The 102670-nt window shown below is 68.8% G+C and carries 98 protein-coding genes and 1 pseudogene; 76 read left to right on the top strand and 23 right to left on the bottom strand.

Annotation, left to right across the window (positions count from 1 at the left end; genetic code table 11):
- On the top strand, positions 1-626 hold a 626-nt coding region (locus tag AC1DB8_RS16400), incomplete at its 5' end, for an HNH endonuclease signature motif containing protein (protein WP_476893618.1).
- A gap of 345 nt (positions 627-971) precedes the next feature.
- Positions 972-1727 (top strand): class I SAM-dependent methyltransferase, encoded by a 756-nt coding sequence (locus tag AC1DB8_RS16395; RefSeq protein ID WP_441419373.1) that lies wholly within the window; start codon positions 972-974, stop codon positions 1725-1727.
- 8 nt (positions 1728-1735) lie between these two features.
- Here AC1DB8_RS16395 and AC1DB8_RS16390 read toward each other — a convergent pair whose 3' ends face one another.
- Both AC1DB8_RS16390 and AC1DB8_RS16385 read right to left on the bottom strand, forming a co-directional pair.
- Positions 1736-2185, bottom strand: coding sequence for an MBL fold metallo-hydrolase (locus tag AC1DB8_RS16390; protein WP_476893617.1), 450 nt, complete (start codon positions 2183-2185; stop codon positions 1736-1738).
- A 91-nt stretch (positions 2186-2276) separates the two neighbouring features.
- Positions 2277-2702: a GNAT family N-acetyltransferase gene (locus tag AC1DB8_RS16385; protein ID WP_441419375.1), complete on the bottom strand. Its 426-nt coding sequence runs from the start codon at positions 2700-2702 to the stop codon at positions 2277-2279.
- Positions 2703-2716: 14 nt separating this feature from the next.
- Between AC1DB8_RS16385 and AC1DB8_RS16380 the strand changes: the two genes are divergently transcribed.
- On the top strand, positions 2717-3298 hold the full coding sequence (locus AC1DB8_RS16380) for a P-loop NTPase family protein (RefSeq protein ID WP_476893616.1): 582 nt from the start codon (positions 2717-2719) through the stop codon (positions 3296-3298).
- A 43-nt stretch (positions 3299-3341) separates the two neighbouring features.
- On the opposite strand, the gene AC1DB8_RS16375 is transcribed toward AC1DB8_RS16380, so the two are convergent.
- Entirely contained in the window at positions 3342-4127 is a 786-nt protein-coding gene (locus tag AC1DB8_RS16375) for a DUF937 domain-containing protein (RefSeq protein ID WP_476893615.1), read from the bottom strand.
- A gap of 236 nt (positions 4128-4363) precedes the next feature.
- Between AC1DB8_RS16375 and AC1DB8_RS16370 the strand changes: the two genes are divergently transcribed.
- The 6 genes from AC1DB8_RS16370 to AC1DB8_RS16345 all read left to right on the top strand — a co-directional run bounded on the left by AC1DB8_RS16370 (position 4364) and on the right by AC1DB8_RS16345 (position 11931).
- Positions 4364-5371, top strand: a complete 1008-nt coding sequence (locus tag AC1DB8_RS16370; protein WP_476893614.1) for a bifunctional riboflavin kinase/FAD synthetase — start codon at positions 4364-4366, stop codon at positions 5369-5371.
- Between the two features lie 29 nt (positions 5372-5400).
- Positions 5401-6255: a tryptophan 2,3-dioxygenase gene (gene kynA, locus AC1DB8_RS16365; RefSeq protein WP_476893613.1), complete on the top strand. Its 855-nt coding sequence runs from the start codon at positions 5401-5403 to the stop codon at positions 6253-6255.
- Positions 6252-7508 (top strand): kynureninase, encoded by a 1257-nt coding sequence (kynU, locus tag AC1DB8_RS16360; RefSeq protein WP_476893612.1) that lies wholly within the window; start codon positions 6252-6254, stop codon positions 7506-7508. Before kynA ends, kynU begins: the two co-directional genes overlap by 4 nt.
- Before the next feature lie 194 nt (positions 7509-7702).
- Positions 7703-7972 carry a 30S ribosomal protein S15 gene (gene rpsO / locus AC1DB8_RS16355; protein ID WP_290258342.1) on the top strand — a complete coding sequence of 90 codons (270 nt, stop codon included), beginning with the start codon at positions 7703-7705 and terminating at the stop codon, positions 7970-7972.
- Between the two features lie 243 nt (positions 7973-8215).
- Positions 8216-10465, top strand: coding sequence for a polyribonucleotide nucleotidyltransferase (locus tag AC1DB8_RS16350; RefSeq protein ID WP_441419447.1), 2250 nt, complete (start codon positions 8216-8218; stop codon positions 10463-10465).
- Between the two features lie 122 nt (positions 10466-10587).
- On the top strand, positions 10588-11931 hold the full coding sequence (locus AC1DB8_RS16345; protein WP_476893611.1) for a M16 family metallopeptidase: 1344 nt from the start codon (positions 10588-10590) through the stop codon (positions 11929-11931).
- A gap of 49 nt (positions 11932-11980) precedes the next feature.
- Here the strand turns inward: AC1DB8_RS16345 and AC1DB8_RS16340 are convergent, their stop codons facing one another.
- Positions 11981-12466, bottom strand: a complete 486-nt coding sequence (locus tag AC1DB8_RS16340; RefSeq protein ID WP_441419382.1) for a DUF1579 domain-containing protein — start codon at positions 12464-12466, stop codon at positions 11981-11983.
- A 344-nt stretch (positions 12467-12810) separates the two neighbouring features.
- On the opposite strand from AC1DB8_RS16340, the gene AC1DB8_RS16335 reads away from it, so the two are divergent.
- From AC1DB8_RS16335 to AC1DB8_RS16300, 8 genes are all read left to right on the top strand, one after another.
- Positions 12811-14010 carry a substrate-binding domain-containing protein gene (locus AC1DB8_RS16335; protein ID WP_476893610.1) on the top strand — a complete coding sequence of 400 codons (1200 nt, stop codon included), beginning with the start codon at positions 12811-12813 and terminating at the stop codon, positions 14008-14010.
- Between the two features lie 64 nt (positions 14011-14074).
- Positions 14075-14839, top strand: coding sequence for an ABC transporter ATP-binding protein (locus AC1DB8_RS16330; RefSeq protein WP_476893609.1), 765 nt, complete (start codon positions 14075-14077; stop codon positions 14837-14839).
- On the top strand, positions 14836-15645 hold the full coding sequence (locus AC1DB8_RS16325; protein ID WP_476893608.1) for an ABC transporter ATP-binding protein: 810 nt from the start codon (positions 14836-14838) through the stop codon (positions 15643-15645). Before AC1DB8_RS16330 ends, AC1DB8_RS16325 begins: the two co-directional genes overlap by 4 nt.
- On the top strand, positions 15642-16517 hold the full coding sequence (locus AC1DB8_RS16320; protein ID WP_476893607.1) for a branched-chain amino acid ABC transporter permease: 876 nt from the start codon (positions 15642-15644) through the stop codon (positions 16515-16517). Before AC1DB8_RS16325 ends, AC1DB8_RS16320 begins: the two co-directional genes overlap by 4 nt.
- Positions 16514-17761 carry a branched-chain amino acid ABC transporter permease gene (locus AC1DB8_RS16315; protein ID WP_476893606.1) on the top strand — a complete coding sequence of 416 codons (1248 nt, stop codon included), beginning with the start codon at positions 16514-16516 and terminating at the stop codon, positions 17759-17761. Before AC1DB8_RS16320 ends, AC1DB8_RS16315 begins: the two co-directional genes overlap by 4 nt.
- On the top strand, positions 17758-19350 hold the full coding sequence (locus AC1DB8_RS16310; RefSeq protein WP_476893605.1) for a class I adenylate-forming enzyme family protein: 1593 nt from the start codon (positions 17758-17760) through the stop codon (positions 19348-19350). The genes AC1DB8_RS16315 and AC1DB8_RS16310 overlap by 4 nt, the downstream gene beginning before the upstream one ends.
- A complete protein-coding gene (locus tag AC1DB8_RS16305; RefSeq protein ID WP_441419383.1) occupies positions 19347-20024 on the top strand; it encodes a TetR/AcrR family transcriptional regulator in 678 nt (225 codons plus the stop codon). The genes AC1DB8_RS16310 and AC1DB8_RS16305 overlap by 4 nt, the downstream gene beginning before the upstream one ends.
- The gene (locus AC1DB8_RS16300; RefSeq protein WP_476893604.1) at positions 20021-20926 is read left to right on the top strand and encodes an alpha/beta hydrolase; all 906 of its coding nucleotides are present in this window, start codon (positions 20021-20023) and stop codon (positions 20924-20926) included. The genes AC1DB8_RS16305 and AC1DB8_RS16300 overlap by 4 nt, the downstream gene beginning before the upstream one ends.
- A 49-nt stretch (positions 20927-20975) precedes the next feature.
- Here the strand turns inward: AC1DB8_RS16300 and AC1DB8_RS16295 are convergent, their stop codons facing one another.
- Positions 20976-21257 carry a hypothetical protein gene (locus tag AC1DB8_RS16295; protein WP_476893603.1) on the bottom strand — a complete coding sequence of 94 codons (282 nt, stop codon included), beginning with the start codon at positions 21255-21257 and terminating at the stop codon, positions 20976-20978.
- Between the two features lie 172 nt (positions 21258-21429).
- On the opposite strand from AC1DB8_RS16295, the gene AC1DB8_RS16290 reads away from it, so the two are divergent.
- Positions 21430-22563, top strand: a complete 1134-nt coding sequence (locus AC1DB8_RS16290; protein ID WP_476893602.1) for a helix-turn-helix transcriptional regulator — start codon at positions 21430-21432, stop codon at positions 22561-22563.
- A gap of 18 nt (positions 22564-22581) precedes the next feature.
- Here the strand turns inward: AC1DB8_RS16290 and AC1DB8_RS16285 are convergent, their stop codons facing one another.
- On the bottom strand, positions 22582-22848 hold the full coding sequence (locus AC1DB8_RS16285; RefSeq protein WP_476893601.1) for a MoaD/ThiS family protein: 267 nt from the start codon (positions 22846-22848) through the stop codon (positions 22582-22584).
- 7 nt (positions 22849-22855) lie between these two features.
- Positions 22856-23992 (bottom strand): GTP 3',8-cyclase MoaA, encoded by a 1137-nt coding sequence (gene moaA, locus AC1DB8_RS16280; RefSeq protein ID WP_441419388.1) that lies wholly within the window; start codon positions 23990-23992, stop codon positions 22856-22858.
- Positions 23993-24072: 80 nt separating this feature from the next.
- Between moaA and AC1DB8_RS16275 the strand changes: the two genes are divergently transcribed.
- The 7 genes from AC1DB8_RS16275 to AC1DB8_RS16245 all read left to right on the top strand — a co-directional run bounded on the left by AC1DB8_RS16275 (position 24073) and on the right by AC1DB8_RS16245 (position 29768).
- Complete coding sequence (locus AC1DB8_RS16275; protein ID WP_476893600.1) at positions 24073-25740, top strand: molybdopterin-dependent oxidoreductase; 1668 nt, start codon at positions 24073-24075, stop codon at positions 25738-25740.
- Between the two features lie 26 nt (positions 25741-25766).
- Positions 25767-26984, top strand: a complete 1218-nt coding sequence (locus tag AC1DB8_RS16270) for a molybdopterin molybdotransferase MoeA (protein ID WP_476893599.1) — start codon at positions 25767-25769, stop codon at positions 26982-26984.
- A complete protein-coding gene (gene moaC, locus AC1DB8_RS16265) occupies positions 26972-27472 on the top strand; it encodes a cyclic pyranopterin monophosphate synthase MoaC (RefSeq protein ID WP_441419390.1) in 501 nt (166 codons plus the stop codon). Before AC1DB8_RS16270 ends, moaC begins: the two co-directional genes overlap by 13 nt.
- Positions 27469-27981, top strand: a complete 513-nt coding sequence (locus AC1DB8_RS16260; RefSeq protein ID WP_441419391.1) for a MogA/MoaB family molybdenum cofactor biosynthesis protein — start codon at positions 27469-27471, stop codon at positions 27979-27981. Before moaC ends, AC1DB8_RS16260 begins: the two co-directional genes overlap by 4 nt.
- Positions 27971-28447, top strand: a complete 477-nt coding sequence (locus AC1DB8_RS16255; protein WP_476893598.1) for a molybdenum cofactor biosynthesis protein MoaE — start codon at positions 27971-27973, stop codon at positions 28445-28447. Before AC1DB8_RS16260 ends, AC1DB8_RS16255 begins: the two co-directional genes overlap by 11 nt.
- A gap of 74 nt (positions 28448-28521) precedes the next feature.
- Positions 28522-29280, top strand: a complete 759-nt coding sequence (gene dapB, locus AC1DB8_RS16250) for a 4-hydroxy-tetrahydrodipicolinate reductase (RefSeq protein WP_441419393.1) — start codon at positions 28522-28524, stop codon at positions 29278-29280.
- Positions 29280-29768 carry a hypothetical protein gene (locus tag AC1DB8_RS16245; RefSeq protein ID WP_476893597.1) on the top strand — a complete coding sequence of 163 codons (489 nt, stop codon included), beginning with the start codon at positions 29280-29282 and terminating at the stop codon, positions 29766-29768. The genes dapB and AC1DB8_RS16245 overlap by 1 nt, the downstream gene beginning before the upstream one ends.
- A gap of 63 nt (positions 29769-29831) precedes the next feature.
- On the opposite strand, the gene AC1DB8_RS16240 is transcribed toward AC1DB8_RS16245, so the two are convergent.
- A complete protein-coding gene (locus AC1DB8_RS16240; RefSeq protein WP_476893596.1) occupies positions 29832-31067 on the bottom strand; it encodes a heparan-alpha-glucosaminide N-acetyltransferase domain-containing protein in 1236 nt (411 codons plus the stop codon).
- Between the two features lie 127 nt (positions 31068-31194).
- Between AC1DB8_RS16240 and AC1DB8_RS16235 the strand changes: the two genes are divergently transcribed.
- The 7 genes from AC1DB8_RS16235 to AC1DB8_RS16205 all read left to right on the top strand — a co-directional run bounded on the left by AC1DB8_RS16235 (position 31195) and on the right by AC1DB8_RS16205 (position 39345).
- On the top strand, positions 31195-31647 hold the full coding sequence (locus AC1DB8_RS16235) for a hypothetical protein (RefSeq protein WP_476893595.1): 453 nt from the start codon (positions 31195-31197) through the stop codon (positions 31645-31647).
- 64 nt (positions 31648-31711) lie between these two features.
- Positions 31712-32620: a 4-hydroxy-tetrahydrodipicolinate synthase gene (gene dapA, locus AC1DB8_RS16230; RefSeq protein WP_476893594.1), complete on the top strand. Its 909-nt coding sequence runs from the start codon at positions 31712-31714 to the stop codon at positions 32618-32620.
- Positions 32621-32679: 59 nt separating this feature from the next.
- Entirely contained in the window at positions 32680-34368 is a 1689-nt protein-coding gene (locus AC1DB8_RS16225) for a ribonuclease J (protein ID WP_476893593.1), read from the top strand.
- A 244-nt stretch (positions 34369-34612) separates the two neighbouring features.
- Positions 34613-37561, top strand: a complete 2949-nt coding sequence (locus AC1DB8_RS16220) for an FtsK/SpoIIIE family DNA translocase (RefSeq protein ID WP_476893592.1) — start codon at positions 34613-34615, stop codon at positions 37559-37561.
- Positions 37562-37654: 93 nt separating this feature from the next.
- Positions 37655-38227, top strand: coding sequence for a CDP-alcohol phosphatidyltransferase family protein (locus AC1DB8_RS16215; protein ID WP_441419450.1), 573 nt, complete (start codon positions 37655-37657; stop codon positions 38225-38227).
- Positions 38224-38754 (top strand): CinA family protein, encoded by a 531-nt coding sequence (locus tag AC1DB8_RS16210; protein WP_476893591.1) that lies wholly within the window; start codon positions 38224-38226, stop codon positions 38752-38754. Before AC1DB8_RS16215 ends, AC1DB8_RS16210 begins: the two co-directional genes overlap by 4 nt.
- A gap of 138 nt (positions 38755-38892) precedes the next feature.
- Complete coding sequence (locus AC1DB8_RS16205) at positions 38893-39345, top strand: helix-turn-helix domain-containing protein (protein WP_138769747.1); 453 nt, start codon at positions 38893-38895, stop codon at positions 39343-39345.
- A 102-nt stretch (positions 39346-39447) separates the two neighbouring features.
- Here AC1DB8_RS16205 and AC1DB8_RS16200 read toward each other — a convergent pair whose 3' ends face one another.
- Positions 39448-39969, bottom strand: a complete 522-nt coding sequence (locus AC1DB8_RS16200) for a MarR family winged helix-turn-helix transcriptional regulator (RefSeq protein ID WP_441419401.1) — start codon at positions 39967-39969, stop codon at positions 39448-39450.
- A 41-nt stretch (positions 39970-40010) separates the two neighbouring features.
- On the opposite strand from AC1DB8_RS16200, the gene AC1DB8_RS16195 reads away from it, so the two are divergent.
- From AC1DB8_RS16195 to dapF, 6 genes are all read left to right on the top strand, one after another.
- Positions 40011-40229 (top strand): DUF3046 domain-containing protein, encoded by a 219-nt coding sequence (locus tag AC1DB8_RS16195; RefSeq protein WP_056740635.1) that lies wholly within the window; start codon positions 40011-40013, stop codon positions 40227-40229.
- Between the two features lie 263 nt (positions 40230-40492).
- Complete coding sequence (recA, locus tag AC1DB8_RS16190) at positions 40493-41542, top strand: recombinase RecA (RefSeq protein ID WP_138769744.1); 1050 nt, start codon at positions 40493-40495, stop codon at positions 41540-41542.
- A 145-nt stretch (positions 41543-41687) separates the two neighbouring features.
- Positions 41688-42173 (top strand): regulatory protein RecX, encoded by a 486-nt coding sequence (locus tag AC1DB8_RS16185; RefSeq protein WP_476893624.1) that lies wholly within the window; start codon positions 41688-41690, stop codon positions 42171-42173.
- 71 nt (positions 42174-42244) lie between these two features.
- Positions 42245-43789 carry a tRNA (N6-isopentenyl adenosine(37)-C2)-methylthiotransferase MiaB gene (gene miaB / locus AC1DB8_RS16180; protein ID WP_476893590.1) on the top strand — a complete coding sequence of 515 codons (1545 nt, stop codon included), beginning with the start codon at positions 42245-42247 and terminating at the stop codon, positions 43787-43789.
- Positions 43790-43895: 106 nt separating this feature from the next.
- Entirely contained in the window at positions 43896-44774 is an 879-nt protein-coding gene (miaA, locus tag AC1DB8_RS16175) for a tRNA (adenosine(37)-N6)-dimethylallyltransferase MiaA (RefSeq protein WP_476893623.1), read from the top strand.
- Positions 44775-44909: 135 nt separating this feature from the next.
- On the top strand, positions 44910-45866 hold the full coding sequence (dapF, locus tag AC1DB8_RS16170) for a diaminopimelate epimerase (protein ID WP_476893589.1): 957 nt from the start codon (positions 44910-44912) through the stop codon (positions 45864-45866).
- Here the strand turns inward: dapF and AC1DB8_RS16165 are convergent.
- Positions 45847-46461 (bottom strand): class I SAM-dependent methyltransferase, encoded by a 615-nt coding sequence (locus AC1DB8_RS16165; protein ID WP_441419404.1) that lies wholly within the window; start codon positions 46459-46461, stop codon positions 45847-45849. The genes dapF and AC1DB8_RS16165 overlap by 20 nt on opposite strands.
- A gap of 560 nt (positions 46462-47021) precedes the next feature.
- Between AC1DB8_RS16165 and hflX the strand changes: the two genes are divergently transcribed.
- Both hflX and AC1DB8_RS16155 read left to right on the top strand, forming a co-directional pair.
- The gene (gene hflX / locus AC1DB8_RS16160; RefSeq protein WP_476893588.1) at positions 47022-48605 is read left to right on the top strand and encodes a GTPase HflX; all 1584 of its coding nucleotides are present in this window, start codon (positions 47022-47024) and stop codon (positions 48603-48605) included.
- A complete protein-coding gene (locus AC1DB8_RS16155; RefSeq protein WP_476893587.1) occupies positions 48598-50730 on the top strand; it encodes an ATP-dependent DNA helicase in 2133 nt (710 codons plus the stop codon). The genes hflX and AC1DB8_RS16155 overlap by 8 nt, the downstream gene beginning before the upstream one ends.
- Positions 50731-50985: 255 nt before the next feature.
- Here the strand turns inward: AC1DB8_RS16155 and lexA are convergent, their stop codons facing one another.
- Positions 50986-51735 (bottom strand): transcriptional repressor LexA, encoded by a 750-nt coding sequence (gene lexA / locus AC1DB8_RS16150; protein ID WP_175323240.1) that lies wholly within the window; start codon positions 51733-51735, stop codon positions 50986-50988.
- A 451-nt stretch (positions 51736-52186) separates the two neighbouring features.
- Between lexA and AC1DB8_RS16145 the strand changes: the two genes are divergently transcribed.
- The 8 genes from AC1DB8_RS16145 (at position 52187) to AC1DB8_RS16110 (ending at position 58558) form a co-directional block, all read left to right on the top strand.
- A complete protein-coding gene (locus AC1DB8_RS16145) occupies positions 52187-52531 on the top strand; it encodes a LysM peptidoglycan-binding domain-containing protein (RefSeq protein ID WP_476893622.1) in 345 nt (114 codons plus the stop codon).
- A gap of 101 nt (positions 52532-52632) precedes the next feature.
- Positions 52633-53751, top strand: coding sequence for a histidinol-phosphate transaminase (locus AC1DB8_RS16140; protein ID WP_441419407.1), 1119 nt, complete (start codon positions 52633-52635; stop codon positions 53749-53751).
- Between the two features lie 67 nt (positions 53752-53818).
- Positions 53819-54439, top strand: a complete 621-nt coding sequence (gene hisB, locus AC1DB8_RS16135; RefSeq protein WP_175323243.1) for an imidazoleglycerol-phosphate dehydratase HisB — start codon at positions 53819-53821, stop codon at positions 54437-54439.
- A complete protein-coding gene (hisH, locus tag AC1DB8_RS16130; protein WP_441419408.1) occupies positions 54436-55194 on the top strand; it encodes an imidazole glycerol phosphate synthase subunit HisH in 759 nt (252 codons plus the stop codon). The genes hisB and hisH overlap by 4 nt, the downstream gene beginning before the upstream one ends.
- Entirely contained in the window at positions 55195-55353 is a 159-nt protein-coding gene (locus tag AC1DB8_RS16125) for a hypothetical protein (protein ID WP_441419409.1), read from the top strand.
- A gap of 96 nt (positions 55354-55449) precedes the next feature.
- Entirely contained in the window at positions 55450-56196 is a 747-nt protein-coding gene (gene priA / locus AC1DB8_RS16120; RefSeq protein ID WP_476893586.1) for a bifunctional 1-(5-phosphoribosyl)-5-((5-phosphoribosylamino)methylideneamino)imidazole-4-carboxamide isomerase/phosphoribosylanthranilate isomerase PriA, read from the top strand.
- 13 nt (positions 56197-56209) lie between these two features.
- Positions 56210-57115 (top strand): SseB family protein, encoded by a 906-nt coding sequence (locus tag AC1DB8_RS16115; RefSeq protein WP_476893585.1) that lies wholly within the window; start codon positions 56210-56212, stop codon positions 57113-57115.
- Positions 57116-57178: 63 nt separating this feature from the next.
- Positions 57179-58558, top strand: coding sequence for an MFS transporter (locus AC1DB8_RS16110; RefSeq protein WP_476893584.1), 1380 nt, complete (start codon positions 57179-57181; stop codon positions 58556-58558).
- On the opposite strand, the gene AC1DB8_RS16105 is transcribed toward AC1DB8_RS16110, so the two are convergent.
- Positions 58555-58941 carry a DUF1844 domain-containing protein gene (locus AC1DB8_RS16105; protein WP_476893583.1) on the bottom strand — a complete coding sequence of 129 codons (387 nt, stop codon included), beginning with the start codon at positions 58939-58941 and terminating at the stop codon, positions 58555-58557. The genes AC1DB8_RS16110 and AC1DB8_RS16105 overlap by 4 nt on opposite strands.
- 394 nt (positions 58942-59335) lie before the next feature.
- Between AC1DB8_RS16105 and infC the strand changes: the two genes are divergently transcribed.
- The 4 genes from infC (at position 59336) to AC1DB8_RS16085 (ending at position 62235) form a co-directional block, all read left to right on the top strand.
- On the top strand, positions 59336-60370 hold the full coding sequence (infC, locus tag AC1DB8_RS16100) for a translation initiation factor IF-3 (RefSeq protein WP_441419414.1): 1035 nt from the start codon (positions 59336-59338) through the stop codon (positions 60368-60370).
- A gap of 115 nt (positions 60371-60485) precedes the next feature.
- A complete protein-coding gene (gene rpmI / locus AC1DB8_RS16095; RefSeq protein WP_009358635.1) occupies positions 60486-60680 on the top strand; it encodes a 50S ribosomal protein L35 in 195 nt (64 codons plus the stop codon).
- A 119-nt stretch (positions 60681-60799) separates the two neighbouring features.
- On the top strand, positions 60800-61270 hold the full coding sequence (rplT, locus tag AC1DB8_RS16090) for a 50S ribosomal protein L20 (protein ID WP_175323251.1): 471 nt from the start codon (positions 60800-60802) through the stop codon (positions 61268-61270).
- Between the two features lie 65 nt (positions 61271-61335).
- Positions 61336-62235, top strand: a complete 900-nt coding sequence (locus AC1DB8_RS16085; RefSeq protein ID WP_441419415.1) for a TrmH family RNA methyltransferase — start codon at positions 61336-61338, stop codon at positions 62233-62235.
- Between the two features lie 111 nt (positions 62236-62346).
- Here the strand turns inward: AC1DB8_RS16085 and AC1DB8_RS16080 are convergent, their stop codons facing one another.
- Entirely contained in the window at positions 62347-62613 is a 267-nt protein-coding gene (locus AC1DB8_RS16080) for a GlsB/YeaQ/YmgE family stress response membrane protein (protein WP_441419416.1), read from the bottom strand.
- A gap of 230 nt (positions 62614-62843) precedes the next feature.
- Here AC1DB8_RS16080 and AC1DB8_RS16075 point away from each other — a divergent pair, with 230 nt between their 5' ends.
- Positions 62844-63764 carry a cation diffusion facilitator family transporter gene (locus tag AC1DB8_RS16075; protein WP_441419417.1) on the top strand — a complete coding sequence of 307 codons (921 nt, stop codon included), beginning with the start codon at positions 62844-62846 and terminating at the stop codon, positions 63762-63764.
- 48 nt (positions 63765-63812) lie between these two features.
- Here the strand turns inward: AC1DB8_RS16075 and AC1DB8_RS16070 are convergent, their stop codons facing one another.
- The gene (locus tag AC1DB8_RS16070; RefSeq protein ID WP_476893582.1) at positions 63813-65021 is read right to left on the bottom strand and encodes an MFS transporter; all 1209 of its coding nucleotides are present in this window, start codon (positions 65019-65021) and stop codon (positions 63813-63815) included.
- 186 nt (positions 65022-65207) lie between these two features.
- On the opposite strand from AC1DB8_RS16070, the gene AC1DB8_RS16065 reads away from it, so the two are divergent.
- The 4 genes and pseudogenes from AC1DB8_RS16065 to AC1DB8_RS16050 all read left to right on the top strand — a co-directional run bounded on the left by AC1DB8_RS16065 (position 65208) and on the right by AC1DB8_RS16050 (position 68576).
- Positions 65208-65651: a (deoxy)nucleoside triphosphate pyrophosphohydrolase gene (locus AC1DB8_RS16065; RefSeq protein ID WP_441419419.1), complete on the top strand. Its 444-nt coding sequence runs from the start codon at positions 65208-65210 to the stop codon at positions 65649-65651.
- Between the two features lie 42 nt (positions 65652-65693).
- On the top strand, positions 65694-66851 hold the full coding sequence (locus AC1DB8_RS16060) for an NAD(P) transhydrogenase subunit alpha (RefSeq protein ID WP_476893581.1): 1158 nt from the start codon (positions 65694-65696) through the stop codon (positions 66849-66851).
- Positions 66851-67189 (top strand): annotated as a pseudogene (locus AC1DB8_RS16055) (NAD(P) transhydrogenase subunit alpha part 2); the annotation flags it as partial. The gene AC1DB8_RS16060 and the pseudogene AC1DB8_RS16055, both read left to right, overlap by 1 nt.
- A 13-nt stretch (positions 67190-67202) precedes the next feature.
- Positions 67203-68576 carry an NAD(P)(+) transhydrogenase (Re/Si-specific) subunit beta gene (locus AC1DB8_RS16050; protein ID WP_476893580.1) on the top strand — a complete coding sequence of 458 codons (1374 nt, stop codon included), beginning with the start codon at positions 67203-67205 and terminating at the stop codon, positions 68574-68576.
- Between the two features lie 64 nt (positions 68577-68640).
- Here AC1DB8_RS16050 and AC1DB8_RS16045 read toward each other — a convergent pair whose 3' ends face one another.
- Entirely contained in the window at positions 68641-69759 is a 1119-nt protein-coding gene (locus AC1DB8_RS16045) for an Rv2578c family radical SAM protein (RefSeq protein ID WP_476893579.1), read from the bottom strand.
- A gap of 93 nt (positions 69760-69852) precedes the next feature.
- On the opposite strand from AC1DB8_RS16045, the gene pcp reads away from it, so the two are divergent.
- Positions 69853-70494, top strand: coding sequence for a pyroglutamyl-peptidase I (pcp, locus tag AC1DB8_RS16040; RefSeq protein ID WP_476893578.1), 642 nt, complete (start codon positions 69853-69855; stop codon positions 70492-70494).
- A gap of 36 nt (positions 70495-70530) precedes the next feature.
- Here pcp and AC1DB8_RS16035 read toward each other — a convergent pair whose 3' ends face one another.
- On the bottom strand, positions 70531-71169 hold the full coding sequence (locus tag AC1DB8_RS16035) for an SIMPL domain-containing protein (protein ID WP_476893577.1): 639 nt from the start codon (positions 71167-71169) through the stop codon (positions 70531-70533).
- Positions 71166-71660 carry a hypothetical protein gene (locus tag AC1DB8_RS16030; RefSeq protein ID WP_441419426.1) on the bottom strand — a complete coding sequence of 165 codons (495 nt, stop codon included), beginning with the start codon at positions 71658-71660 and terminating at the stop codon, positions 71166-71168. Before AC1DB8_RS16030 ends, AC1DB8_RS16035 begins: the two co-directional genes overlap by 4 nt.
- 202 nt (positions 71661-71862) lie before the next feature.
- Between AC1DB8_RS16030 and pheS the strand changes: the two genes are divergently transcribed.
- The 3 genes from pheS to AC1DB8_RS16015 are packed head-to-tail and all read left to right on the top strand — an operon-like array spanning position 71863 to position 76202.
- The gene (gene pheS / locus AC1DB8_RS16025; RefSeq protein WP_476893576.1) at positions 71863-72924 is read left to right on the top strand and encodes a phenylalanine--tRNA ligase subunit alpha; all 1062 of its coding nucleotides are present in this window, start codon (positions 71863-71865) and stop codon (positions 72922-72924) included.
- A 2-nt stretch (positions 72925-72926) separates the two neighbouring features.
- Positions 72927-75470: a phenylalanine--tRNA ligase subunit beta gene (gene pheT / locus AC1DB8_RS16020; RefSeq protein ID WP_476893575.1), complete on the top strand. Its 2544-nt coding sequence runs from the start codon at positions 72927-72929 to the stop codon at positions 75468-75470.
- 54 nt (positions 75471-75524) lie between these two features.
- Positions 75525-76202, top strand: coding sequence for a 4'-phosphopantetheinyl transferase family protein (locus tag AC1DB8_RS16015; RefSeq protein WP_476893574.1), 678 nt, complete (start codon positions 75525-75527; stop codon positions 76200-76202).
- 28 nt (positions 76203-76230) lie between these two features.
- Here the strand turns inward: AC1DB8_RS16015 and AC1DB8_RS16010 are convergent, their stop codons facing one another.
- The 4 genes from AC1DB8_RS16010 to AC1DB8_RS15995 all read right to left on the bottom strand — a co-directional run bounded on the left by AC1DB8_RS16010 (position 76231) and on the right by AC1DB8_RS15995 (position 83898).
- Complete coding sequence (locus AC1DB8_RS16010) at positions 76231-77607, bottom strand: M1 family metallopeptidase (protein WP_476893573.1); 1377 nt, start codon at positions 77605-77607, stop codon at positions 76231-76233.
- A gap of 66 nt (positions 77608-77673) precedes the next feature.
- Positions 77674-81606 carry a Pls/PosA family non-ribosomal peptide synthetase gene (locus tag AC1DB8_RS16005; RefSeq protein WP_476893621.1) on the bottom strand — a complete coding sequence of 1311 codons (3933 nt, stop codon included), beginning with the start codon at positions 81604-81606 and terminating at the stop codon, positions 77674-77676.
- 94 nt (positions 81607-81700) lie between these two features.
- Positions 81701-82666, bottom strand: a complete 966-nt coding sequence (locus tag AC1DB8_RS16000; RefSeq protein ID WP_476893572.1) for a quinone oxidoreductase family protein — start codon at positions 82664-82666, stop codon at positions 81701-81703.
- Between the two features lie 128 nt (positions 82667-82794).
- Complete coding sequence (locus AC1DB8_RS15995; RefSeq protein WP_476893620.1) at positions 82795-83898, bottom strand: fatty acid desaturase family protein; 1104 nt, start codon at positions 83896-83898, stop codon at positions 82795-82797.
- 185 nt (positions 83899-84083) lie between these two features.
- On the opposite strand from AC1DB8_RS15995, the gene argC reads away from it, so the two are divergent.
- The 10 genes from argC to AC1DB8_RS15945 all read left to right on the top strand — a co-directional run bounded on the left by argC (position 84084) and on the right by AC1DB8_RS15945 (position 94233).
- Positions 84084-85115: an N-acetyl-gamma-glutamyl-phosphate reductase gene (gene argC / locus AC1DB8_RS15990; protein WP_476893571.1), complete on the top strand. Its 1032-nt coding sequence runs from the start codon at positions 84084-84086 to the stop codon at positions 85113-85115.
- A complete protein-coding gene (argJ, locus tag AC1DB8_RS15985; protein ID WP_441419433.1) occupies positions 85112-86278 on the top strand; it encodes a bifunctional glutamate N-acetyltransferase/amino-acid acetyltransferase ArgJ in 1167 nt (388 codons plus the stop codon). Before argC ends, argJ begins: the two co-directional genes overlap by 4 nt.
- A 16-nt stretch (positions 86279-86294) precedes the next feature.
- Complete coding sequence (gene argB / locus AC1DB8_RS15980; RefSeq protein WP_441419434.1) at positions 86295-87227, top strand: acetylglutamate kinase; 933 nt, start codon at positions 86295-86297, stop codon at positions 87225-87227.
- A gap of 68 nt (positions 87228-87295) precedes the next feature.
- Positions 87296-88525 (top strand): acetylornithine transaminase, encoded by a 1230-nt coding sequence (locus AC1DB8_RS15975; protein WP_476893619.1) that lies wholly within the window; start codon positions 87296-87298, stop codon positions 88523-88525.
- Positions 88526-88533: 8 nt separating this feature from the next.
- Complete coding sequence (gene argF / locus AC1DB8_RS15970; RefSeq protein WP_441419456.1) at positions 88534-89529, top strand: ornithine carbamoyltransferase; 996 nt, start codon at positions 88534-88536, stop codon at positions 89527-89529.
- Positions 89529-90059 (top strand): arginine repressor, encoded by a 531-nt coding sequence (locus AC1DB8_RS15965; RefSeq protein ID WP_441419436.1) that lies wholly within the window; start codon positions 89529-89531, stop codon positions 90057-90059. Before argF ends, AC1DB8_RS15965 begins: the two co-directional genes overlap by 1 nt.
- Before the next feature lie 60 nt (positions 90060-90119).
- Positions 90120-91325, top strand: a complete 1206-nt coding sequence (locus AC1DB8_RS15960; RefSeq protein WP_476893570.1) for an argininosuccinate synthase — start codon at positions 90120-90122, stop codon at positions 91323-91325.
- Between the two features lie 5 nt (positions 91326-91330).
- On the top strand, positions 91331-92767 hold the full coding sequence (argH, locus tag AC1DB8_RS15955) for an argininosuccinate lyase (RefSeq protein WP_441419437.1): 1437 nt from the start codon (positions 91331-91333) through the stop codon (positions 92765-92767).
- A 147-nt stretch (positions 92768-92914) separates the two neighbouring features.
- Positions 92915-93436, top strand: coding sequence for a pyridoxine/pyridoxamine 5'-phosphate oxidase (locus AC1DB8_RS15950; protein ID WP_441419438.1), 522 nt, complete (start codon positions 92915-92917; stop codon positions 93434-93436).
- Positions 93437-93492: 56 nt separating this feature from the next.
- Positions 93493-94233 (top strand): maleylpyruvate isomerase family mycothiol-dependent enzyme, encoded by a 741-nt coding sequence (locus tag AC1DB8_RS15945; RefSeq protein ID WP_476893569.1) that lies wholly within the window; start codon positions 93493-93495, stop codon positions 94231-94233.
- Here the strand turns inward: AC1DB8_RS15945 and AC1DB8_RS15940 are convergent.
- Together AC1DB8_RS15940 and AC1DB8_RS15935 are read right to left on the bottom strand one after the other, a co-directional pair.
- Positions 94230-94745, bottom strand: coding sequence for a methylated-DNA--[protein]-cysteine S-methyltransferase (locus AC1DB8_RS15940; RefSeq protein WP_441419440.1), 516 nt, complete (start codon positions 94743-94745; stop codon positions 94230-94232). The two genes, AC1DB8_RS15945 and AC1DB8_RS15940, sit on opposite strands and share 4 nt — an antisense overlap.
- Entirely contained in the window at positions 94742-96340 is a 1599-nt protein-coding gene (locus AC1DB8_RS15935) for a DNA-3-methyladenine glycosylase 2 family protein (RefSeq protein ID WP_476893568.1), read from the bottom strand. Before AC1DB8_RS15935 ends, AC1DB8_RS15940 begins: the two co-directional genes overlap by 4 nt.
- Positions 96341-96442: 102 nt before the next feature.
- Between AC1DB8_RS15935 and AC1DB8_RS15930 the strand changes: the two genes are divergently transcribed.
- The 5 genes from AC1DB8_RS15930 (at position 96443) to tyrS (ending at position 102181) form a co-directional block, all read left to right on the top strand.
- The gene (locus tag AC1DB8_RS15930) at positions 96443-97084 is read left to right on the top strand and encodes a DNA-3-methyladenine glycosylase (RefSeq protein ID WP_476893567.1); all 642 of its coding nucleotides are present in this window, start codon (positions 96443-96445) and stop codon (positions 97082-97084) included.
- Positions 97085-97093: 9 nt separating this feature from the next.
- The gene (locus AC1DB8_RS15925; protein WP_476893566.1) at positions 97094-97744 is read left to right on the top strand and encodes a hypothetical protein; all 651 of its coding nucleotides are present in this window, start codon (positions 97094-97096) and stop codon (positions 97742-97744) included.
- Between the two features lie 54 nt (positions 97745-97798).
- Positions 97799-98362 carry an adenine phosphoribosyltransferase gene (locus tag AC1DB8_RS15920; protein WP_476893565.1) on the top strand — a complete coding sequence of 188 codons (564 nt, stop codon included), beginning with the start codon at positions 97799-97801 and terminating at the stop codon, positions 98360-98362.
- Positions 98363-98490: 128 nt separating this feature from the next.
- Positions 98491-100719, top strand: a complete 2229-nt coding sequence (locus tag AC1DB8_RS15915; protein WP_441419445.1) for a HelD family protein — start codon at positions 98491-98493, stop codon at positions 100717-100719.
- A 148-nt stretch (positions 100720-100867) separates the two neighbouring features.
- Positions 100868-102181, top strand: a complete 1314-nt coding sequence (gene tyrS, locus AC1DB8_RS15910; protein WP_476893564.1) for a tyrosine--tRNA ligase — start codon at positions 100868-100870, stop codon at positions 102179-102181.
- Positions 102182-102670: the final 489 nt, after the last annotated feature.

The raw sequence follows: 102670 nt of genomic DNA, 5'->3' as shown, positions 1-102670 counted from the left end.
GAGGGCTCCGGCCCCAGGTCATGGTCACCATCGATTACCGCGACCTCCTCGAACGCCTCCAACGAGACACCGGCACGGCCGCCGACGGGGCCGGCCAGGTCAGCGCCACCGGCCAGTTCGAGCGGGCCGGAACCACCGGACCGGGCCAGTTCGGCCGGGTCGGAGCCACCGGACACGGCCCCGGGGCGGGATCGCTCGGGTTCACCGGCACCGGGACGCTGGCCTTCACCGGCCCCGTCACCGCCGCGACCATCCGCAAAATCGCCTGCGACGCGGACATCATCCCCGTCCTGCTCGGAGCCCAGGGCCGGATCCTGGACATCGGCCGCACCAGCCGGATCTTCCCGCCCCACCTCCGCAAAGCCATCACCGCCCGCGACCAGGGCTGCGCCTTCCCCGGCTGCACCATCCCCGCACCCTGGTGCGAAGCCCACCACATTAACTACTGGTCCACAGGCGGCACCACATCCACCGACAACGGAACGCTCCTCTGCTCCCACCATCACCACCTGACCCACAAAGAACAATGGACCATCCAGATCCGTGCCGGGATCCCGTGGTTCATCCCGCCACCCCACCTCGACCCACGCCAAACACCCCGAAGAAACCACTACTTCAGAAGCTGAACGGCGCACCCGGAGTTGCTGAACGGCGCACCCGGAGTAGCTGAACCACGCACCCGGAGTTGCTGAACGGCGTACCCGGCCGACCGGAATCCGAACGGTCACACGATAGGGGAGCCCAGCAGGGCCGCCGCGTCCGGCCGTGACTGCAGCGAAGGTGTCATGCCGCCTGGGCTCCGAGACCGACGACCCGAGACCGACGACCCGAGACGGACGACCCGAGACCGAAGTCCGAGAGGGAAGGCCGACGGCCGAAGACCTGCGGCCCGGGGCTGTGGACCGGACGTTGGGCCACGGAGGCGGCATCGGTCGCTAGAGGAACCGCACAGCAGATGCGATAGTGACGGGATGATTAACCAGCAACAGCTCTGGGACGACGAGACCGCGAGGAAGTACGACACGCCTGGAGAGGGAATGTTCGCGCCCGAGGTTCTCGGCCCCACGGTAGAGGTCCTGTCGGAGCTCGCGGGTGACGGTCCGGCCATCGAATTTGCCATTGGCACGGGCCGGGTTGCGATTCCGCTTTCGGAAGCGGGGGTTCAAGTCAGCGGTATCGAACTGTCCCACGCGATGATCTCCCGTTTGCGTGAGAAGGCCAGCGAACGCAACATTCCCGTCGTTCAGGGCGACATGACCGAGGCATTGGCGGGGGAGAACTTCTCGCTTGCATTCCTGGTGTTCAACACCATCGCCAACCTCTTGACGCAGGACGATCAGGTGCGCTGTTTCCAGAACGCTGCGCGTCATCTTGCGCCTGGCGGGCGCTTCGTCATAGAGCTCTGGGTGCCACAACTCCGCTCACTGTCGCCCGGCCACGGTGGGACGGTTGAAGAGAGCGAGCCCGGGTATCTCCTAGTCGATACCTACGATGTGCTGAATCAGCACGTCATCTCGCACCATGTGCGGTTCGCCCCGGAGCTAGCGGACGGTCAGGAGGCGCGGATCGGACGGACGCCGCACCGGTACGTCTGGCCCAGCGAGCTGGATCTCATGGCCCGGCTGGCCGGGTTCGAGTTGGAATCCAGGTGGGCGGACTGGGATGGCAGCGAGTTCACCGGAGAATCCCGCAGCCACGTCTCGGTGTACCGGCTTACTTCACCCTGAAGGACCGCTCAGCCGGTCTTGAAGGGGATCGGGGTGCCCGGCGGGAACGGGACAGTGCCCTGGTCCGGCGTCATCGTAAACCAACCGTCGTTTTGCTCGGTCAGGAAGAAGAGATGCCGGCCGCCGACGTCGAGCGGGTCGCCGTCGGGATAGGACTTTCCGCAAGTCACCGGCATGGACGCGATACGGACCGGGCCCTTGCCCAGGCTGCCTTTGAGCACTTTCTCCACTTCCACCACGTGGACATTGGCCTGGTAACCGTAGATCCGGATCTCACCGTCTCTCTGGAGGGGCGTGCCGACCAGGACCGCGCCGGCGTGGTCGAAGCGTTGTTGCATGGTCTCGAAGCGGACCCAGTCAACGCAGGCGTCCGTGCGGGTGACAGGCACCAGCCAACACCCGCAAAGCAGCACGCCCAACACGACGCCGATCGTCGCTGTCCCCGCCAGTCTCCGCATGCTCGAACCTTAGCCGCCACCGGGAGTGCAGTCCATGAAAAGCGTTCTCCCAAGCGCCGCGACGGCAAGGGGCAATAGCCGCAGACCGGTGCTAGCGGATCAACGCGAAAACCCGCAACGGCTCAGGGCTGAAGTCAGCGCCTTCGGTGAAACCCAGGGCTTCGTAGAAGGCTCGCTGGCCCGGCTCGTTGTCGGTGAGGAGGACCGTCTGCCGGACGTGCCCGTACCGCGCCTGGACGGCTTCCAGCAGCGTCCTTCCCACACCGGTTCCTTGGAACGCCGGGTCCACGAGGATGTCCTGCAAGTAGCAGATGGTCGCATCGTCGGAGACGGCCCGGGCAAGCCCAACCAGTTCCCCTCCGACACTCCGGGCAGTGACCACAAACGAAGAATTCCGGATGGCCCGAACGAGCAGTCCCAGGTCCCGGGAGTAGGCGGCCCACCCGACGGATTCATAAAGCGCCAGCGCCTCGGCGTCGGTCACGTCGGCGCTGGCGGAGATAGAGAACTGGGGCATCGCACCAGTGTGGCATGCTGAACTTCGTGCACCCCCGGAATCCAACCGCTGCCCCCTCGCGAGTCCTCTTCTACGGCGTCACCGGAAGCGGGAAGTCCTCCGCCGCCCGTGCCTATGCGGCGAGAACGGTGCTCCCGGAGTTCTCTGCCGACGACGACATTGGCTGGCTTCCGGGCTGGCGGCAGCCGGACACCGCCGTTCAGCGGCAGCTCGCGGCGCGCATCGCCGGCCAGGACAAGTGGGTCCTGGACAGCGCCTATGGAGTGTGGCGTGACCTTGTTGTGCCGCGAGCGGAGCTGATTGTCGGACTGGACTATCCGCGCTGGCTTTCGCTGCTCCGGCTGCTCCGCCGCTCCTTTCGCCGGGTCATCGCCCGAGAGGAAGTCTGCAACGGGAACCGGGAAACGTTCGGCCGCCTGGTCGCCCTGGACTCGATCATCGGGTGGCATTTCCGCTCGTTCAGCCGCAAGCGACGGGTCATGCGCGAACTGGAGAGCAACCCTGGCACCGCCGAGGTCCGCATCTTCCGCCATCCGCGGGAACTCGAGGCGTGGCTCCAAGGGCTCCCGACAGCAGGCCCGAACCCAGCCGGGTAGTGCCAGCCCCGCTCCTGGAGGCCCAATCCAGCGTCAGCGGACGCTATTTCTTCCCGAACAGTCCGCCCAACAGTCCGCCGAGGCCGCCGTCGTTTTTCCGGGGCTCAGCGTCCTGCGGCGCCTCTTCCTGAGGCTGGCCCGGGAGGTCAATGTCGATCAGCTCACCCGGTCGCGGCTCACTGCCGGACGGCTGGACCTGCGGGACAGCCTGCGGCTGGAGCTCGGGCTCGGCGGCATTGCCGGCGTCCGGGGCTACAGCTTCATTGGCCGTCCGCTGCTGCCCGCCGCCAAGCATGCCCCCGAGGATGTCGCCCAGGCCGCCGCCGGCTGCGCCCGCGCCGCCGCCGAGAATTCCACCGAGGATGCCGCCCAGGTCAATGCCTCCGGCTCCGGCCCCGGTTCCGCCGCCGGCCTGGCCGCGACCGCCCAGGACCTTGTTGGCGAGGTAGGACATGACGATCGGCGCGAGCAGCGGCAGGAGCTTGCGGACCAGGTCCCCGCCCATGCCGCCGAGCTGCGCGGTTCCCGCCAGCTGGTTGGCGACCTGGTCCTGCTGGCCGCCAAAAACATGGTTGACGATCTTTTCGCCGTCGGCAGTGTCCACCTGCGCCGCATCGACGCCGCCGTCGACCAGCCCGTCGCGGTGCTGGCCGAGCGCGGACTCCAGCGAGGCCGCGCCCTCCGGAGCCTGTGCGTTGTTATGCAGTCCGGCGAGGAGCGTGGGCACGGCAGCCTCCACCGCGGCCTGGGCGGTCTGCCGGTCAGTTCCGAGCATGCTGGCAATTTGGTCTACCGGGATCTGCCCGAGGATGTCCTGAAGCTCAGTCATGGCGTTCTCCTTCAGCCGCGGGCCGGGCCGCGGACATTGTTGGCGGCGCCGGCAGCGTTGCCGTGGCCGAACTGGTGCCCTTGCATCGTAGCCCGGGGCGGGGGAGGCGGAAAGGCGTCCGCCGGAGCCCCGGGTGCCGTCCAGGAACCGGGGCGATAGCGGGTAATCTTAGAGAGTTCCGGAGCCGGTCCCAACCCTCCGGAGGAGTCAATGGCAGGCAGCAAAAGGCGAGGTAGATGGTCCACATCTGGAACGATCCGTCCGAAGTCCCGGCGGACTTCGGCCCGTCCGTGGTCACGTTCGGCAACTTCGACGGCGTGCACCGCGGCCACCAGCAGGTGCTCTCGCAGCTCATCCGTACCGCCCGCCTGAACCATGCCCGCGCCGTCGCCATCACCTTTGACCCGCACCCGGCGCAGGTCCACCGCCCCGAATCCGCCCCCGAGCTGATCATGGGCCTGGAGGACAAGCTCGTCGCCCTCGGCGAGGTTGGCCTCGACGCCGTCCTGGTGATGAAGTACTCGCTCGAACTGGCCAGCCTCACGCCGGAAGAGTTCGTCTCCTCCGTGCTGGTCGATGCGCTCAAGGCCAGCCACGTGGTGATCGGCCACGACGCCCGCTTCGGCCGCGGCAACTCCGGGGACCTGGACACCATGAAGGAACTGGGGGAGAAGCTCGGCTTCGAGGTCCAGGTCATCAGCGAGTTCGGTTCCGAAGGCTACCCGTTGCACGGACACCACGGCGGCGGACAAGACGACGGCGGCGCGAGCGACCGCCGTTGTTCCTCCACCTGGGTCCGGGAAGCGCTGCGGGAGGGTGACGTCGCCACCGCCGCCGCCGTCCTGGGCCGGCCGCACCGGATGCGCGGCGAGGTGGTCCACGGGGCAGCTCGAGGCCGCGACCTCGGTTTCCCTACGGCCAACCTCTCCTCCGATGCCAGCGGCTACATCCCCGCGGACGGCATTTACGCCGGCTGGCTCGTGGACCAGGCCGGCACGCGGTGGCCCGCCGCCATTTCCGTGGGCTCCAACCCGACCTTCGACGGCGTTAGCCGGCAGGTCGAGGCGCACGTGATCGACCGCCCGGAAGAGGCCGTCGAGGACTTCGATCTGTACGGCCAGACAGTGGTGGTCGAGTTCGTGGCCCGTTTGCGCGGCATGGTCGCGTACCGTGGCCCTGAGGCGCTGGTTGAGCAGATGCGGCTTGACGTCGTGCAGGCGCACGACATCCTTTTCACCGGCTAGCGCGCCCCGTTTGGCAAGGAAGGCAAGACGTGACGATTGAGAAGAACACGCGGGAGCTGGACAAGGACATAGTCCGCGACTTCAGCGCCCGGATGAGCTACGCCTCGTACCTGCAGTTGCCGACGCTTCTCAGTGCCCAGCAGCCGGTCAGCGAGCCGGAGCACCACGACGAGATGCTGTTCATCATCCAGCACCAGACCACGGAACTGTGGCTCAAGCTCGTGCTGCACGAACTCCGCAGCGCGGCCGCCTGGCTGCGGGCGGACGACCTCGGCTCCGCGCTCAAGGCGATCGCCCGGGTCAAACACATCCAGAAAACCCTGACCGAGCAGTGGTCCGTGCTGGCCACGCTCACACCCACCGAGTACTCCCAGTTCCGCGGCTTCCTCGGCAACTCGTCCGGGTTCCAGTCCAGCCAGTACCGCGCGGTGGAATTCCTGCTCGGCAACAAGAACCGCAAAATGTTGCCGGTGTTCGAATCGGACCCCGAAGCCCACCGGATGCTCCAGGAACTCCTCGAAGCCCCGAGTATCTACGACGACTTCCTCGCCTACCTCAAGCGCCAGGGCTTCGACGTGCCGGCCTCGGTGCTCAACCGGGACGTGAGCCAGGCCCACGAGTTCTGCCCCGAGCTGGTCCCGGTGTTCAAGTACATCTACGAAAACGCCGCGAGCAACTGGGGCGCCTACGAAGCCTGCGAAGAACTCGTGGACCTGGAGGACAATTTCCAGCTCTGGCGCTTCCGGCACCTGCGCACCGTGCAGCGCACCATCGGCATGAAGGCCGGCACCGGCGGATCCAGCGGCGCCGCGTTCCTGCAAAAAGCCCTCGAACTGACCTTCTTTCCCGAGCTGTTCGCGGTCCGCACGGAGATCGGCCAGTGAGCGCCGAACCGGCGGCCCCCGCGGGCACCGATGCTCTCTGGCAGCGCGCGCTCGACCTCGACGCCGCGGATCCTCTTGCCTCCTACCGCGAGCACTTCCTCGGCACCGATTCGGAGCTGTCCTACCTCGACGGCAACTCACTGGGCCGTCCGCTCAAACGGACCGTCACGGACATCAGCAGCTTCATCCAGGACAGCTGGGGCGGGCGCCTGATCCGCGGCTGGGACGAGGAATGGCTGGAGCTCCCGCAAGCAATTGGAGACCAGCTCGGCCGCGCAGTGCTCGGCGCCGCCCCTGGGCAGACCATCATCGCGGATTCCACCACGGTGGTGCTCTACAAGCTGATCCGCGCCGCGCTGGCCGCCGTCACCGACCCCAGCCGCACCGAGATCGTGCTGGATACGGACAACTTCCCGACCGACCGCTACCTCGTCGAAGGCATCGCGCGCGAAGAGGGCCTCACCCTGCGCTGGATCGAGGCGGACCCGGCCTCCGGCGTGACCGTGGAGCAGGTGCGCGCCGCCACCGGCCCGGCCACCGCCGTCGTGGTCCTGAGCCAGATCGCCTACCGCTCCGGATTCCTCGCGGACCTTCCGGGCATTACCGCCGCCGTGCACGACGCCGGCGCGCTTGTCGTGTGGGACCTGTGCCACTCCGCCGGTTCGGTGGAGATCGGCCTGGACGCCGCGGACGTGGACTTCGCCGCGGGTTGCACCTACAAATACCTGAACGGGGGACCCGGCTCGCCCGCGTTCGCCTACGTCAACGCCCGGCACCTGCCCGGGCTGCAGCAGCCGATCTGGGGCTGGATGGGGCGCAAGGACGCCTTCGAAATGGGGCCCGGCTATGAGGCCGCTGCCGGCATCCGGGGTTTCCTCAGCGGCACCCCGGCCGTCTTCGGCATGCTCGCCATGCGCGGCACGCTGGACCTGCTCGAGGAAGTCGGCATGGCCGCCGTGCGGGAGAAGTCCCGGCTGCTGACCGCGTTCGCCGTCGAACTCCATGACGCCTGGCTGGAACCGGCCGGCGTGCGGCTGGCAACTCCGCGGGACCCGGAGCTGCGCGGCAGCCACATCACCGTGGACCACCCGGCCTTCCGGGAGATGACGGCGGTGCTGTGGGAGCAGGACGTGATCCCCGACTTCCGTGCACCGCAGGGCATCCGGATCGGTCTGTCGCCGCTGAGCACCTCGTTCGCCGAGCTGTACCGGGGCGTCGCGGCGATCCGCGGGCTGCTGGCAGACTCCGAGTAACGGTGGACGGCCCGCGGACTGTTTAGACAACTTCGACGGCGTGCCAGTAAACTAAACGTTGGATCCGGCTGCAGTCCGTGGCGGCTGGCTCTTGTTGTGCTGTGGAAGCCTTCCCAAGGGCGGGGATTTCCGGCGCGGCACACCCGGCAGTGAATTACTGATTCGGGCCTCACGGCACATCTCTAGGAGTTAACGTGGCACTTGAAGCCGCTGTAAAGCAGTCCATCATGAAGGATTTCGCAACGTCCGAGGGCGACACCGGCTCGCCGGAGGTCCAGGTTGCAGTCCTGACCCAGCGGATCAAGGATCTGACGGAGCACATGAAGGTGCACAAGCACGATTACCACACCCAGCGCGGTCTGCTGGCCATGGTTGGTCGTCGCAAGCGCATGCTCACCTACCTCAAGAACACTGACATCAACCGCTACCGTGCGCTCATCGAGCGCCTCGGCCTGCGCCGCTAGTCAGCTCTAGGGGGCGGCCCTTTCCATCGGAAGGGGCCGCCTTCTGCAAAAAAACTCAACAGGAGGATCAACCGCATCACGCATTCGCGGTCCTCGGTAGTGATCTCCGGGAACGGCTTCAAGGACTGAAGCCTTGGCCCGTGGGTCTCGATCGATGACCGGGTGCAGTGCAGTCCAGTAGACAGATGCTGGACTGGGTTGATGCGGCTGGACTCCGTAAATCAAGAAACGGAGGTGACTCTCTTGGAGGGTCCCGAAATCCAGTTCTCAGAAGCCGTCATTGACAATGGCCGCTTCGGCAAGCGGGTTATCCGCTTTGAAACCGGCCGTCTTGCCAAGCAGGCAGCCGGCGCAGCAATGGTCTACATCGATGAAGAGACCGCGCTGCTGTCCGCAACTACCGCCGGCAAGCACCCGCGCGAAGGTTTTGACTTCTTCCCGCTGACCGTCGACGTCGAAGAGCGCATGTACGCCGCGGGCCGCATCCCGGGCTCGTTCTTCCGCCGCGAAGGCCGTCCCTCGACGGAAGCCATCCTGGCCTGCCGCCTGATGGACCGCCCGCTGCGCCCCGCGTTCGTGAAGGGCCTCCGCAACGAGGTCCAGATCGTCGTCACCGTGCTGTCCATCAACCCGGACGAGCTGTACGACGTCGTCGCTATCAACGCGTCCTCGATGTCCACCCAGCTCTCCGGCCTGCCCTTCTCCGGCCCGATCGGCGGCGTCCGCGTTGCCCTCGTCGCCGACGAGCACGGCTCGCAGTGGGTTGCCTTCCCGAAGCACTCGCAGCTGGAGAACGCCGTCTTCAACATGGTTGTTGCCGGCCGCATCGCGGGCGACGACGTTGCGATCATGATGGTCGAAGCCGAAGCCACGGACAACTCCTGGAACCTGATCAAGGAACAGGGCGCCACCGCCCCGACCGAAGAGGTTGTTTCCGAGGGCCTCGAGGCCGCCAAGCCGTTCATCAAGGCTCTCTGCGAAGCGCAGTCCGACCTGGCAGCCCGCGCCGCCAAGCCGACCGTCGAGTTCCCGGTCTTCCTGGACTACCAGGACGACGTCTACGCCGCCGTCGAGTCCGCTGCCGCCGAGAAGCTGGCCGCTGTCTTCCAGATCGCCGACAAGCAGGAGCGCGACACCGCCTCCGACGAGCTGAAGGACGAGGTCACCTCTTCCCTGGCCGGCCAGTTCGAAGGCCGCGAGAAGGAACTGTCCGCAGCCTTCCGCTCCGTCACCAAGCAGGTCGTGCGCCAGCGCATCCTCAAGGACCAGATCCGCATCGACGGCCGCGGCCTGACGGACATCCGCCAGCTCACCGCCGAGGTCGAGGTCCTGCCCCGCGTCCACGGCTCGGCCATCTTCGAACGCGGCGAGACCCAGATCATGGGTGTCACCACGCTGAACATGCTCAAGATGGAACAGCAGATCGACTCGCTGTCTCCCGTGACGCGCAAGCGCTACATGCACAACTACAACTTCCCGCCGTACTCCACCGGCGAGACCGGCCGCGTCGGTTCGCCGAAGCGCCGCGAAATCGGCCACGGTGCCCTCGCAGAGCGCGCCATCATGCCGGTCCTGCCCTCCCGCGAGGAATTCCCCTACGCGATCCGCCAGGTATCTGAGGCTCTCAGCTCCAACGGTTCGACGTCGATGGGTTCCGTCTGCGCCTCCACGCTGTCCCTGCTGAACGCAGGCGTGCCGCTGAAGGCCGCCGTTGCCGGTATCGCCATGGGCCTGGTCTCCGACCAGGTTGACGGCCAGACCCGCTACGCAGCCCTGACCGATATCCTCGGCGCCGAAGATGCCTTCGGCGACATGGACTTCAAGGTTGCCGGTACCTCCGAGTTCGTCACGGCCATCCAGCTGGACACCAAGCTCGACGGTATCCCGGCGTCGGTCCTGGCCGCCGCCCTGAAGCAGGCCCGCGAGGCCCGCCTGCACATCCTGGACGTGCTGAACTCCGCGATCGACACCCCGGACGAGCTCTCCGAGTTCGCGCCGCGCGTCATCGCGGTCAAGATCCCGGTAGACAAGATCGGCGAGGTCATCGGCCCGAAGGGCAAGATGATCAACCAGATCCAGGAAGACACCGGAGCCGACATCTCGATCGAGGACGACGGAACTGTCTACATTGGCGCCACGAACGGCCCGTCTGCCGATGCAGCACGGTCCGCGATCAACGCCATCGCCAACCCGCAGGTCCCGGAAATCGGCGAGCGTTACCTGGGCACGGTCGTCAAGACCACGACCTTCGGCGCCTTCGTTTCCCTGACCCCGGGCAAGGACGGTCTGCTGCACATCTCCGAGCTGCGCAAGATCGCCGGCGGCAAGCGCGTGGACAACGTCGAAGACGTTGTTTCCGTTGGACAGAAGATCCAGGTGGAAATCACCAAGATCGACGACCGCGGAAAGCTCTCCCTCTCGCCCGTCGTGGCCGATGAGGAAGGGTCTGCGGACGCTGCCAACACTGAGGTCTCCGAGGAGTCCGCAGAGTAGTCTTTCCTGACCCAAGCAGCGGGGCCGGTGGATTCGTCCACCGGCCCCGCTGCCGTTAAAGGCAGGTAGGATTGCAGGCAGATTTGGCACGTTTCCCGTGACGGTTTTATTGAAAGGCCTTAATGACTGTCGTTCCCCTGCCGCTTGAGCAGAACCAGCACGCTGACACCCTCATCCACGGAGCCGACGGCGGCTCGCAGGTGCGTCGGTCGGTACTGCCCGGCGGCGTCCGGGTGCTGACCGAGGCAATGCCGGGGCAGCGCTCCGCGACCATCGGTTTCTGGGTCGGCGTCGGCTCGCGTGATGAGGCCCCCGGGCAGCACGGCTCCACCCACTTCCTGGAGCACCTGCTGTTCAAGGGCACCAAGCGGCGCACCGCGCTGGAAATCGCCTCCGCCTTCGACGAGGTGGGCGGGGAATCGAACGCCGCCACCGCCAAGGAGAGCACCTGCTACTTCGCCCGGGTGCTGGACACGGACCTTCCGATGGCCATCGACGTCATCGCGGACATGATCACCGGCGCCGTGCTGGACCCGCAGGAGATGGAGCAGGAGCGCGACGTCATCCTTGAGGAAATCGCCATGGACAGCGACGATCCCACCGACGTCGCGCACGAACACTTCGTCGCCGCGGTCCTCGGCACGCACCCGCTCGGCCGCCCGATCGGCGGCACGCCGGATGCCATCCACGCCGTTGCCCGCGACTCGGTCTGGGACCACTACCGCCGTTACTACCGACCGGATGAGCTGGTCATCACCGCCGCCGGGGGACTGGACCACGACGTCGTCTGCGAACTCGTGGTGCACGCTTTGCACTCTGCCGGCTGGGAACTCGAACACGACGCCGCCCCCGTGCAGCGCCGCTCCACCGAACGCGCCTCGATCACCGGCACCGCGGGATTGCACGTGGTCAAGCGCCCGGTGGAACAGGCCAACATCATCATGGGCTGCCCGTCCCTGGTAGCCACCGATGACCGGCGCTTCGTGATGAGCGTGCTCAACGCCGTGCTGGGCGGCGGCATGTCATCGCGGCTGTTCCAGGAGGTCCGCGAGAAGCGCGGCCTGGTGTACTCGACCTACTCCTTCGCCTCCTCCTACGCCGACGCCGGCTACTTCGGCATGTACGCCGGGTGCACGCCGTCAAAGGTCCGGCAAGTCCTGGAGCTCCTCGGCGCCGAGCTGGACAAACTGGCCGAGGGCGGCATCTCCGAAGAGGAACTCCGCAAGGCCGTCGGCCAGCTCAGCGGTGGCATCGTCCTGGCCCTGGAAGACACCGGTTCGCGGATGTCCCGGCTGGGCCGCGCCGAACTGGTCTCCGGCGAGTACCAGGACATCGACGAGACCCTGCGGCAGATCAAAGCCGTCACCGCGGCCGAGGTCCAGGAGCTGGCGCGCGAACTCGCGGCCGCCCCGCGGACCGTCACCGTGGTAGGTCCCTTCGAGGAAACCGAGACGTTCGGCCTCTAAGCCGGTCCTCCCGCAGCTCGGGAGGGGTAATTGCCGGTCCTCCCGCAGCTCAGGCGGCGACGGGCGCGGGCTCCGGGACGCGGCGGCACACCGTGGTCATGAAAGGGCTGAAGTCGCTCGCGCTCCCTAGCCGCAGCCCGGCGGAGTGCGTCAGCTGGCCGTTCTCAACCCGCAGGGTGTGCCGGGCGGTACCGCGGTCGCTGCGCCGTTCGATGGTCAGGGTGCCGTCGTGCCAGCTGGCCCGGGCGGGCGCCTCCGGGGGCAGGCCCATGCTGTTGACGTGGTACCAAAGCGTATCGGGATGGTCGGGGTCCATGGTGAACACCCCGACGCCCTCGGTCTTGGCGCCGTCGGCGCCGGTATGGCGGTAGCTCATGGTCACAGCCAGGCCGGCTGCGGCGCGGGCGAAAACGACCTCGGCCGCGGCGGCCCGGGCGGGACCCCAGGCGGTGGCTTCCCACTGGGTGGTGCCGCTCCATTGCCCCAGGAATGCCTCAAGGGCCTCGTGTGCGCTGCCTGGCAGCGGTCGATCCATGCTTCCTCCGACTGGGCTTCGCTTCGGCTGGCCCCGCCACCATCATCACGCCGTGCCCCGCGGCTGTAAAGGATCGGACCCGATTGGGATCCGGGGGAGGGCTCGACGGTCCCGCTCCGGATCCGGGGGAGTGGCGGATGTTCCGCACCCTTCTGCGGGAGGGCCGTTGACGCACGCGGCGCCGGAAAGTTGCCGTTTCGTTACCGGGGCTGCCCCGAATCCCATTGACATGGTGTGAGCCGCGTCATAGGTTTGCCGTAATCTGAATCACCTTTCAGGTTCAGCTGCTACCTCCTGTCGGATCTCCTGCTGAGATTCCGCGGATTCTCAACGAAAGGCATCCCGTGACGGATACAAAGAAGTTCCTGATGGCCGCCGTGATGGCCACGGGGCTCGCCCTCAGCGCCTGTGCGCCCACCGCCGGGTCGGCTGCGCCGGTGGGCTCCGGCGGTGCCGGCAAAGCCGAGCCCGTCAACGTCGGCATCATCTATTCCAAGACCGGACCGCTCGCGGCGTACGGGGCGACCTACTACGAGGGCCTCCAGGCCGGCATTGACTACGCGACCGGCGGCACCGGCGAGATCAACGGCGCCAAGATCAACCTGACCTACGCGGACGACGCCGGCGACCCGGACAAGGCCGTCACCGCCGCCAAGGACATGATCGGCAAGGGCTACAAGATTATTGGCGGCACCGCGTCGTCAGGAATCGCCGTGAAGCTCGCGGAGCAGGCCCAGCAGAACAAGGTGCTATACATCTCCGGGGCAGCGGCCACCGACGCCATCCAGGGCGTTAACAAGTACACCTTCCGTTCCGGCCGGCAGAGCCTGCAGGACGTCGCCACCGCCGGCACCTTTATCAACACCAACGGCAAGAAGGTCGTCGTCTTTGCACAGGACAACGCGTTCGGCCAGGGCAACGTCGCCGCCGTTAAGGCTGTCCTCGGAGCCAAGGGCGCCACTGTTGGCTCCGTCCTGGTCCCGGAAAACCAGGAATTGACCCCGTTTGCCCGTCAGCTCCTCGACACCAAGCCGGATATGGTTTTCGTGGCCTGGGCCGGGGCAACCACCGGCAGCATGTGGCAGGCACTGAGCCAGCAGGGCGTCTTCGACGCCGCCCCCGTCGTGACCGGCCTGGGAGACGCGTCCAGCTTCGGCGCCTACGGCCCGGCGAGCTCCAAGATCAGCTTCCTCAGCCACTACTTCCCGGGTGCCTCAGGCACCGAGGTGGAAAAGAAGATGATCGCCGCCGTCGAGAAGGCCGGCCACAAGGCCGACCTGTTCACCCCGGACGGCTTCGTCCTTGGCCAGCTCATCGCCCAGGCAATCAAGGAAGGCGGCGGGACGGACCCTGACGCCATGGTCAAGGCTCTCGAAGGCTTCAGCTTCGATGGCCCCAAGGGCAAGGAAACCGTGCGCGCGTCGGACCACGCCCTGGTCCAGGACATGTACCAGGCCAAGCTGGTCCAGAAGGGCGCCACCTGGGCTCCCGAGCTCGTCAAGGTGGTTCCCGGCGACACGGTCGCGCCGCCGGAAAAGAAGTAGCCGCCCGGCCCGTTGGGGCCAGGCACCCTTCCCCGGACCAGACCGCGAGAAACGAAGGAACCGTATGACAACCCCAGCCCTGCCCGCCCTTGCGGTGGATGGCCTTGGTCTGCAGATCGGCGGTGCGCGCATCCTCCAGGATGTGGGCTTCGCCGTCGGCGCCGGCGAGATGATCGGCGTCATCGGCCCCAACGGGGCCGGCAAGACCACCTTGTTCAACCTGATCTCCGGCGTGCTGCGGCCCACCGCGGGCAGCATTACGCTGAACGGCAGGGAGATCACGGCCGCGCCTATCCACCGCCGGGCCAAGGCAGGGCTGGGACGGACCTTCCAGACCTCCAACCTGTTTCCCCGGCTGAGCGTGCTGGAGAACGTCCGGCTCGCGGCCCAGGCGAAACTGGGCGGCAGCTTCAGCGTTCTGCGCTTTCCGTCGGCGTCGGACGAGGCCACCCGGATCGCGCGGGGCACCATCGCGGAGGTCGGCCTCACCGGCAAACTCACGACGGCGGCGGGGGACCTCTCGCACGGCGAGAAGCGCAAGGTCGAAATCGCCGTACTGCTGGCGACGGATCCCGCCGTCGTCCTGCTCGACGAACCGATGGCCGGGGTGGCGTCGGGGGACGTCCCGTCCCTCACCGCGATCATCCGGGGAATGCACCGGGACCGCGGCTGCACCGTGATGATGGTCGAGCACCACATGGACGTCGTGCTGGGCCTGGTGGACAGGGTGGCCGTGATGCACCACGGCAGCCTGTTGGCCCTGGACAGCCCGGCCGCCGTTATGGCCGATCCCACCGTGCAAAGCGCCTACCTCGGAGAACCCGTATGAGCCCCGCCACCGAACGCCCCGCCGCCGAAGCCCCGCCCATCCTGCGGGTCGAGGGCCTCAATGCCAGGATCGCCGGGCAGCAGGTGGTGGAGGATGTGTCCTTCACCGTCCCCGCGACCGGAATCACCGCATTGCTGGGCCGCAACGGCGTCGGGAAAACCAGCACCATCAAGGCCATCATCGGCCTGATCGACCGCGCGGGCATTGTCGAACTGGCCGGCGAACGGATAGAGAAGGAAGCGACCTTCAAGATCATTCAGCGCGGTGTTGGTTACGTCCCGGAGGACCGTGAGGTCTTTTCCGGGCTGACGGTCGCGGAGAACCTCCGGCTCGCCGAACGCGATGCCGCCCCGCGCCGGCAACTGGTAGAGGAACTCTTCCCGGACCTGCTGGCGCGCTCCGCCCAGATGGCCGGGACGCTGTCCGGCGGCCAGCAGCAGATGGTCTCGCTGGCACGGGCCCTGCTGAACACCAACAAGATCCTGCTGGTCGACGAGCCCACCAAGGGCCTCGCGCCCAAGATCGTCGGTGAGGTGGCGGAGACCCTGGCCGAGGCAGCCAGGACCGTCCCGATCCTGCTCGTCGAGCAAAACCTCCACGTGGTCCGCCAGCTGGCCGAGGGCGCCGTCGTGCTCTCCGGCGGACGCGTGGTCCACACCGGCCGCGCCCTCGACTTCCTCGATGACGCGGTGCTGATCCAACGGCATCTGGGTGTCTCCAGCGAGACCGCGTCTCACCGGGACCCCGCCATGGACCCCGCCATGGAACCCGCCGCGGACCCCGCCGAGAAAGGCGCTGCCCTGTGAGCACCCTCGTCCTGCTGTTGTTCACCGGCCTCGGCCTTGGTGCACTGTACTTCCTCGTTGCTGCCGGCCTGTCCCTGATCTACGGGCTAATGGGGGTGCTGAACTTCGCGCACGGCGCCTTCCTGACCCTGGGTGCCTTTACCGGCTGGGAAATGGCCCGCCGCGCCGGCTCTGACAACTGGGGAATCTTCCTGCTGTCACTCGTCGTCGGGGCCGCCGCCGGCGCTGCGTTTGCCGCGTTCACCGAGTTCGTCCTGATCCGCAGGCTCTACCAGCGCCACATCGAGCAGGTGCTCGTCACGCTGGGCCTGTCCCTCGCCGCCGTCGCGCTGTTTGACGGCACGTGGGGAACCGACCCGGTGTACATCCAGGGCCCTGCGTGGTTCAAGGACACTACCGACATCCTTGGCGCGCGGGTCCCCAACGACCGTTTCGTCTGCATCATCGCCGCCCTGTTAGTGCTGCTGGCGCTGGTGTTATTCCTCAAAAAGACCCGCTACGGCATGATCATCCGCGCAGGCGTCGAAAACCGGTCCATGGTCACCGCCCTCGGCATCGACGTCCGCAAGGCCTTCACCCTCGTCTTCACCATCGGCGGGGCGGCGGCGGGCCTCGGTGGGGTTCTCGCCTCGCACTACTTCGGCTACGTCTCACCGATGCTCGGCGGCTCGCTGCTGATCTTCGCCTTCATCGTCACGGTGATCGGCGGCCTCGGCTCACTGACCGGCGCGGCCATCGCCGCCGTCGCCGTCGCTATCCTGCAGCAGTTCGCCAACTTCTACCTCGGCGGCACCGGTGACTTCGTCGTCGTACTGGCGCTGGCCCTCGTGCTGCTGTTCCGTCCCACCGGCCTGCTTGGGAGAACCGCATGACCACCGAAACTGACCCCAACAGCACCGACGGCACCAACATCGACGGCACCAACACAGGACAGCCGGCGGCCGACGGCGCCGACGCCCGCCGGAGCCGGAAAGCCGCCGCGCAGGGAGGACCCCGCACCCCTTCCGACGGCGCACGCCCCGTCCCCGCGGGCCGCCGCCTCGCAGCGCGGGCCGCGGGCGCAGCCGGAGTGCTGCTCCTGGTCCTGCTCCCGCTGCTGAACATCTCCCTGCCAGGCGTGCTGCCCGGCCCCAGCTACACGCCCGGGTCCCTGCAGTTGCTGGCCATGTGCATGCTGATGGCAGCCGCCGCCCTGACCTACCACCTGCTCCTCGGCGTTGCCGGGCTGCTGTCCTTCGGGCACGCGCTCTACTTCGGCGCCGGGGTCTATGGCCTGGCGATCATTCTGCAGAACCTGGACATCCCGCTGCTGCCGGCCATGGGGCTCACGCTGCTGATAGTGGTCGTACTGGCCCACGTGGTGGGCAGCATCAGCCTGCGCGTCAGCGGCATCCCCTTCGCCATGGTCACGCTCGCGTTCGCCCAGGCCGGCTCGGTGATCGTCGGCCGTAACCCCGACGGCCGGACCGGCGGCGACGAGGGTATGACGCTGCGCACCGACAACCTGCCGGACTTCCTGGTGGGCGTGGTCAACACCCGCAACCTGTACTGGCTGGCACTGGCCGTGCTGGTTGCCGTGTTCGTCATCGTCACCTGGGTGCAGTCCTCCCGGGCCGGTCACACCGCGGCCGCCGTGCGCGAAAACGAACTGCGCGTCCGGGTCCTGGGCCTGCAGCCATACCTCGTGAAGCTGCTGATCTTCGTTCTCTCCGCGATCCTGGTCTGCGTGATCGGCATGGTCTTCCTGCTGCTGCAAAGCGGGGCCGTGCCGCGGGCCATCTCCTCGGACCTCACCATCATGCTGCTGGTGATGGTGGTCCTGGGCGGCGTGGGCTCGCGCTGGGGCGCTGTGGTCGGTGGCGTGTTCTACACCATCCTCGACCAGCGGCTTACGACACTCGCCAACTCCGAGGCCGTGAAATCCCTTCCGGACATCCTGCGGGTACCGTTGTCAGAACCGTTGTTCATCCTCGGCACGCTCTTCATCCTGGTGGTGCTCTTCCTCCCCGGCGGCCTCGCCGGAACCGCCGAGCGGCTGGCGCAGCGCCGCAGGGGCACCCGTGCCGGCAGCAGCGGTATCGAGACGCCCCAAAACATCCTGGAGGACGCTGCATGAGCAACCCGACCGGTCCGAACCAGGCCGACGGCCTGCACACCCTGGGCCGCTGGACCACCGACCGCAGCCTTTCCACGCCGCACCGGGTCGCCATCGACGACCGCGGCTGCACCCTGCTCTACAGCGAGCTGGAACGCCGTGCCTCGGCTCTTGCTGCCGGGTTCCGTGCCGCCGGTTACGCGATCGGGGACCGGATCGCGAGCCTCACCGGCAACAGCTCGGACCATGTGGTGGCCTTCTTTGCCTGTGCCAAGGCCGGACTGGTCCTGGTCCCGCTGTCCTGGCGGCTCTCGCCCCGGGAACTCGCGGCGCAGCTCGAACTCGCCGAGCCCCAGCTGCTGCTGGTGGAAGGCGAGCTCGACTCGCTCGCCGCGGCGGCGTGCGCACTGCTGCCGCACCGGCCGCGGACCGCTGCCCTGGGCCCCGGCGGCGTCGAAAGGGCCGTCCCGCTGCCCTCGCGCGTGCGGCCGGCGCCCTCGGCCGACGCCGGCGCGCCACGCCGGGACGTGCGCGACGACGACGCCCTGCTGATGATTTTCACCTCCGGCACCGAGGGGGCCAGCAAGGCCGCCGTCCTGACCCACGCCAACTGTTTCTGGAACAACCTCTCGCTCTCGCGGACCCTGGACATGGGCAGCAATGACGTGGTGCTGGCCGTGCTCCCGCAGTTCCATGTGGGCGGCTGGAACATCCAGCCGCTGCTGGCGTGGTGGGTCGGCGCCACCGTGGTGCTGGAACGCGGGTTCGATCCGGGCCGCGTGCTGCAGCTTATCGCCGAGCGGGGCGTGACCATGCTGATGGGTGTCCCCACCCAGTACCTGATGCTGGCCGAGCACCCGGACTTTGCCCGGGCCGAACTCGGCAGCCTGCGCCACGCCGTGGTGGGTGGGGCGCCGATGCCGGCGCCGCTGCTGCGGATCTGGCACCGCCGGGGAGTGGCCCTGAGCCAGGGCTACGGCCTGACGGAGGCCTCGCCCAATGTGCTGTGCCTGCCGAATGAGGACGCCGAACGGATGGTGGGCTACTCCGGCAAGCCGTATCCGCACGTCGCCGTCGCCGTGGCGGACCCGGTCACCGGAGAAATCCTCGACGGCGCCGCCAGCGGCGAGCTGCTGGTCGGGGGCCCGGGCGTATTTGCCGGCTACTTCCGCGATCCCGCCGCCACGGCTGCCGTCCTCGCCGGCGGCTGGCTGCGCACCGGCGACCTGGTGGAGCGCGACGCCGAGGGGTACATCAAAGTCGTGGACCGGCTCAAGGACATCTACATCTCCGGCGGCGAGAACGTGGCCCCGGCGGAGGTCGAGGCCGCCCTGCTGGGCCACCCGGCGGTGGCGCAGGCCGCCGTCGTCGGGGTGGAGGACGCACGCTGGGGCGAAAGCGGCATGGGCTTCGTCGTGGTCCGTCCCGGGATGGCCACCGACGAGCAGGAGCTGCTGGAACACTGCGCATCCCAGCTGGCCCGCTTCAAGGTCCCGGCCCGGATCGAGCTGGTCCCAGCGCTGCCACGCACCGCACTGAACAAGGTACTCCGCGCCAAGCTGCGCCAGGAACTGGCCGGTCGCGGCTCCGCGGCAGGGGGACGGGCATGAGCGCCGCGCCGCGCACCGCCCGCGGCACCCGCACCCGGGCCAAGCTGCTCGAGGCCGCGGAGTCGGTCTTCGCCTCAGTGGGCTACCACGAAGCCTCGATCGTCAAGATCACGGAGGCGGCCGGCGTCGGCCTCGGCACGTTTTACCTGTACTTTGACGGCAAACAGGCCATCTTCGACGAAGTGGTCGAGGACCTGAACCGGCGCGTCCGGCACGCCATGACCGATGCGGCCAAGAGCGCAGGTACCCGGCTCGAGGCGGAACGGGCCGGCTTCCGGGCCTTCTTCCGCTTCACCGCGCAGCACCCCGCCCTGTACCGGATCATCCGGCAGGCCGAGTTCGTCTCGCCCGGCGCGCTGCGTCTGCACTACACCCGGGTCGTGAACGGCTACATCGAGGGCCTGAAAGCGGCCCAGCTCAGCGGCGAGGTCCGGGAGATGGACCCCACCGTCGCGGCCTGGGCCCTGATGGGCATCGGTGAGCTGATCGGGATGCGCTGGGTCCTTTGGGACGAGGAGGGTGCCGAACCCGCCACCGGGGCCCGGCCCGACGTACCCGAAGAAGTCTTCGAGGAGATGATGCAGTTCATCGAACGGGCCCTTGCGCCCTCGCCCGGTTCCGCGCCAGGAACGGCCGCGAACCCCACACCGCCCCAGGAAGGGACAGCCCCATGACCCAGACAGCCAGCAAGGACACGTACCGCACCGCCGAAGTGGAGGTCCGCGGCGGCACGCTGCACACCGCCATCTGGGGCCCGGACGATCCCGACGCCCCGACCATCCTCGCCGTCCATGGGGTCACCGCCTCGCACAAGGCCTGGCCGTACCTGGCCGAGGCGCTGCCGGAGGTCCGGATCATCGCCCCGGACCTGCGCGGACGCGGCCGCAGCAACAACTTGCCCGCCCCGTACGGGATGCCCTCGCACGCGGAGGATCTCGCCGCGGTGCTGGCGGCGCTGGCCCCGGGGCCGGTCGTCGTCGTGGGGCATTCGATGGGCGCCTTCGCCTCGGTCGTCCTGGCGAACCTGTTCCCGGAGCGCGTCCGCTCCCTGGTGCTGGTGGACGGCGGACTGCCGCTCCAGGTCCCGGAGGGGATTTCCGACGAGCAGCTCATCTCCTCGGTGCTCGGCCCGGCTGCCGAGCGCCTCAACGCCACGTTCCCTAGCCGCGAGGTGTACCGCTCCTTCTGGCGGCAGCACCCGGCGTTCAGCGCCGGCTGGGGGCCGCTCGTGGAAGCCTACGTTGACTACGACCTCACCGGCGAGGAGCCGGAACTGCGGCCCGCCACGCGCTATCAGGCGATGGCCGAGGACACCGCGGAACTGCACCGGGGCGCCTCGCTACTCAAGGCGCTGGACGAACTCGCCGTGGACACCGAGGTCCTCCGGGCGCCGCGCGGGCTGCTGAACGAGCCGGCCGCCCTTTACGCGCCCGGCTACCTGGACGACTGGGCCGCGAAGCTGCCGTCCCTGCGGGTCCGGGAGGTGCCGGATGTCAACCATTACACGATCGTGATGGGCGAGGCCGGCGCCGCGGCCGTGGCCGAAAGCGTGCGGGAGGCCCTGGCCGGCAGTTGAGGGAGCCTGTGGACGGCGCCTAGCCGCCGGCGAAGGGCGGCACCGCTCCTCAGCCGGCGGACTCGAGGATCCGGGTTATTGGAGTCCCCTGCAGTGCCGGGGCCGCAGCGGGCGAATTCCAGACACGTTCCTGCAACCTGGCGAGCAGGGCTTCCGCCTGGACCCGCTGCCCGAAATCGAGCTCCACCACTACATACTGCGGATCGTCCACCGGCCGGCTGATGCGGTGCGCGGTAACCCCCGACTCGGCACGGTTGACAGGGTCACGGTCGAACGCTGTCTTCCACAGGTCGAAATCCTTGATCTTGTGCTCAATCTGCAAGGTGTACATCTCGAGTCCTCCTTACGTCTCTTCTGTGGCTGCGGGATATTCCACGGTAGGAGCCGCGGGCCGGCCCGCGGTATCCCAGATATCTGGGAGGGCGGCCAGGGCCGCGCCGGGGTCCGGAGCGCCCTTGAGCCGGTCGATTCAGAAGGCGATGCCCAAGGTACATACTGATGTCATGACCACCAGCTGGGCGCTGAGCCGGAGTCTGGAACGCATCGGCAACCTCTGCCGGGACGTGCTGGATGACCATGAGCTGCGCCGGGGATTACTGGCTGAACTCGGAAGGACTGTGCCATTCAGCGCCTATGCCTGGCCCTTGTCAGACCCGGAGTCGGCCACCGGTATCTCGCCGATGGCCAGGATTCCCTGCCCGGAAGAACTGCCCGAACTGATCCGGCTTAAATACCTGACGGCGGATGCCCGCTGGACCTCCTTGATGGGTCAGCGCCGGCCGGCGACGACCCTGCTGCTGGCCACGGGAGGGCAGCCGGCGCGGAGCCGGCTCTGGAATGGGCTACTGAGGCGCTACGGCGTGACGGACGTGCTGTCCGTGGTATTCGCCGATAAACAAGGGTGCTGGGGCTGGCTCGACTTGTGGCGAGGCGACGATGAAGGCGCGTTTTCCGAGCCGGAGACCGATTTCCTGGCCACGGCGGCTCCGCTGGTGGCAGCAGGCCTGCGGCGGAGCCGGGCGGCACAATGGCGGCAGGGCGTCGACGTCGGTGCCGCGGCCCGGGCGGGCGTCGCTAAGCCCTTGCCGCCCCAGGCCGTGCTCGTCCTCGACGAGCGGCTCGCCGTGCGGGGCCAGACGGCTTCGGCCGCCGACTGGCTGGGGCTGCTGCAACGCGGGCCCCGGCCCTACGAAGGGATCCCCGCCGAGGTCCTGAATGTCGCCGCCCAACTCCTGGCGGAGGAAGCCGGAGTGGACGACCACCCGGCGATGTCCCGCGTACCGGTGGGGCGCGGCGGCTGGGCTCTTTTGCGCTCCAGCCGGATGGACCCCGGGACGGGGGCAACGCCTTCGCTCGCGGTGACCATCCAGGAATGCCCGGCGGCGGACCGGCTGGAAGCGTTCGCGCGCTGCTTTGCCCTGACGCCGCAGCAGCACCGGCTGCTGGGGCTCTCCGCGGGCGGCCTCAGTACCTCCGAGCTGGCAGCCGCACTGCAGATCCGCCCCTATACCGTGCAGGACCTTTTCAAGGCACTCTTCTTGGCCTGCGGTGTACGGAGCCGGGGCGCCCTGCTAGGGCTGGCCCTTGGAGCGGCGGCCGTGTCGCCTCCGGCTGCGGCAGCAGCTGACGGACAGTGATGACCAGGTGGGGCGCGCCTAGCCGCCGGCGAAGGGCGGCAGCACGTCGACGACGTCGTCCGGGCCCAGGACGGCGGTAGTATTACGGACAGCCACCTCGTTGAGCAGGAAGCTGGAGCGGGAGAGGATGCGTGCCAGCGGCGGCGTGCCGGCGGGCGGCTCTGGGCGTTCGACGGCGAGGACCGCCTCGACCAGGGTGGCCAGCGTGGCGCCGACGGGCAGCTCGAACTTTTCCTCGTCCATGCCGGCGGCAGCGCGCGCGGCAGCGAAGTAGCGTACGTTCACGGGTGGTTCAGCCTCCGATGGCGCTCATGCTGCGGTCCGGCTGGACGAAGTCCGGGGCGTCCAGTCCGACGTGGTCCATGCCGTGGGCCTTGGGCTTGAGCCACATGGCATCCTGCCAGCGCTCGGCGAGCTGTGCGTCGCTGGCACCGCCGCGCAGCAGCCCCAGCAGGTCGGTCTCCTCGCGGGAGAAGAGGCAGCTCATGATTTTGCCCTCCGCGGTGATCCGGGTGCGGCGGCAGTCCGCGCAGAACGGTTCGGTGACCGAGGCGATGATCCCCACGGTGCCCAGCACCGGGCCGGTGGCCTGGTCCGTGCCCGGCACGCGGGCGCGGACTTCGAATCGCTCGGCCGGGGCACCGTCGCGCTCCCGCGGATCGGCGCTGAGCACGTAGTCGACGGAGAGCAGGTCCCGGATCTCCGCGGCCGTGATCATGTTCCGGCGGGTCCAGCCGTGGTCGGCGTCGAGCGGCATCTGTTCGATGAACCGCAGTTCGTAGCCGCGGCCCAGGGCCCAGGCGAGCAGCGCGGGGGACTCGGCGTCGTTGATGCCGCGCATCAGCACGGCGTTGAGCTTCACGGGCCCCAGGCCGGCGGCCCAGGCGGCGTCGACACCGGCGAGGACTCGGCCCAGGAACGGGCGCCGGGTCAGCTGGGTGAAGGTTTCCTCGTGCAGCGAGTCCAGGGAGACGTTGATCCGGGTCAGCCCGGCTGCCTTCAGCCCGGCGGCCTTCTTGTCCAGCCCCACGGCGTTCGTGGTCATCGAGATCGGCAGGTCCGGGTGCGCCTGGCGAAGGGCCGAAATGATGTCCAGCAAGTCCGCCCTGACCAGCGGTTCGCCGCCGGTGAGCCGGAGTTCGCGGACCCCCAGCTGTTCGACGCCGATACGCACGATCCGCACGATTTCCTCCGCCGTCATGACGGCCTGCTTGGACAGCCATTCGAGGCCTTCGGCCGGCATGCAGTAGCTGCAGCGGAGGTTGCATTTGTCCGTCAGCGAGAGCCGCATGTCGGTGGCGCGGCGGCCGTACCGGTCCACCAGCCCGGGAGCCATTCCGGCCGGGCGCCCGGCCGGCTGCGGCGCCGGTACGTTCGGGCCGGGGCCGCTTTCCGCACGGGGCTGGGGCATGCCAAGCTGAACACTCATAAAGTCAGGCTACGCCACTGCGGGCCAGGCATCACGCCCCGGAGCCAACGAACTGACGCCTGCGAACTTATGCTGGAAGCGTGAACACGTCCCAGACCGTTCCATCTTCGGCCCCCAGCGGAACGCCGCAGCCCGCCCCGCGGCGCACCCCGTGGTGGGCCGCCGCTGCCGGGGTGGCCGCCGTCGGGGCCGGCGTCGTCCTGGGCGAACTCGCGGCCGGGCTGCTCAGCCCCTCGGTTTCGCCGGTCACGGCGGTCGGCGGCGCGGTGATCGACGCCGTCCCGCCGGGCGTCAAGGACTGGGCCATCTCGCTCTTCGGCACGGCCGACAAGCTGGCCCTGCTCGGCGGGATAGCGCTGGTGATCGCGGCGCTGGCCGCACTGGCCGGGGTGCTGGAATGGCGCCGCCGCTTCGCCGGGCTGGCCGTGATCGCCGTCTTCGGCCTGGTGGGCGTCGCGGCCGTGCTGACCCGGGCCGAGGGGAGCGCCAATGCCGTTCCCGTCCCGCTGCTGGCCGCCGCGCTGGGCATGGTGCTGCTGCGGTGGCTAATCCGCCGGCTCAAGGACTGGTTCGACGCCGGCCCCGCAGCGGAAGGCCCCGCAGCGGAAGGCCCCGCTGAGGCAGGCGCCGCAGATGGCGAACCGGCCGAGGTCACCAGGCACGAACCGGCCGGCCGCCCTGCCCGCCGCCGCTTCCTGCAGTCCCTTGCGGTTACGGCGGCGATCGCGGGCGTGGGCGGGGTGCTTGCGTCTACGTTGCGCGGCGCGGCGGCGGCCGTCGTGGAGCTGCGCGGCAGGCTGGTCCTGCCCGGCCCGGCGTCCCGTGCGCAGCCGATACCCGCCGGAGCCGAGCTGTCCCTGGCGGGACTGGACCCCCTGGTCACCCCGAACAAGGACTTCTACCGGATCGACACCGCCCTGCGTGTCCCGCTCGTGGATCCGCACGAATGGAAGCTCAAAGTCACCGGCCTGGTGGACCACGAGATCGAGCTGGACTTCGACACCCTGCTGGCCAAGCCCCTGACCGAGCGGTACATCACCATCGCCTGCGTCTCCAACGAGGTGGGCGGTGACCTGATCGGCAACGCGCGCTGGCTCGGCTGGCCCGTCCGGGAACTGCTGGCGCAGGCCGGGCCGAAACCGGGAGCGGACATGGTGCTCTCCCGCAGCGCGGACGGCTGGACCGCCGGCACGCCGCTGGAGGTGCTCACGGACACCCGGGACGCACTGCTGGCGGTGGGCATGAACGGGGAGCCGCTGCCGCTCGAGCACGGCTTCCCGGTCCGGCTCGTCGTGCCGGGGCTCTACGGCTACGTCTCGGCGACCAAGTGGGTCACCGAACTGAAGATCACCCGGTTCGCGGACGACGTCGCCTACTGGACCCCGCGGGGCTGGAGCGAGCGCGGACCGATCAAGACATCGTCGCGGATCGACGTGCCGCGGGCCGGCCGGAGCGTGAACGCGGGGACGGTGGACTTCGGGGGCGTGGCCTGGGCCCAGCACCGCGGCATCGGCAAGGTGGAAGTGCGGCTGAACCGTGGTGAGTGGAAGCAGGCCGAACTGGCACCCGCGATCTCCACAGACACCTGGCGCCAGTGGAAGCTCTCCCTGCCGCTGGGCCCGGGACAGTACGAGGTGCAGGTCCGCGCCACCGACCTCGACGGCGTCCCGCAGGCGGAGGAGCGCGCCCCGGTGGCGCCCAGCGGGGCCACCGGCTACCACACCGTTACAGTGGACGTGAAGTCCTAGCCAGCCGAGCCAAAGGTCAACAACGTATGCGCCGCACCGCCAACAGGCCCGTAACCGTGGAAGCCCACCGGGACAAGGTCCGGGCGCTGCTGGCGCCGCTCTCCGCCCGCGTCGACACCGTGCCGCTCCGGGAGGCGCTGGGCCGCGGACTGGCCCTCGGGATCACTGCCCCGCTGGACCTCCCGCCGTTCGCCAACTCGCAGATGGACGGCTTTGCCATCCGCAGCGCCGACGTGCCCGACGGCGGCGCCGAACTGCGCGTCGCGGATCCCGTCCCGGCCGGCGCACAGCCCGCCGGACTGGCCCCCGGCACAGCCGCGCCCATCATGACCGGAGCCATGATCCCGGCCGGGGCAGACGCCGTCGTGCCCATTGAGCAGGCCGTTCCGGATTCCTTCCCCGCCGCCGGGGAAGCCGCCACCGTCCGGCTGCCCGCGACCCCGGCGGGCACCTTCGTCCGCGACGCCGGCAGCGACATTGCCGCCGGGCAGCCAGCCCTGGCCGCCGGAACCTTCCTGGGCCCCGGCCAGCTGGGACTGCTGGCCGCGTTGGGCCTGAGCCAGGTGCCGGTGCACGCCGTTCCGAGGGTCTTGCTGGTGACGACCGGCGATGAGGTGGTGGAACCGGGCAGCCCGCTGCAGCCCGGCAAGATCTACGACGCGAACGGCACCTTGCTCGAGTCCGCCCTCCGCCAGGCCGGCCTCCACGTCACCCGCACCGGCATCTCCGCCGACGACCCCGAGGAGCTGGCATCCCTGCTGCGCCGGCACGCGGCCGAGGTGGATCTGATCATTACCACCGGGGGAGTCAGCAAGGGCGCGTACGAGGTGGTCCGGCAGGCACTGGCGGGCCACGACGTCGAGTTCGGCGGCGTGGCCATGCAGCCGGGCGGCCCGCAGGGCATCGGCACCTTCGAGGGCGTGCCGGTCCTCGGCTTCCCGGGGAACCCGGTCAGTTGCCTCGTCTCCTTCGAAATGTTCCTGCGGCCCGTGCTGGCCGAACTGTTCGGCTCGCCGGCGCCGCGGACCGTGGTCCGGGCCCGGCTGGCCGAAGCACTGACTTCCCCCGGGGCCAAGCACCAGGTCCGGCGCGGCACCCTCGGCGCGGACGGCACCGTCCGCTTGGAAGGCGGCGCGGGATCCCATCTGGTGCACGCCCTGGCACACTCCAATGCCCTCGTTCAGCTTCCGGTGGGAACCGCGGCGCTCGCCGAGGGCGATGAGGTGGAAGTATGGATGCTGTGAACGAAGCAGATACCCCAGACAAGCCCGTGCTGACCCATCTCCGGCAGGACGGCACCGCGCAGATGGTCGACGTGTCCAACAAGGCCGAGACCACGCGGGAGGCCACCGCCACCGCCACGGTCAACAGCACCGCGGAGGTCCTGGCCCTGCTCGGTGCAGGTGAATTGCCCAAGGGGGATGCGCTGGCCGTCGCGCGGGTCGCCGGAATCCTGGCTGCCAAGAAGACCCCGGACCTGATTCCGCTCTGCCACCCGCTGCCGATCACCAAGGTGACTGTCGATTTTGAGCTCGCAGCCGAGTCCGTCACCGTGTTCGCCACGGTCAAGACCCGCGGTGTGACCGGGGTGGAGATGGAAGCCCTCACCGCTGTCTCCGTGGCGGCCCTGAGCGTGTACGACATGATCAAGGCCGTGGACAAGCATGCAGTCCTGACGGACATCAAGGTGCTGGCCAAAAGCGGCGGCAAGAGCGGGGACTGGACACTGTGAGCAGCACCGAACCGCACCGCCACGGCGAAGCCACCGGCCGGAAGGCCGGCATCGTGATCGCCTCCACCCGCGCCGCGGCCGGGGTCTATGAAGATCTCACCGGCCCCGTCATCGTCGACTGGCTGACCGAACACGGCTTCGAGACGTTTCCCGCGCTGGTAGTTCCCGACGGCGAGCCCGTCGGTGCAGCCCTGCGGGCGCTGCTGACCCAGCACCCCGCCGTCATCATCACCAGCGGGGGCACCGGCCTCAGCCCCACCGACGCCACCCCGGAACAGACGCTGCCGCTGCTGGACCGGGAGATCCCCGGCATCATGGAAGGCCTGCGGAGCGCGGGCACGGCCAAGACGCCGACCGCCATGCTGAGCCGCGGCCACGCCGGCGCCGCCGGCAGCACCTTCATCGTCAACCTCCCCGGATCCCCGAAGGGCGTCATGGACGGCCTGGGCGTGCTGGACCCGATCATCGGACACCTCTGCGACCAGCTGGAAGGCAGCCATGGACACTGAATCCGCCTTTGAAATCGTGCACGCCGTCCTCAGCGCCGAGCCCATCTCGGTGGACCAGGCCATCGCGGCGGTCGAATCGGACACGGCCGGAGCCGTGGTGAGCTTCAGCGGCGTCGTCCGCAACCACGACGGCGGCAAGCCCGTGCAGCGGCTCAGCTACAGCGCCCATCCCACGGCACACCAGGTGCTGGCCGACGTCGTCGCGCAACTCGTTGCCGAGCAGTCGGCGGCCGGGTCGGGCCAGCCCGGCCAGCCGGGCCAGCCGGTCCGGATCTGGGCCGCGCACCGGACCGGCCCGCTGGAGATCGGCGATCCCGCCCTGGTCTGCGCCGTCTCCGCGGCGCACCGCGGACAAGCCTTCGCGGTCTGCGCCGAACTGGTGGACCGGATCAAGGAGCAGGTTCCGATCTGGAAGGAACAATTCTTCGCCGACGGCACCGTCGAGTGGGTGGGCGCGGGCGGGTAGGAGCCGCGGTCGGGGCGGGTAATGCACGGGTCCCGGTTCCAGCCGGGAAGCGCCACGGCGGTAGGGTTGATGCCATGACCGAACAACTCGCCGTCGCCGTCCTGGGCGCCAACGGGCGCATGGGCGCCGAGGCCGTCAAAGCCGTGGAAACCGCCGAAGACTTGAAGCTCGTCGCCGCCCTGGGCCGCGGCGACTCCCTCGACGCCCTGGTGGACTCCGGCGCCCGCATCGTGATCGACCTGACCGTGCCCGAGAGCACCGAAGCGAACGTCCGCTTCGCCGTCGAACACGGCATGCACGCCGTGGTCGGCACCACCGGCTGGGACGCGGAACGGCTGGCACGGCTGGAAGCGAACCTCGCGGGCCAGCCCGGCGTTGGCGTCCTCATCGCCCCGAACTTCGCCCTCGGCTCGGTCCTGGCGTCCGCGTTCGCCGCGAAGGCGTCCCGCTATTTCGAATCGGTTGAAATCATTGAACTGCACCACCCGGAGAAGGTGGACGCCCCCTCCGGCACCGCCGTCCGCACCGCCCAGCTGATCGCCGCCGAGCGCGCCGGCGCCGGCGTCGCGTCCAGCCCGGATGCCACCACCAGCGAACGCCCTGGCGCGCGCGGCTGCGAGGTCGACGGCGTCCGCGTCCACAGCGTCCGGCTGCGCGGCCTCGTGGCGCACCAGGAGGTCCTGCTGGGCGGGCCGGGGGAGCAGTTGACCTTCCGCCACGACTCCTTCGACCGTGCCTCCTTCATGCCCGGCGTCCTGCTGGGGGTGCGCAACGTCGCGGCGCACCCGGGGCTCACCGTAGGCCTGGACGGCTACCTGGATCTGGGCCTCTGATGGCCAACCTCCTGGCGTCCTTCAAAGCCAACCGCACCAAGATCTGGGTGGGCGCGGTGACGCTCCTGCTGGTGTTCTACCTGGTGGTGTCCCTGCAGCGCTCGGTGCTGCTGCTTTCCGATTCGAACATGGTGGCGAAGGCCCTCGGTCTGGCCTATCTGCTGCTGCCGATCGTCGGGGCCTGGGCGCTGGTACGGGAGCTCTTGTTCGGGGCCCGGACCGAGCGGCTGGCCAAGATCCTGGAAGCCGAAGGCGGCCTGCCGGAGGACACCCTGCCGCGCACGCCTGCCGGCCGGATCATCCGCGAGGCTGCGGATCTGGAGTTCGAGAAATACCGGGCGGAAGCCGAGGCCGCCCCGGGGGACTGGCGTTCCTGGTTCCGGCTCAGCTGCGCCTACGACGCCGCGGGGGACCGCAAGCGCGCCCGCGCCTCGATGCGCGACGCCGTCCGCCTCTTCCGCGCCGGGTCACCGGACACCGGCGCCTAGCCGGGCGGACCTTGGCGGGTCGCTTTCGGCCGGCGGACGACGGCGGCTAGCCGTTTCCCGGGCCTAGCGTGACCGTGCCCAGCGGCCGCGGCCCAGCTGGTTCGCGGCGTGGCCCACCCATTCCAGCGGTCCGCGCCAGGCCTGTGCCGCGAAAACGCCGCCAATGACCAGCGCGGCGACCGCCTGGGCCAAGTAAACGCCTTCCGTGCTCCACCCGGCGGGTAGTGGGTGTCCGTGCAGGGACGCCATCAGGCACACATGCGCCGTATACAGACTCAGGGTCAGGGCGCCGGCGCCGCGGAGCGGGAGCAGCGGGTCCAACTGCACCCAGTCGGCGAGCCGTGCCAACAGCAGGCAGAAACCCACCACCGCGGCGGCGACCCCAGAGGTGTGCAGCAGGTCCAGCGTGGTGCCAGAATGCGGGGCGCTCGACGCCAGCCACCAGACGGAACCAGACTGGTCGATGCCCGCGAGGTTCACCTGCAGCAGGCTCGCCAGCGGATAGGCCGGATCGCCCACCTTCTCCTGCAGCGCCGCCCGGCCGCCCCAGTCCTCCATCAGCACCACGCTCAGCCACTTGGCGAGAACCGCGGCGATGGTTCCGGCGGCCAGCAGCAGCCAGGGAACGGCCGCCTTGGCCAGCGCCAGCCGACCGATCGCCAGGCCGATCAGCAGGTAGGCGAGCCATTGCAGCACAGGGTAGTACCCGGTCAGGAACACGTCGCCGAGCAGCCGCGCCGGAGTGGCCAGATCCTCCCAGCCGGGGTTGTGGCCGAGCCGGAGGGGCGGTTCGGCGGACAACAGCCATGGCCGCAGGAGATAGGCCAGGACCGGGGTTGCCAGCAACCAGGCCGCCGTCAGGGCCCAGAGGCGTTTCGCGCGGAGGCCGACGAACGGCAGCACACAGAGAAACAGCAGGGCGTAGTTGACCAGGATGACCGCGATGTTGACCTCCAGGCCGCCGAGGGAAAGCCCGACGGCGCCCACGACGAGTGCCCGGAGCGCTATGCCGCGGCGGGCCGCCCATAACTCCGCGCCCTCCAGCGGGCGCTCCTTTCCGGTGGACAGCGCCAGGCCGATCCCCGCGAGCACGGCAAAGAGTGCGGCCGCGCGGCCGGAGAACGTGAGGCCGATCCAGGTGGGGGTGAGCTGCGGATCGGTTTCGAAGGTGGGGAGCACGTGGGTCGCCATCATGCCCAGCAGCGCCAGCCCCCGGGCTGCGTCGACGCCGGTAAGCCGGGGCGCCGCCGCCTTGGCACTGGCGGTCCTTGAAGTCGTAGCCATACCGCGCGAGGTCATCTTCTGATCGTCTCATGTGCCGCCGGCCCCGGCCCGTCGCCGGGGCTGCGCCGGCCGGGGCGGCTGTTCGGGTACAGCGGCAAAGCAGTCCTTGTATTCGAATATATGTTCGAATAACATGGCCAGCATGAACAATGCATCAGAGCCGGGCCCCGAAGTCCGCCAGACTGCCGGTTTCCACCAGATGGCCGGTTTCCATCAGACTGCCGGTTTCCACCAGACTGCCGCTCCTCTCAAGGCAGCTGGCGCCGTAGATACCACCGGCGTCCTCAAGGCCATGAGCCCGGGTGTGGTGGATTTCCTCTTCCGGCGCCTGGTCGCGGGGGAGGCCGCCGAAGACGTCCAGTGGCATCGTGAAGGGACGGCCCTGTCCGCCCAGGCGCCCGGCGCCGAACTGGCCCGCCGGCTCGCCGAGACCGACCTCGAGGCGCTCACCCCTACGGAGCTGTTCCACTACGTCCGTGCCGCGCAGCGGCTCTCGGCCTGGGCTGAGGCGTTGCGCGAGGAGGCTGTGAGCCGCTACTGCGCCGTTCCCCCGGGGCGTCCCGGAACCCCGGCAGACGCGGCGCGGGAGGGCTGAATTTGACGCGCATCACTCCGTCGCCATTGTCCTAACAAGCCACGGACAAGGTAACGTTTTTCCTATGGCTGACTCTGACATTCGCTCTTACACGTTTGGAACCCTTGTGACCGCCATGGTCACTCCGTTCACCAACGACGGTGAGGTCGACTATCAGCAGTCCGCAGAGCTGGCCAACAAGCTCGTCGACGACGGCAACGACGCCCTCGTAATCTCCGGCACCACGGGTGAAACCTCCACGCTGGAAGATGACGAAAAGGAAAAGCTGTTCCGCGTCATCGTCGAGGCCGTGGGGGACCGGGCCAAGGTCATCGCCGGCACCGGCACCAACCACACCTCGCACTCGATCGAGATGGCCAAGCGGGCCGCCAAGGCCGGCGCGCAAGGCCAGCTGATCGTCACCCCCTACTACAACAAGCCAAGCCAGGCCGGGATCCAGGCCCACATCGAGGCCGTCGCCGACGCCGCGGACCTGCCCGTCATGGTCTACGACATCCCGGGCCGTGCCGGTGTGCCGATCCTGCCCGAGACCATGATCCGGCTCGCGGACCACCCCCGCGTCATCGCCCTCAAGGACGCCAAGGCCGACTTCGCCGCGGTCACGCGCGTGATGGCGAACACCGAACTGGATGTCTACTCCGGAGACGACGGGCTGACCCTGCCGTGGATGGCGGCCGGCGCCGTCGGGCTGGTCAGCGTCTCGGCGCACGTGGCCACCAAGCAGTTCCGTGCGATGATCGATGCAGCACTTGCAGGCGATTTTGCCACCGCCCGCACCATACATTTCGAACTGGACCCAGTGGTCCGTGCAGTGATGACCCATATCCAGGGTGCTGTTGCTGCGAAGCAAGTTCTTAAGTGGCAGGGAGTCCTGCCCAACTCGGTTGTCCGTTTGCCCCTCGTGGAGCCGGGCGAAGCCGAGATCGAAACGATCCGCGAGGACTTGGCGGAAGCAGGACTCGTCTTCTCCTGATCCGGCCCTGCCTGATCGAACAGAAGATCCCTCCTGCTCCGCCTGGAAAGTAGTGCACTATGACCCAAACCGCCCTTCCCGGCCTCGTCACGCCGCCGAAACTGCCCAAGAACACCCTGCGGATCGTTCCGCTTGGCGGCCTCGGGGAGATTGGCCGCAACATGACTGTCTTCGAAATCGACGGCAAGCTGCTCATCGTTGACTGCGGCGTCCTCTTCCCGGAAGAGACCCAGCCCGGCGTTGACCTGATCCTGCCCGATTTCTCCTACATCGAGAACCGCATGGACGACATCGTCGCCGTCATCCTCACGCACGGCCACGAGGACCACATTGGTGCCGTCCCGTACCTGCTGCGCCTGCGCAACGACATCCCCATCGTCGGCTCGCAGTTGACGCTGGCCCTGATCGAGGCGAAGCTCCTGGAACACCGGATCAAGCCGAACACCCAGATCGTGAGTGAGGGCCAGGTCCAGAAGCTCGGCCCCTTCGAGTGCGAATTCGTAGCCGTCAACCACTCGATCCCGGACGCCCTCGCCGTCTTCCTGCGCACCTCCGGCGGCACCGTGCTGCACACCGGCGACTTCAAGATGGACCAGCTTCCCCTCGACGGCCGGATCACCGACCTGCGCCACTTCGCCAAGCTCGGCGAAGAAGGCGTGGATCTGTTCATGTCCGACTCCACGAACGCCGACGTCCCCGGCTTCACCACCGCGGAAAAGGAAATCGGCCCCACCCTGGACCGGCTCTTCGGCCAGGCGTCCAAGCGCATCATCGTGGCGTCGTTCTCCTCGCACGTGCACCGCGTCCAGCAGGTCCTCGACGCCGCCGCGAACCACAACCGCAAGGTGGCCTTCGTCGGCCGCTCCATGGTCCGCAACATGGCCATCGCCGCCAAGCTCGGCTACCTCGAGGTGCCGGCGGGCATCCTCGTCGACATCAAGAACATCGACAACCTGCCGGATAACCGCGTGGTCCTGATGTCCACCGGCTCCCAGGGCGAGCCGATGGCGGCGCTGTCCCGCATGGCGAACGGCGACCACCGCGTCATCGTCGGCCAAGGCGACACCGTGATCCTCGCGTCCAGCCTCATCCCGGGCAACGAAAACGCCGTCTTCCGCATCATCAACGGCCTGCTCAAGCTCGGCGCGGACGTCATCCACAAGGGCAACGCCAAGGTACACGTCTCCGGCCACGCGGCCGCGGGCGAGCTTCTCTACTGCTACAACATCCTTGAGCCGCTCAACGCGATGCCGGTGCACGGCGAGACGCGCCACCTGATCGCCAACGGCAAGATCGCCCTCGAGTCGGGCGTCCCGGAGGAAAGCATCCTGCTGGCGGACAACGGCACCGTCATCGACCTCCGCGACCACCAGGCCGACGTCGTCGGCCAGGTCGAGGTCGGCTTTGTCTACGTTGACGGCTCCAGCGTCGGCGAAGTCACCGAAGCGGACCTCAAGGACCGCCAGACCCTGGGCGACGAGGGCTTCATCTCGATCATCACGGTCATCCACCGTGCAACCGGCAAGGTGGTCTCCGGGCCGGAGATCCACGCCCGCGGCGTGGCCGAGGACGATTCCGTTTTCGACGAGATCATCCCCAAGATCAACGCCGCACTCGAGGAAGCCGTGCAGAACCGGGACCACACCTCGCAGCAGCTCCAGCAGGTTGTCCGCCGCGTCGTCGGTACCTGGGTCAACCGCAAGCTGCGCCGCAAGCCCATGATCATCCCGGTGGTCCTGGAGGCGTAGGCCCGCGCACGGCCCGGCAAAAGCACAGCCCGGCAACGAGCACGGCACACGAGCTGCACCGAAACGGCCCTCCCCGCCGGCACCGCCTTCCCGGCGGCGCCGCCGGGGAGGGCCGTTTCCGTTGCCAGGAAGCCCCCTGGGCGCGGTGGCGGCGGGGAAACCAGCCGCCCGGGCGGTTCAACATGAACCCCGCCTGCCCCGGAAATCCGCGGTTTTCCGCCCGGCGTCCGGTACCGTTGCGGGTATGGCGACACGCACCTCCTCCGCGCCTAGAGGCAACTCCAGCGGCAACTCACGCGGCAATTCAAAGAGCACCACCGGCGGCTCTGCAGGCCGGGGCTCGGGCGCAGCTGCGTCCAAGACCAGCCGTCCGCAGGGAACCGCGCGCACCCGGCAGCTTGCCGCCGTCGAACCGCGGCAGCCGTGGCTGGTGCGGATTGTGGCCGGGGCCTGGCTGGGGGTAGGCCACGTGGTGGGCGCCGGTATCCGCCGGATCGGCCACGATGTCAGCGACCTCGACCCGGCCGACCGCCGCGACGGCGCCGCCCTGTTCAACCTCGCGCTCGGCGTCTTCATTGCCACCTTCGCCTGGTGGGGCTTCCAAGGCTGGCTCCCGGACCTGGTCTTCGGAGTCGTCAACGGCACCTTCGGCTGGATGTCCCTGCTGCTGCCGCTGATGCTCTTCGTTTGCGCCTTCCGGCTCTTTCGCCAGCCGGTCGACGGCCGCGGCAACAACCGGATCGGCATCGGCTTCCTCATCATGACCTTCGCCGGCAGCGGCCTGGCGCACATCATCGGCGGCCAGCCGACCGTCGCCGACGGCTTCGACGGGCTCCGCCGCGCAGGCGGCATGCTCGGCTACCTCGCCGCCGCCCCGCTGGCGACCATCCACGCCGCCGTGCCCGTCGCGCTCTACAGCCTGCTGGCCTTCACCTCGCTGCTCATCGTCACGGCCACACCTTTCGGCGCCATCCCGTCCCGGCTGCGCGGCGCCTACGAGCACCTGATGGGCATCGACCTGCAGGACTACCCGGACGAAGCCGGGAACGACGCCCACGACCGCAGCTACCTGTACGAGAACGACGCCCCCGCACCCAAGAAGAAGCGCAAGCGCCTGTTCGGCAAGGACGACGACGGCGACGCCCGGCTGGAAGGCTACGTCGGCGACGAAGCCTTCGAACACGCCGTCGTCGACGACGACGAAACGACCGCAGGCGCCGCCGGCACAAAGGCAGGCGGCAAGGCCGCCAAGGCCGTGGCGCCCGGCGTCCGGCGGCCCACGCAGGCCGAAATCGCCGTCGAAAAGATCAAGGCGGCCCAGGGCCTTGGCAGCACCGCGGCCGGCGCCGCGGCGGAGAACGCCACCGAGGCGATCCCGCTCGTCACACCCGGCATGGTCGCCGCCGGATCCCTGAACCCCTCCCCGAACGCCGGCGCCGCCGTTCCCAAGGTCCCCGCGAACCCGGTTGCCCCGGCGCCGCCGCCCACCCCGATCCCGCAGCGCACCGAACAACTCTCGCTCGCCGGCGACGTCACCTACACGCTGCCGGCGTCGGACATGCTCACCCCCGGCTCCATCCCCAAGGAACGCACCGAGGCCAACGACGCGATCGTCGCCTCGCTGACCGAGACGCTAACCCAGTTCAACGTCGATGCCCAGGTCACCGGGTTCAGCCGCGGACCCACCGTGACCCGCTACGAAATCGAACTGTCACCGGGCACCAAGGTGGAACGCGTCACCGCCCTGTCCAAGAACATCTCCTACGCCGTCGCGAGCTCGGACGTGCGCATCCTGAGCCCCATCCCGGGCAAGTCGGCCATCGGCATCGAGATCCCCAACACGGACCGCGAGACGGTGTCGCTCGGCGATGTGCTGCGCAGCCAGAACGCGCGCCGGACGGACCACCCCATGGTCATGGGCGTCGGCAAGGACGTCGAGGGCGGCTACGTCGTCGCCAACCTCGCGAAGATGCCGCACCTGCTCGTGGCCGGCGCCACCGGTGCCGGCAAGTCCTCGTTCGTGAACTCGATGATCACCTCGATCCTGATGCGCGCCACCCCGGACGAGGTCCGCATGGTCATGGTGGACCCCAAGCGGGTCGAGCTGACCGCCTACGAGGGCGTCCCGCACCTGATCACCCCGATCATCACCAACCCCAAGAAGGCCGCCGAGGCGCTGCAATGGGTGGTCCGAGAAATGGACGCCCGCTACGACGACCTCGCCAACTACGGCTTCAAGCACATCGACGACTTCAACAAGGCGGTCCGGGCCGGAAAGGTGCACCCGCCGGAGGGCTCCAAGCGCGTCATCCGCCCGTACCCGTACCTGCTGGTGATCGTGGACGAACTCGCCGACCTCATGATGGTGGCCCCGCGCGACGTCGAAGACTCCATCGTCCGCATCACCCAGCTCGCCCGCGCCGCCGGCATCCACCTGGTGCTCGCCACGCAGCGGCCCTCCGTCGACGTCGTCACCGGCCTGATCAAGGCCAACGTCCCGTCCCGCATGGCCTTCGCCACCTCCTCCGTGACCGACTCCCGCGTGGTCCTGGACCAGCCCGGCGCCGAGAAGCTGATCGGCCAGGGCGACGCGCTCTTCCTGCCGATGGGTGCCTCCAAGGCGATGCGCGTGCAGGGCGCCTGGGTGACCGAGTCCGAAATCCATAAGGTCGTCGAACATGTCAAGGGCCAGCTCAAGGCCGTCTACCGGGACGACGTTGCCCCCGAGGCGCAGAAGAAGCAGATCGACGACGACATCGGAGACGACCTCGAGGTCCTGCTGCAGGCCACCGAGCTCGTCGTCACCACGCAGTTCGGCTCGACGTCGATGCTGCAGCGCAAGCTGCGGGTCGGCTTCGCCAAGGCCGGCCGCCTGATGGACCTGCTGGAGTCCAGGGGAGTGGTGGGCCCCTCAGAGGGCTCCAAGGCCCGCGACGTCCTGGTCAAGCCGGACGACCTTGCCGCGGTCCTGGCCGCCATGAAGGGCCAGGACGGCCCGGTCGCCACCGATTCGCAGACGGCCGCGCTGAGCGAGAACGCGAACGCCAACATCGCCCAGGGCGGCTACGCGGAGGACCTGGTGGCCGCCGACCTGGACAACCGCACCCAGAGCGTCGACTACTACGACGGCGCCGACGGCCCCGGCGACGACGACGAGGGTTCCGAGGACGCCTGGTCGCTGACCGGACGGTAGCCGGCGGCGAGACGGTAGCCTAGGAAGGTGACTAGCGCCGAAACCAACGCCGGGTCCGCCCCGCGGATCTGGAACCTGCCCAACATCCTCACGATGCTGCGGATCGCGCTGGTGCCGTTTTTCGTCTGGTTCCTCCTCGCCGATGCCCCGGGCCTGGACGCGCAGAACGGCGCGTGGCGCTGGGCCGCCGTCGTCGTCTTCGCGGTGGCGATCTACACGGACAAGCTCGACGGCGACATCGCGCGCAGCCGCGGGCTAATCACCGACTTCGGCAAGATCGCGGACCCGATCGCGGACAAACTGCTGATCGGCTCGGCCCTGGTGATGCTTTCCCTGCTCGGCGAACTGCCCTGGTGGGTCACGGTCCTGATCCTCGTCCGCGAGTGGGGCGTCACGGCGCTGCGCTTCTTCGTGATCCGCTACGGCGTGATCCCGGCATCCCGCGGCGGCAAGCTCAAGACCGTCGTGCAGACCGCGGCGATCTTCCTGTACGTGATGCCGCTGGCCTCGATTGCGCCGTGGCTGGGATTCCTGGCCTTCGCGGTCATGATGGCCGCCCTGGCGATCACGGTCTGGACCGGCGCCGAATATGTCGTTGAAGCCCTCAAGCTGCGCGCCAGCGGCATCCGGGCCAAAAAGCAGCAGGTCCAGGAGGGGACGCCATGAGCAATCCGCAGCAAAACGCCCACCCGGGGCTGCACCCGAATCTGCACCGGCTCGCCGAGCAGGCTGTGGCCCGCGCCATTGAGCGCGGGCTGACCGTGGCCACGGCTGAGTCGCTCACCGCCGGAATGGTGGCCGCCGTGCTGGCCGATACCCCCGGTGCGTCCGGCATGCTGCAGGGCGGTGTGGTCGCCTATGCGAACTCGGTCAAGGCCAGCATCCTGGGCGTGTCCCGCGAACTCCTCGACGCCGCCGGGTCGGTGGACGGTCAAGTTGCCGCGGCGATGGCCGCCGGTGCGCGCACCGCGTGCGGTACCGACGTCGCCGTGGCCACCACCGGGGTGGCGGGCCCGGAGGCGCACGACGGCAAGGATGTGGGAACCGTTTTCATCGGACTCGCCACGGCAGAAGGCGCGACGTCGTTCGCGTACCACTTCGAGGGGAGCCGCCAGGAGATCCGGGCGCTGGCGTGCGGCGCCGCCCTGGAGCGCCTGCTCGAAGCCCTATCGCCGGCAAGCTACCGCGGGTAAAGTTGCCGGGAACAAAAGTTGATTCCGAATAGTTGTTACATTGTGTCGCCCCCGAATAAGGGTGGCGCCTAGGATGAAATCATCACAACGTTCGCACTAAACCGCGAACAACACATACGAGGGAGCAAGGCGATACAGATGGTAAAGCAGCCCGTATCCGTGAACGGCGTTGTCCGCTGGAAGGATGTGGGCCTCGCCGATCAGGCAAAGAGCGAACAGAAGGAGCGCAAGATGGTTGTACTTCGTCACGAAATCGGTGATGTCCTGCGCGATGTCCGCCAACGCCAAGGCCGTACCCTCCGCGAAGTCTCGCACAGTGCCCGTGTATCCCTGGGCTACCTGAGTGAAGTGGAACGCGGCCAGAAGGAAGCCTCCTCGGAGCTGCTCTCCTCGATCTGCTCGGCCCTCGACGTCCCGTTGTCCAGCATGCTCCGCGAAGTCAGCGACCGCGTCGCCGTGGCCGAGGGCGTAGCGGTACCGGACACCGTGCCCCAGGAATTTGCGCAGCGCTACGGCCGTGACCTGGACCGTGAACTCAACACCGAGCTGAACGACGAGCTGGCCACAGGCCTGCTCTCCGGGGCCCGCTAGCCCCACTCCATTCGATCCAAAGGAAGGTCCCCGGCGGTGTGCCGGGGACCTTTTCCGTGTCCTGGAGCCATGTTCTGGCCGGTGCTCCTTCGCCGGAGCGGCTTAGAGGCCTTCGTCGCGCGGGAAGCCGTCGCGTTCGTAGGTGGCGTTGAGCTTCGCCATGTAGCCGGCGAAGGCTTCCAGTTCCCCGGCTGGCCACTCTGCCAGCCGTTCGCGGAAGACCTCGCGGCGCGCATCCTGGACCAGGTGCATCTTCTCCTCGCCCTTGGCCGTCAGGCTGATGGCCTGGGCGCGGCCGTCCAGCGGGTCGGCTTCCTTTGATACCAGGCCGAGGCCTTCCAGGAAGGCGACCTGGCGGCTCACCGAGGGCTTGCCGACGCCGATGCAGGAGGCCAGTTCGGTCAGCCGGATGGGCCCCTTGGTCCGAAGGACCGACAGCAGCCCGTAGGCCGCAGGCTCCATCTCGGGGTGGACTTGGCGGGAGAGCTGCTGCGACATGGAACGGGCACGCCGCCACAGCAGGCTCAACTGGCGCTCGACGGCGGCCAGCGCCTCCTCCGCGGCGGGTTCGCCGGTCCCGGAAATTGGCGCCGGATCCGGGGCGGCGTCGCTTGGGTTGCTCATAGCAACCATTCTAGGGTCCGCGCCCGTGAGAGACTTTATCGGTGAGAATCAGCGACTTCTGGCGGCTTATGGACGACGAGTTCGGGGCGGGATATTCCCGGGTCCTCAGCAGCTCCCTGGTGCTGGCGGGTGTGGGCGGACGCACCGCGGACCAGGCGCTGAGCGCGGGCGTACCGCCCAAACAGGTCTGGCTGGCGCTCTGCGATGTCCAGGATGTGCCCGCCGAACGGCGGCTCGGCCGCGACGTTAAGCCGCGCTGACCGGGCCCTCCCCGGCGCCGCTCCGGCACCGGGCCGGCACCGGGCCGCCACCGGTCCGGCGCCGGTCGTCGGGCATCGGACGACTGACACGCCGCTGCGATTGTTCGAATATCTGTTCGGGTCGGGCTATGCTTTTTTCAGAGCGTTATCCACATACGCGACGGCGGCGGCAACTTTGTCAGTGGCTGCCACTAGCGTCAGGGATGACATAACAACGGCCGCGACGGCCACTCTCCAGCGAGAAAGTATTAGAGGTGTGAATCATGGCCGCAGCCCCGGATCGCCAGAAGGCGCTCGACGCAGCGCTAGCCCAGATTGACAAGCAGTTCGGCAAGGGCTCCGTCATGCGCCTGGGCGACGAAGTCCGCGCACCCATCGAGGTCATCCCCACCGGCTCCATCGCACTGGACGTGGCCCTCGGAATTGGCGGCCTGCCCCGCGGCCGCGTCGTCGAGATTTACGGCCCTGAGTCCTCCGGTAAGACCACCGTCGCGCTGCACGCCGTGGCCAACGCCCAGCGCCAGGGCGGCATCGCCGCATTCATCGACGCCGAGCACGCCCTCGACCCGGAATACGCCGCCAAGCTCGGTGTGGACACCGACGCGCTGCTCGTCTCCCAGCCGGACACGGGTGAGCAGGCGCTTGAAATCATGGACATGCTGATCGGCTCCGGCTCGCTGGACGTGATCGTCATCGACTCCGTCGCCGCTCTGGTACCCCGCGCCGAAATCGAAGGCGACATGGGCGACAGCCACGTCGGCCTGCAGGCGCGGCTGATGAGCCAGGCGCTGCGTAAGATCACCGGCCGGTTGAGCCAGACCAAGACCACCGCAATCTTCATCAACCAGCTGCGCGAGAAGATCGGCGTGTTCTTCGGCTCCCCGGAAACCACCACCGGTGGTAAGGCGCTGAAGTTCTACGCCTCGATCCGCATCGACGTCCGCCGCATCCAGACCCTCAAGGAGGGCGCGGACTCTGTCGGCAACCGGACCAAGGCGAAGATCGTCAAGAACAAGATGGCTCCGCCCTTTAAGATCGCCGAATTCGACATCATCTACGGCCAGGGCATCTCCCGCGAGGGCGGCATCATCGATATGGGTGTCGAGCACGGCCTGATCAAGAAGTCCGGCTCGTGGTTCACCTACGACGGGGACCAGCTGGGCCAGGGCATGGAGAACTCCCGGCGCTTCCTGCGGGACAACCCGGAACTCGCCGCCGAACTCGAGCGCCTGATCAAGGAAAAGCTCGGCGTCGGCGTCAAGGCCGCCGACCCGGAGGAATCACCGAAGCTGAAGGCCGTTGACGGCTTCTAACAGCCGGGCCTCCGCCGCACGACGCCGCAAGGGGTCAGGATTCTCTTCCCGGAATCCTGGCCCCGGCGTCGTTGACGGCCCCGGCGACCCGCACCGGACCGGGCAGCCGGCGCCCGAGCAGGATGCCGACGCTGATCCCGCCGCCGTGGCACGCGCCGTCGTGCTGCGGCAGCTGACCAACTCGCCCAAGAGCCGGCTGCAGCTTTCCCGCAAGCTGGCCGAGCGCAACATCCCGGACGACGTGGCCGAGGCCGTCCTTGACCGCTTCGAAGAGGTCCGCCTCATCGACGACGCCGAGTTCGCCGATATGTGGGTGCGGAGCAGGTCCCAGACGCGGAAGCTGGCCAAGGGCGCCCTGCGCCGGGAGCTGGCTGAGAAGGGCATCGACGAGGAGACCGCTGCCGGCGCCCTCGAACAGCTCAGTGACGAGGACGAGGAAACCGCGGCGCGGGAACTCGTGGAACGCAAGGTGCGGAACGCGAGGGGACTGGAAGACCGTGCCGAGCGGGACAAAACGGTGCGTCGGCTGGCCTCCATGCTCGCGCGCAAGGGCTACCAGCCGTCGCAGGCCTTCCGGATCGTGGGGGAGGTCCTGGACGCTGCCCTCGAAGAGCAGGACGGCGGTGCCTGAAGCGAGGCTCTTCGCGGCTTCGAAACGAGGCATCCGCGAATACGGCCACGCCGAACCGGTACCCTTAACAGGTGAGTTTGACCATTCCTTCCCCCGCCGCCGGCGGAGCCCCTTATCCGGATGAGACTGCCCCGGCCCGCACCTACCAGGTGCGGACCTTCGGCTGCCAGATGAACGTGCACGACTCCGAGCGGATGTCCGGAATGCTCGAAGCCGCCGGTTACGTCCGCTCCGAAGGCGAACTGGCCGACGTCGTCGTCTTCAACACCTGCGCGGTGCGGGAAAACGCCGACAACAAGCTCTACGGCAACCTCGGCATCCTCCGCCCGGTCAAGGAAGCCAACCCCGGCATGCAGATCGCCGTTGGCGGCTGCCTGGCGCAGAAGGACCGCGAAACCATCCTCAAGAAGGCGCCCTGGGTCGACGCCGTCTTCGGAACGCACAACGTCGGCGCCTTGCCCGCCCTGCTGGACCGCGCACGCCACAATGACGAGGCGCAGCTGGAAATCCTGGAATCGCTCGATGTGTTCCCCTCGACGCTGCCCACCAAGCGTGACTCCGTCTATTCCGGCTGGGTCTCCATCTCGGTCGGCTGCAACAACACCTGCACCTTTTGCATCGTCCCCGCGCTGCGCGGCAAGGAAAAGGACCGCCGGCCCGTCGACATCCTCGCCGAAATCCAGGCCCTCGTCGACGACGGCGCCATCGAAGTCACACTGCTGGGCCAGAACGTGAACTCCTACGGCGTCGAGTTCGGCGACCGGCAGGCGTTCTCCAAGCTGCTGCGCGCCTGCGGCGAGATCTCCGGGCTGGAGCGCGTCCGGTTCACCAGCCCGCACCCGGCCGCCTTCACCGACGACGTCATCGACGCCATGGCCGAGACCCCCAATGTCATGCCGCAACTGCACATGCCGCTGCAGTCCGGCTCGGACAAGGTGCTCCGGGAGATGAAGCGGTCCTACCGTTCCACCAAGTTCCTCGGCATCCTGGACAAGGTCCGGGAGAAGATCCCGCATGCCGCCATCTCCACCGACATCATCGTCGGGTTCCCCGGTGAAACCGAGGAGGACTTCCAGGCCACGCTCGACGTCGTGGAGAAGTCCCGCTTCGCCACCGCCTTCACCTTCCAGTACTCCAAGCGGCCCGGCACGCCTGCCGCGGAACTCCCGGACCAGCTGCCCAAGGCCGTGGTCCAGGAACGCTTCGAACGGCTCACCGCCCTGCAGGACCGGATCGCCGCCGAGGAGAACGCCCGCCAGCTGGGCCGCCGCGTCGAGGTCATGGTGACTGCGCAGTCGGGCCGAAAGGCCGGGGAAACCCACCGCCTCTCCGGCCGCGCCCAGGACCAGCGCCTAGTGCACTTCTCCGTGCCGGACGGCGCCGAAGCACCCCGCCCCGGAGACCTCGTCACGGTGACAATCACCGAGGCCGCGGCGTTCCACCTCGTCGCCGACCCGGCCACTGCCGACGACTACAGCCTGCGCCGCTCACGCGCCGGCGACGCCTGGGACCGGTCCCAGGCCGATTCCTGCGGCGCTCCGGCCGCCGGCAGCGGCTCGGGAGGCACATCCGGCGTTTCGCTGGGCATGCCGAGCCTCCCGGTCCGCGGCCGCTAACCCCGTGCCCGCCCCCGCCCCTTACGACGGCCCCGACCCTGCCGGCGCCCCCGACGATTCCGCGGCACCGGGAAAATCCGGCGCCGCGGAACCGACACCGCCGGTCATCGCCGTCGTCGGGCCCACCGGCTCCGGAAAGTCGGATCTGGCTGTCTCGCTGGCACTGGCCCTCGACGGCGAGGTCGTCAACGCCGACGCCATGCAGTTCTACCGCGGCATGGACATCGGTACGGCCAAGATCACCGCCGCCGAACGCCGGGGAGTGCCGCACCACCTGCTGGACATCCTCGATGTGACCGAGGAGGCCAGTGTCTCGGACTTCCAGCAGCAGGCGAGGGCCGTGATTGCGGACATCCACGCCCGGGGCAAACGGGCCATCCTCGCCGGCGGCTCAGGCTTATACGTCCGCGCCGCCCTGGACGTGCTCGAATTCCCCGGAACCGACCCCGCCATCCGGCGCCGCCTGGAAGCGGAGGAAGCAGCGGCCGGCCTCGCGCCGCTGCGTACCCGGCTGGAACTCGTGGATCCGGTCTCCGCCGGGCGGCTGGGTGATGCCCGCCGCGTCATCCGGGCACTGGAGGTCTTCGAACTGACCGGGCGGCCCTTCAGCTCCTTCATGCCCACCCGCGAGTACTTCCAGCCGGCCGTGCAGATCGGGATCCAGGTGGACCGCGAACAGCTGCGGGCACGCCTAGCCGCCCGGGTCCACGCGATGGTGCAGCAGGGGCTGCTGGCGGAGGTCCGGCGCCTCGACGCCGAAGGGCTGCGCCGCGGCAAGACCGCCTCGCGGGCACTGGGCTACGCGCAGTTCCTGAAAGTCGTCGACGGCGCGGCGGACCAGGAGCAGGCCGCCGAAGAGACCATTGTCGCGACCCGGCAGTTCGCCCGGCGCCAGCTCACCTGGTTCCGCGCCGACCCCCGGATCAACTGGCTTGACTGGCAGGACCCCGGACTGCTGGCGAAGGCCGCTGCGCTCTCCCGCTGAAGATCTCCCGCTGAAGATCTCCCGCTGAAGCCACCGCCAAAGATCCATCGCTACGGATCCTGGCGCTGCGGCTTTTGACGGGGTGGCCGGTGTCACGGTTCCGTCCCGGCCTGGCCGGAACGGTAACCTTGGAGCATGGACGAAACCCTTGCCACGGCCGCTGACCACCATGCTGCTTCAGGCACTGCCGCGCTCGGCGGCCTGAAGTTCTCGAAGGGCCACGGAACCGGCAACGACTTCGTCCTGATCGCGGACCCCAACGGTGCCCTCTCCGTCACCCCGGAGCAGGTCGCCGCCCTCTGCGACCGCCACCGCGGCATCGGTGGCGACGGACTCATCCGCGCCGTTCCCTCTCGGCTGCTCGCCGAAGGCCGGGACCTGCTTGGCGACCACCCCGGGGCCGAATGGTTCATGGACTACCGCAACGGTGACGGCTCGCTGTCGGAAATGTGCGGCAACGGCGTCCGCGTCTTCGTCCACTTCCTCATCAACGAGGGGCTGGTCGACCTGCCGGCCGGCGAGTCGCTCACCATCGGAACCCGCGGCGGTGTGAAGACCGTGGTCCGGACGGCGGCCGGCTACGCCGTGGACATGGGCCCCTGGGAGTTCATCTTCCCGGGAGAAGCAACCGCGCGGGCCATGGATTCGCTGGTCAGCGCCGACGGTCTGGAAGTCGCCAGGCCCGCGCTGTCCGTCAGCATGGGGAACCCGCACACCGTGGTCGCGCTGGCGGAACTCGCGGAACTCGACGCCACGGACCTCTTCAGGGCACCCCGCGTCGACCCGGTGCCGCCGCACGGGACCAACGTTGAGTTCGTCGTGCCGTCCGAGCCGCTCGTTCACGACGGTGTCGGGACCATCACCATGCGCGTGCACGAAAGGGGAGTGGGGGAGACCCTGTCCTGCGGGACCGGCGCCTGCGCCGCCGCCGTCGCGATCCGGCACTGGGCCGGCCAGGGCGCCCCGGACACCTGGAACGTTGCGGTTCCCGGCGGCGTCGTCGGCGTGAAATTCTTCCTCGCCGCGGACGGCCACGAGCACGTGGAGCTTAGCGGCCCGGCCGTGATTGTTGCTAGCGGGACGCTTTCCTGACCCGCAGGATCCGGAAGGATTTTGACGTGCTCTCGCGGGTGACGCTGAAGCTGCTGTCGAGCTCCGCCGTCAGCCAGCGCTGAAGCGAATCCGAACCAAGGTTCTTCTGGACCACCAGCCAGGCCGACCCGCCCGGGGCAAGGCGCGGCAGCCAAAGCAGCAGCAGGGCGTGGAGTTCGTCCTTGCCGATCCGGATGGGCGGGTTGGACCAGATCGTGTCGAAGCGCAGTTCCGGGTCGACGTCCCCGGGTGCGCTGGCCGTGACATTCTCCAGCCCCAGCAGGGCCGCATTTTCATTCGTCAGCGCCACGCAGCGCTCATTGACATCCACCGCATAAACCCGGGCATGGGGCGCCCTCAGGGCCATGGTCAGCGCGATCGGCCCCCAGCCGCAGCCGATGTCCAGCAGGTTTCCCTGCGGTGCCGGGGCCGGGACGTCGGCCAGCAGGACGGCGGTCCCTTTATCGATTCCATCCGGGCTGAAGATTCCCGAGGACGTCTGCAGTTGCCGCTGCTCGCCGGCAAGCTCCACGGTCAGTGGCTTGCGGGTGAACGGCCCGGCGGGCTGGGCGCTGAAATAGTGTGCAGACTCCATAACTGGCCAGATTAGTTGGCGGTCCGGCGGTATGGGAAACCGGCCCGGACACGCCGGCGACCGGCACAGCCCCGCCGCGCCGTGGCCACCGCACGGTCTGCTAATCTTAAAAACATGATCCTTAACTTCAAGTAACCGGCACGGGCCTTCGATTCGTTGTCGAATGTCCCGTCCCCGCAGCGACGCAGGTAGTTACCTTCCGCTCAGTGCGCCCCCTCCGTGATGCAAATGCCTCACCCGCTGGCGCCAGACCACTTGGAGTCAAGCCTTGAAGCCAAAGGGCTTTAAACCAAAGCAGTGCCCGGCAGCAGTTGCCGCAGTGCTGAACGGACCGTTTCTCCCCGCCACACGGCGCCATCAGACGCCATTCCCCTCCCATATCCACCGCCCCGCTCCCTTGTTTAGCGCTTTGCCAGGGAGCCCCGCCCGGCCAGCGGCGCCGCAGCCGCCAGGCAACCCAGGAGGCACGGATGACCAATAGTCGTCAGCCCAGCGCGAATACCGCGCCACGAAACACCGAACAGCACTATTCTGAAGTTGTAGACCCTTCAAAGGAGACCATGACCAGTCAGCCCAACACCGGACCCGATTCAGCCGCCCAGGACATGAGCCCTGCGGAAATCCAGGCTGTCATCGACCGGATCCTCTCCAAAGACGCCCCTGCCCCGAAGACCGGACGCAGCGCCGACGCCGGGCACCCCGGCGAGTCCAGGGCGGTGTTCGGCAAGGCCCAGGCGATTTCGCGGCTGGATGAGGAACACAGCAGCTACGACGGCGACCAACAGGACCTCGAGGAGCGCCACGCGCTGCGCCGAACCGCAGGCCTGTCGACGGAACTCGAAGATGTCACCGAAGTCGAGTACCGGCAGCTGCGCCTCGAGCGCGTTGTGCTTGCCGGGCTCTGGACAGAAGGCACCCTCGCCGATGCCGAGAACTCCCTGCGCGAACTGGCAGCCCTCGCGGAAACGGCCGGTTCCGAGGTGCTCGACGGGCTCGTCCAGCGCCGCGCCAAGCCCGACCCTGGCACCTTCCTGGGCTCCGGCAAGGCCCAGGAGCTCAAGGACATCGTGATGTCCACCGGCGCCGACACGGTGGTGGTCGACGCCGAACTCGCCCCCTCCCAGCGCCGCAGCCTGGAAGACATCGTCAAGGTCAAAGTCATCGACCGCACGGCCCTGATCCTGGACATCTTCGCCCAGCACGCCAAGAGCCGCGAGGGCAAGGCCCAGGTGGAACTGGCGCAGCTCGAATACCTGCTCCCGCGCCTGCGCGGCTGGGGTGAGTCGATGTCCCGCCAGGCCGGTGGCCAGGTGGGCGGCGCCGGAGCCGGCATGGGTTCGCGCGGCCCCGGTGAAACCAAGATCGAGCTGGACCGCCGCCGGATCCGCACCCGGATGGCCAAGCTGCGGCGCGAAATCGCCGCGATGAAGCCGGCCCGGGAAACGAAGCGGGCCAACCGGCGTCGTAATGCCGTGCCGTCGGTGGCGATCGCCGGCTACACCAACGCCGGTAAGTCCTCGCTGCTGAACCGCCTGACCGACGCCGGCGTCCTGGTGGAGAACGCCCTGTTCGCCACCCTGGACCCGACGGTCCGCAAGGCCGAAACCTCGGACGGCCTGGGGTACACCCTCGCCGACACCGTGGGCTTTGTCCGCTCGCTGCCGACCCAGCTCGTGGAGGCCTTCCGCTCCACCCTGGAGGAGGTCGCCGACTCGGACCTGATCCTGCACGTCGTCGACGTCTCCCACCCAGATCCGGAAGGCCAGATTGCGGCCGTCCGCAAGGTGTTCAGCGAAGTCGACGCCCGCAAGGTGCCGGAAATCATCGTCCTGAACAAGGCCGACGCCGCCGACCCGTTCGTGATCGAACGGCTCAAGCAGCGCGAGCCGCGCCACGTTGTGGTCTCGGCCCGCACCGGGGAAGGCATCCCGGAGCTGCTCAAGGCCATCAGCGAGGGCATTCCGCGGCCCAGCGTCAAGATGGAACTGATGATCCCGTACAACCGCGGGGACCTGCTCAGCAAGCTGCACGAGACCGACGCCGAGATCATCAGCCTCGACCACGAGGAGACCGGCACCCGAGCCGTGGTGATGGTGCGCGAGGGGCTCGCGGCCGAACTGGATTCCTTCGTCAGCAATGACTGAACCAGCGGTGGCCGAGGGGGCGGCCGCGCCGTCCGAAAGCGCGCCGTCCGGAAGCGGCCCGGCTAAAGGCAAGGCTAAAAGCGGTCCGTCCGGCGAGCAGTTCGTGGTTGAACTGCTCGACCGGGCGGTCGCCGGCATGGGCGGCCAGAGCCGCGACGGCCAGCACGAAATGGCACGGCAGGTGGCGCGCGCGATCGAGACCGGCGACCACCTGCTGGTCCAGGCCGGCACCGGCACCGGCAAATCCCTGGCCTACCTGATTCCGCTGATCGCCCACTCGCTGGTCAGCGACAAGCCCACCCTTGTCTCCACCGCCACCCTGGCACTTCAGACCCAGATTGTCGGCAGGGACCTGCCCCGGCTGCTCAAGACCATCACCCCGGCCCTGGAGCGGCCGGTGAAGGTCGCACTGGTCAAGGGCCGGTCCAACTATGTCTGCCGCCATAAGCTCGAAGGCGGCTTCCCCTCCGAGGAACCGTCCGAGGGCCAACTGTTCTCCCTCGGCGAGGACACCTCGGTGCCGCACTTCGCGGCCGCGATGGGCGGCCCGTCCTCGCAGCTCGGCAAGGAAGTGGTCCGGCTCCGCGAATGGGCCGAGGACACCCAGACCGGGGACCGCGACGAGCTCATGCCGGGCGTGACCGACCGTGCCTGGCGGCAGGTCTCCGTTACCTCCATGGAGTGCCTGGGCGCGCAGAAGTGCCCGCTCGCCGCCGAATGCTTCAGCGAACTCGCCCGCCAGAACGCCGCCGACGCCGATGTGGTGGTTACCAACCACGCCATGCTGGCCGTCAGCGCCTTCGAGGGCCTGGCCGTGCTGCCCGAATACGACGTCGTGGTGGTGGACGAGGCGCACGAACTGCAGGACCGGGTCACGGGCGCCGTGTCCGGCCAGCTGTCCGTGGCCATGGTCCACGCCGCCGCCTCCGGCGCCCGCAAGCACGCCGGGATCACGGTAGATGCGCTCAATAACGCCGCGTCCAACCTTGAGCTCGCCATCGAGGGCGTTCCCAGCGGCCTGATGCCGAACGGACTGAACAGCGAACAGCTCGACTGCGTGGACCAGCTGCGCGACGCCTGCCGCGCCGCGCTCTCCGATTCAAAGGGGGACAGCGCCAACACGGCCGACGGCGGCCGGCAGCTTGCGCGGTCCCGGCTGATGGTGATCCTGGAACTGTGCGAACGGCTTCTGGCCGCCAAGGAGAACCGCGAGGTGGTCTGGTTCTCCCGCAACAGCAGCTTCGACCCGCAACAGGGCTACTCGCAGCCCGATGACTCCGCGCCGGCCCTGATCAACATCGCCCCGCTCAGCGTCGCCGGTCGGCTCCGCGAGGGACTGTTCGCCGACCATACAGTCGTCCTGACATCGGCAACCCTGGCGATCGGTTCGGCTTTCGAGCCGGCGGCCGGAGGGCTCGGCCTGGTGGGCCCGGGCGCACCCAGCTGGACGGGCGTCGACGTCGGTTCGCCCTTCGAATATCCGAAGCAAGGCATCCTCTACGTTGCCAAGCACCTGCCCAAGCCGGGCCGGGGAACATCCCCGGAAGCCCTCGATGAGCTCGAGAAGCTGATCCGTGCCTCCGGCGGCGGCGCCCTGTGTCTCTTCTCTTCCCGGCGCGCCGCCGAGGATGCGGCCGAGGCGATGCGTCCCCGGCTGGGCCTGAGCATTCTCTGCCAAGGCGAGTCGACCATGACCGCGCTCGTGAAGCAGTTCGCCGATGAGCCGGACACCTGTCTCTTTGGCACCATGTCGCTCTGGCAGGGCGTCGACGTGCCCGGGAACTCCTGCCGCCTGGTGGTGATTGACAGGATCCCGTTCCCGCGGCCGGACGATCCATTGATGACCGCCCGCTCCCGGGCTGTGGCCCAGTCCGGCGGCAACGGCTTCATGAGCGTCTCGGCGACCCACGCGGCCATCCGCCTCGCCCAGGGCGCCGGCCGGCTGATCCGTTCGACGTCGGACAAGGGCGTGGTGGCGGTCCTCGATTCCAGGCTGTCCACCGAACGGTACGGAGCGTTCCTCCGGGCCGCCCTGCCCCCCTTCTGGCCCACTACCGACACCTCGGTGGCCTTGGCCGCCCTGGAACGCCTCGCCAAGGAGAGCCCCAAGCAGCCCGCCACGTAACCGGTGAAGCGGCCCGCCACGCAGGCTGCCGTCGGCCGGGGCCGGGCCGGGGGTATGTGGGCCGGCGCTTGCGTTCCCGCCCGCTTTTCCGCGCCCGGGACCGGCACTGCCGGGTCACCGCGGCACCGCGCGGGCGGGCGCGCTGTCAGTGTGCCAAGAACCGGGCGGGAGCGCAGAAGGCCCCGTCCGGAACTGCGGACGGGGCCTTCGAGCTGCCGGGAGATGGGCCGGCCGGAGAGTGGTGTGGCAGGGGCGCTACAGGGAGCGCAGCACCGAGACGACCTTGCCCATAATGACGGCATGGTCGCCGAGGATCGGCTCGTACTGGGTGTTCTGCGGGAGCAGCCAGGTGTGGCCGTCCCGCTGGCGGAACGTCTTGACCGTTGCCTCGTCATCGAGCAGGGCGGCCACGATGTCCCCGTTGACGGCATCGTTCTGACGTCGGACGACGACCCAGTCGCCGTCGCAGATGGCGGCGTCGATCATCGAATCGCCTGCCACCCGGAGCATAAACAGTTCGCCGTGGCCCACCAGTTGGCGCGGCAGGGGCATCACGTCCTCCACCACCTGGTCGGCCAGGATCGGCCCGCCGGCGGCGATACGGCCCACGAACGGCACCATGGCCGTGTCCGTGGCGCTGGCAAGCTCCGAGACGGCGAGGCCGCCGACAGCCCGCAGGCCGCTGGACTTCTCCACGCCGGAAATCCTGGTCGTGCCTTCATCCAGTGTCAGCGGCATGAGGACTTCCATGGCGCGCGGCCGCTTGGGGTCCCGCCGCAGGTAGCCGAGCTTTTCCAGTTGCGAGAGCTGGTGGGTGACGCTGGAGAGGCTGGCGAGCCCGACCGTGTCGCCGATCTCGCGCATCGAGGGCGGGTAACCGTTGTCCGTCACGGAACGCTGGATGGTCTCCAGGATCTTTTTCTGCCGGACGGTCAGGCTTTTCGGCGCCCGGCCGGTTTGGGGGCTGCGCTGGGAAGCCCTCCCGCCGGCGGCTTGTGCTGCCATGTTCGCCATGCCTTTCCATTCCGCCCGGCCGCTGTGGCTACCGGGACCTGCCGAGCTGAAAATGTCAGACCCCGCTGATCAACTGATGTTCATCAACACAAGTGGTTGTCCTGTGATTCAAAAGTAGGCCAGCCGACAAGGTTTTTCAAACATTTGTTCTAGCGAGTCTCGACAATGTTCGTTCATAAGTGCTAAAACAGGAACAGCGAAGTTCGAATATGTGTTCGAAGCTTCACCCTTGGGTCGGTCCGCTGGTTTCGGTTCTGTATTCGAAGTTTCGGGTTTGAGGGTTCGCATTCAAGGGTTTTGCGTTTGAAGGTTAGGCCGGTTGGCGGCAGGTACGAGGAGTACGCCGGGCGGCACAGGTATTTCCAGTGGCACAGACAAGTCCAGGAGGGCTCAGCTCATGTCAGCAGTAAGCGCTATTTCCGGTTCGCTGGTTTCCATCCCCATGGAGGCCGCACCCGCGGCACCAGCCCGGCAGGCTCGGCTGCGGCTGACCCGCCGCGGTCGGTTCGTCTTCTTCGGGCTGCCGCTGGTTCTGTTGGCCGTGCTCGTCCTGTCACTGTCCGGCTTCCTGAATGCTCCGGCCAAAGCCGCCGACTCGGCCGCGGAGCTCTCGCTCACCCCGACGGTCACCGTTACGGTCCAGCCGGGGGAGTCACTCTGGGCCATCGCCGGTGCCGTCGCCCCGGAGCGCGACCCCCGTGACGTGGTCGCCGACATCGTTCAGCTCAACAACCTCGGAGCCGGCCGCGTCCTCCCCGGCCAGCAGCTCTACGTACCCTCCAAGTAAGCCCTACCCGGGCGAGTGGCGCGCCGGGCCATCGGTGCCGCCGGGCGGCCATTCGCGGTCACAGTTTCGGGGCGGGGCCGGGTCTCACTTAAACTGGGCAAGTGACTGACCAGCTAGAGCGCCTCAACCGACTGCCCCTCCGGACCAATCTGCGGGGACTGCGCCCCTACGGTGCGCCCCAACTGGATGTCCCCATCCTGCTGAACGTCAACGAAAACACCCACGGAGTCCCGGCGGACGTCCGCGCCGCCATCGCCGAAGCCGTGACGGAGGCCGCTGCGGGACTGAACCGCTACCCGGACCGCGAGTTCACCGAACTGCGGGAAGCCCTCGCCGAGTATCTCGGCCACGGACTGGACGCCACGAACATCTGGGCAGCAAATGGCTCGAACGAAGTACTGCAGCAAATCCTCCAGGCCTTCGGTGGCCCGGGACGGACCGCGCTCGGCTTCCCTCCCACTTACTCGATGTACCCGCTGCTCGCCGCTGGCACAGACACCGAATACATCGTCGGTGTACGCGCCGAGGACTACGGGCTGAGCGCCGACTCGGCGGCCCGCCAGGTCAGGGAGCTGAAGCCCAACGTCGTCTTCCTCTGTTCGCCGAACAACCCCACCGGCACGGGCCTGGGGCTTGACGTGGTCGAGGCGGTCTACGAGGCCGGAGAAGCAAGCCAGACCATCGTCATCGTCGACGAGGCCTACCACGAGTTCGCCCACGACGGGACGCCGAGCGCCCTGGCGCTGCTGCCCGGCCGGGAGCGGCTGATCGTCTCACGCACCATGAGCAAGGCCTTCGCCCTGGCCGGCGCCCGGCTCGGCTACATGGCGGCGGCGCCGGAGGTGACGGATGCCCTGCGGCTGGTCCGGCTGCCGTATCACCTCTCCGCCATCACCCAGGCGACGGCGCTGGCCGCCCTGCACCACCGCGTCGCGCTGATGGCAGACGTCGAGGACATCAAGCGCCAGCGGGACCGGATCGTGACGGAGTTGACCCGGATGGGCCTCAAGCCGGCCGCTTCGGATTCGAACTACGTTTTCTTTGGCGGCCTCGAGAACCCGCACGAGACCTGGCAGGGTCTGCTCGACGCCGGCGTCCTCATCCGCGACGTCGGCATTCCCGGCCACCTCCGCGTGACCGCCGGAACTGAGACGGAAACCACAGCGTTTCTGGAAGCCCTGGAACGGATCCTGACCGGCCACGAAGTACAGTCCGCCTAGACTTAAGCCAGGACCCACGCACACCGCCCCGTTCGCCGGGCGCCCGCCACATCCAAAGGACACCCACATGAGCAACACCGGATCAGCCGCTGCCCGGACCGCACGCATGGAGCGGACCACTAGCGAATCGTCCGTCCTGGTCGAGATCAACCTGGACGGCACCGGCGTCTCGGACATCAGCACCTCGGTACCGTTCTACGACCACATGCTGACCGCGCTGAGCAAGCACTCGCTGATCGACATGACGGTCAAGGCCACGGGCGACACCCACATCGACGTCCACCACACCGTGGAAGACGTCGCCATCACCTTCGGCGAGGTCCTCCGCACGGCGCTGGGCAATAAGGCCGGCATCCGCCGCTTCGGCGAGGCCACGGTCCCGCTGGATGAGGCGCTCGCGCAGGCCGTCGTCGACGTGTCCGGCCGGCCCTACCTGGTACACGCCGGCGAACCGGCCGGCCAGGAATACCACCTGATCGGCGGACACTTCACCGGGTCCTTGACCCGGCACGTCTTCGAAGCCATCACCCTGCACGCCGGGATCTGCCTGCACATGAATGTCACTGCCGGCCGGGACCCGCACCACATCGTCGAGGCCCAGTTCAAGGCCTTCGCCCGTGCGCTCCGGGCCGCCGTGGAGCCGGATCCCCGCGTCGAGGGCATTCCCTCCACCAAGGGCGCACTGTGACCGGCAAGGTGCTCCGGGACGGCGCCATCATCGACCCCGACGCCGCGAGGAAGCCGGCTTCGCCGGAGGGCAAGCCCACCGTCACCGTGCTCGACTACGGTTCCGGCAACGTCCGCTCGGCCGTCCGCGCCCTGGAACGCGCCGGCGCCGAGGTCATCCTCAGCTCCAAGCCCGAAGACGTGCTCAACGCCGACGGGCTCGTTGTCCCCGGCGTCGGTGCCTTCGAAACCGTCATGAACGAGCTCAAGGCCGTTGATGCCGTACGCATGATCGGCCGCCGCGTCGCCGGCGGCCGGCCCGTGCTCGCGATCTGCGTCGGGCTGCAGGTCCTGTTCGAAGCCGGCGTGGAACACGGCACCGTCGCCGAAGGCATGGGGGAGTGGCCCGGCAAGGTCGAGCTCCTCCCGGCCGAGGTCGTGCCGCACATGGGCTGGAACACGGTCACCGTGCCGGAGGGCTCCCGGCTCTTCGCCGGCGTCGAGAACGAGCGCTTCTACTTCGTGCACTCCTACGGCGTCCAGCACTGGGACTTCGACGTGATCCAGCCGCGCATGGCGGCCCCGCTCGTCACCTGGTCCGAGCACGGCGCCCCGTTTATCGCGGCGGTGGAAAACGGCCCGTTGTGCGCCACCCAGTTCCACCCGGAGAAGTCCGGCGACGCCGGTGCGCGCCTGCTGCGCAACTGGGTCGACAGTCTGCGTGGCGGCGCCAAAGCCCGCACCGGCCAGGCCGGCACCCCGGAACAGACCGCCTAGATGTGGTCCCTAGTCCTGATGGGGCTCGCCGGGCTGCTGGTCGGCGGCGCCTTGTCCTTCCGCCAGCAGAAAAGCCCGCTGTGGGTCCAGATCGTCTTCTACTTCCTGGCCGGGATGTCGCTGCTGGCCGCCTGGCTCTTGACCTTGCCGGGAAACTGACCCCTCCCGGGAAACTGGCCCCAGCCGGAAAACTGACCGGCCCGCAAGCACGCTCCCTATCCCGACCTGCCGCCCCAACACCGTGAGGACCCTACGATGACCACCGAAACCCCGCTGCCGGTACTCGAGCTGCTCCCCGCCGTCGACGTCGTCAGCGGCCAGGCCGTGCGCCTGGTCCAGGGCGAAGCCGGCAGCGAAACCAGCTACGGCACGCCGCTGGAAGCCGCGCTCAACTGGCAGGAACAGGGCGCCGAATGGGTCCACCTCGTTGACCTCGACGCCGCCTTCGGCCGAGGCTCCAACGCCGAACTGCTGCGCGAAGTCGTGGGCCGGCTGGACATCAAGGTCGAGCTCTCCGGCGGCCTGCGCGACGACGAGTCCCTGGAAAAGGCCCTGGAGCTCGGCGTCGCCCGGGTAAACCTGGGCACCGCGGCGCTGGAGAATCCCGAGTGGACGCAGCGGGTGATCGAGCGCTTCGGCGACAAGATCGCCGTCGGCCTCGACGTCCGCGGCACCACCCTCGCCGGCCGCGGCTGGACCAAGGAAGGCGGCGACCTCTGGGAGGTCCTCGGCCGCCTCGAAGAGGCCGGCTGCGCCCGCTACGTCGTCACCGACGTCACCAAGGACGGCACCTTGCAGGGACCCAACGTGGAGCTGCTGCGCCAAATGGTGGAGAAGACCGGCAAACCCGTCGTGGCTTCCGGCGGCATCTCCAGCCTCGAAGACCTCAAGGTCCTGCGCTCCCTCGTGCCGCTCGGCGTCGAGGGCGCCATCGTCGGCAAGGCCCTCTACAACGGGAACTTCACGCTGCCCGAGGCCCTCGACGTCGCCGGCCGCCGCTAGGCACGTCCCAGCCATGGAGCACAGCACCCAGCCCGCCGGGCGGCCGTTGCCCGGGCATATCGCTGCCGCCCTCGCCGGTGCCGGCGGCGCGACGGACTCGGCCGGGCAGCCCTGGGCGGGCCGCAGCCTCAGCGGTGACGACGCCAGGATCCACAACTTCGAGGACGACGACGGCGCCGCCGACGCCGGCTACCTGGCGGCGCTGGCAGCGCTGGCCGCCGGCCAGGGCGACGAGGCATCGGTAGTGGCATCCCTGGCGACCGCACGTGTCTTCGTGCCGATCCTCGCCCGGCTCGCCGAAGAAGGCGAGGCTGTGATCGGCCAGGAAGGCAAGGAACAGTACGGCGGGGAACTGCACGGGGACAAGCAGGCGGATATGGCCCTGGTGACCCTCAAGGCGCCCGACGGCCGGACCGCGCTGCCGGTGTTCACCTCGGCCGAAGCCCTGGCCGCGTGGCACCCCGAGGCCCGGCCCGTGGCGGTGTACGCGGCACGTGCCGCGCTCTCCGCCGTTGCCGAGGGCGGCGAACTGCTGGTGCTGGACCCCGGCTCCGCCGCCACCTTCGTGGTGCGCCGCCCGGCCGTGTGGGCGCTGGCCCGGCAGCACGCCTGGACGCCGAGCTACAGCGATCCGGCAGTGGCGGAAGCGGTCGAAGCGGCCGCGGCCGGTGTTCCGGCGCTCCGGCGCGTGGAAATTCGTCCCGGCGGTGGCGTTGCGTCGGCGCAGGCCGGCGGCAGGCAGCTTCCCGGCGGTGGCGCCGGTCCGGAGCTGCGCGTTGTGCTGTACCTTGAAGACGGACTCGACGCCGCCGCGGTGCAGTCCCTCGTGGCCGGCCTCAACGGAGCCTGGGCCCGGAATGAAACGTTTGCTGAACGGGTTGACTCGATCGAAATCAAGTTGCAGCGCGCAGCTCAATAGCCGACGGCCAGTTCGGAGACATCCCGGGGCTGCCGCAGGCAGTACTCAAAGGAATGCAGTTTCGTGAATTTCGCGCTTTACCGGGACCTGCTTGCCGTGAGGCCCATCAGGAACCTCCTGCTGGTCGGCATGGTCGCCCGCATCCCGCACTCCGCCGCAGGCGTGCTGTTGACCCTTCACATCGTCCTCACCCTGGGCCAGGGCTACGCCGCGGCCGGGGCGGCAGCCGCTGTCATGACGATCGGCATCGCCGTCGGCGCCCCGTGGCGCGGCCGCCGCGTGGATACCGTGGGTCTGCGGAGGGCGCTGATCCCGTCTGTCGTCTCCGAGACCGTCATCTGGTCGATCGTGCCGCACGTCAGCTATCAGCTGCTGCTGCCACTGGTCTTCGTGGGCGGCCTGCTGACGCTGCCGATCTTCAGCGTCGTGCGCCAGTCGCTGGGCATCCTGGCCAGCGGCGAGCAGCGGCGGACAGCTTTCGCCCTGGACGCGATCAGCACCGAACTGGTCTTCATGATCGGCCCCGCCGCAGGGGCCCTCGTCGCCACCGCGGGTTTCTCCGTGTTGGGCCTGACCGTGGTGGGGGTCGCCACTTCCCTGTCCGGCCTGTTCCTGATGTGGATCAACCCGCCCACCCGCAGTGCCGCGCCCGGCGTCGAACCGGATCCGGCCTTCGAAGCGGGCCAGCAGGAGGGTGCGGAGACGGCCCTCGTCGCCGCGGCACCCCATGTCCAGGAGGCTGCAGCGGAACTGGCGCCGCTGGCCGGCGCGGAACAGCGGCGGCAGAGCAGGCCCGGCTTGCGGCACAAGGTCATCCACAACTTCGCCTGGTTCACGGCCGCCGTCGCGGCGGTCTTCGCCGTCGCAGCCGGGGCGGGCATGGTGCTGAGCGGCACCGACGTCGGCATTGTCGCCGCCCTGCAGACGGGTGGCCATCAGGCCGAAATCGGCATCGTGTTCCTGTTCTGGTGCGCGGCATCGGTGCTGGGCGGCCTGGTCTACGGCGCCATGCACCGGCCCGTCTCACCGGTCCTGCTGCTGCTGGGCATGTCCGCACTGACCCTTCCAATGGCGTTCGCCCAGGACACCTGGACGCTCGCACTGCTCTCGCTGCTGCCGGGCCTGCTGTGCGCACCGGTGCTCTCTGCCGCGTCCGAGAAGGTGGCGGAACTGGTTGAGGAGGGCCGCCGAGGCGAGGCGATGGGCTGGTATGGCTCCGCCCTTACCGGCGGGGTGGCACTCGGCGCCCCGCTGGCCGGGCTTTTCATCGACGGCGTGGGCCCTGGCGCGGGCTTCGTCTCGGTGGGGCTGGCCGGCGTCGTGCTGTGCCTCGTGGGCCTGGTGCTGCAGCACCGCCGCCGTGGTCGTTGCCCGTTGGCCGTGGATGCCCGGCAGGTGCCGGCAAACGGGCCCTGTTGGCGGGCCCTGGTTGACTGGGCCTAGTTGACCGGTCCGGTGTACTTCTCGCCCGGACCCTTGCCCGGGGCGTCCGGAATGGCGGATTCCTCGCGGAAGGCCAGCTGCAGGGACCGCAGTCCGTCGCGCAACGGGCCGGCATGCTGGGAGCCGATCTCCGGGGCCGCGGCGGTGACCAGCCCGGCGAGGGCGGTGATCAGTTTGCGCGCCTCATCCAGGTCCTTGAGTTCCTCGGCGTTCTCCTCGGCGGCCAGGCCGAGCTTCACTGCGGCGGCACTCATCAGGTGCACGGCGGCGGTGGTAATGACTTCGATCGCGGGGACCTCGGAGATGTCGCGGATCTGCTGGGAAACATCGGCCTGGGCATCGGCCGGCTGGTAAACGTGTGAATTACTGTCTGGAGTGCTCATGCTGGTAAGCTTGTCACAGACCAACTGAATGTCGTTATTTCTGCAGAAGTCCACAAACGGAACAGAGACCCGGCGGCGCCACGTGCGTTGAGCCGGTATCTTTCTGTAGAATTGGTTTTCAGTTTGCAAGCGGAGTTCTCTCCCACCCGCGTCAGCCGCGAGTATTCCCTAGGAATCAAGGTTGCCGGGTACCTGGTCGGGCATTTTCTCCGGGCATTTAGCCTGGCGGGTATGCATGCCTCCTCCTCGCGGGGACGGCAGTACCGATCTTTGAGGCCTTCGATTGCTCCGGCAATTGGAGGCCTTCTTCATTTGCCGGCGGAGTACCCCTCACGAACACAGGAGCTTTAACATTAGCGAGCCAAGAATCAATGAGCGTATCCGCGTCCCCGAGGTGCGGCTGGTCGGCCCTGCAGGCGAACAAGTAGGCGTCGTCCGTATTGAGGATGCCCTGCGTTTGGCTGCCGAGTCGGATCTTGATCTCGTTGAAGTTGCACCGCAGGCCAAGCCTCCGGTGTGCAAGCTGATGGACTTTGGCAAGTACAAGTACGAAGCCGCCGTCAAGGCACGCGAAGCCCGGAAGAACCAGACCAACACGGTCCTGAAGGAAATCCGCTTCCGCCTGAAGATCGACACCCACGACTACGAGACGAAGCGCGGCCACGCGCTCCGCTTCCTCGGCGCCGGTGACAAGGTCAAGGCCATGATCCAGTTCCGCGGCCGTGAGCAGCAGCGCCCCGAGATGGGCATCCGCCTGCTCCAGCGCTTCGCTGACGACGTCGCCGAAGTGGGCGTCGTGGAGTCAAGCCCGCGCATCGACGGCCGCAACATGGTCATGGTTGTCGGACCGCTGAAGAACAAGGCAGAAGCCAAGGCAGAGGCCCGCCGTGCAACGCAGCGCGCAGAAGCCAAGGCCGAGAACGAAGCCAAGTCTTCGGGCGGAGGCCGCGTTGACACGTCCGCCCCCGAGGCACCCCTGACGCAGTCGCTTGCCGACCTGCTGCCGGAGGGCTACCAGGTCCGGACTGAGGCGCCCAAGGCTGAGGAAGCCGCGACGGAGGCTCCGGCAACGGAAGCCCCCGCCGCTGAGGCGCCCAAGGCTGAGGAAGCCGCGACGGAGGCTCCGGCGACGGAAGCCCCCGCCCAGGAAGAGCCGAAGCAGGAGGCCCCCAAGGCCCCCAAGGCGGCTGCTCCGAAGCAGGCAGCTCCGAAGGCCGCCGCGAAGCCCGCAGTGACCAAGGCGCCGGCCGCTCCCAAGGCTGCAGCACCGAAGGCACCTGCGGCACCGGCAACGCCGGCGGCCGAGAAGCCTGCGCCGAAGCCGGCTGCGGCACCGAAGCCGGTCGCCCGGCCCGCGGCTCCGAAGCCTGCGGCACGGCCGGCGGCTCCCAAGGCCGCCCCGAAGCCGGGCAGCAAGAAGACCAACTAGTTCACGGCTGCCGGACAGCAATGTCCGGCAGCAAGCAACCAGCACGCCGCCCGCAGGGGTGGCTGCACGAAAGACTGCAGACCCCGTCTGCGGATACGTAAGGAGATCGGTTCCCATGCCGAAGATGAAGACCCACAGCGGTGCTAAGAAGCGCTTCAAGCTGACCGGTAGCGGCAAGCTGCGCCGCCAGCAGGCCAACCGCCGCCACTACCTCGAGCACAAGTCCTCCAGGCTGACCCGCCGCCTCGCCGGCGACAAGATCGTCTTCAAGGGCGACGCCAAGGTCATCCGGAAGATGCTCGGCATCTAAGTTCCAAGTTCTCGGATCGATTGCCACCTGGCAGCGGTCCACTACCAAAAAGGCTTCTCAGGCCAGCCGGGTTTTCCGGCAGTAGATGCTTGGGATCAGAATTCTGAAGGAGTACGCACGTGGCACGTGTGAAGAGGGCGGTCAACGCCCACAAGAAGCGCCGGGTTATCCTCGAACGCGCAAAGGGCTACCGTGGACAGCGTTCACGCCTGTACCGCAAGGCCAAAGAGCAGCTGCTGCACTCGTTTGTGTACAGCTACGGCGACCGCAAGAAGAAGAAGGGCGACTTCCGCCGCCTGTGGATCCAGCGCATCAACGCTGCTTCCCGCGCCAACGGCCTGACCTACAACCGTCTGATCCAGGGCCTCAAGGCCGCTGAGGTCGAGGTTGACCGCCGTATGCTGGCCGAGCTGGCCGTCTCCGACGCCAACGCCTTCGCCGCGCTGGTCAAGGTCGCCAAGGACTCGCTGCCTGCCGACACGTCCGCTCCGGCCGTCCAGGTCGAGGCTGCTGCGGCCCCGAAGGCTGCGAAGAAGCCTGCCGCGAAGAAGCCTGCTGCCAAGAAGGCTGACGCCGAGGCCGCAAAGTAGTTCCTCCCGCCGTCGAAAGACAGCGTCGTTCAAGAACTGCTCGCGAGAGCAACTAAGGTTCTTATATGAACGAAACCGGGCGCCCGCAAGACTTTCCACTTTCCAACCCTCGAGCCGATCGAGTGAGGAAGGTGGCACAGCTTGCCGGGCGCCCGGCCCGTTTAAAGCGCAGCGAGTTCCTGGCGGAGGGGCCGCAGGCCGTCCGGGAAGCCCTGGTCCTGCACCAGAAGAGGGTTGCCGCGGGGGAGCCCGGCATCGTCTACGAGGTCTACGCGAGTGAGGCCTGCCTGGACCGGCACCCGGACCTGGAGGCACTCGCGGAGGGCACCAGCGCGTACCTGGCCACCGACGAAGTGCTGGCCGCGATGGCGGACACGGTCACCCCGCAGGGCATCCTCGCGGTCTGCGGCTTCCTGGACGTCGGCCTCGATCAGGTGCTGGACGCGGACCCGCAACTGGTCGCGGTCCTGTGCCAGGTGCGCGACCCCGGCAACGCCGGAACCGTGCTCCGGGCCGCCGACGCCGCCGGGGCGGACGCCGTCATCCTGACTGCCTCCAGCGTTGATATCTACAACCCCAAAGCTGTGCGCTCTACGGCCGGATCCCTGTTCCACCTGCCCGTGGTGCTCGGCGCCGATGTCGAGGAACTGGTGGCACGCTGCAAGGAACGCGGCATCGGTGTCCTCGCGGCGGACGGCCAGGGCCAGCTGAATCTGGACCGGCTCCAGGACGAGAACGCGGCCCGGCGGCTCGGCGCGTCCGCGGCCGAATCAGAGTACGCCCTGGAACAGCCAACCGCCTGGCTGTTCGGCAACGAGGCCCAGGGGCTCTCCGAAGAGGAACTCGCCCTAGCAGACCACCGTGTCGCCGTGCCGGTCTACGGGGCGGCGGAAAGCCTCAACTTGGGCACCGCGGCAACGGTCTGCCTTTACGCCAGCGCCCGGTCGCAGCAGCGCACTGCTTAGCCGGCAACACCTTTAGAAGAACCAACGACGGCGGGGGCCCACCAATTGGTGAGCCCCCGCCGTCGTGCCTTCACCGCTGCGGCATTGCTGCCGGGCGGTGGCGTGAGAGATTTACGTGGTCCGGTTTCGCCCGGTGATGGCGCCGTAGATGCCTGCTACGACGAGGCCGCCGACTATAGCCAGGATCCAGGAACCCAGGTTCCAGAATTCCATCTTGCCGCCGCCGAACAGCAGGTCGCCGATCCAGCCGCCGACAACGGCCCCGACGACGCCGAGCACGAGGCTGGTGACCCAGCCGCCGCCGACCCTGCCAGGCATGATTGCCTTAACGATTGCACCTACAATGAGTCCGAGAATGATCCAGCCTAGAAAGCCCATGTCTCCTCCTACATATTCGTCGGCATTCACCTTAGGAATCCCGATTATGGCTTCAAGCTAACACAGGCGTGATCGCGTGTCAGCAACATCACACTCAATCGTTACGTACCGCAAACCGGCCCCGCCGCGGTGCGGTGGCGGGGCCTAAACGGGTACGGTGTTCCTTGCGGACACGGGCCCCAAGCGCCTTCCGCACGTTCCCCTGAAAAACCTCCAAAGGAGAAGCTCTCTTGGCTGCAAACGGCGGTACCAAGGCGATTGTCGCGGCGTTGGCCGCCAACCTGACGATCGCCGTCCTCAAGTTCGTCGCATTCATCCTGACGCTGTCCTCGTCGATGCTCGCGGAGGCCATCCACTCGCTCGCCGATTCAGGGAACCAGCTGCTCCTGCTGGTCGGCGGAAAGCGCGCCAAGAAGGAAGCGAGCCCTGAACACCCGTTCGGGTACGGCCGGGAACGGTACATCTACGCGTTCATCGTCTCGATCGTGCTCTTTTCCGTCGGCGGCCTGTTTGCGCTCTACGAGGCCTGGGGCAAGATCCAGCACCCGCACGGCATTGAAGGCGACTTCTGGTGGGTCCCTCTGGCCGTGCTGATCGGCGCCATCGTCGCCGAGTCCTTTTCGTTCCGGACCGCGATCCGGGAGTCCAACCCGCTGCGCGGCAACCAGAGCTGGGTCCACTTCATCCGCAACGCCAAACAGCCCGAGCTGCCCGTGATCCTGCTGGAGGACTTCGGCGCCCTGCTGGGCCTGGCCTTCGCCCTCTTCGGCGTGAGCATGACGCTGGTGACCGGCAACGGCATCTGGGACGCCCTCGGCACCGGGATGATCGGCCTGCTGCTGGTGGCGATCGCCGGGGTGCTGGCGGTGGAAACCAAGTCCCTGCTGCTGGGCGAGTCGGCGACCAAGGCCGACGTCGCAAAGATCCGCGGCGCCATCGAGTCCGACGGCACCAGCATCATCCACATCAAGACCATGCACCTCGGCCCCGAGGAACTGCTGGTGGCGGCCAAGATCGGCGTCGGCGCGGCCGACTCGGGCCGGGACATCGCGGCGGCCATCGACGCCACCGAGGTCCGGATCCGCGAAGCCGTGCCCACCGCACGGGTGATTTACCTGGAACCGGACGTGCAGCGCGTCAGCGCCAGCTAGTTCGCGCGTTCCACCCCGGGGCCGCTGGGCCGGTACCGCATCAATCGGCTACCGGACCAGCGGCTTCCTGCGTTCGACCGCACCGCTGAGGGCGGCGACGCCGAGGCCCAGGATGGCCAGCACCGCCCCCACGAGGGCCGGCGCCACGTAGCCCCAGCCCCACGCGATGACGAGACCGCCGAGGAAAGCGCCCAGGGCGTTCGCCACGTTGAGGGCCGCATGGTTCAGCGAGGACGCCAGCGACGGCGCGCCGGGGGAGGCATCGAGGAGCCGCGTCTGCAGCGCCGGGACGAGCATGGAACCGGCGGCCCCCACGACGAAGACCATCACGTAGGCGGACCAGGGCCAGTGCACGGCCACCGCGTAGACCACGAGCGCCACGGCAACGCCGGGCAGGACCCAGTAGATGGTGCCCATGACGGACTTGTCCGCAATCCGTCCGCCGACGATGTTTCCCACCACCATGCCCACGCCGTAAAGGGCGACGACGAGCGGCAGCCACTCCGAGGGAATGCCCGCCACTGAGGTCATGGTGTGCGCGATGTAGGTGTACGTGGCGAAGAAACCGCCGAAGCCGACCACGCCGATCAGGACGGCGAGCCAGACCTGCAGCCGCTTCAGCGCGCCGAGTTCACGGCGGATGCTCGCGTCGGCGTGGGGTTTCTGGAACGGCACGAACTTCCACAGCATGGCCATGGTGGCGATGCCGATCAGGCCGACCAGCAGGAAGAGCAGCCGCCAGCCAAAGTTCTGGCCCAGCCAGGTCCCGAACGGCACACCGATGACGTTGGAAACGGTGAGGCCCGCCATCACCATCGAGATGGCCCAGCCCCGTTTGGTCGGGGCGACCAGGGACGAGGCAATGACCGCGGCAACCCCGAAGAAGGCGCCGTGCGGCAGACCTGCGGCGAAGCGGGACACCAGCATGGTGCCGTAGTCCGGGGCGATGAAGGAACTGAGGTTCGCGAGGCTGAAGAACAGCATGAGCCCCAGCGCGAGGTACTTGCGCGGCAGTTTGGCTCCGACGGCGGCCAGCACCGGTGCGCCGACCACCACGCCCAGGGCATAGGCGGAGATCAGGTGCCCGGCCTCCGGGGTGCCGATGCCCAGGCCCTGTTCCACCTCCTGGAGCAGACCCATCATGGTGAACTCTGTGGTGCCGATGCCGAATCCGCCCATCGCAAGGGAAATGATGGCGAGGGCAAGGTGGCGGCTGCCGGTTTTCGGCGTCGCGGGGGCGTCTTTGGTGGTCGTCATTCATCTACTTTTCGGGAATGATCCCGGCTGGAGCCAGGAGAATGCGGCGCAGTGGTTCGGCGTGGAGTCTCTGAGCAGGGAATGCGGGGCGCAGGCTCCGGTATTCCAATATTCCAACGGCGTACGCCAGGTCTCCCATCATTGTCCCCCGGCAACCACGGCCGCGGCGCCCCTAGACTGGTGGACGTGACTGAACTCATCAACGTCGTCGGCGGCGCAGTAGTGGATTCCCTGGCCGACCCCCGGACCCTCCTGGTGGCGAGGCGGACCGCACCACCCCAGTTTGCCGGCATGTGGGAGTTCCCCGGCGGCAAGGTGGACCCGGGTGAGGCTCCGGAGCGTGCACTGCACCGTGAACTGCTGGAGGAACTCGGGGTGGAAGTCCGGCTGGGGCCGGAGCTGCCCGCTGAGGCACCGGCCGGCTGGCCGCTCAACGACCGGGCCGCGATGCGAGTCTGGTTCGCCGAGCTGGCGGCCGGCACGCCGCAGCCACTTCAGGACCATGACGAACTCCGCTGGGTGGCGCTGACGGACCCGCAGGAAGTCCTGGAGCTGCCCTGGATCCCGGCCGACCTGCCGATCGTGGAAGCACTCCTGGCGGCGGTCGCGGCGGAACCCTCGCCAAACTAGGCGCTGTGTGCCTACGCTGGGGCGAACCGAGAGGAGCTTGGCGTGCAGGTGGGGGTCAGACGGGAACAGCGTGCGGGGGAACGCCGGGTTGCGGCCACCCCTGAGACGGTGCGGCAGCTCACGGGCCTCGGCTTGTCGCTGCTGGTGGAATGCGGTGCCGGCGTCGAATCCGGCTACGGCGACGCCGACTATGAGGCGGCCGGGGCCAGCCTCACACCGGAGCTCCCGCTGGACGCCGTGGATGTCCTGTTGCACGTCCGCCCGCTCTCCCCGGAAACAGCCGGCGCGCTGCGGCCCGGCACCGTCACCATCGGTTTCGCCTCACCGGCTTCGGAACTTCCGGCCGTGGGCGCCCTCGCCGCCGCCGGCGTGACGTCCTTTGCCTTGGAACTCGTGCCCCGGATCTCCCGTGCCCAGTCTATGGACGCGCTCAGCTCCCAGTCCCTGGTCGCCGGCTACCGCGCCGTGCTGGAGGCGGCCCTGCGCTACCCGAGGTTCTTTCCGCTGTACATGACCGCCGCCGGGACCATCCCGCCGGCGCGGGTGCTGGTGCTCGGCGCCGGCGTCGCAGGCCTGCAGGCGATCGGCACCGCGAAACGGCTCGGCGCGCGGGTCTCGGCCAACGACATCCGCGCCGCCTCCGCCGACGAGGTCGCTTCGATGGGCGGCACCTTCATTAACCTGGAGCTCGATACCGGAGCTGCGAACGCGTCCGCTGAGGGCAGCGGCGGCTACGCCCGTGAACTCGCGGAGGACCGCGCGGCCCGGCAGCGTGCCTTGCTGGCGCCACACGTCGCCGCGGCGGATGTGCTGATTACGACGGCGGCGATTCCGGGCCGGGCCGCCCCGCTGCTCGTCACCGCCGACATGGTGGCCGGGATGCGGGCCGGATCGGTCGTCGTGGATCTTGCCGCCGAATCCGGCGGCAACGTCGAGGGAGTCATCGCCGGCCGGGACATTTTGGTTCCGGTCCCGGGCGGCGCCGTGACGCTGGTCGGGATGCAGGACGCGGCGTCTGCCGTAGCTTCCGACGCGTCCCGGCTGTACGCCAAGAACGTCGCCAACCTCCTGGCCCTGATGACCCTGGACGGCAAGGTGGTCCCGGACTTCGACGATGACGTCGTCGCCGGGGCCTGTCTGACCCACGACGGCGCCGTACGGCACGCCGGCACGGCGGCAGCGATGGAGGCCCACAACTAATGGATGCTGTCACGTTACTCACGGTGGTGGTGCTCGCCGTCTTCGTCGGCTTTGAAGTCGTCTCCAAAGTCACCAGCAAGCTGCATACCCCGCTGATGTCCGGCGCCAACGCCATCCACGGCATCATCCTGGTCGGCGCGGTCATCGTGGCAGGCCAGGCCGACGACCCCTGGCTGCTCGCCGTCGCCTTGCTCGCGGTGGTCCTCGCGACCGTCAACCTGGTGGGCGGTTTTGTCGTCACGGACCGGATGCTGGAGATGTTCGGCCCGCGGAAGGCCGCGCGTCCCGGTGCCACTACGGTATCCGGCCCGTCTGCCGGCGCCGGTGCGGCGCGGCGCGGGAGGAGGGCAAATGAGCGTCCTCGCCCCGGGCTGGACCGCGCTGTTCTACCTCGTGGCGGCCGTCTGCTTCATTCTCGCCCTGAAGGGCCTCAGCTCGCCCCGGACCGCCCGTCGTGGCAACGCCATCGGCGCGGCCGGTGCTGCGGTGGCCGTGGTGACCGTGTTCCTCTCCGCGCGGCTGGAGAACATTCCGCTGATCCTGGCCGCCATCGCCGTCGGCACCGCACTGGCCGTACCGGTGGCCCGGCGGGTGCAGATGACCCAGATGCCGCAATTGGTGGCCCTGTTCAACGGGGTGGGCGGCGGCGCGGCGGCGCTGGTAGCGGTGCTGGAACTCGGCCACAGCGCCGACTCCTGGGTGCGGCTGGCCGTCGTGTTCACCATGCTGGTCGGCGCGGTGTCCTTCGCCGGTTCGGCCGTCACGGTCGGGAAACTGCAGGAGCTGATCAGCACCCGACCATTGCTCTTCCCGGGTATGCCTGCCGTAATGGTGCTCGTCCTGGCGGGCGCCCTGACCGCGGGTGGACTCGTTGTGCTGACGGGGTCGGCGGCCTGGGCCGGGGCGCTGCTGGTGCTGGGCCTGGCCGCGGGGCTACTGCTGGTGCTCCCGGTCGGCGGGGCCGACGTGCCGATCGTGATCTCGTTGCTGAACGCCTTCACCGGCCTCGCCGTCGCGGCGTCCGGGATCGTGCTCGGCAACGTGCTGCTGCTCGTCGCCGGGACACTTGTGGGCGCCAGCGGCACCATCCTGACCAAGGTGATGGCCTCGGCCATGGGGCGCGGGGTGGCCGGCATCATGTTTGGCGCCTTCCGGGGCGGATCCACAGCGGGTTCGACCGCCCTCAGCGACCGGCCGGTGCGCTCCTCCTCGGCCGAGGACGTCGCCGTCCAGCTCGGCTATGCCCAGCGCGTCGTGATCGTGCCGGGCTACGGCCTCGCCGTCGCCCAGGGCCAGCACACGGTAGCCGAGCTTGCCACCGCCCTCACCGCCAGGGGAGTCGACGTCGTCTTCGCCATCCACCCGGTCGCGGGCCGGATGCCCGGGCACATGAACGTGCTGCTGGCGGAGGCAAACGTGCCGTACGAGTCGCTCCGGGAACTCGAGGAGGTCAACCCGGAGTTCGCCAACGCGGACATCGCCCTGGTGGTGGGCGCGAACGACGTCGTCAACCCGGCCGCGAAGTCGTCCCCGGGGTCGCCGATCTACGGGATGCCGATCCTTGAGGTAGTCCAGGCGCAGCAGGTGGTGTTCCTGAAGCGCTCGATGCGGCCGGGCTTCGCCGGCATCGAGAACGAGCTCCTGCATGACCCCAAAACCACCCTGCTGTTCGGCGACGCCAAGGATTCGCTCTCCAAGGTCCTCGGAGCGGTCAAAATCCTCTAGGCGCCGGACTAGGCACCGGCGTCGGGAAGGCGCCCTGCCGGAGAACAGGAAGAGGACGCGCCGGTCAGAAGAGCGTGGGCTGCGCTGTTCCGGCGTTGACGCCGGCACTGTAGGCCGCCGCTCCCGGTCCGGGGATGCTGCCCGCCGGGTACTGGGCTTCCTCCTCCCGCGGATCATCGTTGAGGTCCCGGTGGCTGAACCCCGAGGATCCCAGGAAGCCGTGCCGGGACTTGAAATACCGGATGCGGCCCGCCAGCCACGCGCGGTATTCCTTGGAAGCGTAGGAACCGCTGCCATAGAGGCGGCGGTATTTTCCGGCGAGCTGGGGGTGCTCACGGGCGATCCACTGCATGAACCACTCCCGGGTGCCGGGCTTGAGGTAGAGCGCCCCTGCCGTGACGCCTGTGGCGCCAGCCGCTGCGAGCGAGCCGAAGAGCGAGTCCAACGCTTCGTCGGAGTCCGAGAGCCAGGGCAGGATGGGCATGGCCATCACGCCGCAGGGAAGCCCCGCGTCGCGCAGCCGGGAGACCAGCTTCAATCTGGCCCGCGGGCCCGGCGTTCCGGGTTCCACCGCCTCGGCGAGCCGCTCGTCGGTCATGGCCAGCGAGATCCCAACGCCCACCGGGACCTGGGCGGCGGCGTGCTTGAGCAGCGGGATGTCCCGGGCCAGCAGCGTGCCCTTGGTGAGGATGGACAGCGGAGTGCCGGAGTCGGCCAGGGCGCCGATGATGCCGGGCATCAGCTGGTAGCGGCCTTCGGCGCGCTGGTACGGGTCCGTGTTGGTGCCCAGGGCGACGTGGTGGCGCTGCCAGGAGGGCTTGGCGAGTTCCTTGCGCAGCACCTCGGCGGCGTTGATCTTGACTACTACCTGGCTGTCGAAGTCGAGGCCGGAGTCGAAGTCGAGGTAGGTGTGGCTCTTGCGGGCGAAGCAGTAGACGCAGGCGTGGCTGCAGCCGCGGTAGGGATTGACCGTCCACTCGAACGGCATGCGGGAACCGGCGGCCACCTTGTTGAGCACCGATTTGGCGGTGACCTCATGAAAAGTGACCCCGGCAAACTCAGGGGTGGAGACGGACCGCACGAGTCCGGCCAGCGGCAGCAGGGCCGGCGAGGCGGGCCCTGCGGCGGACCCTGCAGGGAGAGCTTCGCCGCTTGGCTTCAGTGCTTGCGCGTCCCATCTCATGGATACATTCGAATATATGTTCGATCTTAAGTCAAGGACCCGGGGCCAAAGAAACAGCGCCGGCACGGATCATAGCGTTGCTAGGCTGGGCGCATGATTCTCCTGACTGGCTTCGAACCGTTTGGCGGCGAAAGCACCAACCCGTCCTGGACCGCGGCGCGCGGTGCGGCGGCCCTGCTCGAAGCCGAAGGCCATGAGGTGACGGCGATCGAACTTCCCTGCGTCTTCGGGGAGGCCATCACGGTGCTGCACGCGGCCCTGTCGGAGCACCGCCCCGACCTCGTGGTCTGCGCAGGACAGGCCGGCGGCAAGGCACGCATTTCGCTGGAGCGGATCGCGATCAACTGCGATGACGCGCGAATCCCTGACAACGCGGGCAACGCCCCGGTCGACGAGCCTGTGGTGCCCGGCGCTCCAGCGGCCTACTTCAGCACGCTGCCGGTAAAGGCGGCGCTGGCGGCGCTGGGAGCGGCGGGCATTCCCGCCGAGGTGTCACAGACGGCCGGGACCTACGTCTGCAACCACGTCTTTTACGGCCTGATGCACGCCCTGCGGCTCACCCAGGGGGCGCGCGGCGGCTTTGTCCATGTACCGTACGGGCCGGACCAGGTCCCGCCGGGAAGCGGACTGGCCTCACTCCCGCAGGAGCAGATGGTGCAGGCGCTCGCCGTCGTCGTACGGACCGCGCTGGCGACGACGGCTGACCTCAAGCTCGCCGCGGGCGCCACCCACTAGCCCCGCCCCGCACGAAGTCCCGCCCGTCCGGCGAGCTCAGTCGAGCAGCTCCCAGACGACGTCGACAGTCGCCGTGACGCTCGAACCGCCCGCCTCGACGGTCAGCGGCTCGGATGCCGCCACGCGCTGCATCTTGGCCAGCGGGATGGGTGAGGCGGTCCCGGACTGCTGCGTTACCGAGAGTGTCCTGCCTAGCCGGGCGCCCGCCAGCGCGGCGAAGTGCTCGGCCGCGGTGCGGGCGTCGTTCCAGGCCGCCTCCCGGGCGCGCACCTCGACCGCCGACGGATCGGTAAAGCCGAGCTCCAGCCCGTTGAGGCGCACATCGTCCCCGCCTGCCGCGACCGCCGCGGCGATGAGCGCCGACGCGGCCGCCGGCTCGCGGAGCCGGACACTCAGCATGCTGGAGGCCAGGTAGCCGGAGACGAGCTGCCCGCGGCCCTCCTGCCAGCTGACCTCGGCCCGGACGTTCAGCCCCGACGTCGTGATGTCCGCGTCCGGCACGCCGTGCCTCCTGAGCACGGCCGTGATCGCGGACGAGGCGAGGGCGGCGTCGCCATACGCCGCCTCCACGCCGGGCCGGCGGCATTCGACGCCGATGCCGAGGGTCAGCAGGTCCGGCGCGGCTTCCGCGGTGCCGGATCCGGTGACCGCAATGGATCGGGGAGTTTCCGTCATGTCATGCCTCGTTCCGCTCGGGGGGCCTTGCTGGCCGGTTTTCCTGGGGCGCCTTTTCCTGGGGGCCGTCGTCGGGAAGCGCTTGGGGACGGCAGGAGGGGGTAACCGCCGGCGCGGAGCCCGGCGTGCCGTTCAAAGGGGTTGGCCGATCCGGGATTGCCCGTCCGCCACAGGGACCAGGCAGCGGACAGGAAGTACAGCGGCAGGAACGGCATGCCCAGGCACCAGGCGTACTGGGTGCTGTGGCGTTCCTCGTGTCCCAGCAGCACCGGGTTGCCCAGGGCTTCGGCGGGACCGGCCCGGAACAGCACCACGTTGCCCACGGTGAACGCCGCCGCGAACGGCAGCCGCCAGCGGTAGCCGGTGGCGAGGATCAGGCCGCGGGGGCCGCGACGGACCCTGGTTCGGGCGCAGGCTGCCAGCAGCAACCCCAGCGGGGTAGATGCATTCAACAGATTGGCAAGCTGCCGCAGCCGCTGTCCGGAGGTCATGAGGCCATGGTAGCGGGGGAGCCGTGCTGCCCGGCGGTCCCTGTCCGTCACGTTCGGGCGCCCGGACGCGTTCAACTAGACTGGACGGGAGCGCCCGCCGGGAAGTTCCGGTGAGCCCTGACCTTTGTCAATGCACCGGTCCCTGCACCCGTTGAGGCCCTGCGTGCGTTGGCATCACCCGACTCGTAGCTAAGAACAGTAGATGACTGAAACTTTGCCGGGCGCCCCCGTCCCGAACCCTCTGGATGAAGCCGCCATCACCGCCGCCGTAGACCAGGCCGTCGCCGCCATTGCCGCCGCCTCGACGCTCGATGAGCTCAAGGCCGTGCGCCTCGCCCACACCGGGGAGAAATCCGCGCTGAGCCTGGCCAACCGTGAGATTGGCGCCCTGCCCAAGGACCAGAAGGCCGCCGCCGGCAAGCTTATGGGAGCCTCCCGCGGACGCGTCAACAAGGCGCTCGCGGACCGCACGGTCGAACTTGAGGCGGAGAACGACGCCCGCATTCTGGTCGAGGAAACCGTGGACGTCACGGCTGCTCCGCGCCGCCGTCGCGCCGGTGCCCGCCACCCGCTGTCCACGCTGCAGGACCGCGTGGCGGACATCTTCGTCGGGATGGGCTGGGAGATCGCCGAGGGCCCCGAGGTCGAGTCGGAGTGGTTCAACTTCGATGCGCTGAACTTCAAGCCGGACCACCCGGCCCGCGAAATGCAGGACACCTTCTTCGTGGAGCCGCCCGAGGCCCACCTGCTGATGCGCACCCACACCTCCCCGGTGCAGGTCCGCTCCATGCTGGAACGCGAGGTGCCGATCTACGTGCTGTGCCCGGGCAAGGTCTTCCGCACCGACGAACTCGACGCCACGCACACCCCGGTCTTCCACCAGTTCGAGGGCCTCGCGATCGACAAGAGCCTGTCCATGGCGGACCTGCGCGGGACCCTGGAGCACTTCGCCCGCCAGATGTTTGGCGACGAGGCCCAGATCCGGTTGCGCCCCAACTACTTCCCGTTCACCGAGCCGTCCGCGGAGCTGGACATCTGGCACCCCGGGGCCAAGGGCGGCCCGCGCTGGATCGAGTGGGGCGGCTGCGGCATGGTCAACCCCAACGTGCTGCGCGCCGCCGGTATCGATCCGGACGTCTATTCAGGTTTTGCCTTCGGCATGGGCATCGAACGCACCCTCATGTTCCGCAATGAGGTCGGCGACATGCGCGACATGATCGAAGGCGATGTACGTTTCAGCGAGCACTTCGGGATGGAGATCTAACAGTGCGTATCCCACTTTCCTGGCTGCGTGAATTCGCAGCGGTACCGGCCGGAGCGACGGCCGAAGACGTGATGGCCGATCTGGTCAAGGTCGGTTTTGAAGAGGAAGCGGTCCACCGCCCCACCGATGCGCTCCAGGGCCCCATCGTGGTGGGCCAGGTCCTGAGCCTGGTCAAGGAGCCGCAGTCCAACGGCAAGACCATCAACTGGTGCCAGGTCCGTGTGGTCCCCGAAGGCCAGGAGCAGACGCTCACCGGCGACGGCATCGACCCCTCCGGCGTGCAGGGCATCATCTGCGGCGCCCACAACTTTGTGGAAGGCGACAAGGTGGTGGTCACGCTTCCGGGCGCTGTCCTGCCCGGCGACTTCCGGATCTCCGCCCGCAAGACCTACGGGCACCTTTCCGCCGGCATGATCGCCTCGGTCCGCGAACTCGGCATCGGCGAGGACCACGACGGCATCCTGGTGCTGTCCCGGATCGGCCTGGACCCGGAACTGGGTACCGACGCCATGGAACTGCTCGGCCTCTACGACCAGGCCGCGGAAATCAACGTCACCCCGGACCGGGGCTATGCCTTCTCGATCCGCGGCGTGGCCCGGGAATACGCGCACGCCACCGGCACGCCCTTCACCGACCCCGCGTCCAAGGTGCAGGCCCCCGCCGCCCTGGCCGGCGGCTACCCGGTCAAGCTCAACGACGACGCACCGATCTACGGCAAGCCCGGCTGCGACCGCTTCGTGGCCCGCACCGTGCACGGTGTGGACGCCACCCGGCCCACCCCGCCCTGGATGTCCGCCCGGCTCCGCCTCGCCGGCATCCGCTCCATCTCGCTGCCGGTGGACATCTCCAACTACGTCATGCTGGAGCTCGGCCAGCCGCTGCACTTCTACGACCAGGACAAGCTTTCCGGCGAGATCGTGGTCCGCCGCGCCGTCTCCGGCGAGAAGCTCAAGACCCTGGACGGCAAGGACCGCGCGCTCGACGCCGAAGACCTCCTGATCACGGACGGCTCCGGCCCGATCGGCGTCGCCGGTGTGATGGGTGGCGCCGCCACCGAAGTCAGCGACGCGACGTCGACCATCCTGATCGAAGCGGCGCACTTTGAGGAAGTCTCGATTGCCCGTTCGCGCCGCCGCCACAAGCTGCCCTCCGAGGCGTCCAAGCGCTTCGAACGCGGCGTGGACTGGCACGTTGCCCACGTGGCCGCCCAGCGGGCCGTCGACCTCCTCGTTGAACTCGCCGGAGGCACCGATGCGGCCGAGGGCACCGACGTTGGCACCGCGCCCGCTCCGGTTACCGTGCAGTTGCCGGCGGCGTTCGCCGCCGAGCGGATCGGCATCGACTTCACCGAGGAACAGATCCTGACCTCGCTCCAGGACCTCGGCGCCGTCGTCGAAAAGACCGGCACCGGCTACAGCGCCACGGCCCCGAGCTGGCGCAACGACCTGGAAACGAAGGAAGACCTTTCCGAGGAAATCGCCCGGCTGGTCGGCTATGACAAGATCCCCGCGACCCTCCCGGTGGCGCCCCCGGGACGCGGCCTTACTCGAGTCCAGCAGCAGCGCCGCCGGCTCGTGCAGGCCCTGGCCGACGCCGGCCTCACCGAGGTGATGGCGTACCCGTTCGTCTCCAAGGCGGCCAACGACACCTTCGGGGTTCCCGTGGCCGGCGCGGAGCGCAAGGCGCTCAAGCTGGCCAACCCGATCAGCGAAGAGCAGGGCTACCTGCGGACCTCCATCCTGCCGGGCCTGATCGAGGTCGCCAAGCGCAACCACTCCCGCGGCTTCCGCGACCTCGCGCTCTTCGAGTCCGGGCTGGTCTTCCTGCCCGGCGACACGCTGGGCACCGCCTCGATTCCGCCGCTGGGTGCCAAGCCCTCCGACGAGGTGCTGGACGGTCTGTACGACGGCGTCCCGGACCAGCCGCTGCATCTCGGCGCCGTGCTGACCGGCCACGATTCCCCGGCTGCGCCGGCACACACGCCCCGCGCCTGGGACTGGGCCGACGCGCTGGACATCGCCCGGCTCGCCGGCGATGTGCTCGGCGTCGAACTCGTTGTCAGCAAGGGCCAGCACCAGGCGTTCCACCCTGGCCGTGCCGCGCAGCTGGCGCTGCGCAGCGGCGAGGTCGTGGGCTACGCCGGCGAACTCCACCCGAAACTGCTCGCAGCGCACGACATGCCGGCCCGCTCGGTGGCGCTGGAGCTGGACGCCGAGGCGCTCTTCGAAGCCGCCGCCGACGTGATCGTCGCCCGGCACATCTCCAGCTACCCCGTGGCGACCCAGGACGTCGCCCTCGTGGTCGCGGCCGACGTTGCGGCGGACGAGGTGCTGGCCGCCCTGCGCGAGGGCGCGGGAGAGCTGCTCGAGGAGGTGTCCCTGTTCGACGTCTACGCCGGCAAGGGCATCGAGGAGGGTAAGAAGTCGCTCGCCTTCAACCTGCGCTTCCGGGCCGACGACCGGACGCTGACCGCGGACGAGGCCTCGGCTGCCCGCGACAGCGCGGTCGCTGCCGCCCACGAGCGTTTCGGCGCCGTGCAGCGCTAGCGGCCCGGAGGGGAGCCCCTGGCGGGAGAGCCTGAAATATAGGAGGGCGGGACCATGGCATCGCAGCTGATTGTGCGGTCGGTCCCGCCCTTTGGCGTACCTGGCGCACCCGGGTTACCGGACGCCGCCGCCCGCGAACAGCTGGACGACGTCGAGCTCGGGCGCGCCCTGGGCCTGGAGCCCGGTCCGCGGGCGGCGTTCCTGGCCGGCCGGCTGGCTCAGCGGCAGCTTGCCGCCGAACTGCTGGACGTGCCGCCGTCGGAGCTCACAGCCGCCTACGACTGTCCGCAGTGCGGTCCCGGAAGCCCGCACGGCAGGCCCGGCTACACCCTGGCCGGCGCGCCGGCTCCGCTTCTGCTCAGCCTGTCCCGCAGCGCGGGCTGGGTCCTGCTGGCCGCCGTGCTGGATCCTGACGCGGGGCTGCGCCTTGGCGTCGACGTGCAGGACCCGGCGGGTGCTGATTTTGACGGCTTCGATCAGGTGGCGCTGGGCCCGGCAGAACGCCAGAGCCTTCGCGGCCTCTCCGGCGCGGAGCTGTTGCACGGACGTGCCCGGCTCTGGGCACGCAAGGAGGCCTGGCTCAAGCTGTGCGGCACCGGGTTGCGGACCGCGCCCGAGACCGTGGAGGTGCTGCACCAGCCCGGCATCCGGGACCTGCCACCCGATGAATCCGGACTGCCCGCGCAGTTCGCTGCCGCCGTCGCCCTTTCCGCGCTCCCGGCCCGGGATTAGCGCGGTCCCGGGGTCAGCTTTCAGGCGGTCAGCTGGCCGGAAGGGGCGGCAGCGCCTCTTGATAAAGCCAGGGGTGCAGCACAGCCTCGGCGTCCATCCCGGTGACGCGGTCCGCCGCCACGATGAAATCCTCGGTGGTGACGGAGCCGTGCCGGTGGCTGCCGGTCCACTCGTGCAGGAGCGCGAAGAAGGCAAGATCGCCGCAGTGGAGGCGGACCGCGTGCAGTGCGAGGGCGCCGCGCTTGTAGACGCGGTCATCGAACATCAATTCCGGCCCCGGGTCACCGACCAGCAGGTCCTGGCCCTCGCGGTTGAGCATCCGCCAGGCCGCCCGGGCGCGGTCGGCCACACTCATGATCCCGGCCTCCTCGGACCAGATCCACTCGGCGTAGCAGGCGAAGCCTTCGTGCAGCCAAATGTCCTTCCACGACGCTGCCGTCAGCGAATTCCCGAACCATTGGTGGGAGAGCTCGTGCGCGATCAGCCGCTGGGATTCCCAGTCCGGCGTCAGGTGGTTGCGCCCGAAAATGGACAGGGACTGGGCCTCCAGCGGGATCTCCAGGACGTCCTCGGTCACCACAACGGTGTAGTCGGCGAACGGATAGGGACCGAAGCGGCTGGTGAAGGTACGCATCATCTGCGGCTGGCGGGCGAGCCCGGCGCGGGCCTCGGCCGACAGTTCGGCTGGCACCGCGGCGGTCTGGGCGACGTCGCCGGCCGTCCGGTCCGGGTTCAGCGGCAGCAGTTCGTACCGGCCGATCTGGACTGTGGCGAGGTAGCTGGCCATGGGTTCGGACTGCTCGTAGACCCAGGTTTCGCGGCTGGAACGGGCCTGGTGCGAGACCAGTACCCCGTTGCAGACGGCCCGGTAGTTGGCGTCGGTGGTGACCGCGATGCGGTAGCTGGCCTTGTCCCGCGGATGGTCGTTGCAGGGAAACCACGACGCCGCGCCGTTGGGCTGCCCGGCGACCAGGACGCCGTCGCTCAGTTCCTCCCAGCCCACCTCTCCCCAGAGCCCGCGGCGGGGCGCCGGGTTGCCCTCATAGCGGATGTCCAGGGTGAATTCGTCACCGGGCAGCAGCGCCGTGTCCGGCACCACGACCAGCCGCTCAGCCCGCTGGTTGAACTTGCGCACCTTCCGGCCGGGCATCAGCACCTTCGTGGCGCGGAGCCCGGTCAGGTCCAGGACAATCGCGGAGCTCTGGCGCCGGGCGACGGCGTGCAGCGTCGCCCGGCCGCCCAGATGGTTGCTGCTGATGCGGTAGTCGAGCTCCAGTTCGTAGCGCGTGACGCGGTAGACGTCGGTGCCATGGCCCGGCATGTACGGATCCGGAGCGGCTGCGGGCGTTGCGGGCGGCAATTCAGCGGGGAATTCCTCGGCAGCGGCTGAGGCGATGGGACTCATGGCACGGCTTTCGGTCGTTGCGGTGGACGGGAGGCGTCTTCCGGGCGGGGAACTACCCGGGCGGGGCTACTTGGGCTTGGGCGCCGGAACATCCGGGCCGACCCACGGGCTGACCGGATTTCCCATCCAGTATGTGGCGGCCGGGACCGTTTCCCCCCGCATCACGAGTGATGCAGGGCCCACCGTCCCGCCGTTGCCGATCCGGGCCCGCGGCAGGATGACTCCGTGCGGACCCATCGTGGCCCCGTCTTCGAGCGTAACAGTGTCGATGCTCATGACCCTGTCGTGGAAGAGATGGGTTTGGACCACGCAGCCGCGGTTGACCGTGGCGCTGCGGCCCAGGGTGACGAGGTCCGCCTCCGGCAGCCAGTAGCTCTCGCACCAGGTGCCAGCCCCGATCTTGGCGCCCAGGGCGCGCAACCACCAGACGAGGGCCGGGGTGCCGGATGCCGCGCGCGCGAACCATGGGGCGCTGACCATCTCGATGAAGGTGTCCACCACTTCGTTCCGCCAGATGAACGAACTCCAGAGCGGGTGCTCACCGGGGCGGATGCGTCCCACCAGGAGCCACTTCGCGACGACGGCGCTGCCGGCAGCGGCCGCGCCGGCCAGCAGGACCACGACGCCGCCCAGGAGGGCGGCTACGGCGTAGTTGAAGGTGCCGGCCAGCCAGTCCAGGGCCACGAGCACGGCCGCGGCGACGGCGACCGTGAGGACCACCGGGACAAAGCGGCAGAGCTCCCACAGGGCGCGGGCCAGTTTGAGCCGCAGGGGCGGCTGGAAGGTGCGGGTGTCATCGGAGGCGATGGCGGTCCTGCGCAGCCGCACCGGCGGGCTGCCCAGCCAGGAGGTCCCTGATTTCGCCTTCGCGGGGGTCGCGGAGAGGACCGCCACGAGGGAGTTCTTGGGCACGCTGCGCCCTGCGGCGGTCATGCCTGAGTTGCCGAGGAAGGAGCGTTTGCCCACCTTTGCCGGCGCGATCCTCATCCAGCCGCCGCCGAGCTCGTAGGACGCGATCAGGGTGTCGTCGGCCAGGAAGGCACCCTCGCCCACTGTCGTCATTTTCGGGATCAGCAGAACCGTGGAGGCCTCCACGTTCCGGCCGACCCTGGCGCCGAGCAGGCGGAGCCAGGCCGGCGTGAAGAGGCTGGCGTAGACCGGGAAGAGCAGGTCGCGGGCCAGGTCGAGGACCCGTTCCGTCGCCCACACCTGCCAGCCGATCCGGCTGCGCACCCGGTAGTAGCCGGGGCGCAGCCCGGCGCCGAGCAGGCGCGTGGTCGCGAGAACCAGGACCAGGTTGGCGCCGAACCACGCGAGCGCGGCCGGCGGGAGTGAGACGGCCAGCTGCGGCAGGGCCGCGGCCAGCGAGTCGCGGCCCTGGATGAAGAGGAACATCACCAGTCCGGCCGCAGCGGCGGACAGGTAGGGGATCAGGGCCAGGAGAGCCGAGGCGGAGGCGAAACCGGCAAACCAGAGCCGGCCGATCAGATGGTGCTCCGGTGGCGTCGCGGGCCAGCCCTGTTTGGCTTTGCCCCGGCGTTCTGCCGGGGAGCCGGCCACCAAATGGCCGGCCTTGACCCGGCCAAGGACGGCCGAACCCGCCTCCACCTGCGCCCCGGCGCCGATGCTGGCACCCGGCATGAGCGTGCTGCGGGCGCCGACGACGGCACCGGCGCCAATCCGGATCGCGCCGATGTGGACGGAGTCGCCGTCGATCCACCAGCCGGAAAGATCGACTTCGGGTTCGATGTTGCAGCCGTTGCCGAGCGTGAGCAGCCCGGTCACCGGCGGCAGCGAATGGAGCTGGACGTTGTTGCCTATCGTGGCGCCCAGAGCCCGGGCGTAGTAGGGCACCCACGGGGCGCTGGCGAGGCTGACGGCCCCGGCCAGGTCCTGGATTTGTTCGGCCAGCCACAGGCGCAAATGCACTCGGCCGGACCGAGGGTAGCTTCCGGGGGAGACATTGCGCAGCAGGAGCCGGGCCGCGGCCACCGAAATAGCCATCCGCCCGGCCGGGCTGACGAACACCAGCCAGGAGGCTCCCACCCACCACCAGGACAGGGTCGGCGCCGCGGTGAACCCGGCGAGGGACGCGAGCAAATTGTTCGCCACCATCAGGTAAGTCAGCCAGCGCATCCCGACGAGGATGTGCAGCGGAACACCCAGCAGCGTCTGGACCCACTGGGCGCGGCGGGACGTGGGACGGACCGAACGCTGGCCGGCCGCCGGGGCCCCGCCTTCCGGGAGGGACTGGCGTGCGGTGTCGATCAGGGCGCCGATCCGGGGCGTGGCGTAGATATCCGCCACCGTGATCGTCGGGTAGCGGACCCGCAGCGCGGAGACCAGCTGGGCCGCGGCCAGCGAGCCGCCGCCGAAGGCAAAGAAATCGGCATCGAGGTCCGAAACGGTCCCGCCCAGGACAGCGCTCCACTGCTCGACGATCCAGCGGGCGTCCTGCGGGAGGTCCATGGGCGCCGGCGCAGTATCCGCCGCCCCCGGGCCGGTCAGCGGCCACGGCAGTGCTTGCCGGTCCACCTTGCCGCTGGTCTTGGTCGGTAAGGCGTCCACGACGGTGAGCAACGGGATCAGCGGGGCGGGCAGGGTGGACGCGAGCAGCAGCCGGGCGGCTGCCAGGTCCAGTTCCCTGCCGTCGGCCGGTGAGAGGTAGCCGACCAGCACCTGGTTCCCGGCCGCCGTCGTCCGCACCGCTGCCGCCGCCCCGGCGACGTCGGGCAGCGACTGGAGGGCGGCGTCGATTTCGCCGAGCTCGATCCGGCGCCCACCCAGTTTGACCTGTTCGTCCGCGCGGCCGACGAAGAGCAGTCCCGCCCGCTCGTAGCGGACCAGATCGCCGGAGCGGTAGGCGCGCGACCAGCCCAGCGCCGGCAGGGGAGCATACTTCTCCGCGTCCTTGGCCGGATCGAGATAGCGGGCTAGCCCGACTCCGCCGATGATCAGCTCACCGATTCCGCCCTCGAAGACCGGCACCCCGTCGGAGTCGACGACAGCGAGGTCCCAGCCGTCGAGCGGTAGCCCGATCCGGACCGGTCCCGGGCCGCCCAGCGGCGCGGCGCAGGCGACGACGGTGGCCTCGGTGGGTCCGTAGGTGTTCCAGACTTCGCGTCCGTCCACGGCCAGCCGCTCGGCGAGTTCGGGCGGGCAGGCTTCGCCGCCGAAGATCAGCAGTCGGACGCTTTCGAGCGACTCCACCGGCCACAGCGCCGCGAGAGTGGGCACCGTGGAGACCACCGTGATGCCGTGGTTGATGAGCCAGGGGCCCAGGTCCATGCCGGTCCGGACCAGGGCGCGCGGCGCCGGGACCAGGCACGCACCGTGCCGCCAGGCGAGCCACATTTCCTCGCAGGAAGCATCGAAGGCCACCGAAAGCCCGGCCAGCACCCGGTCCTGGGGCCCGATCGGTTCGGCCTGGAGGAAGATCCGAGCCTCGGCGTCGGCGAAGGCGGCAGCCGAACGGTGCCGGACGGCGACGCCTTTGGGCGTGCCGGTGGATCCGGAGGTGAAGATGACCCAGGCATCGTCGCCTGGGACCGGCTCCCTGGCGGCCGGGAAGGGCCGGGGACGGCCGGAGTCCGTGACGATCGTCCCGCCGGCACGCAGCACGCCGGCAACGCCGGCCTCGCCGAACACCAGCGAGGCCCGCTCCTCGGGGTCGTCGGCGTCCACCGGAACGTAGGCGGCCCCGACGAACAACACCGCCAGGATGGAGATGTAAAGCTCGTTGGTGCCCGAGGGGATCCGGACGCCGATCTTGTCGCGCGCGCCCAGCCCGGCCAGGTGCAGCTTCCTCGCGGTGGCCCGGACCTCGTCCATCAGCTGGGCATAGCTTAGGGAGCGTCGGCCGTCGTCGAGCGCGGAGGCGTCCGGAAAGCGGTCGGCGGTCTCCCGCAGGACGTCGACCAGGGTCCGCTCCGGCGGCGCCGCGAAGGCGCCCGGCAGCTGCGGCTGATAGGCGGCGCCGGCCGGGCGGCCGCCGCCCAAGGGAACGCCGACGGCCGGCGTTTGCTGCTCAATCACAGGGTGATTCTCCCTGCAGCAGATGAACGGAAGACATCGGTGCCACTCCAGGGCCGATTCAGGGGACCAGGATGACCTTGCCGGTGGTGCGGCGCTGCTCCAGGTCGGTGTGGGCTGCGGCGGCGTCGGCGAGATCGTAGCGGGCGCCGATCCGGACCTTGAGGCTGCCGTCCGCCACTGCGGCGAAGAGTTCGTCGGAGCGCCAGCGGCGTTCCCGCGCGTCGCGGAGGAAGTGCGTGATGGTCGGCCGGGTCAGGTAGAGCGAGCCGCCGGCGTTGAGCCGCTGCGGGTCGAACGGCGGCACCGGACCGGACGCGGCGCCGAAGAGCACAAGGGTGCCGCGGATCCGGAGCGCCGCCAGGGAATCGTCGAAGGTGTCTTTTCCGACGCCGTCGTACACCACGTGCGCGCCGGCGCCGTCCGTCAGCTCGCGCACCTTTGCGGCGAAGCCGTCATAGCGCAGCACGTGGTCCGCGCCGGCGCCGCGGGCCAGCGCCTCCTTCTCATCGGTGGAGACGGTGGTGATGACGTTCGCGCCCTTGGCCTTGAGCAACTGGATCAGCAGCAGGCCGACGCCGCCGGCGCCGGCGTGCAGCAGCACGGTCTGGCCCTCTTCCACCTTGAAGGAGGAGTTGATCAGGTAGTGCGCGGTGATGCCCTGCAGGGGGAGGGCAGCGGCGGTGTAGTCGTCGACGCCGCGGGGCACCGGCAGCGCCTTGTCCGCGTCCACGAGGGCGTACCCGGCGTAGCAGTTGACACCCTCGGCGGTCGCGACCCGGTCGCCGGCGGAGAAGTTGCTCACGCCGTCGCCCAGCTCCTCCACGGTCCCGGAGGCCTCGGAGCCCGGAGTGAAGGGGTACTGCACCTTGTAGACGCCGCTGCGCTTGTAGGTGTCGATGAAGTTCACGCCCGCGGCGGCGACCTTGATCAGCAGCTGGCCGGGCCCCGGAACCGGCCGGTCGACTTCTGCCAGCTCGAGGACCTCCGGTCCGCCGGCCTGCCGGGCGAGGATTGCGTGCGTCATGTGTCTCCTTCTGAAGTGTCAGGGCCTTTTGAAGCGCCAGCGCTCCGGGCGAGGAAGCTTCCTCGGCGCGGATCCTGAGACCATCCTAGGGACACCGGCGCGCCGGGCGCAGTATGCCCGGCGTGCCGCTAGTAACGGCGGGTAACGGTGGCCATTGGGCACTCGAAGTGGCGGCCCGCGGCGAGGCCGACGTCGTTGAGGTAGCGCACGATGATGCCGTAGGACTGCAGCAGGGTGGTTTCGGTGTACGGGACCTGGTGCTTGGCGCAGAACTCGCGGACGATCACGGCGGCCTTGTCCAGCTGGGGGCGTGCCATGTCCGGGAAGAGGTGGTGCTCGGCCTGGCGGTTGAGGCCGCCGAGCAGGATGTCCATGAAGCGGCCGCCGGAAATGTTCCGGGACGTGAGGACCTGGCGGCTGAAGAAGTCCACCCGGCTGTCAGCCGGCAGCACGGGCATGCCCTTGTGGTTCGGTGCGAAGGAGGCGCCCATGTAGAAGCCGAAGACGGCGAGCTGCACGCCGATAAACGCCAGTGCCATGCCCCAGGGCAGGAACGCGAAGGCGAGCACGGGCAGCAGGCTCAGCCGGGCCGCGAGGATGGGGATCTCCACCCAGCGGTGCGTGACCTTGGCGCGGCGGACGATGAACCTGACCGAATCGATCTGCAGGCCCAGGCCCACGAGGAACAGCAGCGGGAAGAAGAACCAGCCCTGCTTGCGGGTCAGGAAGGAGAACCGTCCCTGCCGGGTCGCCGCGGCTTCGGGGAAGAAGGCGATCGCGCCGGTGGCGATGTCCGGATCCTTGGAAATCACGTTCGGGTGGTTGTGGTGCGCGCCGTGCTTCTGCTCCCACCAGGAGTAGCTGATGCCGGCCACCGACGTGGCCAGCAGCCGTGCGGCCCAGTCGTTGGCGCGGCGGGAGGCGAAGATCTGGCGGTGCCCGGCCTCGTGGGCCAGGAAGCTCAACTGGGTGCAGAGGATACCCAGGGCTGCCGCGATGAGGAGCTGGAACCAGCTGTCCCCGATCAGCGCGAAGCCGAACCAGGTGGCGGCCATCAGCAGGGCCAGAATGGAAAACACCGTGACGTAGAACCCGGTGCGGCGTTCCAGCAGGCCTTCGGCCTTGACGCGCTTCAGCAGTTCCGAATAGCTCAGGACGACGGCGTTGGGCTGCCGGACCCGCGGCTGCGGGCGCGCTGGGGAGTCGGCGGAAAGTGTGGTGGAGGGGGTCATGAAACGCATGCCTCGTAACTGTTACGGGCAACGCTGCAGCCGACATTTGCGGCCGCACGGTCTGGATCACCCTCTACCCAGCATACGCTGACGGTTTCGTCCGCGTCCGGACACCCCCTTGGACATGGCCGCGCGCATGCATAAATATCGGGCTCTATGCATAGTCTTGCTGTACACTCGGTGCTATGACTATTTCTGTTGCCGTCTCCGGCGCAAGCGGCTACGCCGGCGGCGAGGTATTGAGGCTCCTGGCCGGTCATCCCGACGTCACCATCGGGGCCATTACCGCGCACAGCAACGCCGGTTCCAGACTAGGGGAATTGCAGCCGCATCTCCATGGCCTGGCGGACCGCATCCTCGAAGACACCACCGTGGAAAACCTGGCCGGACATGACGTCGTGTTCCTTGCCCTCCCGCACGGGGCGTCCGCCGAGATCGCGGCGCAACTGCCCGCCGGCACGGTCGTGATCGACGCCGGCGCGGACCACCGGCTGGAGGATCCGGCGGCGTGGGAGAAGTTCTACGGCTCGCCGCACGCCGGCACCTGGCCCTACGGGCTGCCCGAGCTGCCGGGCCAGCGCGAGGCACTGCGCGGCGCCACCCGGATCGCCGTGCCCGGCTGCTACCCGACGTCGGCCCTGCTGGCCCTCACCCCGGGCTTCAGCAACCACCTGCTACAGGCCGACGACGTCGTGATCGTTTCCGCTTCCGGTACGTCCGGGGCCGGCAAAGCCGCGAAGGTGAACCTGATCGGCGCCGAGGTGATGGGTTCGATGAGTCCCTACGGCGTCGGCGGCGGGCACCGGCACACCCCGGAGATCGAGCAGGGGCTGTCCAAGGCGCTGAACGCGCCGGTGACGGTGTCCTTTACCCCCACGCTGGCCCCGATGAGCCGCGGCATCCTCACCACGGCCACCGCGAAAGTCCGGCCGGGCGTGACTGCTGAGGAACTGCGCCGCGCCTGGGCCGAGGCGTACGACGAGGAGCCGTTCGTGCACCTGCTGCCGGAAGGCCAGTGGCCCTCCACCAAGTCCGTGCAGGGCTCCAACCACGCCGTGATGCAGCTGGCCCTCGACGGACACACCGGCCGCGTGATCGCCACCTGCGCCATCGACAACCTCACCAAGGGGACCGCCGGCGGCGCCGTGCAGTCCATGAACATCGCCCTCGGCCTGGCGGAAACCGCCGGCCTCGACCTCCAGGGAGTCGCACCGTGAGCATCACCGCCCCCAAGGGATTCCGCGCTGCCGGGGTCAAGGCCGGCCTCAAGGCCTCCGGAAACCCGGACCTGGCCCTCGTGGTCAACGACGGCCCCAACAAAGCCGCCGCCGCCGTCTTCACCTCGAACCGGGTGGCCGCCGCGCCCGTGCACTGGTCCCGCGAAGTCATCAAGGACGGCCGGGTGGACGCCGTGATCCTCAACTCCGGCGGCGCCAACGCCTGCACCGGCCCGCAAGGCTTCCAGAACACCCACACCACCGCCGAAAAGACCGCCGAGGCACTCGGGGCCTCAGCGACGGACATCTTCGTCTGTTCCACCGGCCTGATCGGCGAACAGCTTCCGATGGACAAGCTCGTCCCCGCGATCGGCGTCGCAGCCGCGGAATTGAACGCCGACGGCGGCCCGGCAGCGGCTGCCGCAATCATGACCACCGACTCGGTGTCCAAGCAGGCGGTCTTCACCGGCGCCGACGCCGAGGGCCGGGAATTCACCATCGGCGGCATGGCCAAGGGAGCCGGCATGCTTGCCCCGGGCCTGGCCACGATGCTCGTGGTCCTCACCACGGACGCGGAGGTCCAGCCCGAACTGCTCGACGTCGTGCTCCGCGACGCCACCCGCGTCACCTTCGACCGGGCCGATTCGGACGGCTGCATGTCCACCAATGACACTGTGGTGCTGCTCGCCTCCGGCGCCACGGGCGCCGTGCCCTCCGCCGTCGACTTCGGCAAGGGGCTCACCCAGGTGTGCGCGGAACTGGCCCGCAAACTGATCGGCGACGCCGAGGGTGCCAGCCACGACATCGCCATCCGTACCTTCAACGCCGCGAGCGAGAAGGACGCCGAAGTGGTCAGCCGGGCCGTGGCCCGCTCCAACCTCTTCAAGACGGCGATCTTCGGCAAGGACCCGAACTGGGGCCGCGTGCTGTCCGCCGTGGGCACCACGGACGCGGCCTTCGAACCGGACCAGCTGAATGTCTCGATGAACGGTGTGCAGATCTGCCGCAACGGCAGCATCGGCGAGGACCGCGGCCTGGTGGACCTGGAGCCGCGCGAAGTCCTGGTCGAGATCGACCTGCAGGCTGGCGCCGCCGAGGCCACGATCTGGACCAACGACCTGACGCACGAGTACGTCCACGAAAACAGCGCCTACTCCAGCTAAGGGAATGACGAACGACATGAGCACCCAGACCCGCGAGACCACTTCCATGGCCGACGCGCAGGGCAAGGCCGGCACCCTGATCGAGGCGCTGCCCTGGATCCAGCGCTTCGCCGGAACCACCATGGTGATCAAGTATGGCGGCAACGCCATGGTCAACGACGAACTCCGCCGCGCCTTCGCCGAGGACGTCGTCTTCCTGCACCACGTCGGCATCCACCCCGTCGTGGTGCACGGCGGCGGCCCGCAGATCAACGCCATGCTCAGCCGGCTCGGCATCGAATCCGAGTTCAAGGGCGGCCTGCGCGTCACCACCCCCGAGGCCATGGACGTGGTCCGGATGGTCCTTACCGGCCAGGTGGGCCGCGAGCTCGTGGGCCTAATCAACTCGCACGGGCCCTACGCCGTCGGGATGTCCGGCGAAGACGGCGGACTGCTGCGCGCCGTCCGCACCGGCACCGTGGTGGACGGCGAAGAGGTGGACCTGGGCCTCGTCGGCGAAGTCGTCGGGGTGAACCCGGAAGGCATCCTGGACATCGTGGCGGCCGGCCGGATCCCGGTGATCTCGACCGTCGCGCCGGAGATCTCCCCGGACGGGTCCACCACCGGGCAGGTACTCAACGTCAACGCGGACACGGCTGCGGCGGCGGTCGCGTCGGCCCTGGGTGCCTCCAAGCTGGTCATCCTGACCGATGTCGAGGGCCTCTACGCCAACTGGCCGGACAGGTCATCGCTCATCTCGTCGCTGACGGCGTCGGAGCTGCGCGAGATGCTCCCGCGTCTTGAATCCGGCATGATCCCGAAGATGGCGGCCTGCCTGAAAGCGATTGACGACGGCGTCGAGCGCGCGCACATCGTGGACGGCCGGCTGCCGCACTCGATGCTGCTGGAAACCTTCACGACCGCCGGTATCGGCACCCAGGTCGTCCCGGACGAGGAAGTGAACGCATAGTGAGCAGCACTGAACTGAGCCATTCCGCCGAAGCCTCCAGCGCCGGCTCGGCCCCCACAGCTTCGGTTATGACTGGAACGGGCAGCGGCGCGCAGTGGCTGTCCCGCTACTCGTCCTCGCTGCTTGGCGTCTTCGGCACCCCGCAGCGCGTACTGGTCCGCGGCGCCGGCTGCCTCGTCTGGGACGCGGACGGCAAGGAATACCTGGACCTGCTTGGCGGCATCGCGGTCAACGCGCTGGGCCACGCCCATCCCTTCGTCACCTCGGTGATCTCCAGCCAGTTGGCCACCCTGGGCCACGTCTCCAATTTCTTCACCAGCCCCACCCAGATTGCCTTGGCGGAGAAGCTGCTGGAAATTTCCAAGGCACCGGCCGGGTCCAAGGTGTTCTTCGCCAATTCCGGCACCGAGGCGGTCGAAGCGGCGTTCAAGCTGGCACGGCGGAATGCTGGCGTCAGCCAGACAGACACGGACGCGCAGCCGCGGACAAAGATCATCGCCCTCGAAGGCGCCTTCCACGGCCGCACCATGGGCGCCTTGGCCCTCACCTCGAAGGAAGCCTACCGGGCGCCGTTCGCGCCGCTGCCCGGCGGCGTCGTCCACGTCCCCTTCGGTGACATCGACGCCCTCCGCGCCGAGATCGACGACACCACCGCCGCGGTCTTCCTCGAACCCATCCAGGGCGAGGCGGGCGTCCGCCCGCTGCCCGCCGGCTACCTCCGGGCCGCCCGCGAAGCCACCAGCGCCGCCGGCGCCCTGCTGATCCTGGACGAGGTCCAGACCGGCATCGGCCGCACCGGCAAGTGGCTGGCCAGCGAAGACGCCGGAATCGTTCCCGACGCCGTGACCCTCGCCAAGGGCCTGGGCGGCGGGTTCCCGATCGGCGCCCTGCTCACCTTCGGCCCCGAGGTGTCCGCACTGCTGTCCGCCGGCCAGCACGGGACGACATTTGGCGGCAACCCGGTCGCCACCGCGGCCGCCCTGGCCACCCTGCACGTGCTGGAGAACCAGCAGGTGCTCGCCCACGTCCGGGAGGTGGGGGAGCACCTGCGCACCGGGCTCGCCGGAATCGCCGGCGTCACCGAAGTCCGCGGCGAAGGCCTGCTGATCGGCTTCGACCTCGACGCCGACGTCGCCCCCGCCGTCGTCACCGCCGGACTCGACGCAGGATTCATCGTCAACAGCCCCGGCCCGCACACCATCCGGCTCGCGCCGCCGCTGATCCTCACCGAGGCCCAGGCCGACCGCTTCCTCGCCGCCCTGCCGGCCCTCCTCCAGACCGCAAAGGACGCCCAGTGACCGCCTCCATGACCGCATCCGTGCCGACCCGCCACTTCCTCAAGGACACGGACCTCACCCCGGCCGAGCAGGCCGAGGTCCTGGACCTCGCCCTCCGGATGAAGGCGGCCCCGTACAGTGTCCAGCCCTTCGCCGCGGAAGGCAGCGGCCGCAAGACCGTGGCCGTGATCTTCGACAAGACCTCCACCCGGACCCGTGTCTCCTTCGCCACCGGCATCGCGGACATGGGCGGCAACGCCCTCATCATCAACCCGGGCGAAGCCCAGATCGGCCACAAGGAGTCGGTTGAGGACACCGCCAGGGTCCTCGAACGCATGGTTTCCACCGTCGTGTGGCGGACCGGGGCGCACGCCGGCCTCGTCGCGATGGCCGAACACTCGCGCGTCCCGGTGATCAACGCCCTGTGCGACGACTACCACCCCTGCCAGCTCCTGGCCGACCTGCTGACCGTCAAGGAGCACAAGGGCACGCTGGCCGGCCTCACCATGAGCTACCTCGGCGACTCGGCCAACAACATGGCCAACTCCTACCTGCTGGCCGGCGTCACCGCTGGCATGCACGTGCGCATCTCCGGCCCGGAGGGCTACCTGCCCGCGGCGGAGATCGTCGCCGCCGCGGAGGAGCGCGCCGCGGAGACCGGCGGCTCGGTGCTGGTCACCGTGGACGCCGCGGAGGCGCTCCGCGGAGCCGACGTCGTCGCCACCGACACCTGGGTGTCGATGGGCCAGGAGGACGAGAAGGAGGCCCGGCTGCAGCTGTTCCGCGACTACTCCGTGGACGAGGACGCGATGACGCTTGCCGCGCCGGACGCCGTCGTGCTGCACTGCCTCCCGGCCTACCGCGGCTACGAAATCTCCGCCGGCGTGATCGACGGCCCGCAGTCCGTGGTCTGGGATGAGGCCGAGAACCGGTTGCACGCGCAGAAAGCCCTGATGGCCTGGCTCATGCACCGCTCCGGCCTGGCAGTTGTTGACGGGCTCGCGCCGGTTGACGGGCTGGGCTGATGTCCGTCCAGCCCGCCGCCCAGGGGGCCAGCCCGGCCACCAAGACGGCCCGGCAGGCGCGGATCACCGCGATCCTGACCGGCGAATCCGTCCGCTCGCAGGCCGAGCTGGCGGCCCTGCTCGCGGACGACGGCGTCCAGGTCACCCAGGCCACGCTGTCCCGCGACCTCGTGGAGCTCGGCGCCGTCCGGGTCCGCGGCAAGGAAGGCGTGCTCGTGTACGCCGTGCCGGGGGAGGGCGGGGAACGCGCGGCCAAAAGCGGCGTGACGCAGGAAATCCTCGACGCCCGGCTGGCGCGGCTCTGCGGCGAACTGCTCGTCACGGCCGAGGCCTCCGCGAACCTTGTGGTGCTCCGCACCCCGCCGGGCGCCGCGAACTTCCTGGCCCTCGCGATCGACCACTCGGTGATGCCCTCGATCCTCGGCACCATCGCCGGGGACGACACCGTGCTGCTGGTCACCCGCGACCCGGCCGGCGGCGCCGCGGTCGCCGCCCGTTTCCTGTCACTGGCCGAAGAGGCCGGCCAATGACCCCCACCCGTGAACTTTCACCAGAGACCCCAAGAACCCAACAACTAAGGAGCATTTGAAGTGACTGAGCGTATTGTGCTGGCCTACTCCGGTGGCCTGGATACTTCCGTAGCCATCGGCTGGATCGGTGAAGCGACCGGCGCCGAGGTCATTGCCGTGGCGGTCGACGTCGGACAGGGCGGCGAGTCGCTGGAGACCATCCGCCAGCGTGCCCTCGGCTGCGGCGCCGTCGAAGCCTACGTGGCCGACGCGTCCGACGAGTTCGCGAACGAGTACTGCATGCCCACCCTGAAGGCGAACGCCCTCTACCAGGGCCACTACCCGCTGGTCTCCGCAATCTCCCGCCCGGTGATCGTCAAGCACCTGGTCAAGGCCGCCCGCGAATTCGGCGCCACCACTGTGGCCCACGGCTGCACCGGCAAGGGCAACGACCAGGTTCGTTTCGAGGTCGGCATCCAGACCCTCGGCCCGGACCTGAAGTGCATCGCCCCGGTCCGCGACCTCGCCCTGACCCGCGACAAGGCCATCGCCTTCGCCGAGGAGAAGGGACTGCCGATCGAGACCACCAAGAAGAACCCGTACTCGATCGACCAGAACGTCTGGGGCCGCGCCGTCGAGACCGGCTACCTTGAGGACATCTGGAACGCCCCCACCAAGGACATCTACGACTACACCGCCACCCCGGAGTTCCCGCCGGCCCCGGATGAAGTCACCATCTCCTTCGAAGCCGGCGTGCCGGTCGCAGTCGACGGCGTCAAGGTCACCCCGCTGCAGGCCATCAAGGAACTGAACCGCCGCGCCGGCGCCCAGGGCGTCGGCCGGATCGACGTCGTCGAGGACCGCCTGGTCGGCATCAAGTCCCGCGAAATCTACGAGGCCCCCGGCGCGATGGCGCTGATCACCGCGCACAAGCACCTCGAGGACATCACGATCGAACGCGAGCAGGCCCGCTTCAAGGCCACGGTCGGCCAGCGCTGGTCCGAGCTGGTCTACGACGGCCAGTGGTTCTCCCCGCTCAAGCGCTCCCTGGACGCCTTCATCGAAGACACCCAGCGCTACGTCTCCGGCGACATCCGCATGGTGCTGCACGGCGGCCAGGCGATCGTCAACGGACGCCGCTCAGAGACCTCGCTCTACGACTTCGACCTCGCCACCTACGACACCGGCGACACCTTCGACCAGTCGATGGCCCGCGGCTTCATCGAGCTGTGGGGCATGTCCGCCAAGGTTGCCTCCGGCCGCGACATCCGCGTCGCAGGAAAGTAGCCCCTGTGGCTGAGTCGGAATCCACCAAGTCCGAGGCTACGAACACGGGTGCGTTGTGGGGCGGCCGGTTCGCCGGCGGCCCCGCCGACGCCCTCGCGGCGTTGAGCAAGTCCACGCACTTTGACTGGCGGCTGGCCCGCTACGACATTGCCGGGTCCCAGGCGCACGCCCGCGTGCTGCACAAGGCCGGTCTGCTGGACGACGCCGAGCTTGAAGGCATGCTGGACGCCCTGGGCCGGCTGGATGCGGACGTCGCCTCCGGCGCCTACACCCCGGCCGAGTCCGACGAGGATGTGCACGGTTCGCTGGAACGCGGCCTGATCGAGCGTGCCGGCAGCCAGCTGGGCGGCAAGCTCCGCGCCGGCCGGTCCCGCAACGATCAGGTGGCCACGCTGGGCCGGATGTTCCTGCGCGACCACGCCCGGATCATCGCCCGCGGCGTCCTCGCCACGATCGACGCGCTGATCGGCCAGGCCAAGGAGCACCGCGGGGTGGCCATGCCCGGCCGCACCCACCTCCAGCACGCCCAGCCGGTCCTGCTCAGCCACCACCTGTTGGCCCACGCCTGGGCGCTGCTGCGCGATGTGCAGCGGCTGGCCGACTGGGACAAGCGCGCCGGGGTCTCGCCCTACGGCTCCGGCGCCCTCGCCGGTTCCTCGCTGGGCCTGGACCCGGAGGCCGTCGCGGCGGACCTTGGCTTCAACTCGGCCACGCACAACTCGATCGACGGCACCGCCTCCCGCGACGTCTTTGCCGAGTTCGCGTGGGTGTCGGCGATGATCGGCGTGGACCTGTCCCGGGTCTCGGAGGAAGTGATCCTGTGGGCCACCAAGGAGTTCTCCTTCGTGACCCTGCACGACTCCTACTCCACCGGCTCCTCGATCATGCCGCAGAAGAAGAACCCTGACGTGGCCGAACTGGCCCGCGGCAAGGCCGGCCGGCTGATCGGCGACCTGACCGGGCTGCTCGCCACGCTCAAGGGCCTGCCGCTCGCGTACAACCGCGACCTGCAGGAGGACAAGGAACCGGTCTTCGACGCCGCCGACACCCTGGAGCTGCTGCTCCCGGCCGTGTCCGGCATGATCGCGACCCTGAAGTTCAACACCGAACGGATGGAAGCGCTGGCACCCCAAGGCTTCGCACTGGCCACGGACATTGCCGAATGGCTGGTCCGGCAGGGAGTTCCGTTCCGCGAGGCGCACGAGCTCTCCGGCGCCGCCGTGAAGCAGGCCGAAAGCCGCGACGTGGAACTCTGGGACCTGACGGACGAGGAATACGCCGCCATCTCGGAGCATTTGACCCCGGAGGTCCGCACGGTGCTGTCAACCGAGGGCTCGCTCAACAGCCGCAACTCGCAGGGCGGCACCGCGCCGGCCGCCGTCGAACGCCAGCTGCTGGCGCTCGAGGCGGAGCTCGACGGCGTGCGCGCGTACGCGGGGTAGCACTTCGACACCCGCGAGATGGGGCCCACACCCGCAGGGTCCCCTGACCGAGCTTGCGAGGTTAGGGGGCGGGTGGGGACACTTCGCGGCAATGTTTTTCGTAAACACTGCCGCGAAGTGTCATCTCGTGGCGCTTAAGGTGGGTGCATGAGCGAATCGTTCCGCCAGTTCCTGCGTGCCCTGCCCGACTTCCCGGACGTGCTCCCGGACTTCGACCCGGCGACGGCACCCGAGGACCCGGGGGAACTGTTCCGGCAGTGGCTCGCCGAAGCCCTGGCGGCCGGAGTTCCGCAGCCCAACGCCTGCAGCCTGGCCACCGCCGACGCACTCGGACGTCCGTCCTCGCGGATGCTGATCCTCAAGGACATCGACGACGACGGCTGGCACTTCGCGACGTCCCGCCAGTCGCGCAAGGGCCGGGAACTGGCAGAGAACCCGAGCGCTGCGCTGAACTTTTTCTGGCAGCAGCAGGGCCGCCAGGTCCGTGTGGCCGGCCAGGTTGTGGCGCTCTCCGCGGAAGCCTCCGCCGCCGACTGGCACGATCGGCCCGGCGCCGACGGCAGCGAGAACCCCAGCTGGCAGCTCTACGCGCTCCGGCCCCGCGAACTCGAATTCTGGCAGGCCCGGCATGACCGGCGGCACATCCGGCACCGCTACGGGGCGCGCTGAGACGGCTCAGCCCAGTTAATCACCGTTAATCCGGAGGCTCCGTTAGGATGGGCGCCATGACCTCAATCACCCCTGAAAACCTGCTGGAGGAACTCCGCCGCGCCGCGGACGTCGTGACCGGAATCGCCGCCAAACTCAACGACCAGGACGTCCTGGCCGCGTCCGAACTCCCTGGCTGGACCCGCGGGCACGTGCTGGCCCACCTGGCCGGAATCGCCAACGCGATGGCCCGCCAGGTCGAGTACGCCGGCCGCGGCGAAAGCATCGAACTCTACGACGGCGGCTTCGAGGGACGCACCCGCGCCATCGAACTGGCGGCCGGCCACAGCGCTGAGCAGCACCGGGCCGCGCTGGCCGCGGCCTTCGAGCGGGCCCTGGGCGCCTTCGGTGCGCTGGAGGCGGCGGGCTGGCGGGAGCCGATCAGTTACCGCGGCGGCGTTGTGTTCGACGGCGGCCTGGCGCTCTGGCGCGAACTCACCATCCATGCCACGGACCTGGGCACCGGCCGCGGCCCCGAAACGTGGAGCAAGCCGTTCTGCGAGCATCTCTTCGAGTTCCTGGCCGCCCGGGTGCCTGAGGGCGAGCGTTTTGTGCTCCAGCCGCTCGGCCTGCCCTCCGTCGCGATCGGCGCCGCCGGCGGACGCTCCACCGCCATCAACGGCATGCTCACCGACATCGCGGCGTGGCTGGCCGGCCGCACCCCCACCCTGGGGAGCCTGCGCGCCACGGCAGCGGCCGACGGCGTCGAGCTGCCCGCGCTGTTGCCGTGGCCCGCGGGCGTTCCAGTGACGAACTAGGCCCGCACGGCCAGGGCCAGCTGCCGTTCGCGGTCCAGCAGGCTCTTTTTGATGGCGAGTCCCCAGCGGAACCCGCCCAGGCTCCCGTCGGTGCGGATCACCCGGTGGCATGGCACGAATAGAGCGGCCGCGTTGAAGGCGCAGGCGCTGGCCGCCGCCCGGACGGCCTTCGCGTTGCCGGACAGTTCCGCGTACTCGGTGTACGTCACCGGATGCCCCGGCGCCACGGTCCGCAGCATGTCCCAGGCATGGCTGCGGAAGGGGCCCGATTTCTGCAGCACCGGGACTTCCATCGCGGCTCGCGGGTTGCCGGCGTAGAACTCCTCGACGGCGGCCGAGATGCCGCGCAGTTCCGACACTGGTTCGTAGCCGCCGGGCAGCAGGTCCGGGTGGATCTGGCCCGTGAGTTCGCCGGGCACCGCGGTCCAGCCCGAGGCCAGCACCGCGCCGTCCCGGGCAATGATGGTGAACGGACCGTCCGGGGTGGAGATGGTCAAAAGCTGGGCTTTCATGTCGTCACTTTCTTCGAAGCTGCTGTCTTGGGCCGGGCTGACTTGGTCCGGGCTGCCATGGTCCGCGCTGCGGACTGGGCCGCTGCGGCCGCACGCCAGAGGTGCATGGTGGCGTAGGAGCGCCAGGGACTGACCTCCCGAAAATCGGGAGAGAGCGAATCGGGGGCGATCGGGTCGGCGGGCAGGCCATCCGCAGCCGCGGCGGCGCCACCGGCGTTATCGTCTGACGCCTGCGCCAGCGAGCGGATACCATTGCGGACCGCGGCGTCGTTGGCCAGGAAAACGTCCGGGGCGCCGATCACGCGCATCGCGACATAGCCCACAGTCCAGGGCCCGACGCCGGCCAGCGGCAAGAGCTTGGACTGCAGGCCGGCGAGGTCGTCGCCGTAGCCAAAATCCAGGTCACCGGCGGCCATTGCCGCGGCGGCGGCACGGACCGAGTCGATGCGGCGCTGAGGTCCGCGCAGCAACTGGAACCCGGTGTCCGCGATGTCCGCCGCCGTCGGGAAGAGCCGGTGCAGGCCGTCCGCCGGAACCAGGCTCTCGCTGCCGCACGCGGAAAGCTGGACCAGGGCCGTCCTCGCAGCCGCCACGGTGATCTGTTGGCCGATCATGGCGCGAATCAGCAGCTCCTGCGGATCCACGGCCCCGGGCATCCGCATGCCGGGGGCGGCGGCAACGCTGGCCGCCAGCCGCGGATCGGCGGCGAGGGAGGTATCGATCGCGACCGGGTCGGCGTCGAGATCCAGCAGGCGCCGCACCCGGCTGAGCAGCGAGGCCAGGTCCCGCAGGTCCACGGCCCCAATCGTCAGCCTCAGGGGCCGGCCCGGGGAGCCGGCGTCGTAGTCCACCCGGAAGCGGGCGTCCCCGTGCGCCAACCGCAGGGTCCGGGCATAGGAGGTGGAGCTTCCTTCCTCGATGCCCGGAATGGCTCGGACGGCCAGGAATGCGAACACCCCAGGATCGAACGGCTCCCGGTACGGCAGGTTCAACGTAAGCGCCGTGGAGGCCACCGCCGTCCGGGCCGTCGCCTGCTGGTGCCGCGCCGTGGCCCGCAGTGCCGAGGGGGTCATGGCAAAGACCTCGGTGATGGTCTCGTTGAACTGGCGGACGCTGCTGAAGCCCGAGGCGAATGCGATGTCGGCGGCCTTCATTGAGGTGGAGACCAGCAGGGTCCGGGCGGTCTGCGCACGGCTGGCCCTCGCCAGCGAGAGCGGGCCGGCACCGAGTTCGTGGCTGAGGATGCGGTTGAGCTGGCGCGAGGAGTAGCCGAGCTGCGAGGCGAGCCCTTCCACGCCGTCGCGGTTGATCACGCCGTCGTTGATCAGGCGCATGGCCCGGCCGGCGATGTCCGAGCGGACATTCCACGCCGGGGTGCCCGGCACGGCTTCGGGGAGGCAGCGTTTGCATGCCCGGTAGCCTGCGTCATGCGCGGCGGCGGACGTCTCGTAAAAGGTGACATTGCCGGCCTTCGGGGTCCGCGCCGGGCAGGAGGGCCGGCAGTAGATGCCGGTGGTGCGGACAGCGGTATAGAACTGCCCGTCGAAACGGGGGTCCCGGGCATCGATTGCCCGGTAGCGCTGCCAAAAGTCCATGGCTCCATCCTGCCAGCTTCCGGCGGACCTCTGCTAGCGGAAATCGGACACGGCCGTGAGGGGCCGCTATGCCGCGATTCAGGGGTTTGTTAAAGTCGGAGGATGGATTCCAGCCTGACGCCAGACGCCCTGCGCGGGCTGCTGTCCGCCGACGCCCGAACCGTGGCCCCGCTGCTGCTCGGCGCAGTGCTGACGCACAGCAGCCATGGTGGGCCGGTAGCGGTGCGGATCACCGAGGTCGAGGCCTATCTGGGGCCGGAGGACTCGCTGCACCCTGATCCCGGCTCGCACACTTTCCGCGGCCAGACCCGGCGGAACGCCCCGATGTTCGGCCCGGCGGGGCACCTCTACGTCTACTTCACCTACGGGATGCACCATTGCGCCAACATCGTCTGCGGCCCCGAGGGGGTGGCCTCCGCCCTGCTCCTGCGCGCCGGTGAAGTCGTGGTCGGGGAGGAAGTGGCCCAGGCGCGGCGGCCGACGTCGAAAGCCCCGAAGGACCTCGCCAGCGGTCCGGCCCGCTTCGCCACCGCCCTGGGACTGACGACGGCGGACAGCGGCCGCGACGCGCTCAGTGCACCGTTCCGGCTCGAGCTCCCGGCCGTGCCGGCGGCCGCGATCAGTTCCGGGCCGCGGGTGGGCGTCTCCGGCGCCGGCGGCACCGACGACTACCCGTGGCGCTTCTGGCTCAGCGGCGACCCGACTGTATCCCGTTACAAGGCCGCGAAGGTCCGAACGGCTTAGCCGGCAATCATGGGCGAAGGCAAGCGCGGGAAGCCAGGCAGCGAGCTCGAACGGCTGGTGATCTTTGAGCAGCTCGCCGCCGAGTACTTCCGGATGGTGGCGCTGTTCCAAGCCGACGCGGAGCCGCCGGCGGTGCCCTCCAGCGCGGGTGGGACAGAGGGGGAGCGCCGGCATTGGATCGAGCTTTTTCGGGCCGCACTGCTGCGCAAATTCATCGTGCGCGACGAACACGTTTCACTCAAGCTGGTGGTGAGGGCACTCCGCCTCTGCAACTACTCGGCGGACCGACACCTGACGGAAGGCACGGAACACGTGGTTGAGCTGTTCACCGCGGAGATGGTCCAGGGACGTCAACGTGTGCTGCCAGGGCCCGGCCATGACGAAGTGCCGGCCCCGGATGAAGGGCCGGACCGCTTCGAGGACGTTCTCTATGGACGGCTTTTGCACGGCGACGCCGACCGCTTCCGCCGGTCCGGTTGGGCAAACGACTACGCCCGCCTCAGCGCCGCAGCGGACAGCCGGTTCGACGCGGAGCACGCGCTCGCCAAGGCGCTGGAACTCGTCAGGTACGGATTTGCCCATGACCTCTTGCGGTCCCCGGAAGCAGCGAGTGACGCGGCCGGGCCCCCGACGCCCGGGCCCCCGACGGCCGGAGGGTAGGCCGGTAGCCCGCGGCCGGAACGGCCGTTTGCTACCAGCCAGTAAGATTGATGGGTGAAACAAAGCGAGCAGGGCCAGCCCCAGACCAGCAACGCAATCCCGGTGGACGAGCTGATCGCCAGCCTGTGCGCCACCGTCCCTGACTACCCCAAGCCGGGAATCATCTTCAAGGATCTGACCCCGGTCTTCGCCGACGGGGCCGCCCTCAAGGCTGTAGTCGATGCGCTGGTGGCGCCCTTCCACGGCCAGTTCGACGCCGTCGCCGGGGTGGAAGCCCGGGGCTTCCTGTTGGCTGCGGCCGCCGCCTACGCCACGGACACCGGCGTCGTCACCGTCCGCAAGGCCGGCAAGCTGCCGCGCGAAGTGGTCTCCGAGGACTACTCGCTGGAATACGGCACCGCCACCCTGGAACTGCACAGCTCGGACCTGGCGCCGGGTACCCGGGTGCTCATCCTCGATGACGTCCTCGCCACCGGCGGCACTTTGGGCGCAGCCTCCCGGCTGTTCGAACGCTGCGGCGTCGAGGTGGCTGGCGTCGGCGTCGTGATGGAGCTCGGCGACTTGAACGGCCGCGCGGCCCTGGCCGGCCACCGCATCCACTCCCTGCTGAACCTCTAGCGGCCGGCAAACGCCTCGGTAGAATGCCTGCAAAAAGTCCAGTCTGATGAAAACTGACATATTTCGGGAGCGAACACCGAAATGGTTGTAGAATGGTTGGTCTGTCTTTTTCGATAGGGGAACGTTCGATGCACGACGCTGATTTGGCCCATGAACGCGACTATGTAGCCGGACTGTATGCCCGGCTGGATGAGCTGCGGGCGGAGAAGCGCGCCCAGCTCGCCCAGGTTCGCCGCGCCGGTGCCGTGGGCACCATGCAGAACGTCTCCGAGCGGGACGCGTTCGCCGCACTCTACGAGGACCGCCTCGCCCAGCTCGACGCCGTCGACGACCGCCTCGTGTTCGGCCGCCTCGACCTCGACTCCGGGGAAGCCCAGTACATCGGCCGCATCGGCCTGACCACCGAGGACCTGCAGCGGCTGATGGTGGACTGGCGGGCGCCCGAAGCCGGCCACTTCTACCAGGCCACCGCCTTCGACCGTCAAGGTGTACGCCGACGCCGGCACCTGATCCTGCAGGGCCGCGAAGTCAAGGCCATCGAGGATGACGTGCTCGACGCCGACATGCTGGCCGACAACGCCTCCCTGCAGGGCGAAGGCGCGCTGCTCGCGGCCCTGAACTCCAAGCGCACGGGCCGGATGTCGGACATCGTGGGCACCATCCAGTCCGAGCAGGACCGGATCATCCGTTCGTCCATCTCCGGGGCCCTCGTGGTCCAGGGCGGACCGGGTACCGGCAAGACCGCCGTCGCCCTGCACCGCGCCGCCTACCTGCTCTACACCCACCGGGACCGGCTCAAGACCGCCGGCGTGCTGCTGGTGGGCCCGTCGTCGTCGTTCATGAACTACATCGAACGGGTGCTGCCGTCCCTGGGCGAGACCGGCGTCGTGATGGCCAGCCTGGGCCGGCTGATGCCCGGCATCCACGCCGTTGCCGAAGACGATTCAGACGTCGCGGCGATCAAGGGCCGGCTCGACATGGCCGAGGTCGTCGCCAACGCGGTCGCCAACCGGCAGCGGATCCCGGCCGAAAACCGTGTCCTCGAAGTGGACGGCCGCAAGCTGGTGCTGACGCCGAGGCAGGTCCGCCGTGCCCGCGAAAAGGCGCGCGCCACCGGGAAGCCGCACAATGAGGCCAGGGTCTCCTTCGTCAAGATCCTGCTGCGCGAACTGACCGAGCAGATGACCGAACTGGTCGAGGCCAGCAGCATCGGCAACAACGCCGACCGTTCCTACCTCGCGGAGGACGTCCGTTCGGCGCGGGACGTGCGTGTGGCCCTGAACCTGTGCTGGATGCCGATGACCCCGGAGAAGCTGGTGGGCGAGTTGCTGAGCAAGCCCGCCATCCTCGAGGCCTGCACCCCGAACCTCAGCGCGGCCGAACGCGCCCGACTGCTCCGGCCGGCCGGTTCGCCGTGGACCGAGGCCGACGTGCCGCTGCTGGACGAGGCCGCCGAACTGCTCGGCGAACTGGATCCGGCTGCCGGCCGTGGCCTGGCCCAGCAGGAGCACGACCGGGCCCGCGACCTCGCCAACGCCAAGCAGACCCTGGTCAACATGGAAACGGCCGGGGTGGATGTCCTCATCTCAGCCGAAGAACTTGTGGACCAGAACCAGGAACGCGAGGCGCGGCTGACCGCGGCGGAGCGGGCCACGAGCGACCGCAGCTGGGCGTTCGGGCACATTGTGGTGGACGAGGCGCAGGAGCTCTCGCCCATGCAGTGGCGGCTGCTGGTCCGCCGCTGTCCGCTGAAGTCCTTCACGATTGTCGGCGACATCGCCCAGACGAGTTCGGTGGCCGGGGCGAAGTCCTGGCAGAGCGCGCTGGCCCCGATGTTCGGGGACCGCTGGCAGCTTGAGGAACTCACCGTCAACTACCGCACCCCGTCGCAGATTGCCGAGGCGGCGGCCCGGATGGCCAATGCCGCCGGACTCGTCGTCTCCGCGCCAAAGGCAGTCCGCGAGGGACGCTGGTCGCCGGTGATTGATCGCGTCGAGCCCGGGGCGATCGTGGACCGGCTCCTTGAGGTGCTCCCCGAGGAACTGGACGCGCTCGACGGCGGCCTGCTGGCCGTGATCGCCGACGGCGGGCTCCTGCCGGAGGCCACCGCCGCGTTGCGCGCAGCGTACGGCCGCCGCGTCGGCACGGGCGCCGGCAGCTACGAGCAGGACATTGTGGTGATCAGCCCCCGCGAGGCCAAGGGCCTGGAGTTCGACGGCGTCGTGGTGCTGGAACCGTCTGCCATGCTCAACCACGAGCACGGCCGGGTAGGCGATCTGTACGTCGCGATGACCCGCCCCACCCAGCGCTTGCGGCTCATCGCGGCTGCTCCCGTACCGGCAGGCATCGAAGACTGAGGCTCCCCTCCCCGGTGGCGGCGGCCTGGGTTGCCGCCCCGGACGCTGCGGCTGTGCCGGGCCCGTCACGACGGCGCCGTCGCGCCCGGCGCCGTCACGAGCTGGAGCGGGGCCGTCCGGCCCTGTCGATCCTGCTAACTTAGATTCCGTGTCCCAGCTAAATGATCTTCAGTCCCAGCAGAACGACCCCGGCTTCGCCAACATCTGGCAGGAGCTGAAATGGCGCGGCCTTGTCCACGTTTCGACGGACGAGGCGGAGCTGGAGAAACTGCTCGCCGGCGCCCCCGCAACGTACTACTGCGGCTTCGACCCCACCGCGCCAAGCCTGCACCTGGGCAACCTCGTGCAACTGCTGCTGATGCGCCGGCTCCAGCTGGCCGGGCACAAGCCCCTCGGGTTGGTGGGAGGTTCCACCGGACTGATCGGTGACCCCCGGCAGACCGCCGAGCGGGTGCTCAACACTCCGGAGACCGTGGCGGAATGGGTCGGCCGGCTGCAGGGCCAGGTCCAGCGCTTCCTCAGCTTCGAGGGCGATAACGCGGCCCGGATGGTCAACAATCTCGACTGGACCGCCCCGCTGAGTGCCATTGATTTCCTGCGCGGCATCGGGAAGCACTTCCGCGTCGGCACGATGATCAAGAAGGACATCGTTGCCACCCGCCTGAACTCGGATGAGGGGATCAGCTACACCGAGTTCAGCTACCAGATCCTGCAGGGCATGGACTACCTGCAGCTGTTCCGCGACTACGGTTGCGTGCTGCAGACCGGCGGCTCGGACCAGTGGGGCAACCTCACCAGCGGCACGGACCTGATCCGCAAGGTGGAGGGCAAGCACGTCCACGCGCTGGGCACGCCGCTGATCACCAACTCGGACGGCACCAAGTTCGGCAAGAGCGAGGGCAACGCGATCTGGCTGGACGCGGAGATGTGCAGCCCGTACGCCTTCTACCAGTTTTGGCTCAACACCGCCGACGCCGACGTCGCGGCCCGCCTCAAGGTCTTCACCTTCCTCAGCCGCGCCGAAATCGAAGCCCTCGAAACCTCGGTTGCCGAGCGCCCGTTCGCACGTGTTGGCCAGCGGAAGCTTGCCTACGAGGTGACCTCGCTGGTGCACGGCGTCGAGGCCACCGAAAAGGTCATTGCCGCCTCGGCAGCCGTGTTCGGCGGCGGGGACCTGACCGCACTGGACGCAGAGAGCCTCAAGGCCGCGACGGCGGAACTGCCCTCCGCCACCGTGGACGGCTCCGGGCTCGGCATCATTGACCTGCTGGTGGCTACCGGGCTCTCCGAAAGCAAGTCCGCGGCCCGGCGGACCGTGGGGGAGGGCGGGGCTTACGTGAACAACACCAAGATCTCCGACCCCGACGCCGTCATCGCGGCCGACGAACTGCTGCACGGGCGCTACCTGTTGCTGCGCCGCGGCAAGAAGAACCTGGCAACCGTGGAGGTTTCGGGAGCCTAGCCGGCACTGCACGGCTAAGCAGCGGTTCAGCCTCATGCACGCTCCCCTCCGGTCGATTTGCACGGCCGCAGGGGAGCGTGTATTGTTTTCTGAGTCGCCGCCGTTGAGCGGTGACCAACCCCCAACAAAAAAGAAGCAATTCTTCCTGCGCAAGATGTGGGAAAGCGAAATTGCTTCGCATTTTGGTGGGCGGATTCGCTTCTTCGGAGTGAATTTCGGAAGAACTTCCGGGTTTGCAAAGTGGAAATGAATGAAATAAGCTAAATACATCGCAGCGAAGAAATGCGGAACAAAAAGAAATTCACTGATGTGAATTGTTTCGAGAAGTATTCGAATGTGCCTGTTGTTTGAGAACTCAATAGTGTGCCAAGTTTGTTGATACCAATTTTGTATTGAATTGGTTGATTGTGCCGGGCCTGCCACCCCGTGGTTGGGTCCGGTGTTTTTAGCTGGTTTCAAATTTTGTGCATTGTGTTTATCCCGTTTTCC

Source organism: Arthrobacter sp. 10N410, from assembly GCF_056394945.1.
The sequence above is the reverse complement of the archived record's forward strand: the minus strand, read 5'-3'. Positions and strand labels throughout refer to the sequence as shown.

Excerpts from the sequence above, each read along its gene's own strand:
- AC1DB8_RS15965 (WP_441419436.1), top strand. The coding sequence starts at position 89,529 with ATGTCCGTCCAGCCCGCCGCCCAGGGGGCCAGCCCGGCCACCAAGACG.
- AC1DB8_RS15925 (WP_476893566.1), top strand. The coding sequence starts at position 97,094 with ATGGGCGAAGGCAAGCGCGGGAAGCCAGGCAGCGAGCTCGAACGGCTG.
- hflX (WP_476893588.1), top strand. The coding sequence starts at position 47,022 with ATGACCAGTCAGCCCAACACCGGACCCGATTCAGCCGCCCAGGACATG.
- AC1DB8_RS16115 (WP_476893585.1), top strand. The coding sequence starts at position 56,210 with ATGGAGCACAGCACCCAGCCCGCCGGGCGGCCGTTGCCCGGGCATATC.
- AC1DB8_RS15945 (WP_476893569.1), top strand. The coding sequence starts at position 93,493 with ATGACCTCAATCACCCCTGAAAACCTGCTGGAGGAACTCCGCCGCGCC.
- recA (WP_138769744.1), top strand. The coding sequence starts at position 40,493 with ATGGCCGCAGCCCCGGATCGCCAGAAGGCGCTCGACGCAGCGCTAGCC.
- AC1DB8_RS16295 (WP_476893603.1), bottom strand. The coding sequence starts at position 21,257 with ATGTACACCTTGCAGATTGAGCACAAGATCAAGGATTTCGACCTGTGG.
- AC1DB8_RS16210 (WP_476893591.1), top strand. The coding sequence starts at position 38,224 with ATGAGCAATCCGCAGCAAAACGCCCACCCGGGGCTGCACCCGAATCTG.
- AC1DB8_RS16215 (WP_441419450.1), top strand. The coding sequence starts at position 37,655 with ATGCTGCGGATCGCGCTGGTGCCGTTTTTCGTCTGGTTCCTCCTCGCC.
- AC1DB8_RS15915 (WP_441419445.1), top strand. The coding sequence starts at position 98,491 with ATGCACGACGCTGATTTGGCCCATGAACGCGACTATGTAGCCGGACTG.
- pcp (WP_476893578.1), top strand. The coding sequence starts at position 69,853 with ATGATTCTCCTGACTGGCTTCGAACCGTTTGGCGGCGAAAGCACCAAC.
- AC1DB8_RS16240 (WP_476893596.1), bottom strand. The coding sequence starts at position 31,067 with ATGACCTCGCGCGGTATGGCTACGACTTCAAGGACCGCCAGTGCCAAG.
- AC1DB8_RS15935 (WP_476893568.1), bottom strand. The coding sequence starts at position 96,340 with ATGGACTTTTGGCAGCGCTACCGGGCAATCGATGCCCGGGACCCCCGT.
- AC1DB8_RS16385 (WP_441419375.1), bottom strand. The coding sequence starts at position 2,702 with ATGCCCCAGTTCTCTATCTCCGCCAGCGCCGACGTGACCGACGCCGAG.
- AC1DB8_RS16315 (WP_476893606.1), top strand. The coding sequence starts at position 16,514 with ATGACCACCGAAACTGACCCCAACAGCACCGACGGCACCAACATCGAC.
- priA (WP_476893586.1), top strand. The coding sequence starts at position 55,450 with ATGACCACCGAAACCCCGCTGCCGGTACTCGAGCTGCTCCCCGCCGTC.
- AC1DB8_RS16035 (WP_476893577.1), bottom strand. The coding sequence starts at position 71,169 with ATGACGGAAACTCCCCGATCCATTGCGGTCACCGGATCCGGCACCGCG.
- AC1DB8_RS16305 (WP_441419383.1), top strand. The coding sequence starts at position 19,347 with ATGAGCGCCGCGCCGCGCACCGCCCGCGGCACCCGCACCCGGGCCAAG.
- AC1DB8_RS16290 (WP_476893602.1), top strand. The coding sequence starts at position 21,430 with ATGACCACCAGCTGGGCGCTGAGCCGGAGTCTGGAACGCATCGGCAAC.
- AC1DB8_RS16300 (WP_476893604.1), top strand. The coding sequence starts at position 20,021 with ATGACCCAGACAGCCAGCAAGGACACGTACCGCACCGCCGAAGTGGAG.
- AC1DB8_RS16270 (WP_476893599.1), top strand. The coding sequence starts at position 25,767 with ATGCGCCGCACCGCCAACAGGCCCGTAACCGTGGAAGCCCACCGGGAC.
- AC1DB8_RS16105 (WP_476893583.1), bottom strand. The coding sequence starts at position 58,941 with ATGAGCACTCCAGACAGTAATTCACACGTTTACCAGCCGGCCGATGCC.
- AC1DB8_RS16375 (WP_476893615.1), bottom strand. The coding sequence starts at position 4,127 with ATGACTGAGCTTCAGGACATCCTCGGGCAGATCCCGGTAGACCAAATT.
- AC1DB8_RS16395 (WP_441419373.1), top strand. The coding sequence starts at position 972 with ATGATTAACCAGCAACAGCTCTGGGACGACGAGACCGCGAGGAAGTAC.
- AC1DB8_RS16080 (WP_441419416.1), bottom strand. The coding sequence starts at position 62,613 with ATGGGCTTTCTAGGCTGGATCATTCTCGGACTCATTGTAGGTGCAATC.
- dapB (WP_441419393.1), top strand. The coding sequence starts at position 28,522 with ATGACCGAACAACTCGCCGTCGCCGTCCTGGGCGCCAACGGGCGCATG.
- hisB (WP_175323243.1), top strand. The coding sequence starts at position 53,819 with ATGAGCAACACCGGATCAGCCGCTGCCCGGACCGCACGCATGGAGCGG.
- AC1DB8_RS16370 (WP_476893614.1), top strand. The coding sequence starts at position 4,364 with ATGGTCCACATCTGGAACGATCCGTCCGAAGTCCCGGCGGACTTCGGC.
- AC1DB8_RS16125 (WP_441419409.1), top strand. The coding sequence starts at position 55,195 with ATGTGGTCCCTAGTCCTGATGGGGCTCGCCGGGCTGCTGGTCGGCGGC.
- pheS (WP_476893576.1), top strand. The coding sequence starts at position 71,863 with ATGACTGAAACTTTGCCGGGCGCCCCCGTCCCGAACCCTCTGGATGAA.
- AC1DB8_RS16345 (WP_476893611.1), top strand. The coding sequence starts at position 10,588 with ATGACTGTCGTTCCCCTGCCGCTTGAGCAGAACCAGCACGCTGACACC.
- AC1DB8_RS16010 (WP_476893573.1), bottom strand. The coding sequence starts at position 77,607 with ATGAGTCCCATCGCCTCAGCCGCTGCCGAGGAATTCCCCGCTGAATTG.
- AC1DB8_RS16155 (WP_476893587.1), top strand. The coding sequence starts at position 48,598 with ATGACTGAACCAGCGGTGGCCGAGGGGGCGGCCGCGCCGTCCGAAAGC.
- argF (WP_441419456.1), top strand. The coding sequence starts at position 88,534 with ATGACCGCATCCGTGCCGACCCGCCACTTCCTCAAGGACACGGACCTC.
- AC1DB8_RS16220 (WP_476893592.1), top strand. The coding sequence starts at position 34,613 with ATGGCGACACGCACCTCCTCCGCGCCTAGAGGCAACTCCAGCGGCAAC.
- AC1DB8_RS16380 (WP_476893616.1), top strand. The coding sequence starts at position 2,717 with ATGCTGAACTTCGTGCACCCCCGGAATCCAACCGCTGCCCCCTCGCGA.
- AC1DB8_RS16390 (WP_476893617.1), bottom strand. The coding sequence starts at position 2,185 with ATGCGGAGACTGGCGGGGACAGCGACGATCGGCGTCGTGTTGGGCGTG.
- AC1DB8_RS16145 (WP_476893622.1), top strand. The coding sequence starts at position 52,187 with ATGGAGGCCGCACCCGCGGCACCAGCCCGGCAGGCTCGGCTGCGGCTG.
- moaA (WP_441419388.1), bottom strand. The coding sequence starts at position 23,992 with ATGAGTGTTCAGCTTGGCATGCCCCAGCCCCGTGCGGAAAGCGGCCCC.
- AC1DB8_RS16050 (WP_476893580.1), top strand. The coding sequence starts at position 67,203 with ATGAGCGTCCTCGCCCCGGGCTGGACCGCGCTGTTCTACCTCGTGGCG.
- AC1DB8_RS15950 (WP_441419438.1), top strand. The coding sequence starts at position 92,915 with ATGAGCGAATCGTTCCGCCAGTTCCTGCGTGCCCTGCCCGACTTCCCG.
- AC1DB8_RS16000 (WP_476893572.1), bottom strand. The coding sequence starts at position 82,666 with ATGACGCACGCAATCCTCGCCCGGCAGGCCGGCGGACCGGAGGTCCTC.
- lexA (WP_175323240.1), bottom strand. The coding sequence starts at position 51,735 with ATGGCAGCACAAGCCGCCGGCGGGAGGGCTTCCCAGCGCAGCCCCCAA.
- AC1DB8_RS16085 (WP_441419415.1), top strand. The coding sequence starts at position 61,336 with ATGAACGAAACCGGGCGCCCGCAAGACTTTCCACTTTCCAACCCTCGA.
- AC1DB8_RS16310 (WP_476893605.1), top strand. The coding sequence starts at position 17,758 with ATGAGCAACCCGACCGGTCCGAACCAGGCCGACGGCCTGCACACCCTG.
- dapF (WP_476893589.1), top strand. The coding sequence starts at position 44,910 with ATGGACGAAACCCTTGCCACGGCCGCTGACCACCATGCTGCTTCAGGC.
- AC1DB8_RS16030 (WP_441419426.1), bottom strand. The coding sequence starts at position 71,660 with ATGACCTCCGGACAGCGGCTGCGGCAGCTTGCCAATCTGTTGAATGCA.
- AC1DB8_RS16070 (WP_476893582.1), bottom strand. The coding sequence starts at position 65,021 with ATGACGACCACCAAAGACGCCCCCGCGACGCCGAAAACCGGCAGCCGC.
- AC1DB8_RS16255 (WP_476893598.1), top strand. The coding sequence starts at position 27,971 with ATGGACACTGAATCCGCCTTTGAAATCGTGCACGCCGTCCTCAGCGCC.
- dapA (WP_476893594.1), top strand. The coding sequence starts at position 31,712 with ATGGCTGACTCTGACATTCGCTCTTACACGTTTGGAACCCTTGTGACC.
- argC (WP_476893571.1), top strand. The coding sequence starts at position 84,084 with ATGACTATTTCTGTTGCCGTCTCCGGCGCAAGCGGCTACGCCGGCGGC.
- AC1DB8_RS16045 (WP_476893579.1), bottom strand. The coding sequence starts at position 69,759 with ATGAGATGGGACGCGCAAGCACTGAAGCCAAGCGGCGAAGCTCTCCCT.
- AC1DB8_RS16205 (WP_138769747.1), top strand. The coding sequence starts at position 38,893 with ATGGTAAAGCAGCCCGTATCCGTGAACGGCGTTGTCCGCTGGAAGGAT.
- AC1DB8_RS16245 (WP_476893597.1), top strand. The coding sequence starts at position 29,280 with ATGGCCAACCTCCTGGCGTCCTTCAAAGCCAACCGCACCAAGATCTGG.
- AC1DB8_RS16225 (WP_476893593.1), top strand. The coding sequence starts at position 32,680 with ATGACCCAAACCGCCCTTCCCGGCCTCGTCACGCCGCCGAAACTGCCC.
- AC1DB8_RS16340 (WP_441419382.1), bottom strand. The coding sequence starts at position 12,466 with ATGGATCGACCGCTGCCAGGCAGCGCACACGAGGCCCTTGAGGCATTC.
- AC1DB8_RS16015 (WP_476893574.1), top strand. The coding sequence starts at position 75,525 with ATGGCATCGCAGCTGATTGTGCGGTCGGTCCCGCCCTTTGGCGTACCT.
- argB (WP_441419434.1), top strand. The coding sequence starts at position 86,295 with ATGAGCACCCAGACCCGCGAGACCACTTCCATGGCCGACGCGCAGGGC.
- AC1DB8_RS15930 (WP_476893567.1), top strand. The coding sequence starts at position 96,443 with ATGGATTCCAGCCTGACGCCAGACGCCCTGCGCGGGCTGCTGTCCGCC.
- AC1DB8_RS16325 (WP_476893608.1), top strand. The coding sequence starts at position 14,836 with ATGAGCCCCGCCACCGAACGCCCCGCCGCCGAAGCCCCGCCCATCCTG.
- AC1DB8_RS16200 (WP_441419401.1), bottom strand. The coding sequence starts at position 39,969 with ATGAGCAACCCAAGCGACGCCGCCCCGGATCCGGCGCCAATTTCCGGG.
- rpmI (WP_009358635.1), top strand. The coding sequence starts at position 60,486 with ATGCCGAAGATGAAGACCCACAGCGGTGCTAAGAAGCGCTTCAAGCTG.
- AC1DB8_RS16330 (WP_476893609.1), top strand. The coding sequence starts at position 14,075 with ATGACAACCCCAGCCCTGCCCGCCCTTGCGGTGGATGGCCTTGGTCTG.
- AC1DB8_RS15975 (WP_476893619.1), top strand. The coding sequence starts at position 87,296 with ATGACTGGAACGGGCAGCGGCGCGCAGTGGCTGTCCCGCTACTCGTCC.
- AC1DB8_RS16235 (WP_476893595.1), top strand. The coding sequence starts at position 31,195 with ATGAACAATGCATCAGAGCCGGGCCCCGAAGTCCGCCAGACTGCCGGT.
- AC1DB8_RS16165 (WP_441419404.1), bottom strand. The coding sequence starts at position 46,461 with ATGGAGTCTGCACACTATTTCAGCGCCCAGCCCGCCGGGCCGTTCACC.
- moaC (WP_441419390.1), top strand. The coding sequence starts at position 26,972 with ATGGATGCTGTGAACGAAGCAGATACCCCAGACAAGCCCGTGCTGACC.
- AC1DB8_RS15995 (WP_476893620.1), bottom strand. The coding sequence starts at position 83,898 with ATGACCCCCTCCACCACACTTTCCGCCGACTCCCCAGCGCGCCCGCAG.
- AC1DB8_RS15940 (WP_441419440.1), bottom strand. The coding sequence starts at position 94,745 with ATGAAAGCCCAGCTTTTGACCATCTCCACCCCGGACGGTCCGTTCACC.